Origin of the sequence: Streptomyces adelaidensis, assembly GCF_016598475.1 — a bacterium.
In the GTDB taxonomy this organism is placed as follows: domain Bacteria; phylum Actinomycetota; class Actinomycetes; order Streptomycetales; family Streptomycetaceae; genus Streptomyces; species Streptomyces adelaidensis.
Genome location: NZ_JAEMUX010000003.1, coordinates 1 through 111,361, shown reverse-complemented (window position 1 = coordinate 111,361; position 111,361 = coordinate 1). Strand labels below are relative to the sequence as shown.

The 111,361-nt window shown below is 68.6% G+C and carries 110 protein-coding genes and 6 pseudogenes (1 of these 116 cut by a window edge); 52 read left to right on the top strand and 64 right to left on the bottom strand.

The window, feature by feature from the left end; all coding sequences use genetic code 11:
• A protein-coding gene (locus tag I8N67_RS02545) for a serine hydrolase domain-containing protein (protein WP_200300888.1) crosses the window boundary here: on the bottom strand, positions 1 to 76 show its 5' end (the start). It extends 1,151 nt beyond the left edge of the window; 76 of the gene's 1,227 nt are visible here — the first part of the coding sequence; its start codon is at positions 74 to 76; its stop codon lies off the left edge, out of view.
• A gap of 201 nt (positions 77 to 277) precedes the next feature.
• Positions 278 to 1,237 (bottom strand): expansin EXLX1 family cellulose-binding protein, encoded by a 960-nt coding sequence (locus tag I8N67_RS02540; protein WP_200300887.1) that lies wholly within the window; start codon positions 1,235 to 1,237, stop codon positions 278 to 280.
• A gap of 234 nt (positions 1,238 to 1,471) precedes the next feature.
• On the opposite strand from I8N67_RS02540, the gene I8N67_RS02535 reads away from it, so the two are divergent.
• On the top strand, positions 1,472 to 2,212 hold the full coding sequence (locus I8N67_RS02535) for an SDR family oxidoreductase (protein ID WP_200300886.1): 741 nt from the start codon (positions 1,472 to 1,474) through the stop codon (positions 2,210 to 2,212).
• A 3-nt stretch (positions 2,213 to 2,215) separates the two neighbouring features.
• Here I8N67_RS02535 and I8N67_RS02530 read toward each other — a convergent pair whose 3' ends face one another.
• From I8N67_RS02530 to I8N67_RS02520, 3 genes and pseudogenes are all read right to left on the bottom strand, one after another.
• Positions 2,216 to 2,830: a chloramphenicol phosphotransferase CPT family protein gene (locus I8N67_RS02530; RefSeq protein ID WP_200300885.1), complete on the bottom strand. Its 615-nt coding sequence runs from the start codon at positions 2,828 to 2,830 to the stop codon at positions 2,216 to 2,218.
• Positions 2,827 to 3,006 (bottom strand): hypothetical protein, encoded by a 180-nt coding sequence (locus tag I8N67_RS02525; protein ID WP_200300884.1) that lies wholly within the window; start codon positions 3,004 to 3,006, stop codon positions 2,827 to 2,829. The genes I8N67_RS02530 and I8N67_RS02525 overlap by 4 nt, the downstream gene beginning before the upstream one ends.
• Positions 3,007 to 3,137: 131 nt before the next feature.
• A pseudogene (locus I8N67_RS02520) lies at positions 3,138 to 3,275 on the bottom strand (undecaprenyl-diphosphatase); the annotation flags it as partial.
• A gap of 511 nt (positions 3,276 to 3,786) precedes the next feature.
• Here I8N67_RS02520 and I8N67_RS02515 point away from each other — a divergent pair.
• Positions 3,787 to 4,881 (top strand): annotated as a pseudogene (locus I8N67_RS02515) (IS110 family RNA-guided transposase); the annotation flags it as partial.
• Here I8N67_RS02515 and I8N67_RS02510 read toward each other — a convergent pair.
• From I8N67_RS02510 to I8N67_RS02460, 11 genes are all read right to left on the bottom strand, one after another.
• Positions 4,881 to 5,399: a flavin reductase family protein gene (locus I8N67_RS02510; RefSeq protein WP_200300883.1), complete on the bottom strand. Its 519-nt coding sequence runs from the start codon at positions 5,397 to 5,399 to the stop codon at positions 4,881 to 4,883. The pseudogene I8N67_RS02515 and the gene I8N67_RS02510 sit on opposite strands and share 1 nt — an antisense overlap.
• 280 nt (positions 5,400 to 5,679) lie before the next feature.
• On the bottom strand, positions 5,680 to 7,257 hold the full coding sequence (locus I8N67_RS02505) for an MFS transporter (RefSeq protein ID WP_307835126.1): 1,578 nt from the start codon (positions 7,255 to 7,257) through the stop codon (positions 5,680 to 5,682).
• Entirely contained in the window at positions 7,254 to 7,733 is a 480-nt protein-coding gene (locus I8N67_RS02500; RefSeq protein ID WP_200300881.1) for a type II toxin-antitoxin system RatA family toxin, read from the bottom strand. Before I8N67_RS02500 ends, I8N67_RS02505 begins: the two co-directional genes overlap by 4 nt.
• A 54-nt stretch (positions 7,734 to 7,787) precedes the next feature.
• A complete protein-coding gene (locus tag I8N67_RS02495; RefSeq protein ID WP_200300880.1) occupies positions 7,788 to 8,918 on the bottom strand; it encodes an acyl-CoA dehydrogenase family protein in 1,131 nt (376 codons plus the stop codon).
• A complete protein-coding gene (locus I8N67_RS02490; protein ID WP_200300879.1) occupies positions 8,905 to 9,819 on the bottom strand; it encodes an alpha/beta hydrolase family protein in 915 nt (304 codons plus the stop codon). The genes I8N67_RS02495 and I8N67_RS02490 overlap by 14 nt, the downstream gene beginning before the upstream one ends.
• The gene (locus tag I8N67_RS02485) at positions 9,816 to 10,766 is read right to left on the bottom strand and encodes a ferritin family protein (RefSeq protein ID WP_200300878.1); all 951 of its coding nucleotides are present in this window, start codon (positions 10,764 to 10,766) and stop codon (positions 9,816 to 9,818) included. Before I8N67_RS02485 ends, I8N67_RS02490 begins: the two co-directional genes overlap by 4 nt.
• A gap of 25 nt (positions 10,767 to 10,791) precedes the next feature.
• A complete protein-coding gene (locus I8N67_RS02480) occupies positions 10,792 to 11,769 on the bottom strand; it encodes a bifunctional lysylphosphatidylglycerol flippase/synthetase MprF (RefSeq protein ID WP_200300877.1) in 978 nt (325 codons plus the stop codon).
• Positions 11,766 to 12,224: a hypothetical protein gene (locus I8N67_RS02475; RefSeq protein WP_200300876.1), complete on the bottom strand. Its 459-nt coding sequence runs from the start codon at positions 12,222 to 12,224 to the stop codon at positions 11,766 to 11,768. The genes I8N67_RS02480 and I8N67_RS02475 overlap by 4 nt, the downstream gene beginning before the upstream one ends.
• Before the next feature lie 25 nt (positions 12,225 to 12,249).
• Entirely contained in the window at positions 12,250 to 13,296 is a 1,047-nt protein-coding gene (locus I8N67_RS02470; protein ID WP_200300875.1) for an SDR family oxidoreductase, read from the bottom strand.
• Positions 13,297 to 13,331: 35 nt separating this feature from the next.
• Positions 13,332 to 14,588, bottom strand: coding sequence for an aspartate aminotransferase family protein (locus I8N67_RS02465; protein WP_200300874.1), 1,257 nt, complete (start codon positions 14,586 to 14,588; stop codon positions 13,332 to 13,334).
• Positions 14,589 to 14,643: 55 nt separating this feature from the next.
• Positions 14,644 to 15,123, bottom strand: coding sequence for an SRPBCC family protein (locus I8N67_RS02460; RefSeq protein ID WP_200300873.1), 480 nt, complete (start codon positions 15,121 to 15,123; stop codon positions 14,644 to 14,646).
• A 448-nt stretch (positions 15,124 to 15,571) separates the two neighbouring features.
• On the opposite strand from I8N67_RS02460, the pseudogene I8N67_RS42205 reads away from it, so the two are divergent.
• Positions 15,572 to 16,132: pseudogene (locus I8N67_RS42205) on the top strand (AraC family transcriptional regulator ligand-binding domain-containing protein); the annotation flags it as partial.
• Between the two features lie 205 nt (positions 16,133 to 16,337).
• Positions 16,338 to 16,613 carry a helix-turn-helix domain-containing protein gene (locus tag I8N67_RS42200; protein WP_307835125.1) on the top strand — a complete coding sequence of 92 codons (276 nt, stop codon included), beginning with the start codon at positions 16,338 to 16,340 and terminating at the stop codon, positions 16,611 to 16,613.
• Between the two features lie 418 nt (positions 16,614 to 17,031).
• On the opposite strand, the gene I8N67_RS02450 is transcribed toward I8N67_RS42200, so the two are convergent.
• Positions 17,032 to 17,907 carry an undecaprenyl-diphosphate phosphatase gene (locus I8N67_RS02450; RefSeq protein ID WP_200300872.1) on the bottom strand — a complete coding sequence of 292 codons (876 nt, stop codon included), beginning with the start codon at positions 17,905 to 17,907 and terminating at the stop codon, positions 17,032 to 17,034.
• 347 nt (positions 17,908 to 18,254) lie between these two features.
• Between I8N67_RS02450 and I8N67_RS02445 the strand changes: the two genes are divergently transcribed.
• From I8N67_RS02445 to I8N67_RS02435, 3 genes are read left to right on the top strand one after another with little or no spacing between them, the layout of a single operon-like run.
• Entirely contained in the window at positions 18,255 to 19,472 is a 1,218-nt protein-coding gene (locus tag I8N67_RS02445; RefSeq protein ID WP_200300871.1) for a Gfo/Idh/MocA family protein, read from the top strand.
• Complete coding sequence (locus tag I8N67_RS02440; protein WP_200300870.1) at positions 19,469 to 20,404, top strand: DUF6807 domain-containing protein; 936 nt, start codon at positions 19,469 to 19,471, stop codon at positions 20,402 to 20,404. Before I8N67_RS02445 ends, I8N67_RS02440 begins: the two co-directional genes overlap by 4 nt.
• Entirely contained in the window at positions 20,398 to 21,111 is a 714-nt protein-coding gene (locus I8N67_RS02435; protein ID WP_200300869.1) for a cupin domain-containing protein, read from the top strand. Before I8N67_RS02440 ends, I8N67_RS02435 begins: the two co-directional genes overlap by 7 nt.
• Before the next feature lie 65 nt (positions 21,112 to 21,176).
• On the opposite strand, the gene I8N67_RS02430 is transcribed toward I8N67_RS02435, so the two are convergent.
• Positions 21,177 to 21,647, bottom strand: coding sequence for a winged helix-turn-helix transcriptional regulator (locus I8N67_RS02430; protein WP_200300868.1), 471 nt, complete (start codon positions 21,645 to 21,647; stop codon positions 21,177 to 21,179).
• 91 nt (positions 21,648 to 21,738) lie between these two features.
• On the opposite strand from I8N67_RS02430, the gene I8N67_RS02425 reads away from it, so the two are divergent.
• Positions 21,739 to 22,908 (top strand): thiolase family protein, encoded by a 1,170-nt coding sequence (locus I8N67_RS02425; protein WP_200300867.1) that lies wholly within the window; start codon positions 21,739 to 21,741, stop codon positions 22,906 to 22,908.
• A gap of 119 nt (positions 22,909 to 23,027) precedes the next feature.
• Here I8N67_RS02425 and I8N67_RS02420 read toward each other — a convergent pair whose 3' ends face one another.
• On the bottom strand, positions 23,028 to 23,810 hold the full coding sequence (locus I8N67_RS02420) for a TVP38/TMEM64 family protein (RefSeq protein WP_200300866.1): 783 nt from the start codon (positions 23,808 to 23,810) through the stop codon (positions 23,028 to 23,030).
• Between the two features lie 578 nt (positions 23,811 to 24,388).
• Between I8N67_RS02420 and tuf the strand changes: the two genes are divergently transcribed.
• Positions 24,389 to 25,558, top strand: coding sequence for an elongation factor Tu (gene tuf / locus I8N67_RS02415; RefSeq protein ID WP_200300865.1), 1,170 nt, complete (start codon positions 24,389 to 24,391; stop codon positions 25,556 to 25,558).
• Positions 25,559 to 25,655: 97 nt separating this feature from the next.
• Positions 25,656 to 26,501 (top strand): spermidine synthase, encoded by an 846-nt coding sequence (locus tag I8N67_RS02410; RefSeq protein WP_200300864.1) that lies wholly within the window; start codon positions 25,656 to 25,658, stop codon positions 26,499 to 26,501.
• Here I8N67_RS02410 and I8N67_RS02405 read toward each other — a convergent pair.
• Both I8N67_RS02405 and I8N67_RS02400 read right to left on the bottom strand, forming a co-directional pair.
• Positions 26,463 to 27,854, bottom strand: coding sequence for an MFS transporter (locus I8N67_RS02405; protein ID WP_234044842.1), 1,392 nt, complete (start codon positions 27,852 to 27,854; stop codon positions 26,463 to 26,465). The genes I8N67_RS02410 and I8N67_RS02405 overlap by 39 nt on opposite strands.
• 93 nt (positions 27,855 to 27,947) lie before the next feature.
• Entirely contained in the window at positions 27,948 to 29,018 is a 1,071-nt protein-coding gene (locus tag I8N67_RS02400) for a DUF8017 domain-containing protein (RefSeq protein WP_200300862.1), read from the bottom strand.
• Between the two features lie 224 nt (positions 29,019 to 29,242).
• Here I8N67_RS02400 and I8N67_RS02395 point away from each other — a divergent pair, with 224 nt between their 5' ends.
• The 3 genes from I8N67_RS02395 (at position 29,243) to I8N67_RS02385 (ending at position 32,252) form a co-directional block, all read left to right on the top strand.
• The gene (locus tag I8N67_RS02395; protein ID WP_200300961.1) at positions 29,243 to 29,680 is read left to right on the top strand and encodes a DUF4442 domain-containing protein; all 438 of its coding nucleotides are present in this window, start codon (positions 29,243 to 29,245) and stop codon (positions 29,678 to 29,680) included.
• A 202-nt stretch (positions 29,681 to 29,882) separates the two neighbouring features.
• Complete coding sequence (locus tag I8N67_RS02390; RefSeq protein ID WP_200300861.1) at positions 29,883 to 31,493, top strand: carboxylesterase/lipase family protein; 1,611 nt, start codon at positions 29,883 to 29,885, stop codon at positions 31,491 to 31,493.
• A gap of 102 nt (positions 31,494 to 31,595) precedes the next feature.
• Positions 31,596 to 32,252, top strand: coding sequence for a DedA family protein (locus I8N67_RS02385; RefSeq protein WP_200300860.1), 657 nt, complete (start codon positions 31,596 to 31,598; stop codon positions 32,250 to 32,252).
• A gap of 59 nt (positions 32,253 to 32,311) precedes the next feature.
• Here I8N67_RS02385 and I8N67_RS02380 read toward each other — a convergent pair whose 3' ends face one another.
• Positions 32,312 to 32,854: a gamma carbonic anhydrase family protein gene (locus I8N67_RS02380; RefSeq protein WP_200300859.1), complete on the bottom strand. Its 543-nt coding sequence runs from the start codon at positions 32,852 to 32,854 to the stop codon at positions 32,312 to 32,314.
• 142 nt (positions 32,855 to 32,996) lie between these two features.
• On the opposite strand from I8N67_RS02380, the gene I8N67_RS02375 reads away from it, so the two are divergent.
• Entirely contained in the window at positions 32,997 to 33,749 is a 753-nt protein-coding gene (locus I8N67_RS02375; RefSeq protein ID WP_307835124.1) for an acyltransferase, read from the top strand.
• 100 nt (positions 33,750 to 33,849) lie between these two features.
• Here I8N67_RS02375 and I8N67_RS02370 read toward each other — a convergent pair whose 3' ends face one another.
• Positions 33,850 to 34,689 (bottom strand): EamA family transporter, encoded by an 840-nt coding sequence (locus I8N67_RS02370; protein WP_200300959.1) that lies wholly within the window; start codon positions 34,687 to 34,689, stop codon positions 33,850 to 33,852.
• A 112-nt stretch (positions 34,690 to 34,801) separates the two neighbouring features.
• Here I8N67_RS02370 and I8N67_RS02365 point away from each other — a divergent pair, with 112 nt between their 5' ends.
• Together I8N67_RS02365 and I8N67_RS02360 are read left to right on the top strand one after the other, a co-directional pair.
• Positions 34,802 to 35,374 (top strand): helix-turn-helix domain-containing protein, encoded by a 573-nt coding sequence (locus I8N67_RS02365; protein WP_200300858.1) that lies wholly within the window; start codon positions 34,802 to 34,804, stop codon positions 35,372 to 35,374.
• Positions 35,375 to 35,417: 43 nt separating this feature from the next.
• Positions 35,418 to 35,975 carry a YbaK/EbsC family protein gene (locus I8N67_RS02360; protein ID WP_200300857.1) on the top strand — a complete coding sequence of 186 codons (558 nt, stop codon included), beginning with the start codon at positions 35,418 to 35,420 and terminating at the stop codon, positions 35,973 to 35,975.
• A gap of 91 nt (positions 35,976 to 36,066) precedes the next feature.
• On the opposite strand, the gene I8N67_RS02355 is transcribed toward I8N67_RS02360, so the two are convergent.
• A complete protein-coding gene (locus I8N67_RS02355; RefSeq protein ID WP_200300856.1) occupies positions 36,067 to 36,627 on the bottom strand; it encodes an NAD(P)H-dependent oxidoreductase in 561 nt (186 codons plus the stop codon).
• 119 nt (positions 36,628 to 36,746) lie between these two features.
• On the opposite strand from I8N67_RS02355, the gene I8N67_RS02350 reads away from it, so the two are divergent.
• The 4 genes from I8N67_RS02350 (at position 36,747) to I8N67_RS02335 (ending at position 41,139) form a co-directional block, all read left to right on the top strand.
• Complete coding sequence (locus I8N67_RS02350) at positions 36,747 to 37,400, top strand: TetR/AcrR family transcriptional regulator (RefSeq protein ID WP_200300855.1); 654 nt, start codon at positions 36,747 to 36,749, stop codon at positions 37,398 to 37,400.
• Positions 37,401 to 37,496: 96 nt separating this feature from the next.
• A complete protein-coding gene (locus I8N67_RS02345) occupies positions 37,497 to 38,453 on the top strand; it encodes an AAA family ATPase (protein WP_234044838.1) in 957 nt (318 codons plus the stop codon).
• 110 nt (positions 38,454 to 38,563) lie between these two features.
• Positions 38,564 to 40,021: a VWA domain-containing protein gene (locus I8N67_RS02340; RefSeq protein ID WP_307835123.1), complete on the top strand. Its 1,458-nt coding sequence runs from the start codon at positions 38,564 to 38,566 to the stop codon at positions 40,019 to 40,021.
• A 125-nt stretch (positions 40,022 to 40,146) separates the two neighbouring features.
• On the top strand, positions 40,147 to 41,139 hold the full coding sequence (locus I8N67_RS02335; protein ID WP_200300853.1) for a universal stress protein: 993 nt from the start codon (positions 40,147 to 40,149) through the stop codon (positions 41,137 to 41,139).
• A 69-nt stretch (positions 41,140 to 41,208) separates the two neighbouring features.
• On the opposite strand, the gene I8N67_RS02330 is transcribed toward I8N67_RS02335, so the two are convergent.
• On the bottom strand, positions 41,209 to 41,616 hold the full coding sequence (locus I8N67_RS02330) for a CoA-binding protein (protein WP_200300852.1): 408 nt from the start codon (positions 41,614 to 41,616) through the stop codon (positions 41,209 to 41,211).
• A gap of 195 nt (positions 41,617 to 41,811) precedes the next feature.
• Between I8N67_RS02330 and I8N67_RS02325 the strand changes: the two genes are divergently transcribed.
• The 5 genes from I8N67_RS02325 (at position 41,812) to I8N67_RS02305 (ending at position 48,526) form a co-directional block, all read left to right on the top strand.
• Positions 41,812 to 42,537 (top strand): hypothetical protein, encoded by a 726-nt coding sequence (locus tag I8N67_RS02325; protein WP_200300851.1) that lies wholly within the window; start codon positions 41,812 to 41,814, stop codon positions 42,535 to 42,537.
• Positions 42,534 to 43,079 carry a SixA phosphatase family protein gene (locus I8N67_RS02320; protein WP_200300850.1) on the top strand — a complete coding sequence of 182 codons (546 nt, stop codon included), beginning with the start codon at positions 42,534 to 42,536 and terminating at the stop codon, positions 43,077 to 43,079. Before I8N67_RS02325 ends, I8N67_RS02320 begins: the two co-directional genes overlap by 4 nt.
• 76 nt (positions 43,080 to 43,155) lie before the next feature.
• On the top strand, positions 43,156 to 43,782 hold the full coding sequence (locus I8N67_RS02315; protein WP_200300849.1) for a YigZ family protein: 627 nt from the start codon (positions 43,156 to 43,158) through the stop codon (positions 43,780 to 43,782).
• A gap of 219 nt (positions 43,783 to 44,001) precedes the next feature.
• Positions 44,002 to 45,165 (top strand): exonuclease SbcCD subunit D, encoded by a 1,164-nt coding sequence (locus I8N67_RS02310; RefSeq protein ID WP_200300848.1) that lies wholly within the window; start codon positions 44,002 to 44,004, stop codon positions 45,163 to 45,165.
• A gap of 367 nt (positions 45,166 to 45,532) precedes the next feature.
• Positions 45,533 to 48,526 carry an AAA family ATPase gene (locus I8N67_RS02305; protein WP_200300847.1) on the top strand — a complete coding sequence of 998 codons (2,994 nt, stop codon included), beginning with the start codon at positions 45,533 to 45,535 and terminating at the stop codon, positions 48,524 to 48,526.
• Here the strand turns inward: I8N67_RS02305 and I8N67_RS02300 are convergent.
• Positions 48,520 to 48,975 (bottom strand): Lrp/AsnC family transcriptional regulator, encoded by a 456-nt coding sequence (locus I8N67_RS02300; RefSeq protein ID WP_200300846.1) that lies wholly within the window; start codon positions 48,973 to 48,975, stop codon positions 48,520 to 48,522. The two genes, I8N67_RS02305 and I8N67_RS02300, sit on opposite strands and share 7 nt — an antisense overlap.
• 131 nt (positions 48,976 to 49,106) lie before the next feature.
• Between I8N67_RS02300 and I8N67_RS02295 the strand changes: the two genes are divergently transcribed.
• Both I8N67_RS02295 and I8N67_RS02290 read left to right on the top strand, forming a co-directional pair.
• Positions 49,107 to 49,676 carry a rhodanese-like domain-containing protein gene (locus I8N67_RS02295; protein ID WP_200300845.1) on the top strand — a complete coding sequence of 190 codons (570 nt, stop codon included), beginning with the start codon at positions 49,107 to 49,109 and terminating at the stop codon, positions 49,674 to 49,676.
• 66 nt (positions 49,677 to 49,742) lie between these two features.
• Positions 49,743 to 50,285: an Imm21 family immunity protein gene (locus tag I8N67_RS02290; RefSeq protein WP_200300844.1), complete on the top strand. Its 543-nt coding sequence runs from the start codon at positions 49,743 to 49,745 to the stop codon at positions 50,283 to 50,285.
• Positions 50,286 to 50,406: 121 nt separating this feature from the next.
• Here the strand turns inward: I8N67_RS02290 and I8N67_RS02285 are convergent, their stop codons facing one another.
• A complete protein-coding gene (locus tag I8N67_RS02285) occupies positions 50,407 to 52,098 on the bottom strand; it encodes a DUF885 domain-containing protein (protein ID WP_200300843.1) in 1,692 nt (563 codons plus the stop codon).
• A gap of 97 nt (positions 52,099 to 52,195) precedes the next feature.
• Positions 52,196 to 52,696 (bottom strand): Lrp/AsnC family transcriptional regulator, encoded by a 501-nt coding sequence (locus I8N67_RS02280; protein ID WP_200300842.1) that lies wholly within the window; start codon positions 52,694 to 52,696, stop codon positions 52,196 to 52,198.
• Between the two features lie 60 nt (positions 52,697 to 52,756).
• On the opposite strand from I8N67_RS02280, the gene I8N67_RS02275 reads away from it, so the two are divergent.
• Positions 52,757 to 53,965 (top strand): trans-sulfuration enzyme family protein, encoded by a 1,209-nt coding sequence (locus tag I8N67_RS02275; RefSeq protein WP_200300841.1) that lies wholly within the window; start codon positions 52,757 to 52,759, stop codon positions 53,963 to 53,965.
• A gap of 597 nt (positions 53,966 to 54,562) precedes the next feature.
• Here the strand turns inward: I8N67_RS02275 and I8N67_RS02270 are convergent.
• A complete protein-coding gene (locus I8N67_RS02270; RefSeq protein ID WP_200300840.1) occupies positions 54,563 to 55,876 on the bottom strand; it encodes a GNAT family N-acetyltransferase in 1,314 nt (437 codons plus the stop codon).
• Positions 55,877 to 56,012: 136 nt separating this feature from the next.
• The gene (locus tag I8N67_RS44100) at positions 56,013 to 56,156 is read right to left on the bottom strand and encodes a hypothetical protein (protein WP_200300839.1); all 144 of its coding nucleotides are present in this window, start codon (positions 56,154 to 56,156) and stop codon (positions 56,013 to 56,015) included.
• Positions 56,157 to 56,278: 122 nt separating this feature from the next.
• On the opposite strand from I8N67_RS44100, the gene I8N67_RS44095 reads away from it, so the two are divergent.
• Entirely contained in the window at positions 56,279 to 56,647 is a 369-nt protein-coding gene (locus I8N67_RS44095) for a hypothetical protein (RefSeq protein WP_200300838.1), read from the top strand.
• 175 nt (positions 56,648 to 56,822) lie between these two features.
• On the opposite strand, the gene I8N67_RS44955 is transcribed toward I8N67_RS44095, so the two are convergent.
• From I8N67_RS44955 to pdxR, 4 genes and pseudogenes are all read right to left on the bottom strand, one after another.
• Positions 56,823 to 57,128, bottom strand: a complete 306-nt coding sequence (locus I8N67_RS44955; protein ID WP_504740359.1) for a DUF7824 domain-containing protein — start codon at positions 57,126 to 57,128, stop codon at positions 56,823 to 56,825.
• Positions 57,129 to 57,633: 505 nt separating this feature from the next.
• Positions 57,634 to 58,369, bottom strand: a pseudogene (locus I8N67_RS42190) (SWIM zinc finger family protein); the annotation flags it as partial.
• A 128-nt stretch (positions 58,370 to 58,497) separates the two neighbouring features.
• The gene (locus I8N67_RS02250) at positions 58,498 to 60,093 is read right to left on the bottom strand and encodes an alkaline phosphatase D family protein (protein ID WP_200300836.1); all 1,596 of its coding nucleotides are present in this window, start codon (positions 60,091 to 60,093) and stop codon (positions 58,498 to 58,500) included.
• 298 nt (positions 60,094 to 60,391) lie between these two features.
• On the bottom strand, positions 60,392 to 61,831 hold the full coding sequence (gene pdxR, locus I8N67_RS02245; protein ID WP_200300835.1) for a MocR-like pyridoxine biosynthesis transcription factor PdxR: 1,440 nt from the start codon (positions 61,829 to 61,831) through the stop codon (positions 60,392 to 60,394).
• Here pdxR and I8N67_RS44870 point away from each other — a divergent pair.
• Positions 61,822 to 62,301: pseudogene (locus I8N67_RS44870) on the top strand (EamA family transporter); the annotation flags it as partial. The gene pdxR and the pseudogene I8N67_RS44870 overlap by 10 nt on opposite strands.
• Positions 62,302 to 62,772: 471 nt before the next feature.
• On the opposite strand, the gene I8N67_RS02235 reads toward I8N67_RS44870, so the two are convergent.
• Complete coding sequence (locus I8N67_RS02235; protein WP_200300834.1) at positions 62,773 to 63,606, bottom strand: alpha/beta fold hydrolase; 834 nt, start codon at positions 63,604 to 63,606, stop codon at positions 62,773 to 62,775.
• Between the two features lie 240 nt (positions 63,607 to 63,846).
• On the opposite strand from I8N67_RS02235, the gene I8N67_RS02230 reads away from it, so the two are divergent.
• Positions 63,847 to 64,731 carry an RNA polymerase sigma-70 factor gene (locus tag I8N67_RS02230; protein ID WP_200300833.1) on the top strand — a complete coding sequence of 295 codons (885 nt, stop codon included), beginning with the start codon at positions 63,847 to 63,849 and terminating at the stop codon, positions 64,729 to 64,731.
• A 125-nt stretch (positions 64,732 to 64,856) separates the two neighbouring features.
• Positions 64,857 to 65,618: a GntR family transcriptional regulator gene (locus tag I8N67_RS02225; RefSeq protein WP_200300832.1), complete on the top strand. Its 762-nt coding sequence runs from the start codon at positions 64,857 to 64,859 to the stop codon at positions 65,616 to 65,618.
• 121 nt (positions 65,619 to 65,739) lie between these two features.
• On the opposite strand, the gene I8N67_RS02220 is transcribed toward I8N67_RS02225, so the two are convergent.
• The 3 genes from I8N67_RS02220 to I8N67_RS02210 form a co-directional block, all read right to left on the bottom strand.
• Positions 65,740 to 66,897 (bottom strand): ROK family transcriptional regulator, encoded by a 1,158-nt coding sequence (locus I8N67_RS02220; protein ID WP_200300831.1) that lies wholly within the window; start codon positions 66,895 to 66,897, stop codon positions 65,740 to 65,742.
• A gap of 109 nt (positions 66,898 to 67,006) precedes the next feature.
• Positions 67,007 to 67,672, bottom strand: coding sequence for a response regulator transcription factor (locus I8N67_RS02215; RefSeq protein ID WP_200300830.1), 666 nt, complete (start codon positions 67,670 to 67,672; stop codon positions 67,007 to 67,009).
• A gap of 40 nt (positions 67,673 to 67,712) precedes the next feature.
• Positions 67,713 to 68,870 (bottom strand): sensor histidine kinase, encoded by a 1,158-nt coding sequence (locus I8N67_RS02210; RefSeq protein ID WP_200300829.1) that lies wholly within the window; start codon positions 68,868 to 68,870, stop codon positions 67,713 to 67,715.
• A gap of 109 nt (positions 68,871 to 68,979) precedes the next feature.
• Between I8N67_RS02210 and I8N67_RS02205 the strand changes: the two genes are divergently transcribed.
• The 3 genes from I8N67_RS02205 to I8N67_RS02195 are packed head-to-tail and all read left to right on the top strand — an operon-like array spanning position 68,980 to position 71,131.
• Positions 68,980 to 69,927, top strand: a complete 948-nt coding sequence (locus I8N67_RS02205; RefSeq protein WP_200300828.1) for an ATP-binding cassette domain-containing protein — start codon at positions 68,980 to 68,982, stop codon at positions 69,925 to 69,927.
• Positions 69,928 to 69,929: 2 nt separating this feature from the next.
• Complete coding sequence (locus I8N67_RS02200) at positions 69,930 to 70,652, top strand: ABC transporter permease (protein ID WP_200300827.1); 723 nt, start codon at positions 69,930 to 69,932, stop codon at positions 70,650 to 70,652.
• 41 nt (positions 70,653 to 70,693) lie between these two features.
• Entirely contained in the window at positions 70,694 to 71,131 is a 438-nt protein-coding gene (locus I8N67_RS02195) for a hypothetical protein (RefSeq protein ID WP_200300826.1), read from the top strand.
• A 44-nt stretch (positions 71,132 to 71,175) separates the two neighbouring features.
• On the opposite strand, the pseudogene I8N67_RS42185 reads toward I8N67_RS02195, so the two are convergent.
• Positions 71,176 to 71,250: pseudogene (locus I8N67_RS42185) on the bottom strand (mismatch-specific DNA-glycosylase); the annotation flags it as partial.
• Between the two features lie 44 nt (positions 71,251 to 71,294).
• On the opposite strand from I8N67_RS42185, the gene I8N67_RS02190 reads away from it, so the two are divergent.
• The 9 genes from I8N67_RS02190 (at position 71,295) to I8N67_RS02150 (ending at position 82,345) form a co-directional block, all read left to right on the top strand.
• Positions 71,295 to 72,719, top strand: coding sequence for a recombinase family protein (locus I8N67_RS02190; RefSeq protein WP_200300825.1), 1,425 nt, complete (start codon positions 71,295 to 71,297; stop codon positions 72,717 to 72,719).
• A 390-nt stretch (positions 72,720 to 73,109) separates the two neighbouring features.
• On the top strand, positions 73,110 to 73,436 hold the full coding sequence (locus I8N67_RS02185) for a hypothetical protein (RefSeq protein WP_200300824.1): 327 nt from the start codon (positions 73,110 to 73,112) through the stop codon (positions 73,434 to 73,436).
• A gap of 175 nt (positions 73,437 to 73,611) precedes the next feature.
• Positions 73,612 to 74,100 (top strand): DUF3846 domain-containing protein, encoded by a 489-nt coding sequence (locus I8N67_RS02180; RefSeq protein WP_200300823.1) that lies wholly within the window; start codon positions 73,612 to 73,614, stop codon positions 74,098 to 74,100.
• A gap of 80 nt (positions 74,101 to 74,180) precedes the next feature.
• Entirely contained in the window at positions 74,181 to 76,559 is a 2,379-nt protein-coding gene (locus tag I8N67_RS02175; protein ID WP_200300822.1) for an SGNH/GDSL hydrolase family protein, read from the top strand.
• A gap of 148 nt (positions 76,560 to 76,707) precedes the next feature.
• A complete protein-coding gene (locus I8N67_RS02170; RefSeq protein WP_200300821.1) occupies positions 76,708 to 77,022 on the top strand; it encodes a hypothetical protein in 315 nt (104 codons plus the stop codon).
• A gap of 517 nt (positions 77,023 to 77,539) precedes the next feature.
• Positions 77,540 to 79,675, top strand: a complete 2,136-nt coding sequence (locus tag I8N67_RS02165; RefSeq protein WP_200300820.1) for a type IV secretory system conjugative DNA transfer family protein — start codon at positions 77,540 to 77,542, stop codon at positions 79,673 to 79,675.
• A 154-nt stretch (positions 79,676 to 79,829) separates the two neighbouring features.
• On the top strand, positions 79,830 to 80,612 hold the full coding sequence (locus I8N67_RS02160) for a replication-relaxation family protein (RefSeq protein ID WP_200300819.1): 783 nt from the start codon (positions 79,830 to 79,832) through the stop codon (positions 80,610 to 80,612).
• Between the two features lie 78 nt (positions 80,613 to 80,690).
• Positions 80,691 to 80,918, top strand: a complete 228-nt coding sequence (locus I8N67_RS02155; RefSeq protein ID WP_200300818.1) for a helix-turn-helix domain-containing protein — start codon at positions 80,691 to 80,693, stop codon at positions 80,916 to 80,918.
• Positions 80,918 to 82,345, top strand: a complete 1,428-nt coding sequence (locus tag I8N67_RS02150) for a tyrosine-type recombinase/integrase (RefSeq protein ID WP_200300817.1) — start codon at positions 80,918 to 80,920, stop codon at positions 82,343 to 82,345. The genes I8N67_RS02155 and I8N67_RS02150 overlap by 1 nt, the downstream gene beginning before the upstream one ends.
• A gap of 33 nt (positions 82,346 to 82,378) precedes the next feature.
• Here the strand turns inward: I8N67_RS02150 and I8N67_RS02145 are convergent, their stop codons facing one another.
• Positions 82,379 to 82,954 carry a hypothetical protein gene (locus tag I8N67_RS02145; RefSeq protein WP_200300816.1) on the bottom strand — a complete coding sequence of 192 codons (576 nt, stop codon included), beginning with the start codon at positions 82,952 to 82,954 and terminating at the stop codon, positions 82,379 to 82,381.
• A gap of 212 nt (positions 82,955 to 83,166) precedes the next feature.
• On the opposite strand from I8N67_RS02145, the gene I8N67_RS02140 reads away from it, so the two are divergent.
• Positions 83,167 to 84,033: a hypothetical protein gene (locus I8N67_RS02140; RefSeq protein WP_234044836.1), complete on the top strand. Its 867-nt coding sequence runs from the start codon at positions 83,167 to 83,169 to the stop codon at positions 84,031 to 84,033.
• Between the two features lie 178 nt (positions 84,034 to 84,211).
• Here I8N67_RS02140 and I8N67_RS02135 read toward each other — a convergent pair whose 3' ends face one another.
• The 6 genes from I8N67_RS02135 to I8N67_RS02110 all read right to left on the bottom strand — a co-directional run bounded on the left by I8N67_RS02135 (position 84,212) and on the right by I8N67_RS02110 (position 91,340).
• The gene (locus I8N67_RS02135) at positions 84,212 to 85,300 is read right to left on the bottom strand and encodes a hypothetical protein (RefSeq protein ID WP_200300815.1); all 1,089 of its coding nucleotides are present in this window, start codon (positions 85,298 to 85,300) and stop codon (positions 84,212 to 84,214) included.
• Positions 85,301 to 85,383: 83 nt separating this feature from the next.
• Positions 85,384 to 87,801: a hypothetical protein gene (locus I8N67_RS02130; protein ID WP_200300814.1), complete on the bottom strand. Its 2,418-nt coding sequence runs from the start codon at positions 87,799 to 87,801 to the stop codon at positions 85,384 to 85,386.
• A 131-nt stretch (positions 87,802 to 87,932) separates the two neighbouring features.
• Positions 87,933 to 88,613: a replication-relaxation family protein gene (locus I8N67_RS02125; protein WP_200300813.1), complete on the bottom strand. Its 681-nt coding sequence runs from the start codon at positions 88,611 to 88,613 to the stop codon at positions 87,933 to 87,935.
• 105 nt (positions 88,614 to 88,718) lie between these two features.
• A complete protein-coding gene (locus I8N67_RS02120) occupies positions 88,719 to 88,970 on the bottom strand; it encodes a hypothetical protein (RefSeq protein ID WP_200300812.1) in 252 nt (83 codons plus the stop codon).
• Complete coding sequence (locus I8N67_RS02115) at positions 88,963 to 91,167, bottom strand: type IV secretory system conjugative DNA transfer family protein (RefSeq protein WP_200300811.1); 2,205 nt, start codon at positions 91,165 to 91,167, stop codon at positions 88,963 to 88,965. Before I8N67_RS02115 ends, I8N67_RS02120 begins: the two co-directional genes overlap by 8 nt.
• A 14-nt stretch (positions 91,168 to 91,181) precedes the next feature.
• On the bottom strand, positions 91,182 to 91,340 hold the full coding sequence (locus I8N67_RS02110) for a hypothetical protein (RefSeq protein ID WP_200300810.1): 159 nt from the start codon (positions 91,338 to 91,340) through the stop codon (positions 91,182 to 91,184).
• Between the two features lie 92 nt (positions 91,341 to 91,432).
• On the opposite strand from I8N67_RS02110, the gene I8N67_RS02105 reads away from it, so the two are divergent.
• Positions 91,433 to 91,984 (top strand): hypothetical protein, encoded by a 552-nt coding sequence (locus tag I8N67_RS02105; RefSeq protein ID WP_200300809.1) that lies wholly within the window; start codon positions 91,433 to 91,435, stop codon positions 91,982 to 91,984.
• A 25-nt stretch (positions 91,985 to 92,009) separates the two neighbouring features.
• Here I8N67_RS02105 and I8N67_RS43705 read toward each other — a convergent pair whose 3' ends face one another.
• From I8N67_RS43705 to I8N67_RS02090, 4 genes are all read right to left on the bottom strand, one after another.
• Complete coding sequence (locus I8N67_RS43705; RefSeq protein WP_267912640.1) at positions 92,010 to 92,135, bottom strand: hypothetical protein; 126 nt, start codon at positions 92,133 to 92,135, stop codon at positions 92,010 to 92,012.
• Between the two features lie 143 nt (positions 92,136 to 92,278).
• Positions 92,279 to 92,494 carry a hypothetical protein gene (locus tag I8N67_RS02100; protein WP_200300808.1) on the bottom strand — a complete coding sequence of 72 codons (216 nt, stop codon included), beginning with the start codon at positions 92,492 to 92,494 and terminating at the stop codon, positions 92,279 to 92,281.
• A 5-nt stretch (positions 92,495 to 92,499) separates the two neighbouring features.
• Positions 92,500 to 92,709, bottom strand: a complete 210-nt coding sequence (locus I8N67_RS02095; RefSeq protein WP_200300807.1) for a hypothetical protein — start codon at positions 92,707 to 92,709, stop codon at positions 92,500 to 92,502.
• A gap of 15 nt (positions 92,710 to 92,724) precedes the next feature.
• Positions 92,725 to 93,057 (bottom strand): hypothetical protein, encoded by a 333-nt coding sequence (locus tag I8N67_RS02090; RefSeq protein ID WP_200300806.1) that lies wholly within the window; start codon positions 93,055 to 93,057, stop codon positions 92,725 to 92,727.
• Between the two features lie 182 nt (positions 93,058 to 93,239).
• On the opposite strand from I8N67_RS02090, the gene I8N67_RS02085 reads away from it, so the two are divergent.
• Positions 93,240 to 94,016 (top strand): TetR/AcrR family transcriptional regulator, encoded by a 777-nt coding sequence (locus I8N67_RS02085; protein WP_200300805.1) that lies wholly within the window; start codon positions 93,240 to 93,242, stop codon positions 94,014 to 94,016.
• Positions 94,017 to 94,263: 247 nt separating this feature from the next.
• Positions 94,264 to 94,845 (top strand): TetR/AcrR family transcriptional regulator, encoded by a 582-nt coding sequence (locus I8N67_RS02080; RefSeq protein ID WP_200300804.1) that lies wholly within the window; start codon positions 94,264 to 94,266, stop codon positions 94,843 to 94,845.
• Between the two features lie 132 nt (positions 94,846 to 94,977).
• Here the strand turns inward: I8N67_RS02080 and I8N67_RS02075 are convergent, their stop codons facing one another.
• The 4 genes from I8N67_RS02075 to I8N67_RS02060 all read right to left on the bottom strand — a co-directional run bounded on the left by I8N67_RS02075 (position 94,978) and on the right by I8N67_RS02060 (position 97,176).
• Complete coding sequence (locus I8N67_RS02075; RefSeq protein ID WP_200300956.1) at positions 94,978 to 95,316, bottom strand: histone-like nucleoid-structuring protein Lsr2; 339 nt, start codon at positions 95,314 to 95,316, stop codon at positions 94,978 to 94,980.
• Between the two features lie 209 nt (positions 95,317 to 95,525).
• Positions 95,526 to 95,780 (bottom strand): hypothetical protein, encoded by a 255-nt coding sequence (locus I8N67_RS02070; RefSeq protein WP_200300803.1) that lies wholly within the window; start codon positions 95,778 to 95,780, stop codon positions 95,526 to 95,528.
• 449 nt (positions 95,781 to 96,229) lie between these two features.
• Positions 96,230 to 96,847 (bottom strand): ATP-binding protein, encoded by a 618-nt coding sequence (locus tag I8N67_RS02065; protein WP_200300802.1) that lies wholly within the window; start codon positions 96,845 to 96,847, stop codon positions 96,230 to 96,232.
• Positions 96,844 to 97,176 carry a recombinase family protein gene (locus I8N67_RS02060; RefSeq protein WP_234044835.1) on the bottom strand — a complete coding sequence of 111 codons (333 nt, stop codon included), beginning with the start codon at positions 97,174 to 97,176 and terminating at the stop codon, positions 96,844 to 96,846. Before I8N67_RS02060 ends, I8N67_RS02065 begins: the two co-directional genes overlap by 4 nt.
• Before the next feature lie 231 nt (positions 97,177 to 97,407).
• Here I8N67_RS02060 and I8N67_RS02055 point away from each other — a divergent pair, with 231 nt between their 5' ends.
• On the top strand, positions 97,408 to 98,574 hold the full coding sequence (locus tag I8N67_RS02055) for a helix-turn-helix transcriptional regulator (protein WP_200300800.1): 1,167 nt from the start codon (positions 97,408 to 97,410) through the stop codon (positions 98,572 to 98,574).
• Positions 98,575 to 98,591: 17 nt separating this feature from the next.
• Positions 98,592 to 99,308: a 5-formyltetrahydrofolate cyclo-ligase gene (locus tag I8N67_RS02050; protein ID WP_200300799.1), complete on the top strand. Its 717-nt coding sequence runs from the start codon at positions 98,592 to 98,594 to the stop codon at positions 99,306 to 99,308.
• A 231-nt stretch (positions 99,309 to 99,539) separates the two neighbouring features.
• Here the strand turns inward: I8N67_RS02050 and mug are convergent, their stop codons facing one another.
• The 10 genes from mug to I8N67_RS02000 form a co-directional block, all read right to left on the bottom strand.
• Positions 99,540 to 99,998, bottom strand: a complete 459-nt coding sequence (mug, locus tag I8N67_RS02045; RefSeq protein WP_307835122.1) for a G/U mismatch-specific DNA glycosylase — start codon at positions 99,996 to 99,998, stop codon at positions 99,540 to 99,542.
• 44 nt (positions 99,999 to 100,042) lie between these two features.
• Positions 100,043 to 101,485 carry an adenylosuccinate lyase gene (purB, locus tag I8N67_RS02040; protein ID WP_200300798.1) on the bottom strand — a complete coding sequence of 481 codons (1,443 nt, stop codon included), beginning with the start codon at positions 101,483 to 101,485 and terminating at the stop codon, positions 100,043 to 100,045.
• Between the two features lie 58 nt (positions 101,486 to 101,543).
• On the bottom strand, positions 101,544 to 101,891 hold the full coding sequence (locus I8N67_RS02035; RefSeq protein WP_200300797.1) for a DUF4326 domain-containing protein: 348 nt from the start codon (positions 101,889 to 101,891) through the stop codon (positions 101,544 to 101,546).
• A gap of 25 nt (positions 101,892 to 101,916) precedes the next feature.
• Positions 101,917 to 102,771: an SGNH/GDSL hydrolase family protein gene (locus I8N67_RS02030; protein WP_372443609.1), complete on the bottom strand. Its 855-nt coding sequence runs from the start codon at positions 102,769 to 102,771 to the stop codon at positions 101,917 to 101,919.
• Between the two features lie 94 nt (positions 102,772 to 102,865).
• Complete coding sequence (locus I8N67_RS02025) at positions 102,866 to 103,882, bottom strand: hemolysin family protein (RefSeq protein WP_200300795.1); 1,017 nt, start codon at positions 103,880 to 103,882, stop codon at positions 102,866 to 102,868.
• Positions 103,879 to 105,210, bottom strand: coding sequence for a hemolysin family protein (locus I8N67_RS02020; protein ID WP_200300794.1), 1,332 nt, complete (start codon positions 105,208 to 105,210; stop codon positions 103,879 to 103,881). Before I8N67_RS02020 ends, I8N67_RS02025 begins: the two co-directional genes overlap by 4 nt.
• 204 nt (positions 105,211 to 105,414) lie before the next feature.
• Positions 105,415 to 105,840: a GNAT family N-acetyltransferase gene (locus tag I8N67_RS02015; RefSeq protein WP_200300793.1), complete on the bottom strand. Its 426-nt coding sequence runs from the start codon at positions 105,838 to 105,840 to the stop codon at positions 105,415 to 105,417.
• 83 nt (positions 105,841 to 105,923) lie between these two features.
• The gene (locus I8N67_RS02010) at positions 105,924 to 106,805 is read right to left on the bottom strand and encodes an LLM class F420-dependent oxidoreductase (protein WP_200300792.1); all 882 of its coding nucleotides are present in this window, start codon (positions 106,803 to 106,805) and stop codon (positions 105,924 to 105,926) included.
• 209 nt (positions 106,806 to 107,014) lie between these two features.
• A complete protein-coding gene (locus I8N67_RS02005) occupies positions 107,015 to 109,585 on the bottom strand; it encodes an ABC transporter permease (RefSeq protein WP_200300791.1) in 2,571 nt (856 codons plus the stop codon).
• Positions 109,586 to 109,589: 4 nt separating this feature from the next.
• Positions 109,590 to 110,471, bottom strand: a complete 882-nt coding sequence (locus tag I8N67_RS02000; protein WP_200300790.1) for an ABC transporter ATP-binding protein — start codon at positions 110,469 to 110,471, stop codon at positions 109,590 to 109,592.
• A gap of 248 nt (positions 110,472 to 110,719) precedes the next feature.
• On the opposite strand from I8N67_RS02000, the gene I8N67_RS01995 reads away from it, so the two are divergent.
• Both I8N67_RS01995 and I8N67_RS01990 read left to right on the top strand, forming a co-directional pair.
• The gene (locus I8N67_RS01995) at positions 110,720 to 110,959 is read left to right on the top strand and encodes a toxin-antitoxin system HicB family antitoxin (protein ID WP_200300789.1); all 240 of its coding nucleotides are present in this window, start codon (positions 110,720 to 110,722) and stop codon (positions 110,957 to 110,959) included.
• A 4-nt stretch (positions 110,960 to 110,963) separates the two neighbouring features.
• The gene (locus tag I8N67_RS01990) at positions 110,964 to 111,338 is read left to right on the top strand and encodes a fic family toxin-antitoxin system, toxin component (RefSeq protein WP_200300788.1); all 375 of its coding nucleotides are present in this window, start codon (positions 110,964 to 110,966) and stop codon (positions 111,336 to 111,338) included.
• The last annotated feature ends 23 nt before the right edge of the window (positions 111,339 to 111,361 follow it).

Genomic DNA, 111,361 nt, shown 5'->3' with positions numbered 1-111,361 from the left:
CGAGTGACCGGCGCAGGCGCGCCCGGGGACGGGGACGGGGGTGGAGGCGGGTCTGGGGCGGGGGCGTGAGTGGCATGGGGGTCCCGGGAGGGTCGGTGGGGCAGGGCACACCCAGCATTGGCCGCGACCCCGGCCGTGCGCTCGCGCGCTTGCGCTATCCGGCGCTATCCGGTTCTACCTGGCTCCATCCTCGTTATGTCCGGCCGATCCGATCCGATCCGATCCGATCCGATCCGATCCGTGCCGATCCGTGCCGTGCCGCGGCTCGCGGGCGGGATCAGTGCGCGGCGAACTGGACCCCGGCCGACTGCACGGCCTCCGGCCGCAGCGCGACACCCTCGACGGTCAGTTGTTCGCCGTAGATGTCGGTGACCCTGATCGCGCCGCCGCACCCGCTGCCCTGCTCGGAGAGGAAGTAGTTGTATTCGGTACGGGTCAGCCGCGTCCAGGCACCGCCGTCGCGGACCTCCAGTCGTGCCACCGGGTTGCGGTGACCGATGACCTGGATGCCGCACCAGTGGCGGCTGGAGCCGGTCTTGTACCGGATGGAGAGCTGGTCGGAGGTGCCGGGGCTGAGCAGCGTCCAGGTGATCGGTATCTGGCCCTGCGACGGGGCGGCGAGCTTGGCGAAGGCCTGGGAGCTGAGGTCGAGTTGACCCGGCTTGCAGGGCGACGGGCATTCGTTGGTGATCCGGACCGTGACGGCGGCGCCGCCCGCCGCGCGGACACGCACATACGCCCCGCAGGCCTTGGAGACCTCGTAGTCGGTGGTGTTCATCGCCGCGGTCATGACGTCGTCGTCCGGGCCGAACGAGCAGGCACCGTCGCCGGTACCGGCGTCGTAGAAGGTGGCGACCCCTTCGTAGTCGACCCCGGGGCGGATCCGCCCGGCCAACGGGGCCGAGGCGGACCCGGCCTGCCGGGTGCTCGCGGGTGACGGTCGCGCCGCGGCGGTGGTCTTGGCGGGAGCGGGGGTCTTCTTGGTGACCGAGGGGGTCGGGGAGGGCGGGGACGGCGTGGAGGGCTTCCGCTCCGGTGCCGTGGACGGCGGGCTCTCCCGGGGGGCGGAGGCGACAGGGGTGGGCGCGGCCGCGACCTTCCCGGCATCGGTCTCGCGGTCGGGGCCGAAGGCTATGACCAGGGACGCGGCGACCCCGACCGCGGCCACGGCGGCGACGCAGACGAGGGCGGTGCGCCGCTTGGGCCGGCGGGCGGAGCGGTGGGAACGGGATGCCACGGTTAAGTCCTTTGGGTCCTTGCGTGGTTCGGGTGAGCAGATGGGGTCCGTGTGGTTCCTGTGGAGCTCTGGTGAAAGGAGCTTCCCATTCCTCAGTCGCCGCCGAGCCCGGAACGGTTGCCTTCGCCTTCGACGGGCACATGGCGGCTGGTCTGTGATCGTAGGATGATCGGTCGCCGAGCCTGGCGGTCGCTGAACGCCGCTCACATCACGTCCACCGTCCGGGAGGTTGGAATGACACGTCCGCTGGCCGTCGTCACGGGTGGCAGCCGGGGGATCGGTGCGGCGACATGCCTGCGGCTCGCGGCGGACGGGCACGACCTGGTCGTGGGGTATGTGAACGACGGCGCGGCGGCCGAGTGGATCGCGACGGGGGTGCGGGCGAACGGGGCGCGCTGTGTCACGGTCATGGCCGACACCTCGGTGGAGGCCGACGTGGACCGGCTCTTCGAGACGGCGGCGGACCGGCTCGGACCGGTCACGGGGCTGGTCAACGACGCCGGGATGACGGGCCCGTTCGGGAGGCTGACCGACACCGGCACGGAGGTCCTGCGCCGGGTGGCGGAGGTCAACCTCCTCGGTGTGCTGCTGTGTTCGCGCCGGGCGGCCGAGGTGCTGGCGGCCTGGGGGAGCGGCGTCATCGTGAACGTGTCCTCGGCTGCGGCCACACTGGGCAGCCCCGGCGAGTACGTCCACTACGCCGCGACCAAGGCCGCGGTCGACGCGCCCACCACCGGGCTCGCCAAGGAACTCGGCCCCGACGGCATCCGCGTCAACGCGGTCGCCCCCGGTGTGATCGACACCGAGATCCACGCCAGGATGGGTGACCCGGAGCGCCCGGAGCGGATCGCCGCCTCCGTACCCCTCCGCCGCTCCGGCCGCGCCGACGAGGTCGCCTCGGCCATCGCCTGGCTGATGCCCCCGGAGGCCTCGTACACCACGGGCGCCGTGCTGCGGGTGTCCGGCGGCCGCTGAGCGTCAGCCGCGCCGTTTGCCGAGCAGCCGCTGAAAGGCGGTCGGGGAGGGCCGGTCGGCCAGGAACTCCTTGACGCGCACGGCGCATTGGAGGGGGTCGGCCAGGCCGGTGTCGCACTCGACGTCGTAGAGGCCGTGTGCGTGCACCTGCGCCAACTGACGTGCGGCCAGCCCCGCCGGGCGGTCGCCGCGCTCCCGCTCACGTCGTTCGAGTTCGGCGCGGGGGCAGTGCACGCCGACGAACACGACGTCCTGCGGTACGAAGAGGTCGAGGCAGTCCCGCAGCCGCCACTCCTCGCTCAGGACGTGGTCCATGACGACGTGATTGCCCGCGGCGGCCATGCCGGCGATCGCGCGGTGGTAGCCCCGCCAGGTGTGGTGCAGCACGCTGGGGAGTCGCTCGGGCGGGATCTCCCGGCGGGTGCGCATCGCGTGGAACGCGTCGACCGGTATGTGGAAGTACGGCTCGTCGAGGACCCGCAGCAACTCCACCGCGATACTCGACTTCCCCGAACTGGACGTGCCGTTCAGGAAGATGATCAGTCCGCGGGGGCCGGGGCCGGGGCCGGGGCCGGGGCCGCTGTCCTGTCCGTCGGCAGCTCGCTCCGCAGGGCTCACGCGGCCTCGACGACGGTTCCACGTATCGCCGCGGCCCACTCCACCACCAGCAGCTCGTACTCCGCGCGCTCCTGCGCCGACAACGACCCGCCCGCACGCCGCCACAGCGCTCGGATCTGGTCGTTCAAGTCGGCGGCAGACCGCACGGAACCACGAGTAAGGGAATCGGGGGACATGCGAACAAGAGTAGGCGCCGGGACTGACAGTGCGCTACTGGGCGGCTACGGATGCCGTATGTGGTTGGTCACGGAAGGGAGTTGGGGCGGAGCGGCCCCGACCGAGAACCCCGACTGAGAACCCCGACGGATCAGCCCGCCGACTCGCCCGCGTGCGGGCTCAGTACGCCCGTCGACACCAGGACGACGATGAGGATCCCGAGGGCGATGCGGTACCAGACGAAGGGCATGAAGCTCTTCGTGGTGATGAACTTCATGAACGAACTTATGCCGACTTGTCCCGAGCCGCCGCGACCTGCTGTTTTCCACCACACTTCAAGATCGAATGGTAGAGCAGTGGGAGATGGCACCACTTTCCAGTGCTCTCCCTCGCTGGCCGCGAAGCGCAGCCACCTGGTTTGCACTTGAGTACGGTGTGAGCGCGTGTGGGGCCGTTCGCCAGCTTGCGCGCGAGGCCAGTCGCTTCCAGACTCAGGTCGTCGTTCGGGACGACGCGGTTGACGGCGCCGGAAGTCCGCGCCCCGAGCTGGACTTCCGCGGTCGGTGACCGGATCCGAAATCACCTGTGCCGTGAAGTCGCAGGTCAGCGATCCAGCGCACCTTCGGTGCGCGCCGGGGGCGTGGTTGCCGTGGCGTGCGCCGAGGTGCTTCTTGTGTGCCCTGACGGGGGCTGATGCTTGTCCGGGAGGCTGGTGGGGTTCGTTCCGGCCGAAGTCGATGCCTCTGTGATGCCGGTGAGCTCGCAGATCAGTGTGGCGCTGGGGGCCGTCCACGGGAACCGTGGACTGTTGCTGTGAGCACGTGCGCAAGAAGGACGCCAAGGCGTGCGTGCGCACCCCAAGCGCCAAGCGGCGGGGGTCGTTCACGACCGAGACCACCACCTGGGGATCGACGACGAACGCGGTACTCGCCCTGCGCGAGCACCTGCTCGCCGCCCAGGTGACCCTGGTCGTGATCGAGGCGACCTCGGACTACTGGAAGCTTCTACTACCTGCTGGCCGAGGACCTGAACGTGATCCTGGTCAACGCCCGGCAGGTCAAGAACCTGCCCGGCCGCAAGACGGACGTCTCCGACGCGGCCTGGCTGGCCCAGCTCGGCGCCCACGGCCTGGTCCGCCCCTCCTTCGTGCCACCCCAGCCGGTACGCGAGCTGCGGGATCTGACCCGCACCCGCACCCGCACCCAGATGACCCGCGAACGCGGCCAGATCGTCCAGCGACTGGAGAAGCTGCTGGAGGACACCGGGATCAAGCTGGCCGCGGTCGCCTCCGACATCATGGGCGTCTCCGGCCGGGCCATGCTGGAAGCCCTCATCCGCGGTGAACGCGACCCACAGGCACTCGCGGAGATGGCCAAGCGCCGGCTCCGCAACAAGATCCCCGAACTCACCGAGGCCCTGACCGGCCGCTTCCGCGCCCACCATGCCTTCCTCACCCGGCTGCACCTGGACCACTACGACCAGCTCACCACCGCCATCGGGCAACTGGATGAGCGGATCGAGGAGGCGATGGCCCCCTTTCGGCCCGCCCTCGACCTGCTCGACACCATCCCCGGGATCAACCGAGCGGTCGCCGAAGTGATCATCGCGGAGACCGGCGGCGACATGACCCGGTTCACCACGGCCAGGCACCTCGCGTCCTGGGCCGGGGTCTGCCCCGGCCACCACGAGTCCGCCGGCCGCACCAAGAACACCGAAGTCCCCCCAGCAACCCCTACTCCAAAGGAGCCCTCGGCCTCGCCGCCTTCGGCGCGGTCAGGACCAAGCACACCTACCTGCAGGCCCATTACAAGCGACTGACCGCACGCCGCGGCCCGATGAAGGCACTGGTCGCCGTCGAGCACTCGATCATCACCGCGATCTGGCACATGCTCACTCATGCCCGGTGACCGGTCGGCCAGGTGGCGTACCGCCGCAGGCCGTACAGCAGCGGAGCGGCGGCGGTCAGGTGCGAGGTCACCTCCAGGACCTCGCCGAACACCACGGTGTGGTCGCCTACTGGTTTAGCAGTCCCCGTCACCTTGCAGTCCGCCACCGTCCGGGCGTAGTCGGGGAGATGCGGACCAGCCGCCGCGGGCCCGGCCCTCCAGGGCACCCGGTCGAAGCGGTCCGGCGCGCCCGAGGCGAACAGCTCCGCCACCGGCCTCCCGCCGCTGTGCAGCACGTTGACGGCGAAGGACCCGCGCTGCTCCACTGCCTCCAGGGTGGAACTGCCCTGTCTCACACAGACCAGCAGCGTCGGGGGATCCAGTGCCACGCTGCAGAGCGAGGAGCAGGTCATGCCGTGTGGCCCGCCGTCGGGGCCGAACGTGGTGACGACAACGACACCGGTCGGAAAACCTGACATCAGCGAGCGGAACTCCTTCGCTCGGGCCGACTCGACGGGCCTGGTCATGGCTGTGCACTCCTAGGGGGACGATTCGGTGGCCTGTTGCCGCCGGGCTTCGTGATCACGTGTGCGGGCCGTCGGCGGCAACCGCCTGCCGGGCGGCCGGTCCCAGGCCGTAGCCCGGACGGGCCCTGCCGCCGAACTTCCGTCGGACGCGCGACGGCTGGATGCGGTACCTGTGGTGCGCGAGTTCCGCAGTCCGCCTGGTGGCTTGTCCTTCGACGCCCTCGCACGCCGTGACCGGCGAGCCGGTGCACTGTTTCGGCGGACTGTTCGGGTCACGGCTCTAGGAGGAGGTTCTCGGAGGGAGTTCGGCCGCCGCGGGTACCGGCGTCGAACCGCTGCCCTGTCGCCGCAGCAGTAGGGCCGCCGCGACGGCGCCCAGAGCCGCGCCCGCCGCAGCCACCAGGACGGCCGTGTGCAGCCCGCTCACCATCAGGTCGCCCACCGAGCGCAGCACGCTCTGCCGGATGTCGGCCGGCAGAGCGTCGGTGCCGGCCGTCTGCCCGTGCTCGATCGCGTCGGCCAGCCTCTCCCGGGCGGCGTCCGGCAGCGGAACTGCGGCCAGCACGTCCGGCAGACCCGAGTGCAGCCGCTGCTGGACCACGGTGCCGGAGAGGGCCACGCCGAAGACGGCCCCGACCTGGCGACAGGTCTGAGACATCCCCGAGGCGACACCCGCCTGATCCGGTGGCACCGCCGACAGCAGCGCCACCGTGGCCGGTGCCCCGACCACGGACACGCCGGTGCCGATCAGGACCAGGGGCCACCAGTACGTTCCGAAGCCGCTGTCGGCCTGCATGCCCACCAGGCCCACGAACCCTGCGACCGACACCAGGGAACCGACCACGATGGCGAGCCGGGTGCCCAGCCGGACGGCCACGGTCGGCGCCATCAGCGACGCCACCGTGATGGATGCGGTCAGCGCCAACAGCCTCAGACCGGTCTGCACGGGGGTGAGCCCGTTCACCTGCTGCAGGAACAGAGTGAGCAGGAAGATGACCCCGTACAGGCCGAAGAAACCGAGGAAGTTGACCGAGCAGGTCATCAGCACGACCCGGTGGCGCAGCAGGTTCAGCGGCAGCATGGGGTGCGCGGTCCGGCTTTCCCAGCGCAGACACCCGGCGAGAACCAGCACCGAGCCGGTGAGCAGCCCGACGACCAGCGTTGATCCCCAGCCCCGCTGGCCGGCCTCGATCAGGGCGTAGGCCATCGATCCGATGCCGGTGACGAACAGTAGCTGACCGAGCCAGTCGGCCTTCCGCCCGGCTGTCGCCCGGCCTTTGCCGAGCGGCAGCGCCCAGGCCAGAGCCCCGAGCGCCAGGATGCCGATCGGCAGGTTGATCCAGAAGATGCTCTGCCAGGAGTAGGCCTCCACCAGCAGCCCCCCGACGATCGGACCGGCGGCCAGGGCGACGCCACCCACCCCGGCCCAGGTCGCCACCGCCGAGGCCCGCGCTCGCTCCTCCGTGTAGAGCTGCCGGATCAGGGCAAGCGATACGGTGATCATGACGGCTCCGAAGACACCCTGTACGGCCCGAGCCACCAGCAGCGCCTCGATGCCGGGGGCCAGCGCACAGGCCACCGACGCGGCGGTGAAGCCGGTCAGACCGACCAGGAAGACCCGGCCTCGCCCCAGGGCATCGCCGAGCGTGCCGGCCGTGAGCAGGAAGCAGGCGAAGGTGAGGACGTAGATGTCGAACACCCACTGCAGGGCCGAGACCCCGATGTCCATCTTCTCCTGCATGTCGGGGAGTGCCACTCCCACGACGGTACTGTCCAGGTAGACCATGACGACGCCGGCGCAGATGAAGGCAAGGCGCAGTGAGCGTGGGCCGCGCCCTTCCGGCGCCCTGGCCCTCACGAGCCGACGACCGCGGTGTCCTCGTGGCTGCTGGTGAGCTCGATTTCCTCTCCCAGCAGACCGCGCAGGATGAGCCCGATGCTCTCTACGAGGGCGCGCATGGCGACCGGGTTGATGATCGGCTCCAGGCTGGGGATGCCCATGTCGAACTCGCAGGAGAACAGCACCACGACGTCGTCGTCGGTCTGCTGGACGTCCCAGCTCCCGGCGAACCGGGCGAAGTCCCCGGTGAGCTGTTCGAAGGTGATGGTCCGGGCGGCGGGGTCGATCAAGTCCCGTTCGGTCCAGTGCAGGACGCCGCCGCGGAAGTTCACCGCCCAGGCGGAGTCGACAGTGCCCGCCTCGTCGGCGGTTAGCGTTACCTCGCGCACGGCGTCGGTGTGGTCGGCGTACCGCTCGAAGTCACGAACGCGGTCGAACACCTTGTCCGCGTCCTGACTGGAGAGCAGACCCTCGACACGTATCAAGCAGGGCATTGCGGATTCCTTCCAGAGAAGTGAACGCTTCAAGACCGGCCACGGCGGCTCGGTTCAGCCCAGGACCAGCGGTCCGCCGGCGAAGGCCGTGCACAGCGCCTGAGCGGACCAGGCGCGCGACGGCGGGTGGAACTTCAATGCGGCCGCGCACGCGGCGAGATACGACGTCTCGTCGCTGGAGACGTACGACATGCCACCGAGGGCCTCCAGACAGCGCGGCACCACCCGGTCGATGGTGTCGTGTACCGAGAACCGGACCACAAGCGACTGCAGCAGTTCCGCCTGCCCCGCGGGACCGTCGCCGTCCAGCGGAGAGGCGGCGCCCACGATGGCGCCCATCGCGGCTTCCAGCTCCACCAGGATCCGGGCCCGCTCGGCGGCGTCCGTCCGGTCCCGGGCGAGCACCTGTTCCGCCAGCGCGCTGGCCATGCCCAGATACGAGGCCGCCATCATGAGCTCGAACCAGATGAAGCCCACGGTCTGGATGCGGTCCAGACTGCCGTCCTCGCCCAGTTCGGTGCGGACCACCATGTCCGCGGGCACCCGGACGTCCTCGAGCCGTACCTCGTCGCTCTCGGCACCGGCCAGCGCGGTGGTACCCCAGAACGGGTGCACGGAGACGCCGGGGGCAGAGGCGGAGACCAGCGCCACGGCCAGCTGCGGACCGCTGTCGGTGTCGAGCATCACGGACGCGGTCAGCAGATCCATCGACGCGGACAGGCTGCAGGGCTTCTTGACTCCGTTGAGGATGATGTCGCCACCGTCCTGGCGGGCCGTGATGGAGGAGGCCAGGATCGACTGCCCCGACCTTCCCTCGGCGAACCCGGAGGCCATCAGCAGCTTCTGGTCGGCGACGGCTTCCAGGAGCATCCACTCCGATCCCTTGGTGGCCTCGTACGCCTGGATCAGTCCCGCGACCGAGAAGTGGTGCATGGTGGTGGCCACCGCCAGGGACGGGCTGCGCGAGGCCACAGCCCGCTGCAGCCGTACGGCCTGAACGGCGCTCGCTCCCAGGCCCCGGTGCTCCGAGGGCACCACGAGCCCGGGACCGCCCGCTTCCTTGAACAGGGTCAGTGAGGGGCCCTGCGGCCGTTCCCGCTCCTTCAGAGGAAGAGCGGCCAGCCGCTCGTCCAGGCCGGGCAGGAACGTCTCCAGCGTCTCGCGCTCTGACTCAAGAAACCGCATTGCTGTCTCCTACGGGTCCGTGCCAGGGCTTGCTCGCGAGCGTGCTGTCGATCCATCGGCCGATCTCCCTGGCGATCGGCTCGGGACGGTTGGCCCAGGCGGTGTGGCTGAGCCGGTCGGCGTGGTGCCAGCGGGACACCTCCGCGTCTTGCAGGAGCCCGCACAGCGCGTCCACCGCGCCGGGCGGGGCCAGCAGGTCGTTGCCGACCGATACCGCGAACACCGGCAGGCGAAGGTCCGAGATCAACTGTTCGTAGTCGACGTCGGCGCCGGCCGGGCGGTAGCGGCCGGTGCGGGCCATCCGGGCCCAGTCACCGACCAGGACCCGGGACTGACGCCCGGCGAAGCGCAGGACGTCGCCGGGCCAGTAGCCGCGCAGCCGCGCGACACCCGCGATGGCGTTGGTGCCCAGGAGCGGGATCAGCCCGGTGAGCCCCGGATAGGTGCGGAAGTGCGGTGTGCCCGCCGCGACCAGCAGCACCCCGTCCAGCTCGGCCGGATTCCGGGCCGCGTACATCAGACCGATCTGCCCGCCGATGCTGTGCCCCAATAAGAACACCGCGCTACCCGGCGCCCGCTCGCGCAGAGCGGCGAAGACGGCGGGGTAGTCCACGGTGGCGAGCTCCTGATAGCCGTACCGGGCCGAGGAGTCGGGCTTGGGCCGGCTGTCGCCGTACCCACGCAGATCGGCCACCGCCACACCCAGGCCGTGCGCCGCCAGCGCGCCGGCGAACCGCCGGTAGAACCGCGCCCGTACGCCGAGCGCGGGCCACACGACCACCACAGGGGTGCCCTCCGGGCCCGGCCAGTGGAGCACCGACAGCTCGGCTCCGTCCGGCAGCGGCACCGTGAAACGATCGGCTGCGGAGTCCGCCGACGGACGCTTGGGCCGGTCGCTCACTCGCCCATCCCCATGTAGGCCAGGCGGGCGGCCTGCGTCTGGGCCGACCAGTCCAGGGCTGTGGTGATCCTCTCGTCCGGAGAGGTGTCCAGCAGTCGGCGGCCCGGCCAGATCTCGTGGTCACCGATGACATCGGCGATCTGCTGGATGCCGGCCTGGAATAGCTCCTCACGGCGCTGCAGCACCGCGAACACCGGCAGCTTGGCCCACAGCTCGTTTCCGCGCCGGATCACGTCCGTCAGATGGTCCTTGAGCGACGGGTCCTGCTCCAGGTGCCGCTTGACGATCTCGCTGCCGACGGTCAGATGCCGGATCTCGTCGATGCCCGCTCCGCGCTCCACGCTCGCCGCCGCAGGGTCGACGGCCTTCCACTTGTGCTCGCTGAGTTCCCCGGTGGGCGCCAGCACCCCCTCCACCAGGATGGTCAGGACCGCGACTCCGGAGACGAAGGCGTGCGGCCCCTTCATCACATCCAGACCGAACTCTTCCAGCGGGTCCAGGACGTTGCGCCGGCTCTCGCCCGCGTACTCCTCGATGACCCCGTCGAGTTCTGCATCCGGTACGCCGACTTCGAGCATGTGCGCCCGGAACGCCTGTGCGTGCCGGGCCTCGTCGATGAGCTGAGTGGCGAAGAACTCCATGGACTTCACATCAGGTGCGTTCTGCACCAGGGAGGTGATGGCCCGTGCGGCCTTGTCCTCGGCGATGGAGCGGAAGGAGAACTCGAAGAGCAGCGCGTCGCGCAGGGGGCCGGGCTTGACCATGTAGTCGGGTGTCACGGCGTCCGGGTGGTGGCCGTTGACCAGCCCTTTGAGCGTGCCCTGGGCGACGTTGGCGATCCAGTAGTCCAGGTCGCACTGTTCGGGACTGAGCCTGAGCGTCCGGGCGCCCTCCAGCACGTTGGGAGCCAGGTCCCAGTCCGCCTCGGTTGCGATGTTCGTCGTCATCCTGTCGTCCTCAAGGTTGGTCGGGTCAGATTGCGTTGGTGATGCGGAACAGCTGCCAGAGGGAGGGTGGCCGGGGTCCGCCTCTGAAGGCCACGTACTCGGGCTCGATCGCCTGCGGCGCCCATTTGAGCTTGAACGCCTGCTGAGATCGGGCTGGGTACACGAACGCGCCCCGCTCGGCGATCAGCCGCACCATCCGGGTGAGCAGCGGGCTGGCGTTGGCAGGCTCGGTCCCGAGCCCGGCGAACGGGGTCAGTCCCAGGTGGAGCCATTCGGCTCCTTCCTCGGTGAACGTCTGCAGGGCGGCGAAATTGATCAGCTCGATCGTGCCGACCGAGGCCTCCGGGGTGCGCCGGGTCAGGTCGTACAGCCAGCCGGGACGGCTGCCGTACGCCGGAGAGTAGGAGACGTAGCCGATCACGGCCCCGTCCCTCTCGGCCACGAAAAGCCGCCGGTGCGGGGTACCCCGGCCGGTGCGTTCGCCCACCAGGAAGGTCATCCGCTTGACGTGCCAGCCCTTTTCGCGCAGCCACATGCGGTCGATTTCGTCCAGCGCCGACGGCGGGTCGGTGGCCGGCACCTCGCGGACCGACACTTCCTCCCGTCTGGCCCGGGCCATGTTCTGCCGGATCTTCGCAAGCGCCTTGCCTTTCAGCGAGAAGCCCGTCAGATCGATGCTGTACGAGCTGCCCAACTGGTTGACCGTCCAGTCCCGGCCGGTGAACACGTCCAGGTCAGCGGCCCGGACCTGTGCGGCCACCAGCCGGTCCCGGCCGCCGACCACCCGCTCCTGGAACTCGGCCAGCAGCGCGCCGCGGTGCTCGGCGGGCGCGAACGGCCCACCGAAGGTGAACACGGTGCCGCCACGCCGCCGGTAGGCGATGACACCAGGCACGGACGCGGAGGTGTAGTGCTCCATGCCGTCGCTGTAGGCGAGGAACCCGCTGGGATGATCGGCGTACGCGGCGATGCTGTCCAGCGCGTCCTGTCGCGAGGTCGTCATACGGCATGCACCTCCGCCGCCTGCCGTGCGGTGCGGAAGGCCTTCTGACGGCCGGTCTCGAAGTGCTCGAACGGCTCGCTGATCGGCTTGGCGTAGTTGCCCAGCAGACCGCGGTCGCCGAACAGATGCAGCGGGACGACCAGCAGGGCCCATTCCGGACCCACCAGCCAGGCCCACAGCAGGATCACCGGGCCGGCTGTCAGCCAGGTATGCATGACGTTGTACAGGATGTGGAACACCGGGTGGATCCGCCCGTCCCTGGACAGGGTGTAGGCGATCAGGCCCGGGATGTAGCCGATGATGTCGATGTAGACGAACAGCAGGATCGCCGGTCCCCAGCGCACCTCGTCGATGTGCCACAGAAAGGCGACGGCAGCCACGGCGAAGACGCCGAGGTACTCCGCACGCGTGGTGCGGTAGTTCTGCCGGTGTCCGAAGGCTTCCTCCGCGCTCATGGTTTTCCTCCTGACACTCGGGCGGTCAGGCCGTGGCGTAGATCTTGTACCGGCTCTGGATCATGTGGCGGATCGAGGCCCGCCACGCCTTCTCGCTGGCCCTGACGTCCGCCGCGGACTCACAGCCGGGAATCTCGGTCAGCGAACTGGGGATCGGGTGCTTGTGGAAGAGCACGGCGGTCATGTCCAGCAGCCGATCGAGCCGGGCCTTCGCCCAGTCCGGTACGACATCGAAGAAGGCGGGGCGCATCAGTCGTTCCACGATGTCTGGGGCGAGCACCCGCAGAGGGTTGACCGTGATGCCCTGCGCGGCGGCCTCCTCGATGATCACCTCGGTCAGCCGGTGGGAGGTGAGCGAGTGGGACCCGCTGCTGATCCAGTACTCCCCCTGCCGGACGTCCCTGTCCATCAGCGTCACGATCGCCCGGGCTACCAGGTCCTGCGGGACGAAATCGACGTAGCCCGTGGGGTCGCTGGGCACGAACGGCAGCCGGTTGCGCAGGACGTTGTGGGCGAAGGTGTGCAGTCCCTGCGCCTCGGAGATCTCCCCGGTGACGGAGTCGCCGATGATGATCGACGGCCGTACGATCACGGCCTGTGCGCCGCTCGTCCGGACGATCTCCTCGCCGGCGACCTTGGACGTCACGTACAGCGCCGGACTGCTGCCAGCCCGGCCGGCCTGGTCTCCGCCCGCCGCCTGGATCTCCTCCGCGCGTGCGACGTAGGCTGTGCTGACGTGGATCAGGGGTGCGTCCGCATCGACAGCGAACCGCGACATCCCACGGGCGCCGCTGACGTTGAGGGTTTCCATCTCCTCCGCGGTGCTGCTGAACTTCACCATGCCCGCGGCGTGGATCACGGCGTCCACCTCGGCACAGAGCTTGTGGTAGTCGGCCGCGTCCAGCCCCAGCAGGGGCTGGGACACGTCTCCGTGCACCACCTTGTCGCAGCCGGAGGGGGGTTTTCGATGGGCCAGGGCGATGATGCGATGGTGTCTCAGCTGCGGTATGAGCGCGGTGCCGAGCACTCCGGAGCCGCCGGTGAGCAGGACGGTCTTGCGTAATAAGGTCATGTTCGTGGCCTTTCGAGGCTGTCGGGAGACCGGACTCAGAACTTCTTCGCCATGGCCGACAGCGCCCCGTCCACCGCTTGCAGCAGCTGGGTCTCCTCGTCGGGGGTGATGATGGCAGGCGGGGTGATGCGTATTACCGGGTGCGCGTTGAGCGAGTGGTTGACCACCACATGACGGTCGACCAGCTCCAGCAGCAGTTCCCCTGCCTGGCTGGCGTCGACCAGTTCGACGCCGATGAGCAGGCCGACGCCGCGCACCTCGCGGACCAGGCCCGGGGCCCGGTCGGCGGCTATGGCTCGCAGGGCTTCGAGCAGCCGCGCGCCGGTCTCGGCGGCTCGGTCGACCAGGCCCTCGTCACGGATCACCTCGACGGTGGCGCGTGCTGCGGCCATCGCGATCGGCGCCCCCGAGTAGGTGGAGGTGTGCAGGAAGGGGTCGGAATCAAAGGGCTCGAACGCCTCGGGGGTGGCCAGCACGGCCGACACCGGGACCACGCCGCCGGAGAGCGCCTTCCCGACCAGCAGGACGTCGGGCCGCACCTCCGCGAGGTCGCAGCCCCACCAAGCGCCCAGCCGTCCAAGTCCTGTCATCACCTCGTCGACCACCAGAAAGGCGTTGTGCTCCCGGCACAGGGTCGCCACTTCCTTGAGGTAGCCGGGCGGTGGTACGATCACGCCAGCCTCGCTCTGTACCGGTTCCAGCACGACACAGGCGTCGCCATCTGCCCCGAGGGTCTCGGCCAGCGCTGCAGTGTCGCCGAAGGGAACGTGGTCCACGTCGGGCAGCAGCGGCCGGAAGGGATCCTGGTAGAAGGAGTTCGCCGTCAGCGACAGGGCGCCGACGGTCTTGCCGTGGTATCCGTTCTCCATCGAGATCAGGCGGCGCTTCCCGTGGGCCCTGGCCAGTTTGATGGCCGTCTCCGTGGCCTCGGTACCGGATCCGGAAAAATGGACCCTTTCAAGACCGGCCGGTGCCACCGAGGTCAGCTCCCGCGCGGCGAGTCCGACCGCGGGATCAAGGAAAAGACGGGTGGAAAGGGCCTGCTTTTCCGCCTGCTGTTGCACGGCCGTAACGACATGCGGGTGCCCGGCTCCGGTGAAGAACACGCCGTAGCCACCGCAATTGAGGAATTCCTGCCCATCGGTCGTGGTGACGCGGCTGCCGGAAGCGGATTGCTCGACGAGACTACCGAATATCGCGGCGAGCTGACTTCTCCCCTTGCTCAGGTGCGCTCGGTGCAGGGCGACAGTTTCGTCGGCGGAAACGCCTCTGGGCGCTAAGAATGTATTCATTCTGGTGTTTTTCTCCAGGAAAGCTGCTCATTGTTCGCCGAATACGGACGGGGCCTCATGGTCGCTCCATCACTGCCTTGAGCCTGGCGAGTGTGGCACGCATGCCCTCCCGGTTGGCCGCCGTACGACGCTTCGGCGAGGTGCCGGTGAAGACCAGGCCGAGGAGCTTGGCGATCGGGGCGCTGCGACCGGACCGCAGGTCCTCCCAGTACTCCGTCACCAGGCAGCCCGTTTCCCTGGCCTCGAATCGGTAGCCCCACAGTGCCACCGGCATGCCGAACGTACTCACTTTGAAGGCGAAGTCCCGTGCGGGCTCGGCTCTTACGACGACGCATGAGGTGAACCAGAACCACAGTCGCTTACGATTCCATCCGATGAACCGCGTTCCCACCTCGAACCGTTGACTTCGGGACCACACCCCCACGCATTCCGGACTCCACTCGCCCACGCGTCGGACATTGCTCACCGCACGGTAGACGGACTCTGCGGTAGCCACGACGAGAGCGCTTTCCTCGACTCTCGCTGGGTGATTCATCAGTCCTCCAAACGCATACGAAGGCGTGACCTCCTGCACTCGGCCGACTCTGTTCACCGAGAGGCTGCGTTAACCCTAGCCAAGATACTTTAAAGGTCAAGAGTCCATCGGTGAATTCAGGGGTACCTCCTACGCCTCGCGCTTTCACGAGGCGGGCCGTCCGACTGGTGACTACGTCAGCAGAAAGTGCTATGACCAGCGAGAACAGGGACTGCTGAGGCCCTTGTTCCCGCACCCGTCGGTGGCGCTTCCCAGGTAAGGAAACGGATCGGGTCTTACCCATGTGTCCGCGTCGAGGCCGACGGCCGGGGGACCGTCGCGCAGGCGCCGGGGAGCAGGCCGCGCCGGTTTCGGCGCACGGGCAGGGGGCGGTTTCCTGTGCTGAGGAGGCCGAGGAGTCGTCCGAGCGGTCGGCCTTGGCTTCGACGAGCGGCGTTAGCCTCCCTCCATGGTCCCGATGATCCGCACCGCCAGCCTGCGCGGCTTCGTGCCGCTCGTCGAGCGGCTGGGTGGTGACGCGGACCGGCTGCTCGGCCGGTTCGGCATCGCGCGGACGGCGCTGGACTCCGACGAGGGCCTCATCCCCATCACCTCCAACGACCTCGTGCTCGACGCGGCGGCGGCCGAGCTGGGCTGCCCGGACCTCGGGCTGCGGCTGGCGGAGGCGCAGGACCTGACGATCCTCGGCCCGCTGGCGGTGGTGATCGAGGCGTCATCGACGATCGCCGAGGCGCTCGCCCTCACGTCGAAGTACATGTTCGTGCACAGCCCGGCGCTCAGTGTCCGGGGCGAGGCCGACCCTCGTGGGCGCCGCGGGGTCGTCGCCCTCACCTACCGCAAGGACCTGCACGAGTCGCAGTACTCGCCGCAGGCAATGGAGCTCGGGCTCGGGCTCTTCCACCGGGTCGGGATGGCGCTGGTCGGCGGCTGGACGGGGCTGCGGTCCGCGGAGTTCCCGCACCAGCCCCTCTCTCCCGTCCGCCGCTACACCGTGTTCTTCGGCGCCGACGTGAAGTTCGGCTCTCCGACGGCGGCGCTCCGGGTCGAACGGCGCCTCCTCGACGAGCGGTTCGACACCGCCGACGAGGCGACCCGGCGCATCGCCGTGGAATACCTCGCCGGCAACTACGCGGACCCTGGACGTAAGGTTTCCATACAGGTCCGGCGCGCCCTGGCCGGGACCCTGAGCTCCGCTCCCCCGGTGATCGCGGGCGTTGCGCGCCTCCTCTCCGTACACCCGCGGACGCTCCAGCGCAGGCTTGCAGGGAACCTCGTTCGAAGCGGTACTCGACGAGGTACGGCGCGACGCAGCACATCGCTACATCACCACGACCGACCTGCCATTCGGTCAGGTTGCTGTGCTTGTCGGGTTCACCGAGCAGTCCACGCTCAGCCATGCCGTAAGGCGCTGGTTCGGCGTGAGTCCGCGTGAGCTGCGTCGGCCTGCAGGGCATTCCCGTGCCGCCGACCGACCAGAATTGTCGCGCTGAGACAAGTGCCGGACCCGACTCGGCTGCACCCTTTGGGGGAGGAACGATCCGCCAGGAGGGATTCATGGTGCAGCAGGCATGGCGAACTGATCCCGATCTCGCCGCGATCGGCGCCCGCTCGATACCCGAGTTCGACGGCGTGCACGACGTCTGGCCGCGTGGCGAGCGGCTGGCGGCGGTGCGGCGGGCCGCGGCGGCGTACAAGACGCGCTTCAAGGCACAGGGCCGGCCCGCACGACTTGCCGTGCGGGCCCTTCCGTGTCATCCCTGCTTTGCGGACGCACACGCCCTAGCTAGGGGGAGTGTGTCCCGCCTCCCAGGTGGGAGACAAGTGGGAGATGAGTGGGAGATGATCATGGCGTGGTGCTGCAATCAGGCGCTAGGAAATGCTAGATAGCGCTACCTGTGCGGCCCTGGTTCAGCCGCCGGATTCGGCCGCATGAGGACTCAGCACACCCACGCTGACCAGCACAATGATGACGATGCCGAGAGCGATGCGGTACCAGACGAACGGCATGAAGCTCTTCGTGGTGATGAACTTCATGAACCAGGCGATGACGGCGTAGCCGACGAAGAAGGCGATGATCGTGGCGAAGATCGTCGGGCCCCAGGAGACGTGGCCGCCCTCCATCGCGTCCTTGAGCTCGTAGCCGCCGGAGGCGATCACGGCCGGGATGGCGAGGAGGAAGGAGTAGCGGGCCGCGGACTCGCGCTTGTAGCCCATGAGGAGGCCGCCGCTGATGGTGGCGCCGGAGCGGGAGACGCCGGGGATGAGGGCCATGGCCTGGCAGAGGCCGAAGATGAGGCCGTCCTTGACGCTGAGCTGCTCCAGGCTCTTGCGCTCCTTGATGGCGCGGTGCTTGCCACCCGTCTCGTCGCGCGTGGCCAGACGGTCCGCGATGCCGAGGACGATGCCCATGACGATCAGCGTCGTCGCCGTGATGCGCAGGTCGCGGAACGGGCCCTCGATCTGGTCCTTCAGCGTCACACCGAGGACACCGATAGGGATGGAGCCGACGATCACCAGCCAGCCCATCTGGGCGTCGTGGTCGCCGCGCATCTCCTTGTTGAAGAGGGAGCGGGACCACGCCGAGATGATGTTGGCGATGTCCTTGCGGAAGTAGATCAGCACCGCGGCCTCGGTACCGATCTGGGTGATCGCGGTGAAGGCCGCGCCCGGGTCCTCCCAGCCGGAGAAAGCCGCGGTCAGGCGCAGGTGCGCGCTGGAGGAGACGGGGAGGAATTCGGTCAGCCCCTGGACGAGTCCGAGGATGAGTGATTCAAACCAAGACATGAAGTTACGTGGTCCAAGCGCTGATCGTGGAGGGCCGACGGAAGACGTGCCGCGCCGCGGGGCGGGTGATCACAGGTGTTGGACGCAGCCTAGCGCCCCTTGGGGACAGGGCTGTCACAGGGGTTTCGCAGGGCCGGACGGGGGATGAGCGGGGGGTCGCGCGGGCCGGACGTATCGAGGGGTGGAACGGCCGAATCCGTGGTGTTGACCAGTCTCTATGTCCGCACATACGTTGCTGGCGAGGGAAAGCGCTTGCCGTTGCGAGGGTTCGCCGTTCCGCCGGAGCCCTGGCCACCAGGCGTTGGCCGACGTCCGACGTCCCGTTCGATGGAGTGCTGATCACGTCCATGTCCACACCCAGCAACGACCCGAGCCCGACTTCGGACCGCGTGCCGAACCAGCCCCCGGCACCCCTTGCCGGACGCCGCGTCCGCGCCGCGATCATCGGCATCGGCGCCATCGGCGGCGGCTCCCACCTGCCCGCGCTCGCGCAGCTCGCCGAGGAGGGCGAGACCGAGGTCGTCGCGGCGGTCGACATCGACGCCGACGCGGTGGCGAAGTTCTGCGCGGAGCACGGCATCCCGAACGGGTACACCGACCTGGACCGCATGCTGGCGGAGCAGCGCCCCGACCTGGTGAGCGTCTGCACCCCGCCGACCCTGCACCGTGACCAGACGATCGCCGCGCTGCGGGCCGGCGCCTGGGTGTGGTGCGAGAAGCCGCCGGTGCCGACGCTCGCCGACTTCGACGCCGTCGAGTCGCAGGAGGGCGCGCAGACCGGGGGGCCGTACGCCTCGATCGTCTTCCAGCACCGCTTCGGCTCGGGTTCGCGGCATGTGCGCAAGCTGATCGCCGAGCGGACGCTGGGGCGCCCGCTCGTCGCGCACTGCCAGACGACCTGGTACCGGGACACCGCCTACTACGCCGTGCCCTGGCGCGGCCGCTGGGCGACGGAGGGCGGCGGGCCCGCCATGGGCCACGGCATCCACCAGATGGATCTGCTCCTCGATCTGCTCGGCCCGTGGAGCGAGGTCCGGGCGATGGCCGGGCGGCTGGTCCACGACGTGGAGACCGAGGACGTCTCGACGGCCCTCGTGCGCTTCGAGAGCGGCGCGCTGGCCACCGTCGTCAACAGCGTCCTCAGCCCCGACGAGGTCAGCCGTATCCGCATCGACTGCGAGCGCGCCACCGTCGAACTGACTCATCTGTACGGCCACTCCAACGCCAACTGGTCCATCACTGCGGCCCCGGGCACCCCGGACGCGGACGCGGCGACTTGGCGGGACTTCGGCGACGACGTGCCCAGCTCGCACCTGGCGCAGCTGCGTGAGCTGGTGGCGAGCATGCGCGCCGGTGAACAGCCGCGCAGCAGCGGCGCCGACGGGCGTACGAGCCTGGAGCTGATCGCGGCCCTGTACAAGTCGGCGTTCACGGACGCGACCGTACGGCGTGGGGAGATCGGGCCCGGCGACCCCTATTACACGGCCATGCACGGAGGCGCCCCCGGCTGGGCGCCCGAACCCGCCCAGGTGTCCGCCGACGCGACCGAGGAGATCCCCGCATGACCTTCCACGACGGGCTGCGCGTCGGCCACGCCCACGGCGACCGGATCACGGTCACCGAACCGACCACCGGCGTCGAGCTGTTGAGCTACGTCTACCGGACGGAGGCGGCCTGGGAGGCCCCGAAGCCGTATCTGCACCCGATCCGGACGCTGGCCGGGGATGTCGTCACCGACTTCCGGCCCAACGACCACCGCTGGCACAAGGGCCTCCAGCTGACGGCCTCGCATCTGTCGGGCCAGAACCTGTGGGGCGGCAACTCGTATGTGCACGGCGAGGGTTATCTTCCGATCCCCGAGCGGGTCGGCTCGATGGCGCATGTGGGCTTCGACGTCGTCGAGTCGGACGGCGAGCGGGTCGTGATCGCCGAGCGGCTGACCTGGCACCCGTACACCGGGGAGTTGTGGGCCGACGAGGAGCGCCGGATCGAGATCCACGACGTCGACACGGAGTCGGGGTCCTGGGCGCTGACCTGGACGAGCGCGATCACCAACCGCCGGGACGAGCCGCTGCTGTTCGGCAGCCCCACCACCGCGGGGCGTGAGATGGCCGGCTACACGGGCCTGTTCTGGCGCGGCCCGCGCGCCTTCCGGGACGGGCGGATCATCGGGCCCGACGCCGAGGGCCCGGAGCTGATGGGCGGGCAGGCGCCCTGGCTCGCGTACTCGGCTGAGCACGACGGCACCGACGGGCATGCCACGCTCGTCTTCGCGCACGCGCCGGAGAACGACCACACGGGGGCCGGGGGCGCCCATCCCGCCCACTGGTTCGTCCGCAACGAGCCGTTCGCCGCCGTCGCGCCCTCCTGGGCGTTCTTCGAGGAGCTGGAGCTGGCTCCCGGAGACACGCTCACCCGCCGCTACCGGGTCGTCGTGGCGGACGGCGCCTGGGAGCGCGAGGAGATCGGCAAGTACCTGGAGGCGCACCCGTGGTGAGCGCGTACGAGGGACTGCCGGGCGGGGTCGCCGTCTCGCACCTGTCCGTCTACGACTGGCCCGCGACCGACGGCGTCTGCGGCGGAACCCCTCATATGCATCTGACCTGTTCGGAGGCGTACGTCGTCACCGGCGGGCGCGGCGCGGTCCAGACGCTGACGGCCTCCGGGCACGAGGTCACCCCGCTGTCGCCCGGGACGGTCGCATGGTTCACGCCCGGCACCATCCACCGGCTGGTCAACGAGGACGACCTGCGCATCACCGTGCTCATGCAGAACAGCGGACTGCCGGAGGCGGGCGACGCCGTCCTCACGCTGCCCCCGCACCACCTGACCGACCCGGAGACCTACGCCTCCGCCACCCGCATCCCGCTGGACGCGCCGGAGGAGGAGCAGGAGCGGGTCGCCCGCGCCCGGCGCGACCTCGCCCTGGAGGGCTACCGGGCGCTGCGCGACGCGTCCGGCCCAGAGCCGCTCGCCGCGTTCCACCGGGCCGCCGCCGCGCTGGTACGGCCCCGGCTGGCGCAGTGGCGGGCCCGCTGGGAGCGGGGTGCGCGGAGCGCCGCCGCGGCGACCGGGGAGCAGCTGGACCGGCTGGAGGAGGGGGATCTGTCCCACCTCGCCGGCGCGGTCGTCAGGGCGGAACAGCCTTCGGCGTACGGCAAGTTCGGGATGTGCGGGCGGCTCGACGTCTACAAGGGGGACTGAGCTGGGGCGAACGCGGGCGCCTTGGGCGCCGGCGGGAACTGTGGTGGGGCGGCTGCGGGCTTGCCTCACGGAGCCGTGGGGCCCGTCACCGACCAGCCGGGTGCCTGTGGGTGCGCCATCAGGTTCTCGTGGCGGACCTCGCCGCCGCAGGCCGTGCAGGTGACCGTCGGGACCAGTTCGTTGCCGCAGATGTGCTCGATCACCATGGGGCGATCGTCGTCTTTCCGGAGATGGAGGTCGCCCCACGCCATGAGCGTCATCAGGACCGGCTCCAGTTCGAGGCCCGCCTGCGTGGGCCGGTACTCGAAGCGCCGCGGCCGCTCGCTGTAGACGTGTTTCTGCAGGACGTCCGCGTCCACCAGGCGCCGCAGGCGGGTGGCCAGCACGTCACGTGGGGCCCCGATGTTGCGGACCAGCTGGTCGAAGCGCCCGTTGCCGAGGCAGACCTCGCGCAGGACCAGCAGGGAGTACTTCTCGCCGACGACCGCCAGGGTGTCGGCGATGGAACAGGGGCGCGGATCTCCGGAGGCGGGCATGGGCCCAGTCTAGGGGAGGGTTTGTTTTTCCAACTCGCGGAGCTATGGTGAGTTTGGATTTCCTACTCGCTGGTAGTCGTGGAGGCCCGCCATGCGTGACGCAGTCGTCGTCGAAGCCGTACGCACCCCGATCGGCAAGGGCAAACCGAACGGCGCCCTCGCCCACGTCCACCCCGTGGAACTTCTCGCCCACACCCTGCGCACCCTCGTCGACCGCACGGGCATCGACCCGGCGCTCGTCGACGACGTCATCGGCGGCGCCGTCGACCAGGTCGGCGAGCAGGCCATGAACACCACCCGCAACGCCGTCCTCTCGGCGGGCTTCCCGGACACGGTGCCCGCGACCACGGTCGACCGGCAGTGCGGCTCCTCACAGCAGGCCGTGCACTTCGCCGCCCAGGGCGTCATGGCGGGGGCGTACGACCTGGTCGTCGCCTGTGGTGTGGAGTCGATGAGCCGGGTGCCGATGTGGTCCAACGTGCCGGCGGGCAAGGACCCCTTCGGCCCCGGAGTCGCCGCGCGCTTCCCCGAGGGGCTCGTCCCGCAGGGCATCAGCGCCGAGCTGATCGCCGCCAAGTGGTCGCTCTCGCGCGAGCGGATGGACGCCTTCGCCGTGTCCTCCCACCGGAAGGCCGCCGCGGCCTGGGAGAGCGGCCTCTTCGACGCCGAGGTCGCACCCCTGGAGGGCGTGACCCGCGACGAGTGCGTACGCCCCGGCAGCAGTCCCGAGATCCTCGCCGGGCTCAGGCCCGCCTACCACGACCCCGGCTTCGCCGAGCGCTTCCCGCAGATCGAGTGGAACGTCACCGCGGGCAACGCGAGCCCGGTCAACGACGGCGCCTCGGCCGTGCTCATCGCCTCCGGCGAGACGGCGGCACGGCTCGGGCTGCGCCCGCTCGCCCGGCTGCACAGCTTCGCCGTCACCGGGTCCGATCCGATGCTGATGCTCACGGGTGTCGTCCCGGCCACGGAGAAGGTGCTTCGCCGGGCGGGGCTGGCCCTCGACGACATCGACCTGTTCGAGGTCAACGAGGCGTTCTCCAGCGTGGTGCTCGCCTGGCAGCAGGAGACGGGGGCGGACCTGGCCAAGGTCAACGTCCACGGCGGTGCGATCGCTCTTGGGCACCCGCTCGGCGCGAGTGGGACCCGGCTGACGACGACGCTGGTGCATGCGATGCGTGCGCGGGGCGCGCGGTACGGGTTGCAGACGATGTGCGAGGCGGGTGGGCTGGCGAACGCGATGGTGCTCGAAGCGGTGTGATGTTGGCCGAGGGGTTGTTGGTCGGGTGCGGGCCGGTGGGGGCTGGTCGCGCAGTTCCCCGCGCCCCTGGCGGGGGGATGGCCCTTCGGGCCGATCCCCCGCCGATCCCCCCAGGGGCGTCAGCGGGCGCGCAAGTGGTGGCGCTTGCGCCAAGCCACGGTCGCGCCGATCAGGGCCGGTACGGCGATGGCCGCCATGGCGATCAGGAAGGCCGGTGAGGTCGGGGCCGAGGCTCGGGCGCCGGCTACGGCGTATGCGGCGGTGTTCGGGATGGAGCCGAGGGCGGTGGCGAGGAGGAAGGGCAGGTAGCCCATGCGGGAGACGGACGCGCAGTAGTTCGCCGCCCAGAACGGGACCCCGGGGAAGAGCCGGGCCGCCAGCATCGAGCGGAAGCCGTGGCGGCTGAGCTGGCCGTCCGCGGACTTCAGCCAGCGGTGGCGAAGCAGGGGGCGCAGCGCGTCCTGTCCGAGGATCCGGCCCAGGCCGAAGGCGATACCGGCCCCGAGAACCGTGCCCGCGAGCGCGGAGGCCAGGCCCAGCTGGGAGCCGAAGAGGGCGCCCGCCGCGAGGTTGAGGATCGGCCGGGGCACGAAGGCCACCGTGCACAGCCCGTACGCCACCGCGAACGCCACGGCCGCCGCGCCGCCGTTCAGCTGGGGCGGCCAGCCGTCGGCCAGCAGCCGCTGTGGTTCGAACAGCAGCACGGTCGACACGGCGCCCACGAGCATGGCCACGAGCAGCGAGAACCGCGCCCACGGCGAGAGCAGCGCTCTGCTCCAGCGGGCGGTGCGACCCAGCGGTACGGCCGGGACGGCGAGGGGTGTCGCGACGGCGAGCTCCGTGGCGGTGGCCCGCGGAAGGACCGTGGCGGTGCCCCCAGAGCGGGTGGTGGCATCGAGCATTCGACGACGGTAACCGACCTGTGTATGTGTATGCCGTACGGAACGTCTCACGGGCGTCACAGCAAGCGGAACGGCAGGCTCGCCCGGCCCGGCCCGGCAGAGCCGGGGCAGCGGCCCGACGGGTGCCGCAAACCTCGCCGCCTGCGTCTTCCGGAACACGCACGCCACCGTGCCCCCGTTCACCCCGTACGCCGTCCTGTGAAGCATCTCTCCTTCGGCCCATGAGCTCTCACGGAACCTCGCAGAGCGTCCGACGGCCAACCGGCCTCCCTTCGCCCCCTCAACTCACCCGCCACGAAAACCATTCGACGTGGGCGGACGTGTCGACGATGATCGACGCATGTTCCGGCAGACCTTCCTCCTCGCAGCATCCGCGGCAACCGCGGATGCGCCGAAGGCTGCCGTTCTGATCGTCGCGGCAGCCGCAGACGGCGCCCGAAGCTGACCCTTCCCGGAGATTCCGGCGGACCCCGCAGGGGGAGGGTCGGCAGAACCTGGGGGTCCCCGTCCCGGCCGCGCGCTCGAGTCGCGCCCCGGGTCATCACTCAGTACCGCTGAAGAGGCTTCGAGGTACCGCCATGTCCAAGACGGCTTACATCCGCACGAAACCGCATCTCAACATCGGCACGATGGGCCATGTCGACCACGGCAAGACCACCCTGACCGCCGCCATCACCAAGGTTCTCGCCGAGCGCGGGGCCGGCACGTTCGTGCCGTTCGACCGCATCGACCGCGCCCCGGAGGAGGCGGCGCGCGGCATCACCATCAACATCGCGCACGTCGAGTACGAGACCGACACCCGGCACTACGCGCACGTCGACATGCCCGGCCACGCCGACTACGTCAAGAACATGGTCACCGGGGCCGCGCAGCTCGACGGGGCGATCCTCGTCGTCTCCGCGCTCGACGGGATCATGCCGCAGACCGCCGAGCATGTGCTGCTCGCCCGGCAGGTCGGCGTGAACCACATCGTGGTCGCCCTCAACAAGGCCGACGCGGGCGACGAGGAGTTGACGGACCTCGTCGAGCTGGAGGTCCGCGAGCTGCTCACCGCGCACGGCTACGGAGGCGACTCCGTACCCGTCGTACGGGTCTCCGGTCTCAAGGCGCTCGAAGGGGACCCGCGGTGGACGGCGTCGGTCGACGCGCTGCTGGACGCGGTGGACACATACGTTCCGATGCCGGAGCGGTATGTGGACGCGCCGTTCCTGCTGTCCGTGGAGAACGTCCTCACGATCACCGGTCGGGGGACCGTCGTCACGGGGGCCGTCGAGCGGGGCACCGTCCACGTGGGCGACCGGGTCGAAGTGCTCGGTGCCGACGTCGAGACGGTCGTCACCGGGCTGGAGACCTTCGGCAAGCCGATGTCCGAGGCGCAGGCCGGGGACAACGTGGCCCTGCTGCTGCGCGGGGTGGCGCGGGACACCGTCCGGCGTGGGCACGTGGTGGCCGCGCCCGGCAGTGTCGTGCCCCGTCGGCACTTCACCGCGCAGGTGTATGTGCTGTCCGCGCGCGAGGGGGGTCGTACGACTCCGGTGGCCACCGGATACCGGCCGCAGTTCTACATCCGTACGGCGGATGTGGTCGGGGACGTCGACCTCGGTGAGCTCGCCGTCGCGCGGCCCGGTGACCGGATCACGATGAATGTGGAGCTGGGCCGTGAGGTTCCTCTGGAGCCCGGGCTCGGGTTCGCGATCCGTGAGGGCGGCCGGACCGTCGGGGCGGGGACCGTGACCGCCGTTCAGTAGGCGGGGCGCGGGGGATGGGGGATCGCGGGCCGGTCGTGGCCGGCCGCGCGGTCCCCCGCGTCCCCGCCGGGGCGCTCCTGCCCCCAGAATGGGAGCCGTGAACGAGCCCATACCCGTCACCCGGGTCACCGACCAGGGGACCGCCAAGCTCATGCCCGACATCGACCGGGAGCGGGCCTGGCTGCTGACGGTCGACGGGGCGCCGCAGTCGTATGTGGACCTGGACGAGCCGACACATCTGGAGTTCGAGTACGCGCGGCGGCTCGGCCATGTGCTGGACACGGTGGGGGAGCCGGGGCGGGCGCTCGACGCGCTGCATCTCGGCGGGGGAGCGCTCACGCTGCCCAGGTATGTGGCGGCCACCCGGCCCGGGTCGCGGCAGGACGTCGTCGAGGCCGACCGGGAGCTGCTGAAACTGGTCGTGGAGCACCTGCCGGTGCCCGAGGACGCGGGGATCGCGCTGCACGGCGCGGACGCCAGGGAATGGCTCGAAGCGGCCCACTCGGACTCCGCCGACGTGCTCGTCGGGGACGTCTTCGGCGGCTCACGGGTCCCGGCGCACCTGACGACGGTCGCGTACGCGCGGGCCGCCGAGCGGGTGCTGCGCGTGGACGGGGTGTACCTCGCGAACCTCGCCGATGCCGCGCCGTTCGCGTTCCTGCGGTCCCAACTTGCCACGCTCGCCATGGTGTTCGAGGAGCTGGCGCTGATCGCCGAACCGGGGGTGCTGCGCGGCCGACGGTTCGGGAACGCGGTGCTCGTCGCCGCCCATCAGCCGCTCGACGTCGCCACCCTGGCCCGGCGCACCGCCGCCGACGCCTTCCCGGCGCGGGTCGAACACGGCCCGGCGCTGCGCGACTTCATCGGCGGCGCCGCCCCCGTGCGCGAGGAGGACGCCGTACCGTCACCCGAGCCGCCCGACGGGGCTTTCGGCATCGGCTGAACCGGGCCCGGCGTCGGGGTCTGTGGCGGGCATGGTGCCCGGCTCGGCGTCGGGCGGGGTTTCCGGTCGAGCGTCTGGCTTGGCCAGGGCCACCGGCGGGCTGCGCCGGGTCAGGTTCCGTACGTCCCGTACGCACAGCACCGCAGCCGTGGCCGCCACACACAGCGCGGCGCAGCCCCACAGGGCCGCCGTACGCCCGAAGGCACCCTCGGCCGGGCCCGCCAGGGCGGCGGCGAGCGGCACCATCGCCACCGAGCCGAACCAGTCGTAGGCCGAGACGCGGGACAGCTTGTCCTCGGGGATCTCCTGGTGCAGCGCGGTCATCCAGGAGACGCCGAACACCTCGATCGACAGACCGCTGACGAACATGGTGAGGCACAGTACGGCGATCGGCACCGGCACGGCGAGCGCGGCGGACGGCAGGGCGAAGGGGAAGACGCAGAGGACGCCCACGAGGAGCAGGCGGCGCGGTTTCCAGCGGGTCATGAGGAGGGCTCCGACGGCGTTGCCGGCCCCGTACAGGGCCAGGGCCAGGCCCCATGGACCGGCGCCGCCTAGGCTGTCACGGGCGACCTGGGGGCCGTACACCGCGTCGGCGGCGACGATGACCGCGTTGACCAGGGAGAACTGCACGACGATCGCCCACAGCCAGGTGCGGCCGGTGAACTCCCGCCAGCCGTCCCGGAGATCGGACAGCAGGCCGTGCCCCGGTTCGCGCTCCGGTACGTGGCTCACGTCGAGGAAGGCGCGCAGGCCGCCGGCGACCGCGAAGGCGGCCGCGTCCACCGCGAGCACCCAGCCGGGGCCGATCACCGCGACCATCACACCGCCGAGGGCCGCGCCGCTCATGGTGGCGCCCTGCGAGGCGAAGCGGAACAACGCGAAGGCCCGCCCCGCCTGTTCGGCGGTGACCGAGGACATCAGCATGCCTTCGGCGGCCGGGTTGAAGAACGCCTGCCCGGTGCCGCCGAGCGCGGACAGCAGCATCATCTGCCACAGCAGCGGCTCCCCGGTGAGGACGAGCACCGCGAAGGCCGCCTGCGAGAGGCAGTTGAGGGCGTTCGCCGCGACCATCACCCGGTGCCGGGGCAGCCGGTCCGCGATCGCGCCGCCGATCAGCAGGAACAGCACCAGCGGCAGCGTCCGCGCCGCCGCGACCAGACCGACGTCCCCGCCGTCGCCGCCCGTCTCCAGGACCGCGAACGCGGCCGCGATCAGGGCGCCGTGGCTGCCCAGGTTGGTGACGACCGCGGCCGTCGTCAGCAGGGTGTAGTTGCGACCGGCCCAGGCGGGGCGGCGACGGAAGGCGGCGGGAGTCGTCACCTGCCGACTATCGTCGCCCCGGCCACTCATGCCAAACCGTTTCCTCAGGGCGTACGGCCGGATCGGGCCACGTGGAGACGGCTACGAGAGGACGACGGCGCCGCTCCAGTGGCCCGCGCCGACTCAGCCGCCCGTCGGTTCGCCGTACAGCCGTACGGTGCTGAGGATCTTCTTCACCGTGGCGTCCGGGACCTCCTCCTTCACGTCCTTGGCGCTGTGCAAGGTCCAGGAGACGAAGTCACCGGCCGAGTTCTTGAACGCGAACGTCGTCGCCTTGCCGTCGGTGTCGCATTTGCCCTTCTTGGCGACGCCCTTCGAGTATGTGGTCGCCACGCTGCCCTCGACGCCCGAGGTCGTGGTGTACGCCTCGGGCTTGCCGATGGTCATCAGCTTCTTGGAGGCGTCCTTCTGGTCGGTGTAACCGCCGAAGACCCACCACGCCGAGTCGTTGCGGGCGATGTCCTCGGTGCCCTTGGCGCCCTGCTGGCCCTTGGTGCCCACGGCGGCGAGGGCGCTGTCCGACTCGTTGCCGTCCTTGTCGTCGTCGGAGGTGCACCACTTCTCTTTGAGGTAGGCGGGCGCCGACATACCGATGAGGACCGATCCGTCGTCCTTCGCGCCGTCCTCGAAGCCGATGAAGGTGTCGGGCGACTTGACGTCCCACTCGGCGGGGACGTCGAAGGCCGTGCCCCACTTGGGGTTGACGACGACCTTCCAGCCGTCGATGGTCGGCTTGGCCCCGGCTTCGTCGCCGCGCGGGTTGTCCGTGGCGGTCTCCGACACGGAGGGCGACGGGGAGGGCGAAGACTGGGTCTGCGTCTGCGTCTTCTCCTTGTCTCCGCCGAGGACAAGGAATCCGGTCACACCGGCGGCCACGACGACGGCCGAGGCCGCCACGATCGCGACGAGTTTCGTCCGGTTGCCGCCGCCTCCGCCCGGCGCAACCGGTGGCGCGGGCGGTCCCACGGGAGCCGGCGTGCCCCACTGGGGCTGCTGCCCGTACGGGGGCTGCTGTCCTGTCGACTGGTATCCCGGCTGTTGGTAAGGGTTGGGCTGCTGGTGCCCCTGCTGCGGGTATCCCGCTTGTCCCGGCTGTCCCTGCTGCCCCGACTGTTCGTACCCCGGCTGCTGGTACGGGTTCGGCTGCTGCGGTTGGTGCTCGCCCCCGGGCGGCTGCTGCTGTCCTGGCCACATGGCTCGTAACCATAGAGGCGCCGGGGGGCGGGGTGCCACGGGAGTCCACGATGGGGCTTTGCACTCGGGACGAACGGCTCCAAAACCCCCGGGGCGATGACTTTTGACCACGACCCGGCCGACGCGTCGTCCCCTTGAGCGCCCCCCTCGGCCGAGATCACACTCCCGCCCCTGGCCAGCGTTGCCTACTCATGGGTAACATCCCGGTCATGAGCGCAGACCAGATGTCGATCGGCGAGATGCTCGCCGCCACGGTGCCGATGGCCAGGACCCTGAAGCTGGAGTTCCTGCAGACCACGCCGGAGAAGGCCGTGGTGGCGCTGCCGGACCAGGGGGAGTACCACAACCACGTCGGCGGGCCGCATGCCGGAGCGATGTTCACGCTGGGGGAGACGGCGAGTGGAGCGGTCGTGCTCGCCGCGTTCGGGGACCAGCTCTCCCGGGCCGTGCCGCTCGCGGTCGGCGCGGAGATCGCGTACAAGAAGCTCGCGATGGGTGTCGTGACCGCGACCGCCACGCTCGGTCGCCCCGCCGCCGACGTCGTCGCCGAACTCGACGCGGGGCAGCGCCCCGAGTTCCCCGTCACCATCGCCATCCGCCGTGCCGACGGCGCCGTGACCGGCGAGATGACCGTCGTCTGGACCCTGCGCCCCAACGGCTGAACGAAACCCGAAATCAGAGCCCCGAAATCCAGCCCCGAAATCCAGCTCCGAATCCGAGCCCCGAAACCCGGACGGTTTCTTCCGGTTCATCGGGCTTCGGGCTGTTCACTTCATTGACACGAGTCACTGACGGCCCTAGCTTCCCCGCCGACACCCGCACACGTGCTGCACCACGACGGCCTGCACGAAGGAGTGACGGCTCATGTCAGAAACCGTGTCACGCAGTTCCGGCGCCGCCCGTTCACGGCGCTCGGGCGTAGCGGCGATCGCCCTCGCCGCCGCCCTCCTGACCCCCGCACCCGCCCAGGCGGCCACCTCGCGGGCGGACAGCTCCCAGCCGGACGCCTCGGGGTCGGCCCTCGTCCGGACCGACGCCGGCTGGGTCCGTGGGGAATCCACCGCCGAGGGGCGGCAGTTCCTCGGCGTCCCCTACGCCCAGCCGCCCGTCGGCGACCTCCGCTGGACCGAGCCCCGGCCCGTGCGGCCCTGGCAAGGGGTGCGGGAGGCACGGGAGTTCGGCGACAGATGTGTACAGACGGCGAGTTGGGACCCCGGCTACGAGCAGCCGAGCCACACCGAGGACTGCCTGGACCTCAATGTGTACGCCCCGGCAGGCACCGCACACCGCCCGGTCATGGTCTGGCTGCACGGCGGCGGGCTCACCGCGGGCGCGGGCGAGGACGTCGTGCCCGATGCCTTCGCCCGCCGCACCGGCACCGTCGTCGTGACCGTCAACTACCGCCTCGGCGCTATGGGTTTCCTGGCCGCGGCCGGCCTCGACGACGAGACGCGCGACGGCGTCTCCGGCAACTTCGGCATGCTCGACCAGCAGGCCGCCCTCCGCTGGGTACGGGCCAACATCGGCCGCTTCGGCGGCGATCCCGGCCGGGTCACCGTCGCGGGCGAGTCCGCGGGCGGCCGCTCGGTCTGCACCCAGCTGGCCTCGCCGACCTCGAAGGGCCTCTTCCGCGCCGGAATCGTGCAGAGCGGGGCGTACGGCGACTGCGCGGCCCGTACCCATGAGGCGGCGGTCGCGCAGGGTGAGACCTTCATGGCCAGGCTGGACTGCGCGGACGTGGCCTGCCTGCGCGGTAAGTCCGCCGAGGAGATTCTCGCCGCCCAGGCGGGACTGGCCTGGGGGCCCGTCGTCGGCGGCGCCTTCCTGCCCGTACAGCCCTCACAGGCGTACGTCCGCGGCGCGGCGGCCGGGGTGCCCGTCCTCAACGGCGCCAACCAGGACGAGGGCCGGCTGTTCGCCTTCGGCCGCTTCGACGGAGCCGGCGACCCCCTGACGGCCGAGCGGTACCCGGAGGTCATGCGGACCGACTTCGGCGACCGCGCCCTCGACGGCTACCCCCTGTCCGCGTACCCCTCGCCGACCCTCGCGTACGCCACCGCCCAGGGCGACCAGCGCTTCGCCTGCTCCGCCCTGCGGCTGAACCGGACCCTCGCCGGGCGCGGACCGGTGTACGCGTACGAGTTCGCCGACCGCACCTCCCCACCGTTCGCCTCGCTGCGTGCCCTGGACACGGACTTCGACTTCGGCGCGACCCACGTCAACGAGGTGCAGTACCTCTTCCGCCACTTCGGCCTGGAGACACCGCTGAACGCCGGGCAGCGGGCGCTGTCCCGCCAGATGACCGACTACTGGGGCTCCTTCATCCGCGACGGGGTGCCACGGGCCGCGGGCCAGCCCGCGATCCCGGCCGGCGGGGGCAAGATCCTCACCCTCCGCACCGCCGCGCAGGGCGGCAACGGGCTGAGTACGAGCGTGCACAGTGAGCATCGATGCGGCCTCTGGGACAACCTGTAGGGCTCCGCCGCCGTCCGACCGAGCAGGTAGGCTGCCCCGGCGTGCGCTCCGTCGTGAGCGCACGCCGGGGGCCCGAGATCGGCTACATGGGAGGAACCGGCTTTGCACGTGCAGGAGTGGCTCGAAACAGTGCCCCCGCTCAGCATCTATCTGCTGGTGGGTCTGGTCATCGGCCTGGAGAGCCTGGGCATCCCACTGCCGGGCGAGATCATCCTGGTCTCCTCCGCGCTGCTCGCCTCCCAGCACGGTGAGATCGACCCGTTCGTCCTCGGCGCCTGTGCCACCGCCGGCGCGATCATCGGCGACTCCATCGGCTACGCCATCGGCCGCAAGGGCGGGCGCCCCCTGCTGGCCAAGCTGACCAGAAGGTTCCCCAAACACTTCAGCGAGAGCAATATCGCCGTCGCCGAGCGTTCCTTCGACCGGTGGGGCATGTGGGCCGTCTTCTTCGGCCGCTTCATCGCCCTCCTGCGCATCTTCGCCGGCCCCCTCGCCGGCGTCCTCCAGATGCCCTACTGGCGCTTCCTCGTCGCCAACGTCCTCGGTGGCATCCTCTGGGCCGGCGGCACCACCGCCGTCATCTACTACGTCGGTGTCGTCGCCGAGGCCTGGCTCAAGCGCTTCTCCTGGCTCGGCCTGGTGCTGGCGGTCCTGATCGGCGTCGGGTCGATGCTGGTGATCAAGCGCAAGGCGAAGAAGGCGGCGGAGAAGGCGGAGGCGGAGGCGGCCGAGGGGGATCTGGTGACCGCCGGGGAGTAGTCCGCGTCCGCGCCCGCTCCGGTCGAGAGCGGCGCAGCCGCCGACAGCCCGTAGGGGGCCTACGCGCCGTACTCGTCCTGTGCTGTCCGATGCGCCTTCGCCAGCTCCGTGTAGTGCGTGCCGTTCGAGGTGACCAGCTCCCGCTCCTCGTCGGTGAGCGGCCGCTTGACCTTCGCCGGCACCCCCGCGACCAGCGAACCTGGCGGTACTCGCATCCCCTGCGGTACCAGCGCCTGCGCGGCCACGAGTGAGCCCGCGCCGATGACCGCGCCGTTCAGCACGGTCGCCCCCATCCCGATCAGACAGTCGTCCTCGACGGTCGCCCCGTGCACCACCGCGTTGTGCCCGATCGAGACCCGCTCCCCGATGGAGATGGGGAACCCGAGGTCGACGTGCAGCGTGCAGTTGTCCTGGATGTTGGAGTCCGCGCCGATGACGATCGGCTCGAACTCGGCCCGCAGCACCGCCCCGTACCAGACGCTCGCGCCGGGCCGCAGTGTCACGTCGCCGATCACCACCGAGGTGGGGGACACGAAGGCGGCTTCCTCCACATCCGGCTTCTTGCCGCCGAATGTCGTGATCAGGGCCCGCTGCCGGTTCATCGCCGCCTCCTGGTGGTGGCCGTGGTGGCCGTGGTGGATCAGTCCTCACCCGCACCGTAGGCCATGGGCAGGGCATCGCGTGGGGTGAAGATCACAGACATAGGGCGTCATCCGTGTGGCGCCCGATGAGTACGGTGAGCGGGTGCCGAAGAGCAAGAACACGTTCTCGTCCTGGCGGGGCCGCATCGTGCAGCGCGCCGTCCATGCGGGCTGGGCGTGGCTGCAGCGCACGGCGTCGGTGACGCCCGAGCGGCCCGGCCGCTTCCGCTTCGGTGCGATGGGAACGGGTACCAGACTGGCCTTCCCGCTCGGCACGGTCTTCGGTGAGCCGTGGATCCAGCTCGGCGCCCACTGCATCATCGGCGAACAGGTCACCCTGACCGCCGGACTGATGCCCGACCTCGACCTCGGTGCCGAACCGATCCTGCGCATAGGTGACGGTGTCGTCCTCGGCCGGGGCAGCCATGTCATCGCCGACACCACGGTCACCATCGGCAGCGACTGCTACTTCGGGCCGTATGTCTATGTGACGTCCACGAACCACTCGTACGACGACCCGCACGAGCCCATCGGCAAGCAGTGGCCGCGGATGGATCCCGTGTCGATCGGGCCGGGGTGCTGGGTCGGTACGGGCGCGGTGATCCTGCCGGGCGCGCGGATCGGGCGGAATGTGGTCGTGGCGGCGGGGGCGGTCGTGCGTGGTGTGGTGCCGGATCACTCCGTGGTGGCGGGGGCGCCCGCGCGGGTTGTGCGGAAGTGGGACCCGGTCGAGGGGTGGCAGCCGCCGATTCGGACGCCTGCGCCTGTACCGATTCCCGACGGGGTTACGCCGGAGCAGTTGCTGGCGTTGGCCGAGTGGGATGCGGGAGGGGTGGGGGAGCCCGAGTCCGCCTGAGGGGGTGGGCGGTCGCTGTGCTTTGGCGGGTGCGGGTTGTGGGTGGCTGGTCGCACAGTTCCCCGCGCCCTTGGAAGGGCGAAGTGCGGTTCGAGTTCGGCTATCCCGTTGCCAGGAGGATCGTTCCCGCCAGGGCCAGACCCGCGCCGGCTGCCTGGATGGTGCGTAGGCGTTCGCCGAGCATGGTGCGGGCGGCTCCTGCGGTGACGATCGGGTAGAGGGAGGCGAGGACGGCGGCTGTGGTCACGGGGCCGTGGTGGGCGGCGAGGGAATAGGTGCCGTTGGCCGCCACGTCGGCGAGGCCCACGAAGGCGAGGGCCGGGAGTGCGCGGTACGGGAAGCCACTGGGCGGGAGGGCGGGGGTGCCGCGTCGCACGGTGACGTAGAGGGCGGCGCCGCCCGCGACGACGTTGGTGACGCGCTGGACGAACAGGGCGAGGAACAGGCCGGTGAGCGTGGCCGACGCCTCGGCGATCAGGGCCATCACCGCGCCGAAGCCGAAGGCCGCGAGCAGGGTGAGGAGAAGGGCCTGCCGCTGGACGGGAGCCCCCTTGAACTGCGGGCCGCCCGCGAGGACGACTCCGGCGACGGCGACCAGGATGCCGACGAACTGCAGCAGCCCGGGCCGCTCGCCGAGCACGAGCCCCACCCCGACCGGGACCGCCACGCCCAGGGAGCCGAGCGGAGAGACGACGCCCATCGGGCCCAGGGCGAGCGCCTTGTAGAAGGCGAGCATCGCGACCGGGCCCACCAGACCGGCGGCCACGGCGAACCACAGTTGCGGGCCCGTCTCGCTCCAGGCGCCGGTCGCGAGGACCAGCGCCCCCAGCGCCACGGCCGCGACCGACTGCGAGACGACGAGCACCGTGAGCGCCGGGAGCCGCCGGGTCAGCAGCCCGCCGCCGAAGTCGGCCAGACCCCACAACAAGCTGGTGGCCAGGGCGAAACAGTGCGGTCATCGGTGAGCCTCGCAGTACAGTTCGGTGAACGAAGGGTGCACCACACCGTAGTTCATCAGAGTGAACTCTGTCGTTGAGAATATTGGACGGAATGTGTCGGACCTCGACCTGCTCACCCAGTCCCTGGGGCGAAACGTCAAGCGCTGGCGCACCGAGCGCGGCTTCACCCTGGACGCTCTCGCCGCCCGCGCCGGAGTCAGCCGCGGCATGCTCATCCAGATCGAGCAGGCCCGCACCAACCCCAGCATCGGTACGGTCGTCAAGATCGGTGACGCCCTGGGGATCAGCATCACCACGCTGCTCGACTACGAACAGGGCCCCAAGGTCCGGGTCGTACCGGCCGAGCAGGTGGTACGGCTGTGGCACACCGACGCGGGGAGCTACAGCAGACTCCTCGCCGGTGCGGAGGCGCCCGGCCCGCTGGAGATGTGGGACTGGCGGCTGATGCCGGGGGAGGGCAGCCGCTCGGACCCGCACCCCGTCGGCACGGTCGAGATCGCCCATGTCACGGCGGGCGAGCTGACGCTCACCGTCGACGGCGCCGAGTACCGCGTCCCGGCCGGCGCGAGCGTCACCTTCGAGGCCAACGCGGCGCACGAGTACGCCAATCAGGGGGACGTTGCGACGGAGATGGTGCTCACGGTGTCCGTGCCGCCCGTGCACTGAGACGCGGAACTCGGCTGCGCGCGGGCCCTGTTAGCGTGCGCCCATGCGCGCACCCATCGGCGACTTCGACCACGCCACCCCTGTCCCCGACTGCCTCGACGACCTCGTCGGCCCGGTCGCCGACGCCGTACGCGACTGGCGGGGCAGTGTCCCCGCGGACGAGATCCTGTACGTCGAGACGGACCCGGAGTGGGCCGACACCGCGGTGTTCGTCCAGCACTACGGGCGGGAACTGCTCGAACAGTCCGCGAACTGCGTGGTCGTCGCGGGCAAGCGGGGCGGTGAGTCGAGCCTCGCCGCGTGCGTCGTGCTGTCCACCACCCGCATCGATGTGAACGGCGTGGTGCGCCGCCGACTCGGCGCCCGCAAAGCCTCGTTCGCGTCGATGGACGTCGCCACCGGGGAGACCGGGATGGAGTACGGCGGCATCACGCCCGTCGGGCTGCCCGCGGCGTGGCCCGTCCTGGTGGACTCGGCCGTCGTCGACCTGCAGTACGTCCTGGTCGGCAGCGGACGGCGGCGGGGCAAGCTGCTGGTGCCGGGGAAGGCGTTCGCGGAGCTGCCGAACGCGGTGGTGCTGGAGGGGCTGGGGGGCGCCTGACCCGCGGCCGTGGGGCCTCCCGGCCGAAACGGGGTCGCCGGCCCCCGGGCTTGTGGCCCGGAACCCGGCGACGTACGGCGAAGAGGCCTGCTCAGGCGGCGGCGGTGCCGGCCTGGGCGGTGAGCTGTCCCAGGACCTCGGTGAGGCCGGTGACGACCTCGGCGTCGTCGGCCGGGTGGGTCTCGGCGAAGCGGACGACGGAGCCCGGGACGGAGAGCTTGGCGTCCTCCAGGACCGTGCCACCGGCGATGCCGACGGCCTTGCGGGTCTCGTCCTGCGCCCACACGCCGCCGAACTGACCGAACGCGGTGCCGACCACGGCGACCGGCTTGCCGGTGAACGCGCCGGCGCCGTACGGGCGGGACAGCCAGTCGATGGCGTTCTTCAGGACGGCCGGGATGGTGCCGTTGTACTCGGGGGAGAAGAGCAGGAAGCCGTCGGCCTGACCGGCGGCCTCCCGCAGCCGCGCGGCGGTGGCCGGGAGGGCGGCCTCGGTGTCGAGATCCTCGTTGTAGAACGGGACCTCGGCCAGGCCCTCGTACAGCTCGATCTCGACGCCCTCGGGGGCGTGCTTCACGGCGGCCTCGGCGAGCTGGCGGTTGTGCGAACCGGCCCGAAGGCTGCCGACGAGCGCGAGGATGCGTACGGACATGAGCTGACTCCTGGCAAGGGTGATCACTGAGAAAGCTAAGCGGACCGAGGTCCGTTGAAATTTGTAGCACCTATCCGGACCAGGGTCCACTTGTCTGTGGTGAGCGTTACGCTCCCTTCATGAAAGAGTCGCCGCCGCCCTTCCCCGCGCCTCAGGAACCCGACCCCCTCAACAAACTGCTGGACCTCGCCCTGACCGGCGGTGAGCAGCCCCGGCTGCGGGCGGACGCGGCCCGCAACCGCACCCGGCTGCTGGAGGTCGCCGCCCGGCTCGCGGCGGAGTGCGGGCCCGGCAACCTGACCATGGAGGCCGTGGCGAGCGCCGCCGAGGTGGGCAAGGGCACCGTCTTCCGGCGGTTCGGCGACCGGTTCGGGCTCATGGCCGCCCTCCTCGACCACCATGAGCGGGAGCTTCAGGCCGCGTTCCTGACCGGCCCGCCGCCCCTCGGCCCGGACGCGCCGCCCGTCGAGCGGCTCCGGGCCTTCGGCGCCGCCGTCATCCGGCACGAGTACGCACACCGTGACCTCTATCTCGCCGCCCGCGCAGACGTCTCCCGCCGCCACACCAGCCCGGCCCACCAGCTCCGCCTCGGCCATCTGTGCATGCTGCTGCGCCGCGCCGGGACGAAGGGCGACATCGAACTGCTGGCCCAGACCCTGCTGGGCTACCTGGACATCAACCTCGTCGATCATCTGGTCGACCGGCGCGGGATGTCCCTCGACCGGCTGGCGTCGGGGTGGGGGGACCTGGTGGAGCGGCTGGTGGTGTCATGAACCCGAGAGCAGCCAAAGCGACCGCTTGGTAACTTGTAGGCGGGCGGGCGGGTGTCGGGGATCGGCCTCGCACGCCGCGCGAGGGGGAGTGGGCACATGACCGACGGCACCGCCGAGACCGACGGCACCGCCGAGACGGCCGAGACCGACGACACCGCCGAGATTTACGGGAGCGGCCGGCCGGAAGCCGTCGGCACCGGTTTCTTCGCCTCCGTGGACGACGTCCTCGACCAGCTCGCCGAAGCGGGCTACCTGGCGTCGACGGCCGTCGCCACCACCGTGTTCCTGGCCGACCGGCTCGGCAAGCCCCTGCTGGTGGAGGGCCCGGCGGGCGTCGGCAAGACCGAGCTGGCCAAGGCCGTGGCACGCGTCGGCGGCGCACGTCTGGTCCGGCTCCAGTGCTACGAGGGCATCGACGAGTCCCGCGCCCTGTACGAGTGGAACCACGCCAAGCAGTTGCTGCGGATCACCGCCGGTCGCGACGAGGCCTGGGACGACGCCCGCAGCGACATCTTCAGCGAAGAGTTCCTGCTCACCCGGCCGTTGCTGACCGCCATCCGGGGCGACGAGCCGACCGTGCTCCTCATAGACGAGACCGACAAGGCGGACGTCGAGGTCGAGGGGCTGCTGCTGGAGGTGCTGAGCGACTTCCAGGTGACCGTCCCCGAACTGGGCACGATCACCGCCACCCGGCGCCCCTTCACCGTCCTCACCTCGAACGCCACCCGCGAACTCTCCGAGGCGCTCCGCCGCCGCTGCCTCTTCCTCCATCTCGACTTCCCCGACGCCGAGTTGGAGCAGCGGATCGTACGGCTCAGGGTGCCGGGCCTGGACGCCACCCTCGCCGACTCCCTGGTCCGCGTCGTCGGCGCGCTGCGTGAGATGGACCTCCGCAAGGCCCCCTCGGTGGCCGAGACCATCGACTGGGCACGCACCCTGCTGGCCCTCGGTGCCGACACCCTCGACGAGAGTGTCGTACGGGACAGCCTGGGCGTGATCCTCAAACACCAGGACGACATCGAGAAGGCCGCGCGGAAACTGACGCTGGTATGACGCCCGCCGCTGGGGGTGGTGGCAGGGCCGACGCCGGTGTCCTGCCGGGTTCGCGGGACTCGCCGAGTCGGCGGGATTCGCCGGGTCGGCGGGATTCGCCGGGTTCGCAAGTGCCGCCGGCCTCTCCGCTGGCCGCGCGCCTGACCGCGTTCGTACGGACCTTGCGCGGCCACGGGATACGGATCGGACCCGCCGAGACCGTGGACGCGGCGGCCGTGCTGGCGGTGCTGGGGCTCGCCGACCGGGAGCGGATACGGGAAGGGCTGGCGGCGGCACTGCTGCGCGCCGACCGTCAGCGTGCCGTCTTCGACACGGCCTTCGAGCTGTACTTCCCGTTGGGCGTGGGGGAGTTGGCGGGCACGCGGGGTGCGCCGGCCGCGGACCGGGACGACCTGCGGGACCGGCTCGCCCGGGCGCTGGCCGCGAATGACGCGGCCGCCCTCACCCGACTCGCAGGCGAAGCCGTGGACTTGCTCGGCCGCTACGGCTCCCCGGGCGCCGACGGCTGGTCCGCCCATCAGACGCTGGACCGTCTGCGCCCGCAGACGCTGCTGGCGCGCATCCTGGCGGCCCAGCGGGCGGGCGGGGAGGGCGGGGCGGGCGGTGGTTCCGGCCTCGGCTCCGGCTCCGGCGCGGGAGCGGACAGCGCAGGGCGAGGTGGTGCGGGGTCCGGGGCGGGCTCGGGTGGGTTCACCGACCGGCTGGACGCCGATGAGATCCGGCGGCGTATCGAGGACTTCCGGAAGCGGGTGGGCAGCGAGGCGCGGCGGCGGGTCGCCGAGCGCCGGGGAGCGGAGCTGATCGCCGAGCGGGGCATCGCACCCAGCGCCGACCAGGTCGACTTCCTCGTCGCGAGCCGTGAGCAGCTCGTCGAACTCCGCCGAACCGTCCAGCCGTTGGCCCGCAAACTCGCGACCCGGCTCGCCGCGCGGCGGCGCAGGGCCGCGCGCGGCTCGATCGACATCCGGCGCACCCTGCGCCGGTCGCTGTCCACCGGGGGTGTGCCGCTGCGCCCGGCCTATCGGCGGCACCGGCCGGCGCGTCCGGAGATCGTGCTCCTGTGCGATGTGTCCGGGTCCGTCGCGGGGTTCGCGAACTTCACGATGCTCCTGGTGCAGGCGATGCGGGACCAGTTCAGCAAGGTGCGGGTCTACGCCTTCGTCAACCGCGTCGACGAGGTCACCGACCTGGTCACCACCGGCGAGGCCGACCCCGTCGAACTCGGCCGCCGGATCGCCACCGAGGCCACCGTCTCCGGATGGCACGGCAGCAGTGACTACGGGACCGCGCTCGGTGAGTTCGCCGAGCGCCACCTCGACGCGGTGGGCCCCCGTACCTCGGTGATCGTCCTCGGCGACGCCCGCACCAACGGCTTCGACCCCAACGCGGCGGCCCTGCGCCGCGTCGCGGCCCGGGCCCGCCGCGTCCACTGGCTCAATCCCGAGTCGCCGAGCCAGTGGTCGACGGGCGACTCAGCCGCCCATGTCTATGCCGAGATCGTCGACATGCACGCCTGCCGGAACGCCCGGCGCCTCGGGGAACTGGTGACGCGGTTGCTGCCGGTGTGAGGGGTGGGGCGGGAGGTGTCGTCCGGGCCGCCGGCCCCTCCGGGCATGGTCCGATTCTCGACCCTGCGTATCCGCCGCCCTGCGGCGATCCTGGAAACAGACCTCGGCCTCAGGAGGTGCTCCCCATGTCCCGCACCGTCATCGTGGGCATCGACGGTTCACACGAAAGCCTGGCCGCCGCCGAGTGGGCGGCCCGGGAGGCGCGCCTCCGCACCCTCCCGCTGCGGCTGGTCAACGTCTGGGAGCCGGTCCCCGAACCGATGGGACGGCCGCCGATGCTGGGCGCCGAGACGGGACAGGACACGCGGGACCCGAGTGGGCACGGCGGGACGGGACCGGGGAAGGTCCTGCGCGACGCGACCGACGGCATCCGGCTGCGCCACCCCGGCCTCGATGCGACCGCCGAGCAACTGACGGGCCGGGCGAACGAGGAACTGGTGAATGCGGCTCAGGACGCGGAACTCCTGGTCCTGGGCTCCCGAGGCCTGAGCGGCATCGCCGGCTTTCTCCTCGGGTCCGTCGGCCTGCACGTCGTCGCACACACGGAGCGCCCGGTCGTCCTCGTACGGGCCGGAGAGCAGGCCGCCGACGAGCAGGCCGCCGGAGAGCGGGCCGCCGGAGAGCGGGCCGCCGACGAACAGGCGCCCGACCCGACCGGGATCCCGTCCGCCGCGACCCCGTTCCGGCCCGTCGTGCTCGGCCTGGACACCGCGCACGCGGAGCACACACTGATCAGGTTCGCGTTCGAGGCCGCCGCACTGCGGGGGACCACGCTGCGGATCCTCCACGACTGGAGCCCGCCACCGCATTCCGCGTACGGCCTCCGGGAGCGGCCCGAACCGGCCGCCGATCTGGACACCGACCTGGGGCGCGCCGACGCCACCGCGCTGGCCGAGATCCTGCTGCCCTGGCGGCGGGAGTTCCCGGCCGTCGAGGTCGCGGCTCAATCGCGTTCCGGCAAGGCGGCGGACGATCTGCTCGCGGCGTCCCGGGAGGCATCCCTGGTCGTCGTGGGGCGCCGGGTCCGCCACTCGCCCGTGGGGGCGCATATCGGGCCGGTGACGCATGCGGTGCTCCACCACGCGGTCGCGCCGGTGGCGGTCGTCGCACACGGCTGAGGCTTCGCAGCACCCGTTCCCGGGGGCTGCCCCGGACCGTCGGGGCTGCCTGCCGCCGAGTGCCGGCCCTCAGCCCAGCCGGGGTATCTCGATCGCCGGGCAGCGGTCCATGACCATGTCCAGGCCGGACTCGCGGGTGCGGTGGTAGGCCTCCTCGTCGATCACGCCCAGCTGGAACCAGACGGCCTTGGCGCCGATGCGGGCGGCTTCGTCGGCGACCGGGCCGGCGAGGTCGCTGTTGACGAAGACGTCGACGACGTCCACGGGGAAGGGGATGTCGGCGAGGGAGGGGTAGCCCTGTTCGCCGTGGACCGTCTCGGCCTTGGGGTGCACCGGGACGACGCGCTTGCCGTGGCGCTGGAGGACCTCGGCGACGGCGTACGCGGCGCGGTCGCGGTTGGAGGAGAGGCCCACGACGGCCCAGGTGTCGCCGAGTTCCGAGAGGATCTTGCGGATCGTGGCGGGGTCGCCGTACATGTGCTGTCTCCTCGTGTCTGTGTGAGGGAGCCCCGTGACGGGGGCTGCCTGCGGCAACAGCGGGGGCCGGCCGGGGATTCCCGGGGCTCGGGAACCGGTTCTCGTGGCCCGGTTCGGGCAGGGTCGGGGCGGCTCGAGGTGCGGAATGCCGTCCTCCGCACTGCGTTCGGGCGTTCCCGCGCCTACGCTCACCCCGTGCTGCGTATCACCGACGCCCGGACCGGCGAGCCCGCCGAGGTCCGTAGGGCGCTCACCCGGGTCCATGCCCATGTGCCGAGGGACGACGCTTCGGCGCTGCGGGTCCTGCTGGTCGCCGATGTCCTCGCCCGTGCCCTGGAACTGGGCGGGGCTCCCGTCCTTCTTGTCGCCGACCCGCCAACCGCGCTGCGTGAGCGTGCCGACGACCTCGGCATCCGGCCGGCCGAGGCCGTGGCCGCGGCCACGGGGGGAGGGCGGCGGGTGCTGCATGTGACCGGTGCGGGGGAGGGGCAGGGGCAGGAAGAAGGGACGGACGGCGACGGCGGCAACGACCTCGTTCGGGTCGAGGTCGCCTCGGTGAGCGGGGCGGAGGCGTCGGCCGCGTCGGGCACGGCCCTGCGGCTCGCCCTCCTCGCCCGCCCCCGCCGGACACCCGTCGACCTCGACGCCACCACCCTGGCCGAGGCGGGCGACGCGCTCGGCCGGTGGCGCAAGGCCGTCGCCGGCTGGGCCACGCGGCCGTCGAAGCCGATGCCGGAAGACGTGAAGCAGGCTCTGCGCGCCGCCTGGGAGGACGACCTCGACGTGCCCGCGGTGCTCGGCGTACTGCGGGACGTGGCCGAGGCGGAGGATGTACCGGACGGCGCGCGATTCGAGACGTACGCCTACGCGGACCGGCTCCTCGGGCTGGAACTGACCCGTGAGATCGGAGCACCGGCATGATCACACGCGCCGGAGCGGGGCCCCTGCGCAGACTCGTCGTCCTGCGGCACGCCAAGTCCGCCTGGCCGGCGGGCGTTCTTGACCACGAACGGCCCCTGGCGCCGCGCGGCCGCCGCGACGCCCCCGCCGCCGGCCGGGCCCTCGCCGAGGCGGACTGCCTGCCCGACCTCGCCCTGTGCTCCACGGCCGTACGCGCCCGCCAGACCTGGGAGCTGGCCTCCGCCCAGTGGGGGACGCCGCCGCCCGCACGGCACGACCGGCGGATCTACGCCGCCGAGCCGGCGGAACTGCTCGCCGTGGTGCGCGAGGTCCCCGACGGGGTGCGGACCCTGCTGCTCGTCGGCCACAACCCAGGCCTGGAGGAACTGGTCCTGGACCTCGCCGGTGACGCCCTCGACGACGCCTTGGACGACGTACGGACCAAGTTCCCCACCTCGGCCATCGCCTTCCTTTCCTGGCGCGGCGAGACCTGGGCCGCGCTCGCCCCCGGTACCGCCCTGCTGACGGACATGATCGTGCCCAGGGGGAAGAAGGAGTCCTGACCCTCCGAAGAGCCGGGCCCCGGCCTCGGGCGACGCCCGGCGCGGCCGCCCACTCGCCTGCGCATAGGCTGGCCGGATGCAGGACGAGTACCGCACCGTCGCCCGTGCCGGCGTGCACGAGACCGAGGTCAATCGCTCCCGGTTTCTGTGTGCCCTCGGACCGGCCGCCACCGAGCGGGAGGCGCAGGAGTTCGTCGCGGCCGTGCGCAAGGAGCATGCCGACGCGACGCACAACTGCTTCGCGTACGTCATCGGCGCCGACGCGGCCGTCCAGCGGGCCAGCGACGACGGGGAGCCCGGCGGCACCGCCGGGCTCCCCATGCTCCAGATGCTGATGCGGCGGGACATGCGGTACGTCGTCGCCGTCGTCACCCGCTACTACGGCGGGGTCAAGCTGGGCGCGGGCGGCCTCATCAGGGCGTACGGCGGTGCCGTGGGCGAGGCGCTGGACACCCTCGGCAGCGTCACGCGCCGGCGCTTCCGGCTGGCCACGGTGACCGTCGACCACCAGCGCGCCGGCAAGGTGCACAACGACCTGCGGGCCACCGGGCGCGAGGTCCGTGACGTGCGGTACGCGGAGGCGGTCACCATCGAGATCGGACTGCCCGACGCCGACGTGGACGCCTTCCGCGCCTGGCTCGCCGACACCACCGCGGGCACGGCCGGCCTCGAACTGGGCGGCGAGGCGTACGGGGACGCGTGAGCGAGCGCGCGGTATCCGGCATTTGCGACGATTCGCCCTCCGTCGTCAGTGGCAGTCCGGGGTTTGTGGTGGATCAGGTACGCGCAGGCGTTAGCGTGGTCGGTGCTGACGGCAAGCCCGTGCGGGCTTGTGCGGGTCGGCGTGGTACCAGGGATTTTCAGAGGTCGTAGAGGGATTTTCAGAGGTCGTAGGGGGAGACGTGCGGGTCGGAGCGGTTTCTTGAGAGTGCTGCACACTTCCGACTGGCATCTAGGCCGGGCGTTCCACCGGGTGAACATGCTCGGTGCGCAGTCCGAGTTCATCGGTCATCTCGTCACGACCGTGCGGGAGCGCGACGTGGACGCGGTGGTCGTCTCGGGCGACGTGTACGACCGGGCGGTGCCGCCGCTGGCCGCGGTCGAGCTCTTCGACGACGCCCTGCACCGGCTGGCCGACCTGGGCGTGCCCACGGTGATGATCTCCGGGAACCACGACTCGGCGCGCCGGCTCGGCGTCGGCGCGGGCCTCATCGGGCGGGCGGGCATCCACCTGCGGACCGCGGCCTCGGCGGCCGGGACCCCGGTGGTCCTGCCGGACGCCCACGGCGACGTCGCCTTCTACGGGCTGCCGTATCTCGAACCCGCCCTGGTGAAGGACGAGTTCGGGGTGGAGAAGGCGAGCCACGAGACGGTCCTCGGCGCCGCCATGGACCGGGTCCGCGCCGATCTGGCCGACCGCCCGGCAGGCACCCGTTCCGTCGTCCTCGCCCATGCCTTCGTCACCGGGGGCGCGGCCAGCGACAGCGAGCGGGACATCTCCGTCGGCGGCGTCTTTGCCGTGCCCGCCGGGGTCTTCGACGGGGTCGACTATGTGGCGCTGGGCCATCTGCACGGCAGCCAGACCATCACCGAACGCGTGCGCTACTCGGGCTCCCCGCTGCCGTACTCCTTCTCGGAGACCGACCACCGCAAGAGCATGTGGCTGGTGGACCTCGGTGCCGACGGCTCGGTAGGCGCCGAGCGGCTCGACTGCCCCGTACCGCGCCCGCTCGCCCGCATCCGGGGGCGGCTGGCGGACCTGCTCGCCGACCCGGAGACGGCGCGGCACGAGGAGGCATGGGTCGAGGCGACCCTCACCGACCCGGTGCGCCCCGCCGAGCCCATGGCCCGGCTCATCGAACGCTTCCCCCACACGCTCAGCCTCGTCTTCGACCCCGAGCGCGCCCCCGGCGACCCCGACGTCTCCTACGCCCGGCGCCTCGCCGGGCGCGAAGACCAGCAGATCGCCGAGGACTTCGTGGCCCATGTCCGCGGCTCCGGCCCCGACGAACACGAACGGGCAGTGCTCAGGGACGCGTTCGACGCGGTGCGGGCGGACGAGACGGTCCGGGAGGGGACCCGATGAGCGGCCGACGCCGACTTCACAAGGCAGGCTTCCGATGCGCGGCTGCCCAGTCCGGTTCCAGGCTCGGCCCGTTCGGCAGAGGAGATCTCCCGGTGCGTGACCCGCAGGGGTTCGCTAGCGGAGGTTGCTCCGTCGGTGTGCGCCCGCACGATGCCCCGGGACCGCTCTGTCCGGTCGGCCCGCCCCGCCGCCGCAGAGGTGCCGCGTTGAGCGGTTCGCCCCCGCTCGGCCCACTCCGCACAGGAGATCTCCCCATCCGCGACCCCCACGAGATCGACCGGGCAGGTCGCCCGGTCGGCGTGTGCCCACCCGATACCCGCGACCGCCTCCTGGGGCCGTCCCGCTCAACCGCCACGGCAGGCGCCCGATGAGACTGCACCGGCTCGACATCACGGCCTTCGGCCCCTTCGGCGGTGCCCAGACCGTCGACTTCGACGACCTCTCGGCGGCGGGCCTCTTCCTGCTGCACGGCCCGACCGGGGCGGGCAAGACGTCGGTGCTGGACGCGGTCTGCTACGCGCTGTACGGCTCGGTGCCGGGTGCCCGGCAGAGCGGTCAGGGCATGAGCCTGCGCAGCGACCACGCGGCAGCCGCGGAGCGCACCGAGGTTCGTGTGGAACTCACCGTCGCGGGACGCCGGTTGGAGATCACCCGGCAGCCGCCCTGGGAGCGCCCCAAGAAGCGCGGCGAGGGCACCACGCTCGACAAGGCGCAGAGCTGGCTGCGGGAGTACGACGCGGTGGCAGGGGCGTGGAAGGACCTCAGCCGCTCCCACCAGGAGATCGGCGAGGAGATCACGCAGGTCCTGGGGATGAGCCGGGAGCAGTTCTGCCAGGTCGTGCTGTTGCCGCAGGGCGACTTCGCGCGTTTCCTGCGTGCCGACGCGGAGGCGCGGGGGCGGCTGCTCGGCCGGCTCTTCGACACCCACCGTTTCGCCGCGGTCGAGAAGCGCCTCGCCGACCGGCGCCGGGCGACCGAGGCCAGGGTGCGCGAGGGCGACACGGAGCTGCTGGCCGACGCCCACCGTATGCAGCAGGCGGCGGGGGACGCCCCCGAGCTGCCCGAACTGGCGCCGGGCGACCCGGGTCTCGCCGAAGCCGTACTGGGCTGGGCCGCCGTCGCCCGCAGCACGGCCCGGGAACGGCTCACCATCACCCACTGCGCCCGCGCGGCGGCCGAGTCGGCGCGGGCCACCGCCGAGCGCGTCCTGGACGACGTACGCGAAGTGGCGCGGTTGCAGCGGCGGTTCGCGGAGGCGCGGGAGCGGGCCGGGCGGCTGGCGGAGCGCGCCGAGGGCCATCGGGAGGACCGGGCGCGGATGGAGCGGGCCCGCAAGGCGGAGGCCGTGGCGCCCGCGCTGGAGCTGCGGGACGAGGCCGAGACCGAGCACCGGCGCGCGAGCGCGGACGAGACACGCGCGCGCGGCGAGCTGCCGCGGACCTACGCCGACGCCGGTGCCGCCGGGCTCGCGACCGCCGCCCGCAAGGCCGCCGAGGAGCTGGGCGGTCTTGAGTCGGCCCGGCGCGCGGCGCAGCGGCTGACCGAACTGGTCACCGAGCGCACGGAGTTGGACGGCGAGGAGCGGGCCGACGAGGACGTCCTCCAGGACGCCGAGGGCTGGCTGGCCGCATGGGAGACGACCCGGGCGGAGCTGCGGACCCGTATCGAGTCCGCCCAGGAGGCGGCCACCCGCGCCGAACAACTCGCCGTGCAGCGCGAACCCGCCGAGCAGCGGCTCCGGGCGGCCCGGCAACGCGACCAGCTCGGCCGCGACACCGACGAGGCCCAGGCGCGCGTACTCCGGCTGGCCGAGCGGGCGGTGGAGGCGCGCTCCCACTGGCTGGACCTCAAGGAACAGCGCCTGTCCGGCATCGCGGCGGAGCTCGCCGCCGGGCTCGCCGACGGCGCGCCGTGCGCGGTCTGCGGCAGCACCGAACACCCCGAGCCGGCCCGGAAGGTCGCCGGACACGTGGACCGGGAGACGGAGGAGCGGGCACTCGCCGCGTTCCAGCGCGCCGACGAGGAGCGCGCCGAGGCCGAGCGCCGACTCGGGCTCGTACAGCGGGCGTTGGCCGCCGCGAGCGCCGAGGCGGGCGACACGCCGACCGAGCGGCTCGCCTCGCTGGCGGAGGAGCTGGAGGAGCGCTACGCGCGGGCGCGCCGGGGCGCCTCTGGGCTGCATCCCGCGCAGGAGGCCCTTCTGCACGCCGAACGGGAGCGCGACCGGCGGACCGCCGCGCAGCGGGAGGCGGCCGTCAGGGCCGCGTCCCGCAACACCCGACGGGACGCGCTGGAGCGCGAACGGGCAGCGCTGGAAGGGGAGTTGGCGCAGGCCCGGGGCGACGCCGACAGCGTGGCGGCGCGGGCCGCGCAGCTGGAGCGGCGGACCGGGCTCCTCACCGAGGCCGCCGAGGCCGTGCGGACCGCCGACGGCACCGCGCAGCGGCTCAAGGACGCCGACGCGCGCCTCGCCGACGCCGCCTTCCGCGCCGGGTTCGACACCCCGCAGGCCGCGGCCGCCGCCCTCCTCGACGCCGCCGCCCACCGAGACCTCCAACACCACCTCGATGCCTGGCAGTCGGAGGAGGCGGCCGTGCGGACCGTACTCGCCGAGACCGACACCGCTGCCGCCGCCCAGCTGCCGCCCGCCGACCTGGCAACGGCCGAGCGGGCCGCCTCGGCAGCCGCCGCGCGGCTCCAGGACACCGTCTCCGCGTGGGACGCCGCCGAGCGCCGCCGCGCCGAACTCGACCGGCTGTCCGCGCGGGCCACCGCCTCCGTACGACGCCTGGCGCCGCTGCGCGAGGAGTACGACCGGGTCGCCCGCATGGCCGGACTCGCGGCCGGTACCGCCGCCGACAACGAGCGCCGGATGCGCCTGGAGGCCTACGTCCTGGCCGCCCGCCTGGAACAGGTCGCCGCCGCCGCGACCGTACGGCTCCAGCGCATGTCCTCCGGCCGCTACACCCTCGTCCACTCCGACGACCGGGTCGGTCGCGGCGCCCGCAGCGGTCTCGGACTGCATGTCGTCGACGCCTGGACCGGCCGGGAGCGGGACACGGCCACGCTCTCCGGCGGCGAGACGTTCTTCGCCTCCCTCGCGCTGGCCCTCGGCCTCGCCGACGTCGTCACCGACGAGGCGGGCGGCGTACGCCTCGACACCCTCTTCATCGACGAGGGGTTCGGCAGCCTCGACGACCAGACCCTCGACGAGGTCCTCGACGTCCTCGACTCGCTCCGCGAACGCGACCGCAGCGTCGGCATCGTCAGTCACGTCGCCGACCTGCGGCGACGTATCCACGCGCAGTTGGAGATCGTGAAGGAGCGGACGGGATCGGTCGTGCGGCAGCGAGGTCAGTGACCCAGCGGCCGCCGGGGCAGCGGTGAGGAGTAGACGACGCTCGTCGTCACCGACCCCAGCGCGCCGATCTTGCCGGACACCTCCTCCAGGTGACGCATCGAACGGGCGATGACCTTGATCACGAAGCAGTCGTCACCCGTGACGTGATGCGCCTCAAGGATCTCGGGCGTGACAGCCACCAGGTCGTGGAACGGCTTGTAGTTCCCGTTGGGGTAGCGCAGGCGGACGAACGCGAGGATCGGCAGCCCCAGCCGCTCCGGGTCCACGACGGCCGTGTATCCCTGGATCACGCCGGCCTCCTCCAGCCGCCGCACCCGCTCGGTCACGGCACTCGCCGACATCGACACGGCACGGGCCAGTTCGGCGAAGCCGGTTCGTCCCTCGCGCTGGAGGACCTCCAGAACGCGCCAGTCGGTGGCGTCGGGCACGTACGGGGGATTCGTGGTCATGTCCGATGCATAGCAGGGGATTCCCCGGCTGATCAAGGTCTGGACCGTGGAATGTCCCTTCAGGGAGTGGATCACCAGTCGTAGATTTCTGACCAGGGAAAAGAGGAGTTCCGCGAGGGAAAGGCCAGCTCATGAGCGTCACCACCACCGCCACGACCACTGCCACTGCCACGACCACTGCCACTGCCACGACCACTGCCACTGCCACGACCACTGCCACTGCCACGACCGCAGCCGCCGCCAGCCCCGTCCTGCGGGTGGCCCCGGCGGCCCCCGCCGATGCCGCCGCGTACTTCCGGGCCAGTCTCGTCTTCCACGCCGACGTGTCCGATGTGGCCGCCGCCCTCGCCGCCGACGGCGACCCCGGCTTCGTCGTCCTCGACTCCCGCTCCACCGAGTCCTGGGACCAGGGCCACATCCCCGGCGCGATCCACCTGCCCACCGCGCTCATCCCCGAGCAGGCCGGCCAACTCCTCGACAGGTCCGTGCCGGTCGTCACCTACTGCTGGGGCCCCGGCTGCAACGGCGCGACCCGCGCCGCCCTCGCCCTCGCCGAACTCGGCTTCCGGGTCAAGGAGATGCTCGGCGGCTTCGAGTACTGGGCGCGCGAGGGCCTGCCGTACGAGACCTGGGAGGGCGAGGCGCGGCGCGAGACCGACCCGCTGACCGCGCCGGTGGACGCCGCGGACTGCGGCTGCTGATTGTCTGTCAAGAAAGGTGCCGGGGTGGCGAGTTCGCCCGACCGGCCGCCGTGTAGCTTTCTGCGCATGGCTCGATACGCGGATCCGGTGATGGCAGATGTGGTGCGGTGGGTGGCGTCGAGCGGCGGACCGCTCATAGCGATACCGGAAGCGGTACTGCCGTTCTGGGCGGGCGCCGACGGCGATGAGACGTCGTCCGACCACGACCGGGCCTGCGATGTCGACGGACACGTCGGCCTGCTGCCGGTCGGCGACACCCGCGCCCTGGTCCTCGGCCACCAAGGCCGGGAAGGTCACGAGCCCGCCTCCACCGCGTACCTCCCGGAGCACGGCACCTTCGTACGCCGGCCCGAGGCCGCCTCCGAGGCCGAACTGCTCGCGGCCGTACCGGCGGCGCTCGACGCGGCCGCGTGGCAGCCGGAGGCGGAATGGCGGGTGCCGGGCCCGGTCGTCCTCTTCGACGCGGCCCGGCCCGGTGGCGCTCTGCGGCAGACGGACCATGTGCGGGTGGAGCTGGACCCCGGACGGTACGGCGTCCGCGCCGCGTATGTCTCGACAGGCCCGGAGACATGGCTGGGCCTCGTGCAGGTGCGGCCCTTCTCCGACTGAGCCGCGAGGTAATGGCGCTGACCTGCGAGGTGGCGGCAATGAGCTGCGAGGTGGCAGCGCTGAGCTGCGAGGCGGAGGCGGCCGGGCCCGGCCTGCGGGGGCTGGGCCCGGGCCGCCACCCTTACAGCTGGGACAACTCGTCCACCAGGTCGTCCAGGCCCAGTGACCCCTGCGACAGCGCGGCCATGTGCCAGGCCTTGGCGTCGAAGGCGTCGCCATGGCGGCGCTGGGCGTTCGCGCGGCCGAGGAGCCAGGCGCGCTCGCCGAGCTTGTAGCCGATGGCCTGGCCCGGCATCGTCAGATAGCGCGTCAGCTCGCTCTCGACGTAGTCCGCCGGACGGCTGCTGTGGGCACCGAAGAACTCCTGGGCCAGATCGACGGTCCAGCGCTCGCCCGGGTGGAAGGGCGAATCCGCCGGGATCTCCAGCTCCAGATGCATGCCGATGTCGACGATGACCCGGGCCGCGCGCATCATCTGCGCGTCCAGATAGCCGAGCCGCTCCTCCGCGTCCTTGAGGAAGCCCAGCTCGTCCATGAGCCGCTCCGCGTACAGGGCCCAGCCCTCGGCGTTGGCGCTGACACCGCCGACCGTGGCCTGGTAGCGGGACAGGTCGTCCTTGACGTACACCCATTGGGCCAGCTGGAGATGGTGACCGGGGACGCCCTCGTGGTACCAGGTGGAGACCAGGTCGTACACCGGGAAGCGGGTCGACCCCATCGTGGGCAGCCAGGTGCGGCCCGGACGGGAGAAGTCCTCGGTCGGGGCCGAGTAGTACGGGGCCGCGGCGGAGCCCGGCGGAGCGATGTGCGACTCGACCTTCCGTACCGGCTCGGCGAGGTCGAAGTGCGTGCCGTCGAGCGCCTCGATCGCCTCGTCCATCAGGGACTGCAGCCAGTCACGGACCTCGTCGACGCCCTCGATGTGCCGGCCGTGCTCGTCCAGATGCGCCAGCGCCACCCATGGCGTCCCGGCGCCGGGCAGGACCTTCGCCGCCTCCTGCTTCATCTCGCCGAGCAGCCGGTGGAACTCGGCCCAGCCGTACGCGTACGCCTCGTCGAGGTCCAGGTCCGCCCCCGTGAAGTAGCGGACCAGCTTGGCGTAGCGCTCCCGGCCGGTCGTGTCCGGCGCGCCCTCGACCGCCGGGGCGTACACGTCCCGCATCCAGTCGCGCAGCTCCACCACGGCCCCGGTCGCCCCGCGAGCGGCCTCGTCCAACTCGGCGCGCAGCGACTCGGGTCCCGCGGCGGCGAAGTCCTCGAACCAGCCGCGCCCCGAACCGTCGGTGTCCGCCCACTCGGTGAGCTGGCCGATGAAGGTCGCGGTCGGGCGCGGGCCCGCGTACAGCTTGCGCTCCAGACCGAGCGCGAGGGACTCGCGGTAACCGGCGTACGCCGTCGGCACCGCCCGCAGCCGCTCGGCGATCGCCGCCCAGTCCTCGTCGGTCTCGGCCGGGGTGATGGTGAAGACCTCGCGCACCTTGTGCGGCGGCGTGACCATGTTGCCGACCGCCCGCAGGCCCTCGTCGGCCTCGTGCACGGCCAGCCCCGCCGTCAGCCGCTCGCGCAGCAGGCGCGCGCACCGGCGCTCGATGTCACTGTCCGCGCCCGGCTGCCGCTCCGCCTCGTCGAGCCGCGCGAGCGTAGTCCGGATCAGCTCCGCACGGGCCTCCTGACCCGCAGGCGAAGTGTCCGGCAACCTGCTGGAACTCTCCTTCACACCCAGGTACGTACCGCTCACGGGGTCGAGGGCGATGAGGTCGTCGACATACGCGTCGGCGACCTCGCGGGGCAGGGGGCTCTTGGTGTCAGACATGCGGGCAATCTTGGTACGACGGCGGGGGCGGCGTCAGCTGCTCAATGGGCGCTTGAGCCTTACCTCGGCCGGATTCCGCTCAGGGCGTGGTCCTCGCTCAGGGTGCCTGGGGCGTGGTCCGGCCGACCTCCGGTGGCAGCAGCGGCCCGCAGTCCCACTGCTGGAAGATCAACCGCGTCTCCACCCGTGCCACCTCCCGCTGTGACGTGAACTCGTCGAGGACCAGTCGCTGCAGATCCGCCATGTCCGCGACCGCGACATGCACCAGGTAGTCGTCCGGGCCCGTGAGGTGGTAGACGGTCCGTGACTCCGCCAGCGCCCTGATCCGGTCCACGAACGGCCCCACCAGCTCCCGCCGATGCGGCCTGACCTGCACCGACAGCAGCGCCTCCAGGCCCCGCCCCAGCTTGGCCGGATCGAGTCGCAGCTGATGACCGAGGATCACGCCCGCACGGCGCAGCCGCGTCACCCGGTCCAGACAGGTCGACGGCGCGACCCCGACCTGCGCCGCGAGATCGCGGTACGTCGTCCGGGCGTCGTTCTGCAACAGCCGCAGCAGATGGAGATCCACCGGATCGAGTACGACGGATTCAGCCATAGCCCGAACGTAACACGGTGTGCGGCGCCGCCGGCCCGGTCGATGTTCACTCTGGTCGACATGAACTCAGCGAGCACGCACGCGTACGACCACGCACGCAGCACCCCGCCGAGAGCGCTGGCCACCGAGGCCGTGCACGCCGGCCGCGACGACCTCGCGCGCCAGGGCCTGCACGCTCCGCCGATCGACCTGTCGACCACGTACCCCTCGTACGACAGCCGGGGCGAGGCCGCCCGGATCGACGCCTTCGCCACGGACGGTGCGGAGCCGGAGGGCCCGCCGATCTACGGGCGGCTCGGCAACCCGACCGTCGCCCGCTTCGAGACCGCGCTGGCCCGCCTCGAAGGCACCGAGAGCGCGGTCGCGTTCGCCAGCGGCATGGCCGCACTGAGCGCCGTACTCCTCGTCCGCGCCTCGCTGGGCCTGCGCCACGTCGTCGCCGTACGACCCCTGTACGGCTGCAGCGACCAGCTCCTCACCGCCGGACTGCTCGGCTCCGAGGTCACCTGGGTCGACCCGGCCGGTGTCGCGGACGCGCTCCGCCCCGACACCGGCCTGGTGCTGGTCGAGTCCCCCGCCAACCCGACCCTCGCCGAACTCGACCTGCGGGCCCTCGCCCACGCCTGCGGCTCGGTCCCGCTCCTCGCGGACAACACTTTCGCCACGCCCGTCCTGCAACGCCCGGTCGAACAGGGCGCGCGGCTCGTCCTGCACAGCGCCACGAAGTACCTCGGCGGTCACGGGGACGTCATGGCCGGGGTCGTGGCCTGCGACGAGGAGTTCGCCGGACGGCTGCGCCAGGTCCGCTTCGCCACCGGCGGCATCCTCCACCCGCTCGCCGGCTACCTGCTGCTGCGCGGCCTGTCGACCCTCCCCATACGCATCCGGGCAGCCTCCGAGACCGCCGCGGAACTCGTCCGCCGCCTCACCGCCGACCCCCGCGTCGCCCGCGTCCACTACCCCCGCATCGGCGGCGCCATGATCGCCTTCGAGATCCACGGCGACCCCCACGCCGTCATCGCCGACGTCCGCCTCATCACCCCCGCGGTCAGCCTCGGCAGCGTCGACACCCTCATCCAGCACCCCGCCTCCATCAGCCACCGCATAGTCCCGGAACCAGCCCGCCACGGCGCCGGCGTAAGCGACCGCCTACTGCGCATGTCGGTGGGCCTGGAAGACATAGAAGACCTGTGGACCGACCTGAACGAAGCGCTGGGGAGGACGCCCAGGGGCACCAAGATGCCCGCCCTGTCGACGAGGGGAGTCTGACCCCCAGGCCGCGTGCGGGCACTGGAGCCCGCGGGGCCCAGCGACCAGGGCGTGACAGCCACGCCCTTTCAGGGGCGCGGGGAACTGCGCGACCGGCCCCCATGCGCCCGTACCCGACATGGGAGGCGGGCGCGGTCACTGGGGCGTGCGGGGCCTCGCGACCAGGGCGTGACAGCCGCACCCCTTCCAGGGGCGCGGGGAACTGCGCGACCGGCCCCCACGCGCCCGTACCCGACATGGGAGGCGGGCGCGGTCACTGGGGCGTGCGGGGCCTCGCGACCAGGGCGTGACAGCCGCACCCCTTCCAGGGGCGCGGGGAACTGCGCGACCGGCCCCCACGCGCCCGTACCCGACATGGGAGGCGGGCGCGGTCACTGGGGCGTGCGGGGCCTCGCGACCAGGGCGTGACAGCCGCACCCCTTCCAGGGGCGCGGGGAACTGCGCGGCCAGCCCCCACGCACGCGCACCCGACATCGGAGACCGGTGCGGTCACTGGGGCGTGCGGGCCCCTGTGACCGGGGTCCGCGGCCACGCCCTCTCAGGGGCGCGGGGAACTGCGCGATCAGCCCCCACGCGCCCGCATCCGACAACGCCCGCTCAACAGCCCTGTTCGGCCACCCCGACAGACCGCTCACGCCCCAGCGACGCCCGCGCGACCACGTCCAGCCGCGCAGTGATCACCAGCGTCCCCTCCTCGATCTGATAGTCGAGCGGCAACTCAAGCCCCCGCATCGCCGCCACCATCCCCGTGTTGGACGACTGCGTCACCACATACACGTTCTCGCAGCCGGCGTCCCCCGCCATGTCCACCAACCTGCGGAGCAGCTCACCGCCGATACCCCGCCGCTGCCACTCGTCCTCGATGATCAGCGCGATCTCCGTCTCGTCACCGTCCCACAGGAGATGACCGAGGCCGACGAGCCGCCCGGAGGCCGTCTGCGCGGCGAGCGTCCGGCCGAAACGGGGGCTGAGCAGATGCTTGAGATACCGGCCGGCGTCGCCCACCGGCCCGTGGTACCGCATGCTCAACGTGTGCGCGGAGCACCGCTCGTGCATCGCCTTGGCCGCCGGAAGATCGCCTCCGTCGGCGCGACGCACCGTGATGTCGTTGCCCTCCGGCAGTGTCAGTACGTCCTCGCTGCGCGGGACCCGCGGACCCAGCCGCGTGTCCAGCTCCACCAGGGCCCGCGCCCGCGCGAACTCCGTCGGCGTGAACGGCAGATACGGCCGCTCCACGGTGATCACCCCACCTTCCGGCGCCCGCAACCGCATCACCGTGTCCTCCAAGGCCCCCTCCACCGGGGCGATGTCCTGAGCCCGGCCGGAGCCGGGGGCGGCGGCAGGGACCGAGCGGATGGTGCAGCGCCCCAGCAACTTCCGGAGCGCGAGCGGGAGTTCGGCCGCGTCCAGCGCCGTACGCGTGGCCAGTTGGAGGATCCGGGTCGGCGCGTCCACCAGGTCGTGGGCGTCGCCGCGCTCGATCCAGGTCGCGGTGCCGCCCGCGTGCGACACCGCCCGGCCGATCTCGGCGGCCGGCAGCTCCTCGGGCGCCCGCAGCAGGAACTCGTCCACGGTGCCCTCGGTGAGCGGGTGCGTCTGCAGGCTGAGGATGTCGACCCGGTGGCCGGCCAGCGCCATGCACAGCGCGGCCAGCGAGCCGGGCTCGTCCTTCACCGTCGTCCGCATCCGCCACAGCGTCGTCGCCCCGCCGATCGCGTCGGCGTCCGTTCCCGACGGCCCGGCCTGCCGCTCTTCCGTGAGCGGCGGCCGGGCGCCGGTATCACCCGTCGGCGGCGCGTGGCCGTGGCGCCGTGTCCACCAACTACGGAAACCGGCCGTGGCAGGCCGCAGCCAGTGGTGTATCGGGTGTGCTTTCGTCGCCCTGGTGGCGTCGGACATGTCTGGAGTCATGTGGTCACTGTGCAGGAAGGGTGTTGCGTGATCACGAACGCTTTGTGACTGACCGGTAAAAGCATCGTTCCGCGCCTTTTGTTGCTTTTTATATGATCGATGTCGGCGGAACCGATGCCATCACTGACCGCGCAGGTCAGCCGGCCCCCTCTTCCGCCAGTGCCGTGCGCAGCCGCCGGGCCTGGGTCACCAGCCGGGACGTGCCCCGGCGCTCCGCCGCCTCCGCGAGATACGGCAGCTTCCCGTGTGCCCCGCACCGCTCCACGCATTCCGCGGCCACGGCCACCAGGTCCCCGAGCCCACGCGCCGGCGTCTTCGCCCCGCCTTCGCCGTCGCCTCCGCCCTCGCCCGCCAGTTCGGCCAGCAGCGGCGGCCAGCGCGGCTCGCAGCACCGACCAGGCGGTGCCGTACGCCCCGGTGGCCGCAGCCGTCCGTATCGCCTCGGCGAGCCGCAGCGGCTTCACCGTCCTGAGCACCGCCAACCGGCCCGGATCGGCACCCAGCCGCTCCGCGTCCAACTGGCCCCGTGCCGCCAGCACCAGCGGGGCGTCCATGGCGGCGAGCCGGTCCTGCGGACGCCGCGCGCCCAGGCCGTACGCCACACAGAGCCACACCGCGTCGCCGGCCTCGCCCTCCGCCTCGGCGAGCGCCGGCAGGAACGAGAACCCGGCCCTGGTGTCCTCGATGGCCCCATACGACAGCTCGCGCAGCACCCGCCCCGCCACGAGCTCCGGTCGCCCCGGCACCACCGCCAGCCAGTGCCGCCACTGAGAGTCGTCCCAGTGAGAGCAGGACCAGCGGTCCGTGTAGACCGACATCGGACGGCCCAGCCGACGGAACTCCGGCGGGAAGAATTCACTCCGGAACTCGGGAAGTTCACCGAACTCCACCAGCATCCTCGGCCCGGCCGTACGGCTGCGCCGGACGGGCTGGGACGGCACGTCTGTCAGCAGCCACTCGGCCAGCCGGTCACCTTCCTTCGTCCCCAGCTCCCCAGCTCCCGAGCAGCCACCGCGGCGGCCGCGAGCGAGGCTGTGCCGTCGGGGCCGTCGCGCCGCACGCGCAGCAGCGCCTGCGCGAAGTCCGCCGCACCCGGCCGCACGCCCGACTGCCGGTACGCGTCGAGCCGCGCCACCAGTTCGCCCGGCTCCAGTACCCCCGTGCTCCAGGTGGGTGTCGCCAGCAGGAACGGCGGCGGGTCGGTCCGGATCCGGTACGCGATCTCCCGCAGCCGGGCGTCGAACGCCCACACCAGACCGCTACACCCAGGAAGACCTTGTTGTCCGCGGTGGAGGCACCGCCGCGCAGCAGCCGGGCCGCACACGCGTCCACCATCACCTTGTGGTCGAGGAGACCCTCCCGGGTGAGCTGGGTGAGGGCGTAGGTCCAGTTGTTCGGTCCGTCGCCGTACCGCCAGTTGCTGCGGGCGCCGATCTCCTCGATCTCGAACAGCGCGGCGGCGAGCTCCGCGAGATGCGGGTCCTTCCGCAGGTTCCCGATCACCGTGCCCGCGTTCCGGCGCGCCCAGCCGATGTGGTCCATCCAGCCCCGTACATAGGCCTCGGACGTGGGCACCCGGCAGCCCGCGAGCCGGACGAGACCGGCCATCAGCTCGTACGGGACGTCCGCGGAGAGCGGGCGCTCCGCCAGGCGGCGGACGAGGTCGGCGAGCCGGCCCGGATCGCGGTCGCCGAGGATCTCGGTCAGGACCGACGCCGGTGCCTGCCGCCAGCGCAGCTCGGAGCCGGTGAGCCAGGTCGCCACGGCGGCGGCGCCCGTCCGGCAGGCGGCGCCGGTCGCGTGCAGCGCCGGATACGCCCGGCGCGTCCGGCGGGCACGACCCACTGGGCTCCCCGCGAGGCCCCGCGCGAGCCACCGCGCGGCAGGGACCGCAGGAACCGCACGCCTCGGCCGCGGACAGCTCGGCCCGCAGGTCGAACCCGGCCGCGATCACCTGGGCCTCGGCGAAGCCCCGCAGCCAGCGGTCCGGCAGCGGCACCTTCTTCTCCACGACCGGGCCGTCCAGCGTGGTCACCGCCAACTCCTCGGGGCCGACCCGCAGATGGAGCGGATCGTCCCCGCCGATGCGGGACAGCGCCTCGCGCAACGGGTTGTTCACATCCACGTTGGTCGTGCCGTGCCCCACCTCGCCGCCGTCCAGCCCCGGCTCCAGCACGTCCAGACGGGCATAGACCCCGCCGCAGCCCGAGAACGACTCGAAGCGCAGCCGGTCCCCGTTGCCCGTCACCACCGGGTCCAGCGAGGCCCGAAGCTGCTGCTGGTGATACCGCGCCGCCGCCACGTCGGCCACCGCCAGCAGCCCCGCGGCAGCCACCTGAGGAGAGGTCAGGAAGCCCGTGAAGAACCGCGGATGGTCCTCGACCCCCGTCGGGTCGCACCCCGAGAGGTCTCCAGCCCGAGCCGGCGTCCGCCCGCCACGGACTCCAGCACGGAGGGTCGGGTGTAGGCCACGGCCTGCAGAGATCGCGTCATGGGAAAACCGTAGAAGCGACCACTGACAATCGGCCCTGACCTGCGAAAACGCGATGGCGAGGCGACGAGTGACGAGGTGTCCGGCCGACCGACGACCGGGCGGCGGGACCGGGTTTACGTCGGGCCGGTCACTGTCCGACGAGACCCGGCTGGAGCACCTTCGTGTACAGCACGGTCCCGTCCTGCTCCCGAAGTCGCACCGTCAACTCCCCGCTGTCGCCGTCGATGTCGACCTCGCCGAAGAACTGGTAGCCGCCCGCAGGCGACACGTTCGCGGTGGTCGGCGCCTTCATGAACACCCGCTCGGGGCCGAAGGTGTCGTCCAGCGCGTTCGCCGGGAAGGCACCCGCGTTGAGCGGGCCGGAGACGAACTCCCAGAACGGCTCGAAGTCGGTGAAGGCGGCCCGCGACGGCTGGTAGTGCTGCGCCGAGGTGTAGTGCACATCGGCCGTCAGCCACACCGTGCCGGTGATCTTCCGGTGCTTGACGAACCGCAGCAGCTCGGCGATCTGCAGCTCCCGCCCGAGCGGCGCGCCGGGGTCGCCCTGCGCCACGGCCTCGATGTTCGGCTTGCCGTCACCCGTGTCCGGTACGACCAGGCCGAGCGGCATGTCGGAGGCGATCACCTTCCACACCGCGCGCGACCGCGACAGCTCCCGCTTCAGCCACTCCAGCTGCTCGGTGCCGAGAATGCCCTGCGGGTCGGTGGTCTGCCTGTCGGGCGAGTTGGCGTTGCGGTACGTCCGCATGTCCAGCACGAACACGTCCAGCAGAGGACCCTGGCGCACCACGCGGTGCACCCGCCCCTCCCGGGCGCCCGGCCGCAGCGTGGAGATCGGGAAATACTCGCTGAAGGCCCGCCGGGCCCGGCCCGCCAGCACGTCGACGTTCTTCTCGGTGTACCGGGTGTCGGTGAGGATCTCACCGGGGTACCAGTTGTTGGTGACCTCGTGGTCGTCCCACTGCACGATCGACGGCACCCGCGCGTTGAACCGCTTGAGGTTCTCGTCCAGCAGGTTGTAGCGGAAGTTGCCCCGGAACTCGGCGAGCGTCTCCGCGACCTTGGATTTCTCCTCGGTGGTGACGTTCCGCCACGTGCTGCCGTCGGGGAGCGCCGCCGTGGCCGCGATCGGCCCGTCGGCGTAGATCGTGTCGCCGCTGAACAGGAAGAAGTCCGGGTCCAGCGCGCCCATCGCGTCGAAGACGTGGTAGCCGCCGCGGTCGGGGTTGATGCCCCAGCCCTGCCCGGCCAGGTCGCCCGACCAGACGAATCGCGTGCCGGAGCGCCGTTTCAGCGAGGTCGTACGGAACGTGCCGGCGACCGGCTCGCCCGTGCGGCGCGGGTCGTCCGGGTCGGCGAGAAGCACCCGGTAGTGGATCTGCTCGCCCGCCGGCAGGCCGCGCAGCCGCGTCGTTCCGGTGAAGTCCGTGCCCGCGCCGAGCAGCGGACCGTGCCATCTGCGCGCGTGGCGGAACGACTCGGTGGCGGACGTCTCGACGATCATCCGCGCCGGACGGTCGGAACGCACCCACACCAGCCCGGAGTGCGCGTCCACGTCCCCGGCCTGCACACCCCAGCCGGCCTTCGGCCGCCCCGACAGGGCGAGCACCGGGGCCGAACCGAGCGCGACGGAGCCGGGGAGGGCCAGCGCCGCCGACGCGGCGAGCGAGCCGCGCAGCATGCTGCGGCGGCCGGGCGGGGGACTCGGCGGGCGGTGTGACATGGATGTGCCTCCAGCGACGGATTCGGCCGATGTGCTCTGCCACAACTACTGGTGCGCCGCAGCGCACACGGAAACGACAAGTGAACAACTGACCGGGGTCGTTCGGGAACGGGTGCGCGCCGCCGGGGTCGGAGTGATTTCGCCCCCGCCGCCCCTACCCGTCCCATGCGGTTCCTGGGGGCCGCGCCCCCAGACCCCCGCTGAAAATCCAGCCCCTCCGGCGTTTGAGGAGCGGGGTCCGGGGCGGAGCCCCGGGGATGGGACGGGCAGGGGCGGCGGGGGCGCGAAACCCCGCAGGTCAGCCGGCGGCCACCGCCATCGCCCGCACCCCCTCCCGAATCCGCGCGGGCGACAGATGGGCGTACCCGAGGACCAGCCGTACGCCGTCGTCCCGCAACCGCCCGTACGCCGTCAGCCCCCGCACCGCCACCCCGGCCGCGTTCACCCGCTCCAGGAAACGGTCGAGCGGCCCGTACCTGTCGGGCAGCACGGCGATCACATGAAGACCGGCCGCGATCCCGGACACCCTCGCACCGGGGAAGTGCTCGGCCAGCGCGGAGACCAGCACGTCACGCCGCTCCCGATAGGCCCGCTGGCAGCGCCGCAGCTGACGGTCGTAGTCACCCCGCTCCACGAATCGCGCGAAGAGAGCCTGATCGAGGGTGGGATGGCCGAGATCCATCGTCCGCTTGCGCTCGACGACCTCCTCGGCCAACGAGGTGGGGACGAGGAGCCAGCCGAGCCGCAGCCCTGGCGCCAGGGACTTGCTGACGGAACCGGCGTACGCGACCCGCTCGGGGTCGAGTCCCTGGAGGGCGCCCACCGGAGCGCGGTCGTAGCGGAAGTCGCCGTCGTAGTCGTCCTCGACGATCAGACCGTCCACCGACCGTGCCCAGTCGAGCAGTTCGGTGCGCCGCCGCGCGGAGTACGCGATCCCCCAGGGGAACTGGTGGGCCGGCGTCGTCACCACCGCCCGCACGCCCGACTCACCCAGCGGCCCGACGGCCAGCCCCTCCTCGTCCAGCGGCAACGACACGGTGGCGAGCCCGGCGGCGGCGTACAGCGTGCCGTGCTCGGGGCTGCCCGGGTCCTCGACGCCGATCGACCGGATCCCGCGCGCGTGGAGCACGTATCCGAGGAGGGTGGTCGCCTGGGCCACCCCGGAGACGACCACGATCCGCTCCGGATCGGCGACCACACCCCGGCGCCGGGCGAGCAACTCGGCGAGGGCGGTACGCAGCCGGGGCAGCCCGCGCGGGTCGGGGTAACCCAGATCCTGGTGGGGCAGTTCCGCGAGCACCCCGCGCTGGGCCGCCGCCCACGCGGCGCGCGGGAACAGCGACAGATCGGGCGTCCCGGGCACGAAGTCGGCACGGGCGCCGGGGGAGCGCGGAGCGAGATCACGCGCGCGTGGCAGGGCGGCCCTGACGGCGGCGCCCACCCAGGTCCCGGCGCCCCGGCCACTGCGCAGATACCCCTCGGCGACCAGCTGCTCGTACGCCTCCGTCACCAGCCCGCGCGACACCCCGAGATCGGCGGCCAGCTCCCGGCTCGACGGCAGCCGCGTCCCCCGCGCGAGCCGGCCCGTCCGGATCGCCTCCCGCAGCGCCGCCCGCAACGTACGTCCACGCGCGCGTGCGGGCACCTCGGCGACCGGCAGCAGCAACTCCCAGGCGGCGGCCCAGGGAACGGCCGTCGATCGATCACCGTCCCCCGGATTGGCCCTCGATGACGTCATGGAAGTGGACCTTAATCCGGGCCGCCCGCCTCCCTAGCGTCACCACCATGAACGCCGCCACCGCCACCGCGACCACTGCCACCCGCGGAGCCCTCCTCTCCGCCCTCGCCTGTGTCCTCGTGGGCGGCTCCTTCACCGCCAACAGCGTCCTCGGCGACTACCCGTACGCGGGCGGCCAGTTCCTCCGCTACGGCCTCGCCTGCCTGCTGCTGATCCCGCTCCTCGGCCGGGGCGGTACGGCACCCCTGCGCCGTCTGACCGCACGGCAGTGGGCGCGGGCGGCGCTGCTCGCGGCCGTCGGCATGGTCGGTTTCAACATCGCGGTGATCGCCGCCGAGCGCACCGCGGAACCGGCGGTACCGGGCGTCCTGGTGGGCTGTGCCCCGGTGGTCGTGGCCGTTCTCGTGCCGTTGGCGGCGGGCCGGCCTCCACGACGGCTGGTGGTCTACGGGGCGTCGCTCGTCGCGGCCGGCGCGTTCACGGTCCAGGGATGGGGCCGTACGGACGGTGCCGGGATCGCGTTCTCGGTATGCGCGCTCGCGGGGGAGGTCGGCTTCGCGGTGCTGGCCGTACCCCTGCTGCGGCCGCTCGGACCGCGGCTGCTGTCGGCGACCGTGTGCGGTCTCGCGGCGGTCGAGTCGGCGGCGGTCGGCGTGGCCGTCGACGGCGGCGCCTGGCTGCGCCGCCCGGACGGCACCGAGACCGTCGCGCTGCTGTGGCAGGCGGCGGTCGTCACCGTGATCGGGTTCGTGTGCTGGTACATGGGCGTGCGGCGCATCGGCGTCGAGCGGGCCACCCTCTTCTCCGGCCTCATCCCGGTGGCCGCCGCCGTCACGGCTCCCCTCGTCGGCACCGGCTCCTACGGCGCCGCGCAGGGCGTCGGCAGTGCGCTGGTGGGTGCCGGAGTCGCCCTGGGATCGGGGGTGTTGTCCCGTGGCAGGTCAGCGGCTGCCGTCGAGAATGACCCGGGCGACCAGCGCGGGGTCGTCGTTCATGGGGCAGTGACCGCAGCCGGGCAGCCGCACCAGCCGCGCGCCGGGGATGACCCGCTTGGCCCGGACGCCCTGGCGGCGCACGAGCAGCCAGTCCCGGGTGCCCCAGGCCACCGTGACGGGGAGCCCGGGGACGTCGTCGGTGAACAGGACGCCGCCGCCGGCCCGGAGGGTCTCGTCGAACCCGGTGGCCCCGGCCAGCGCGAGCGTCTCGGCGACCACCGCCTCGGGTGAACGCCGGGCAGGGCGGGCGTAGATGGTGCTGGTCAGAGCGGTGCGGCCGGCTGCGGAACGGGACAGCCGTTCGACCAGCGGCAGTGGCAACCGCCGCGAGATCTGCCGCATGGTGAGCAGGACGCCGAAGGCGTAGCGGCGCTCCGCCTCGTTCCAGAATCCGGCGGGCGACAGGGCCGTGACGGACCGTACGAGCTTCTCGCGGGCCAGCTCCAGGGCGAGCAGGCCGCCGAGGGAGTTGCCCGCCGCGTGGGGGCGGTCGAGCTCCAGGGCCTCGCAGAAGGCGGCGAACACGGCGGACGTCGTGGGCAGGTCGTAGGTGAGGCCGTCCGGCAGCGCGGGGGACTCGCCGAACCCGGGGAGGTCCACGGTGATGACCTCCCGCTCGGCCGCCAGGAGATGGACCACCGGGTCCCAGGCCTGCCGGTGGTGGCCGATGCCGTGCAGCAGGAGCAGGGGCTCACCGGTGCCCTCGCGCGCGTAGGAGACCGTCACGGACCGCGGACCGAGTGGAGAGGGGACCTGGAAGGAGACCGTGGCGGCGGACATGGTGCAGCTCCTCGTCTGTGCGGAAGTGCGGAAGTGCGGAAGTGCGGAAGTGCGGAAGTGCGGACATACGGACGTGCGGGCGGACGCGCTGACGTACGGCGTTCGTAGACAGCTTGTCAGCAACTGCTACCGGCGGGTAGTCCCAGGGAGTAACAACCCCGCGCGCGCCCACCGTTCGCCGGTCACGCCCCCTCCTCAGCCGACTGGACAGAGCCGCACCCCTCGGGATGGGATGGAACGGTGACCATCGACACCGTGACCGACGTCTTCGAAGAACACCGTCCCGTCCTCATGGGAGTCGCCTACCGCATGCTCGGGCGGGTCGCCGACGCCGAGGACGTGGTCCAGGAGGCCTGGCTGCGCTGGTCCGGCGCCGACCGGGCCGAGGTGCGCGTACCGCGCGCCTACCTGGTCCGCGTCACCACCCGGCTCGCCATCGACCGGCTGCGCCAGGTCCAGTCGCGCAACGAGGCGTACCCCGGTCCGTGGCTGCCCGAGCCGTACGTCACCGACTATGCGGCCACCGTCCCCGACACCGCCGAGCGGGCCGTCCTCGCCGACACCGTCTCGCTCGCCGTCCTCGTCGTCATGGAGTCGCTCTCCCCGCTGGAACGCGCGGTGTTCGTGCTTCGGGAGGCCTTCGGATACCCGTTCGCGGAGATCGCGTCCATGCTCGACCGCGCCGAGCCGGCGGTGCGCCAGCTCGCCGGGCGGGCCCGCAGGCACGTCGACGAGCGGCGGCCGCGCTACCAGGTCGACCCGGTGCAACGCCGCGAGCTGACCGAGCGGTTCCTCACCGCCGCATCCGGCGGCGACCTCGAAGGGCTCATGACACTGCTCGCCCCCGACGTCCGCCTGGTGGGCGACGGCGGCGGCATCGGCAAGGCCCCGGTGCGCGTCCTCGAAACCGCCGACAAGGTGGGCCGGTTCCTGCACGGCGCGGCCGGCAAGGGCCTCGCGGAGGTGTCGTTCCGCTTCATGGAGATCAACGGCGCTCCGTCGGTGGTCATCCTGTCCGGGACCAAGGTCGACAGCGTCTTCCAGCTCGATGTCGCCGACGGCCGGATCCAGTGCCTCTACATCGTGCGCAACCCGGAGAAACTGCTCGCCCTGTCGGATATCTGAGCGTTCGATGATTGGTCTTGACCAAGGGTGGGGGCGGGCCTATGGTCGCAAGAAAGTGCAACAACCTTTAATAAACAAGGGCGCTAAAAACGCCGCCGGGCCACGGCGAAGCAGCGGAGGACAGGGTGGGGACCCAGCAGCTGGAATCGGTGCCGGAACCGAAGTACTGGCATCTGAAGACCGTGCTCACCGAGGCATTGGACTCCGAATTCTCGGTGGGCGAGATCCTGCCCAACGAACGCGACCTCGCGGCCCGCTTCGGCGTCGCGCGGGCCACCCTCCGTCAAGCGCTGGAACAGCTCGAACTGGAGGGTCGGCTCCAGCGCCGCCGCGGCGTCGGCACCACCGTGGCACCGCCGCGCGTGGGGGTCGCCGTCGGCACCGAACAGCACGCGTGGCCGGGCACCGTCGGCGACACCTGGCAGGCCGTGGACTGCGTGGACCTGGTGCCGCCGACCGTGGTCGCCGAGATCCTGGAGAGCGTGCACGGCGAGCGGGTGCACGTCGTGCGCCGGTCCCGCATGTCGCACAGTCAGCCCGTCGCCGCCGAGCTGCTCTACATTCCGGTGGGCTCGGTGCCCGCCCTTTCCGGCATAGACGCGCCCGCCGGTGCGGCACGCGCGCGTGCCGTGCTGCGCGAGCTGCAGCGCCTGGAGCTGGGGGGACAGGACCGCTCGGTGGAGCTGGGCTCGGCCCGCGCGGACGACGCGAAGGAACTCGACCGGCTGCCCGGCGCGCCCGTCCTCGTCGTCACGACCCGCTTCTTCGCCGAGGGCCGCACGGCGGCCGTCTCGCTGGCCACCTACCGTGCTGACACGTGCCGCCTGACCTTCGGCGACTCGGGCGGCGTCGAGATCCATCACGGCCCGGAGCGCCGCGCGTCCTGACGACGACGCCGGCCGCCCACCGAAGCCGCACCCGCCGCGCCCCGGACCTCCGGGGCGCGGCGTTCTCGTGCCGGGCACCGGTGCCCGTCGGCGGCGCAGGGCAGTGACGCCGGACACCGGCTCAGCGCCGTGCCGTCACCGTGCCCTCCACCGCGAACAGCTGTTCGTCGACGTGGTCCAGGGCCAGCCGGAGCGCGCCCATGGCGACGGCCGTCTCGCCCAGCAGGGACAGGGCCACCCGGGGCGGACGCAGACAGTAGCGGTCCAGCTCGTGCCGGAGCGGATCGAGTACGTCGTCGATGCCGGCCGCCCAGCCGCCCACCACGACGAGTTCGGGATCGAGGGCGAGGACGAGGGCCGCCACGTCGTGGACGAGCCGCTGCAGGAAGCGGTCGACGGCCTCGCGGGCCCGCCCGTCGCCCTCGCGCGCGTGCCGGAAGACATCGGCGACCGCCTGCTCGTCGAGCGGGTGCAGCGGCTTGCCGGTGGTAGAAAGCAGCGCCTCCGGAGTGGCCTCCCGGCCCAGCAGATGCAGCGCGCCGATCTCCCCGGCCGCGCCGCCGTAGCCCCGGTGCAGCCGCCCGCCGATCAGCGAACCGGCGCCCGGGCTCAGCCCCGCCAGGACGAACACCACGTCGTCGGATTCGGTCGCCGCACCCTTCCAGTGCTCGGCGACGGCGGCCGCGTTGGCGTCGTTCTCGACCAGGACCGGGCACTTGAAGGAACGGTTCAGCCGCTCGCCCAGGTTCAGTCCCGTCCACTCCGGCAGAGCCGCGCACAGACGTACGGCGCCGTCGGCCTCGATGATGCCAGGGCTGCCCACGCCGACCGCGCGCAGTGAATTCCGGGAGACACCGGATCTGCGCAGCAGCTCCGCCACGGTCGAGCGCAGCTGCTCCAGCCGGTCGTCCGCCGACGCCGTCTCGGACACGTCCTTGGTGAGCGAGCCCAGCACCCGCCCGTCGAGGTCCGCGAGCAGCGCGGTCACCTCGTGCGAGCCCACGTCCAGGCCCAGCAGATGCCCGGCCTCGGCCCGGAACCGATACCGCCGCGCCGGCCGCCCCTGCCGCCGGGCGGCGCCCTCCTCGGCGGCCTGCTCGACCACCAGCCCGGCCTCGACCAGCCCTTCGACGACGCCCTCGACCGTCGGCCGGGACAGCCCGGTGACCCCGGTGATCTCGGTGAGCGTCGCGTGTTCCGTGGCGCGCAGTGCGTGCAGCACCACCGCCGAGTTGATTCTTCGGAGCAGAGAAGGATCCCCGCCGGTCAGCCGCCCCAACGCCTGTCCTCCCAGCTCGCGCCCGTGTTTGCCGGATCGTACTCGTCAACCCGGACCCCGGCGAGTGCCCGCCACCCCCGACCTGCTGCCGAACAAGGCCCCGCCCGGCTCAGCCGGGCGCCACGAACCCCGACTCGTACGCCGCGATCACCGCCTGCGTACGGTCTCTCGCCCCGAGCTTCGCCAGTACGGAGCTGACGTGCGACTTCACGGTCTCGGTGCCCACGACCAGCCGGGCAGCGATCTCCGCGTTCGACAGCCCGCGGGCCATCAGCCGCAGTACCTCCGCCTCGCGCTCGGTGAGCGCGGCCCGCTCCATGACCGCCCGCGCCACCAGATTGCCGACGCCGTCGCCGTACTCGGCGGCCAACTGCCGTACCGAGGCGGGGAACAGCAGCGACTCGCCCTCGGCGACCAGCCGCACCGCGTGCACGATCTCGGCCGGCCGGGCCCGCTTCAACAGGAAGCCGTCCGCGCCCGCGCGCAGCGCCTCGTACACGTACTCGTCGTTCTCGAAGGTCGTCACCACGAGGATCTTCGGCGGCTCCGGCACGGTCCGCAGCACCGCGCGTGTGGCCTCGATGCCGTCCATGAGTGGCATGCGCACATCCATGGCGACGACGCTCGGCCGCAGCTGCCGCACCAGCGGGATCACCGCGGCACCGTCTGCCGCCTCCCCGACGACCTCGATGTCCGGCTGTGCCTCCAGAACGGCCCGCAGACCGGCGCGTACGAGGGGTTCGTCGTCGACCAACAGCACGGTGATCAGGGGCATCCGGTCAGCGTAGATCAGCGAGCGGTGGTCGAACGGCCGATCAGTTCAGCGGCAGCTCGACGCGCACCTGCCAGTCGCCCCGGTCGGGGCCGGTCCGCGCCCGGCCGCCGAGCAGCGCCGCCCGTTCGCGTATCCCGCGCAGGCCGCTGCCCCGGCCGGGCCCGGGTATCTCCGCCGTCAGCGAATTGCGGACCTCCAGGTCGAGACCGCCGTCCGCGACCGCGATCCGCACCCGGACCGGGACGTCACCGGCGTGCCGGAGCACATTGGTCAGTGACTCCTGAAGGATGCGGTACCCCTCGCGGGACACCGGACCGGGCACCGTCTCCAGCGGCCCCGACACCTCGGAGTCCACCTTCGCGCCGGAGGTGCGCGCGGACTCCAGCAGCCGGTCGGCCTCGGCCAGTGTGGGCCTTTCGTGCACGGGCCGGCCGGCCTCCCGCAGCACACCGAGCACCCGCTCCAGATCCTCCAGCGCGGCCCGGCCGGTGTCCACGATGGCGCTCAGCGCCCGGTCGGTGAACGTCGGATCGCCCGCCGCCCGCGCGGCCCCCGCCTGCACCACCGCCACCGTCAGCGCGTGCCCTATGGAGTCGTGCAGCTCCCGGGCGATCCGGTTGCGCTCCAGCAACTGCTCGGTGCGCTCCTCCAAGGTGGCCAACCGCTCGGCCGCCGAGGGGCCGAGGAGCCGGCGGGCTACGGCGGTGATCAGCTCGCCGAGGGCGACCATGGCGGCGAACGCCAGAACGAGGGTGAGCGGAGCCAGGAGGCCGTACGCCCAGTGCGGCTCGACACCCCTCAGCACAAGGTTGTCCGTCGGCACGTGCCCGAACGCGACCGAGACGAGATCGTAGGTGAGGATGGGCAGCCAGGCGGTGCTCGCCAAGGTCAGCGCCCCGAGCCCCATCCGCACTTCCAGCCACAACACCGTGCGCAACCGGTCCCGCCAAGTGGCCGACGGTGCCACGGAGATCCCCGATTCCTCCTCCTCGCCCGGCGTCAGCAGCAACCGCGCCTGCACGCCCTCGCCCAGCCGCACGGCGGGGACCAACCCGAGCGGGATCAGGAACAGGGCAGGCACCCACGGGCGCGTGGGCATGATGAACAGCCACAGGCTGACGATCAGCATCGGCACCCACAGATGCACCAAGCGCGTGTACGTCGTCCCCCGGGTCACCGGGCGCAGGAAGCGGGCCATTCGGTCATCGTGCCAGCCGCCACTGACAACGCACCTCCCCCGGGCGGGGGAGACGTCCTCCACCGACGGGGGAGGCCCCGGCACCACCCCGACGGCCAGGATGGGCCCCATGACCAGCATCGACGTACACGAACTCACCAAGGAGTACGGCACCACCCGCGCCGTGGACCACCTCACCTTCCGAGTGGAGCCCGGCCGGGTCACCGGCTTCCTCGGCCCCAACGGCGCCGGAAAGTCCACCACCATGCGGCTCGTCCTCGGCCTGGACCGGCCCACCTCAGGCACCGCCACCATCGGTGGCCGCGCCTACGCCGGCCTCGGCGAGCCCCTGCGCCACGTCGGGGCGCTGCTCGACGCACAGGCCGCGCACGGATCACGCACCGCCCACGACCATCTGCGCGCGCTCGCGGCGAGCAACCGCGTCGAGCCCGCCCGCGTGGACGAGGTACTGGAGGAGACGGGCCTGACGAAGGTCGCGCGGCGCCGGGTGAAGACCTTCTCCCTGGGCATGCGGCAGCGCCTCGGCATCGCGGCGGCCCTCCTCGGCGACCCGCCCGTCGTCCTGCTCGACGAGCCGTCCAACGGCCTCGATCCCGAAGGGATCATCTGGATCCGCGAGTTGTTGCGCCGCCTGGCCCGCGAGGGCCGGACCGTACTGGTCTCCAGCCACCTCATGAACGAGACCGCCTCCTTCGCCGACCACCTCATCGTCCTCGGCCGAGGACGCCTCCTCGCCGACACCCCCATGCGGGAGTTCATCCACGCGCGCGTGCAGCCCCGGGTCCGGGTGCGCACCACGGACACAGAGGCCCTCGCCGACCTCCTGACGAGACACGGCTACCGGACGGCGGAGGGCGAGCACGGAGGCCGGGCGGTCTTCGACGCGCGCGTGGACGACATCGGCCGCCTCGCCTCCGGCGCGGGCCTGACGATCCTCGAACTTGCCCCCGAGGAGGGCACTCTGGAGCAGGCCTACCTCGATCTGACGGCCACGGAGACCGAGTTCACCGCCGCCGCGTCCACCTCTGCCGCCCCCGCCCAGCCCCAGGAGGCCTGACCATGGCGTTCGCACCCGTCCTCCACTCCGAGTGGATCAAGATCCGCACCCTGCGGTCCATGATCTGGGCCCTCGCCGCGGTCGTACTCGCCACCGCGGCCTTCTCCGCGCTCGCCGGACTCGACTCCGACGGCACCGACTTCGACCCGCTGTTCGCCGCGTTCTTCGGCGTCAACTTCGGCCAGGTCGCGGCGGTCGCCTTCGGTACGACGGCCGTCTCGTCCGAGTTCCAGGGCGGCGCACTCAGACTCTCGCTGGCCGCCGTACCCCACCGGGGCCGGTGGTTCACGGCCAAGGCGGTCGCGATCGGCGTACCGGCCCTGGCCGTCGGCCTGCTCACCGGGTTCGTGAGCCTCGCCGTCGGCAGCGCCGTCCTCGGCGACAAGGCGAGCGGGCTCTCCGCCGCCGAGTGCCTGCGCGGCGCCGTCGGCTGCGGCGTCTACCTCGCCCTGATGGCCCTCCTCGCGGCCGGCCTGACCGCCCTCCTGCGCAGCGGCCTGGCCACCTTGAGCATCCTCGTCCCGTTCCTGCTCATCGTCTCCTTCGTCGTCGGGGGAGTCTCCGGCGGCATCGCCGACTTCCTGCCCGACAAGGCGGGTCAGGTGATCCTCCACCAGACGTCCGACGGCGCGCTCGGCCCCTGGAGCGGCTTGGCGGTGACGGCGGTGTGGACAGCCGCCGCGTTGGCGGCGGGCGCGTGGAGCGTACGCCGCCGGGACGCGTGACGCCCCGCCAGTTGTCAGTGGTGCGCGCTTTACTGGACGACATGACCATCGCGCGACATCTCGTCACGATCGATCGGCTGTGCTCCGAGGAGTTCCCCGCGGCGCACGGCCGGTCGGGCACCGGCGTGGCCGGCCCCGGTTACCGCCTCGCCGAGTTAGCGACGAGCACGGACTTCTGGGAGGACGACGGCACGGAACGCGAGGAGACCGAGACTCAGTTCGAGGCCGACAGAGACGCCCTGTCGCAGCGACTGGCCGAGCGCTGGGGACCCCCGGACGTCTTCAGCCTGTGGAGCGTGTCCAGCCGTTATCTGGAGGGCGAGGACATAGCCGAGCCTTGGGGACCGCTCAGCTCCCACGTCCCGGACGTCCACCTCTGGCGGGCCGACGGCCGCTGGGTCGCCCTCGGCGTCTCGCAGTGGGACAAGGAACTGCCGTTCCAACTCGTCGCCCTGATAACGGAGATCGACCCACCCTGACGAGCCGCCCCCACCGGCGGGACCCAACGCTCGAAATCCGCCGGTCAGCCCTCCGCCGCCACCCGCAGCCGCCCGAACTCCTCCGCCATCGTCGCCGCCGTCCAGTGCGCGTTCAGCCCTCTGAACATTTCAATAACTACCCATTTGTAATAAAATTGATCTTGTGAGCAGGATCAATAAAGAATCAAATTCGCCGTTGAGGGTCAGCCCTTATGCTCGCATCTCCGATACGGATGAAGAGCGGGCACCTGGCATCGATCGACAGTTGCGGACAGTGCACCCGCTTGTTGCCTCACGGGATGCCGTCCTGACGCGCGACTACACCGACAACGACAAGTCGGCCTATAAGCCGGAAGTCTTTCGTGACGACTTCGAAGCGTGGCTCCGGGACTTTATCGCCGACAAGAACGACGGCATAGCCGCGTGGGATCTCGACCGCATCTTTCGTCAGAACACAGACCTGGAACGCGTCATCAAGGCGTACTGCGATGCCCACGTCAAGCAGAAGCGTCCCAAGCCGGTGCTGTGGCTGCCTTCAATGACCCTGGATCTTACAGACCCTGACGGTCAGACTATCGCGCGTATGTTGGTCGCTGTTGCCAATCAGTCGAGCGCGAAGACGGTGAAGCGCGTGACTGACTTCTACCGCGACGAGGCGTTGAAGGGAAACGTCTACAGCAACTACCCCGCCTTCTACCGGAACAAAGATGGTTCTATCAACGATAAGAAGGGAGCCATCACGCTCAAGGCGATAGAGGACGTGTTCGCAGGCGTACGACCCACGGCGCTAGCCGATGAATGGCGCACGAAAGGCATCACGACAGCGCGCGGCGGTCGCGTGACTGGTGAGACCGTACGCCGTATCCTGATTCACCCGGGAATTGCTGGCCTTGCCGTCTATCGTAAGGAACTGCTAATCGGCGAAGATGGCAAGCCGATCAAACGTCGAGACGGCGGCCTGATAGACGAGACGACTTGGCGGGCACTCTGCAAGGAGCTAGAGACCAAGCCAGGACGTCGACGGAAGCCGACCAAAGGGCTGCTTAGTAAGTTTCTTCGTTGCGGGCTATGTGGCTCCCGAATGGTACGCACCCGTAAGACTGACACCTACTTCACCTACAGTTGTCAGTCTGTTGATGCTGGCGGATGTGCAAGGGTGGCCATTTCCGGCCCCAAGCTAGACAAGCAGATCACTGCTTTGGTGCTGGCTTACCTTAACCAACCCATCGAGGAGATAGAAGAGAAGCCTTTTGAGGGCCAAGCACGGCTCGATGAAGTCACGGCCAAGATTGCCGAGCTGATGACCGCTTACCGTACCGGTGCGATGTCAGGTTCGATCGTCTTTGCCACAATCAAGGAACTGGAGAATGAGCAGAAAGTTCTTCAGTTCCAAGCTGTCAAGCATGTCCGCATGAAACGGAAAGTTACGACCGCTGCTGATGAATGGGATCACATAGGGCTTGAGCGCCAACAAGCTATCATCGGTGAGATATTTGAAGTCTTCGCCATCATGCCTGCCAGCAATCCTAAGGGTGGCGTGTATGAAGCAGAACGGGCGAAACCGGTTTGGCGGCGTTCACCCGAGTAATAACCGTGCAACTTTCTTTTGGCGCTTCTGCGTAAGAGGAGGTGCCTTTGCTAGTTCTCGTTGAATCCAGTCTTGCGTCGTTACGGTCGCGGGGCTGGATTCTTTTGTGCCCGTCTCACTCTTGACGACCTGGACCTTTGAGTCCGGTTGCTGGATCGATGCTGGCTTGCTCTCTTGCTTGGCTGTCATGGATATTTCTCTACGCCTAATTATATATCAAGCACGCAAAATCACCTTGTTTCCATTGTTCTCCTTCACTTTCATGTCTGTTCGTTTCGGTGTTGTGGTTACGTCAAACTCTCTATTAATACCCCTGTTGAAAGTGCATAAATGGATGTAGGGCCAGGAACAAGCCGGCCCAGAACCTACCCAACCGAGTGGAGCAGAAAGATGGCAATCGTCAGCAAGAAGGTCTCCGACCTCACTGGCAAGGAAGCCGACGACAAGCAGTTCGCTGCGGTAGTCGTCCGGCAGCACCCGGACATCGACCAGCCGAAGGCGCTGGACGTCCTCGTTCCCGAACTCAAGTCGTTCTCGGACATCAGCGAGGATCTGGTGATCCTCGAAATCACGATGCCCGACGGCACCAAGCGTGACGCGTACGTCCCGTTGGAGGAGTTCAACAAGGCCGCCCCGGACATGCCGAAGGTTCTGAAGGAAGCACGTGGCACTCGTGGCCGCGTCCCTGGAACCCGTGTCGGAAACGGCAACGGCTAACCCCCTACTCCGCCTCCCGCCACCGCTCCCGGCGGTTGAGGCGGAACACCCCGTCCTGGCGACTCACAAGAGTTGCCGGGGCGGGGCTTCATCACTTCACCGTGAGATCTAAATCTGGAGTGAAAACGACCGTCACTCCAGACACAGTCCCACGGTCGAGAAGGCACGTGATTACGTGATAACCGGCATCCTGATTCCCAGCGATGAAACGCAGCCCCTCAAGCGGGTTGAGTTCGACGCGGAGAACGTGGAAACCATGCAAGAGATGGTCGGTGGCAAGTACGAAGCGTTCAACTTCGACAGTCCGCCAGCTTCGATCTTCGCCAATGACGAGGCGATGCTTTGGTCATTGCCGCACAACCTACGCGGCACTGTCCTGCTGTGGCAGCACGCCAAGGGGCTCCGCGGGCGGGCGTATATCAGTGGGGATGCAATCCTCACCGGAGCGCCCAATCAAAGCGGACGCACCAAGTCGGTTCCCCCGCAGTTGATAGAACTGCTCCTGGAGACCGAGACGTACGGCGTCGAGTTCCTGCACCATCCTGACGGCCCGTGGTCGCGTAAGGCGGTGACATTCGACGGATGGCTGGAGGCGTACAACTACGCCATCATCCAGGAGGAAACGTTCGCTACCGTCAGGAGTGCTCGGGTCATCGGCGTGTGACTTCACAGCCTTCCCGTGGGATTCCCCCTCTTCGGAGGGGGTTTCTTCATTACCTGTTGTCAATTCTACTCTTTGCAAAAATGCTGAATGATGTCATAAATATAGCGGCTCTTTCAGTCAAAAGAGGCGATCAGTTGGGTGGCTGCGCCATAGGCGCGGCGACCCTCTTTTTTTTTGCCTCCGTACGTTCACAATCCGACACGACCAAGAAAGATGGTGAGACGCAAGTGCGTCAACCGAGAACACGTCATCCGGCAATAGCAGCTTTGCTGCTGGCGCTGGTGGCTTCGCTCCTGACGTTTACGTCGGCGGGTGTAGCGAGCGCAGCGGAGTCGATGCCCGAGCGGCATTACCCCGCAGTCAGCCTGAAGGCGAAGTGGATCGAGCAGATGACCACGAGCCCACAGGGTGCGGTGACGGTTGGGTGCGACTACAACAGCTCCTACGTCCCCAACCAGGACCTGGTCACCTACGGCCCCACTGGCAGTATTACTCGTCAGCTGGACCGTACGGCTCAGATCACCGGCAAGGCGAACTGCATCATCCGCCCGGTAGTCGACAAGAACGGTGACCTCTACGGGAAGCCGGACGGCGGCTCAACCCTTCTTGCCTACAGCGGTAACACGCTGAAGTGGCAGTACCAGACGGGCTGTGCCACGTCCTCGCCCCCTGTCGTCGGCGGCAACGGCAACATCTACTTCGTCGACAACAACCAGCACCTCATCGGCCTGAAGCCCGAGCTCGCGCCCGGGCAGACAGCACCGACCAAGGTGCTGGACATCCCCGTCAAGGGGACATGCAGCTCAGGCAACCGGCTCTTCGCCTACGTGGACGGCATCGTCTCCACGTGGAACTACGGCGAACGGATCCAGTACGTCAGCTACGGCGGCAAACTCCTCGGAGAGCCGCCTACCAGCGTGCCCTTCGCTTCCGGAGATACGCCATTCGACGCTCAAGGGCGCCTGTTCTTCCCGACCTACACGGGTACGGGTGTCAACGCAAGCATCAAGGTCTCGGTCTACGATCCGCGCCTCGGCAAAGTGGCGTGGACGACTACCGTGTCCGAACCAGGCGCCGAAAAGCGCTATCCGTTCTTCCTCCACCCGACCCCGGGCGGAGGCGTCATCGTGACGAGCGAGGAACAGAAGGTCGTCAACGGCACTGTTCCCAACTCCAACGAGTACATCACGGCAGTAACGGAACTCAACGTCAACGGCCAGAAGGTCGGCAGCATGGAGTTCCCGAACAAGGACTCCGCCGGCAACCTGGTGAAGGCGAGCACCTACGCCGTCGACATGACGGGCAAGCTGGTCGTCACCCGGTACTGGATGGTGCAACGCACCTCTTCTCCGTACCAAGTCCCCGTCACCAGCATCGGCGTCATCGACGTGGACGCTGAGGTCGTGGAGTACGCAGAGGAGATGCGCGGGAACTTCGACAGCAGTCAAGGACCTGTCTACGGCTACCGCCTGGAATCCCAGGGCACCAAGGCCGTGATCGGCCCCAACACCGTGTACGTCAACACCAACACGTGTTCCGACAACTGCACGACCGCAACCGACTTCAAGTTGCACGCGGTCAAGGTGCAAGGGCTCGGCATGGACTACCCGCGAGGGGAGGTTCTCAACGCCAACACTCCGGCGCAGCCCGCGCCGAAGAAGTACGTGGCCTTGGGCGACTCCTACTCATCCGGACAAGGAGCTGGGAACTACGACCCGTCAACGGTCGTACCGAACAACAACACCTGCTACCGGAGTGCGAATGCATATCCGCAGGCGTTGAACCGCGACCCGCACAGTCCCTTCCAGTTGGAGCCGAACGGCTTCGTGGCGTGTGGCGGCGCGGAAACGCCCGTCATCGAAAACTCATGGAGTGGGACGAACCTGGACGAGGACCCGCAGGGCCAAGTCCTGTCGAATGCAACCGAACTCGTGACAATCACGATCGGCGGCAACGACATCGGGTTCGGGGATGTCATCAAGGGGTGCTTCGCCATCGTCAACTGCCAAAGCAGTGTGGACGACGCACTCGCCGACATCGGCACTCTCGCTCCGAAGCTGGATGCCGTGTATCGACACATCCTCACCGAGGCGCCCAACGCCGAGGTGTACGTGCTCGGGTATCCGCCGATCGTGGTGGAGGACGAGAACAACCTCTGCCTGTCAACGTCGCAGATCGGCTATCCAGCGATCCTCGCCAACAAGACGAAGATGCGCACGGTCCTCGACGAGCTAAACACAACGATCAGCACTACGGTCGGTAACGTTCACGACGATGACCCAAGCATCCACTACGTCGACGCTGACGAGGTGGACTCGCCCTTCAGTGGGCATGACGTGTGTGCGGGCGAGCCGTTCTTCAACGGACTCATCACGCAGGACACGACAGAGAGCTTCCACCCCAGCGAGAAAGGGCAACGAGCCTTCGCGGATGTCATGACCCAGTACATGGGCAACTGACGTACCGTCTCGTGAAGTAGAACGAAGCACTGGAGAGCCACGGCCCTCAGTTCATGAATAGCCACGACGGCAGTTCTGAACTGGGGGCCTTCTCAATGCCGCAATGAATATTGAAGTTATCCGGCGAAATGATATATAATCACTGCATATGACTAAGCGTAAACAAAACACTCCAACTCAAAATGAAAAAATCGGCAAGGTTGCATTAATTGCGACCATATCAATTATGGGTGCATGGGTCGCTATGATTGCCGTTCAGGCCGTGTTAGCATTTGAGCTGTCGTTTCTCGTCTACACGCTCCCATACTTACCTCTCATCTATCTTTCGTGGCTCATGTTGCGAAATAAAGCTAAGTTTGAAAAATTTAGGCGGCTCATAACGCTGCTGAACTTTGCTGGCGTCGGATCCATCATCTTATTTATCGTTGTCTACTACGACTTCGTGCAAAACTTTGGAAACTAGATCCATCTAATAACAAGGTGAAAAGCCGAAGACTCCCCAAGTTGGGAGTCTTTTTTGTTTGTCCGCACTTACTTGCAAACCTCAACAATTGAACTCCTCAAATTCTCAGCAAGCCATGTCACTCTTGGTGTCGGGGTACTAGGTTATACAAGGCTTGCGCACCCACGCGTTTCATTGCCTCCATCACCACTGTTGGAGACGTTCGCACCGGTGTTGTGGTCTGCGCCAAAGCCATTGAATGAACAAACCCCCTTCCCCATAGTGGAAGTAGAAGTACGCACACGGTGACGCGAAGTCGCTCGGGAATGCTGCTTCCTTCCGCAACAAGTTGAGTGCAGCCGCACAACGAACCCCGCGATCGTATCGTGAGGCTTATTTTGTGCTGCCCTGAGCTTTCGGAAGTCAACGTGTAACACCGGAAGGAGGGCCTATGCCAATACAAGATATCAACCCTAAAGCGAGAGGCGCACCGCCTCAATCGGGGCTCAGTTGGTTCGAGGTTCATTTCCCTCACGAGTTGTCGCCCGCCGACGTGGTCAAGGTACTGCAACCGCTCGCGCATCGGCCGTTGGTCGGCTGGTGGAGAAGAACGCCCGACGTGACCTTTGAACTGCGCGCCAAGGCGGGCACTGTGCGCTGGCTGGTCGGGATCGATCCCCAGATCAGCGACGACATACCGGCTCAGCTTCGCGCCCAGCTGTCCGGCCTCGTGCTCGTCCCCACCCCTGATCCGTCGCGGCCACTGACACAGGCGGCGTCCAACGTGAAGGTGTCCAGTGACACGGAGCCGCTGCGAACAGAGGCGGGGCCAAGCGTCGCGGCGGGGCTCCTGGAGGTCATGAACGCTCTGACCAAAGGAGAGTCTGCCGTTGTCCAGTGGGTCATCGGCCCGGCGCAGCAGCGCCGCTACCGCCCGGATGAGTTCAGCGTTGCCCGCGCCCTCGGCTTACGGGCGGTGGTTCAAGCGACGGCCGACGATAAGCGGCTGTGGAGGCAGAAGGCTGCGGAACCGCTCTTCGCCGTACGCGGCCGGATCGGTGCCCGCTCTGCGCATAGTGGACACGTTCAAGCCATCGTGCGGCGACTGGGCGAAGCGCTCCAACTGACCAACGCCGCTCGTGCCCAGCTCCGTGTCATCCGACCAACCGCCCGCACCGCTGACCAGCTCGACCACGTTACAGGGCTCAGATGGTCGGGCATCCTCAACGCCGCCGAACTGGCCGCCGTCCTCGGCTGGCCCGTAGATGGAGCTGGATCACTCGCCACGGCTCACGGTCGTCAGCACCCGGCACCCTTCGCACTCCTGCTGCCACAAGAACGGCGGCACCAACGAACCGAGCGCGTCCTCGGTGCCGGCCTACACCCAAGTCAGACCGATCAACTCGTCACGCTGCCGACAGAAAGTGCGCTGCACCATATCCAGGTCGTCGGGCCGACTGGAAGCGGCAAGTCCACGGTGTTGGAGCAGTGGACACGAGCGGACATCCGGGCGGGGCGAAGTGTCTTCGTTCTTGAACCGCGAGGCGACCTGGTAGAAGCGATCCTGGCCGGCGTGCCCGCGGGGCGTCGTAAGGACGTCGTCATCATCGAGCCCACGGCCGCCGGTGAGGTCGTCGGCTTCAACCCGCTGGCGGGCTCTGTGGCCGGTGCCGAGCAACGAGCCGACCATCTCTTGCACCTGTTCCACGAGCTCTACGGCAGCAGTATCGGCCCGAGAAGCAGTGACGTGCTCCTGCATGCCTTCACTGCGCTGGCCCGCAGTCGTCACGGCACCCTGGCTGATTTGCCCGTCCTCCTAACCAACCATGGCTTCCGCCGTCGGGTGCTCACGGAGGTAAACGACCCGCTCGTCCTCGCCCCCTTCTTCTCCTGGTACGACGGCCTCTCGGAAGCAGAACGTCAACAAGTCATCAGTCCGGTTCTCAACAAGACCCGGGCTTTTTTAAGCCGCACGGCCATCCGAAGAATGCTCGGCCAAGCGCAACCACGGTTCGATCTGGACCAGCTGTTCCAACGGCCGCGCATCGTGCTGGTGAACTTGAACACTGGCGTCATCGGGGCGGAGACGGCACAGCAACTCGGCGCGCTCCTAGTGACGCAGCTCTGGCAAGCCATGCAGCGACGCGCCTTGATGCCGACAACCAACCGTCAGCCGGCCATGGTGGTCATCGACGAGGTTCATAACTACCTGAAGCTGCCGGTAGATCTCGGCGACATGTTCGCCCAGGCGCGCGGGCTTGGCGTCGGCCTTACCGTGGCGCATCAGCACCTGGCCCAGCTCTCCTCGAAGATGCGGGCAGGCTTCAACGCCAACGCTCGTAACCGTGTCGTCTTCCGTCCAAGCGTCGAGGACGCAGCACCTCTTGCTGCTGTTCTTGGCGGCGGCCTGGTGGCTGGTGATCTGGCACGGCTTGGCGCGCACGAGGCGTACGCCGAAGTCCTAGTCGATCGACGTCCCAGCGAGCCGTTCCTGATCCGCACCCTCCAACCTGACGGCCGGATACTCAGTGACCCCGCCGACCTTCGACGCGCAAGCGCCCAGCGGTACGGCGTCGACGGCCCCGGCCTGGACGAGGAACTTCGTCAGCGGTGGCAAGGACGCTCCTCTACGCCCGACGCACCCATAGGGCAGGTGCCACGGAGCCACCCATGACGGTTCGCTTCCCCGGTTCGCCTCGGCCTTCTTGTCGTGTTGGTTGCGGTAGTCAGTACTCCCCTGTTGCTGCGCTCCAAGCGCCAGAGGATGTCTCACCGAGAGAAGGTCTCCGATGAGACCACCAACGTTCTCCACGGGGCGGGTAGACCGTGTGCGCCGCCGACTCAGCGACCGTGACCTTGCCGTCCTGGGCGCGCTGCAACGCGTTCGGCTGTTGAGCGTCCGCCAACTACAGCGCCTGTTCTTCGTGGATGGATCACCAAGCGCACGGACGCGCCGGGCGCAGCTTCTGATGACGCGACTTACCAAGGTCGGCGTCGTCGTCCGGTTCTCCCGAGTCATCGGCGGCATCCGGGCGGGCTCGTCCGGCTACATCTACGGCCTGTCCGGCCTGGGACAAGCGGTCATCAACGCGGACGGCCCGGCTGGCGGGAAACGTCGGCGGACCTGGGAGACGAAACCGTACTTCCAAGACCACATGCTTGAGGTGTCGGAACTCTACGTTCAACTCGTTGAGCAGCACTGGGCAGGGCACGGCGAACTACTGGCCTTCGACTCGGAGCCAAACGCCTGGCGTCACTTCACCGGCCCCGGTGGCGAACTGGTCGTCGTCAAGCCGGACGCGTACATCCGTCTCGGCTCGGCCGCTCTCGAAAGCAGCACGTTCATCGAGGTCGATCTGTCCACGGAGACGCTGCCGACCATCCAGCGCAAGTCACAGCGCTACATCGATTACTGGCGCTCCGGCATGGAGCAACAACGACGCGGCGTCTTCCCAAAGGTGCTGTGGCTCGTGAAGGACGAGCGCCGCAAGGAACGCATCGACAGCGTGATTCGCAAGCTTGCTCAAGACGCGCACGCGCTCTTTGAAACCGGTCTTCTAGGGACCGGCGGGAAGCTACTGGGTGGCACCACATCTGGAAGCGCCGCATGATGCAGAAACCACAATGCCGAAGTCCACCAAAGTCATTAACAAGCACAACAAATTGAGTTACAACTAAGGAGGGTTTATATGAATGAAGAAAACACGCACACCACCGAGCTCCGCGGAGACGCCGGCTCACCACTTCTTCTTACGGTACGCGAGGCGTACTTGAGACTGCGGATCAGCAAGTGGAAGTTATACGACTTGATTCGCTCGCGTCTACTTGAGTCGGTGCAGATCGGAAGACGCCGTTTCATACCGGCCGACGCTCTGCGCACCTACGTCCAGCGACTTTCCCGGGAGTCCCTTGCCTAATGGCCCGCCGTAGAGCTAATGGCCAAGGGTCAATCTCTCGGCGTAAGGACGGACGGTGGGACGTTGCTGCGTGGGTTCTGTCCGCAAACGGAGAAATAAAGCACGTCCGGACAACCGTCAAGAAAGAAGAGGAAGCAGACAGAAGGCTCACTGAGCTAAAGGCCAACCACAACAACGGCATCCCAGTCGCTGACAAAAACTACCGACTCGGAGATTACCTAGACTACTGGCTTGAGGGTTTCGTGAAGCCGAATCGTCGCCCTAACACATACGCCCAGGACGAGACAATCGTCCGGCTCTACCTGAAACCAGGACTTGGAGGCCAGTACCTTCATAAGCTTTCCGTCCCCGTGGCTCAGGTGTACTTCACCAATCTACGAGCCGCCGGTATGACCGTGACCTACATAGCCACGATCAGGAAGGTACTAAGTTCGGCGTTGACGCGTGCCATGCGGGAAGAACTGATTACCCGCAATGTGGCCCGCCTTGTTGAACTCCCCTCAGATCCCGGCGAGAAGAAGGAAGCAATACCCTGGCGTCTTGACGAAATACAACAGTTCCTAACGGTCATCCGCTCGGAGCGCCTACACGCTGCCTATCTGCTGCTCCCAACCACCGGACTCCGGAAAGGAGAACTCCTTGGGCTGCGCTGGCAAGACGTGGATGCACAGAGGCGAATCCTTCACGTGCGTCAGCAGCTGACCGGCTCGGGAAGACGCATGCACATTGGGCCACTCAAAACGAAAAAGAGCCGTCGCGACCTTCCGCTTGTTAGCCACGTGCTTGAAGCGCTCCGTGAACACTATGAAGAACAGCGAGCCCGGGGGATTACGTCGGAGCTAGTGTTCACGACCGATAGCGGTGGACCTATAGACCCAAAGAACTTCCTCAAGATGTTTCAGAGGTTCTGCAATAAGAACGGCCTACGAGTCATTACCGTTCATGATGTGCGTCGCACCCAAGCAACTCTGCTGCGCTATCTCGGGGTGCCGATGAGGACTATCCAACACATTCTCGGCCACTCGCGTATGAGCACTACCGAACTCTATGTGCTCGGCGATGAAGACGAAGGCCAGCAGGATGCCATACAGCTGATAGAAGAGCGGTTGCTTCCAGTCGAAGCGTCGAGGAAAGAACAAAGAGTTAGTTCGCTGGCGCGCTTCATTGACGGCAGCGGTAGCCGTCAACTTAACCGTCAAGAGAGGAAAAACCCGACCTGGTGGTCGGGTTCTACCTCTGGTGCGAGTACCGGGACTCTAACCCGGGACCTCTTCCTTGGCAAGAACATTCGGGCCAGCGTGCCAGAGCGGATAACAGAAGTCGATGCGGCTTTGAAAGTACACAGAAGGCGGTTGATGTTGGGGGTCGTTGCCGTCAACTTAGCCGTCAAAAACACGACGGGTGAGGAGGTAGAACTTGCCACGTAAGTAGAGCCACCCAATTCGCAGGCCAGCCCGCTCTCAGCTAATCATCCCGATGTTTCCCCAAGTGGCCGTGAAACCCTTCACGCTTACCCGGATAGTCAGCTGGACCTCTTTCTCATTAGCTCCTTGGATCAGCAGTCGATCAGTCTCAACACTTACCTTCGTAATTAGCTTGTCATCCTCTAGCAGGCAGTACAGCGGAACTTCGTCGGCAGTTGGCGACCACGAGGAAGGCACTTCGGTTTGGTCTGTTGGTCGTCGTAGCGCATCAAACAAGGTCTTGAGCTGGTTGTCGATATCACCAGCCTTAGAGATAACTGCGCCAGGAGCCTCCGGTCGCAACAGGAAAATGTCCAGTTCGGCGTAGAGCTTGTAGTAGGGGTGTACCAGCGGAGCGAAGTTGTTCCCTTGAATGGCAGTCAGAAAGGCAGCATCACTGCTGTCTTCTTCCTCTTCACTATCTCGCGTTACCAGGTTCTTGCAACCAGCCAACGCAGGGTGGGTTCTCCAGAGCTCTTTAAGCTGCGGGTGTAGTTTTCGGCGAATTTCATGCTTGACCTTCGCGTTGCTGCTGCTCGGCAGTTGGCCGCTATACGTGAGCGTGAAGTGCATACACCGTCTCCTCTTACACATCCATCATTTGTTGAACAGTATGATATGTCTGGGCGTCCTGATCCTGAACTTCGCCCACCAGGGGTTTGAGCCCGGTGGCCTACACGCCCAAGCTCAATCTCTCCGCATAGACCAAGACGACCAACCCCGCGCCGGCCACGGCCGGTTGATCTACGCAACCTAGCTGCGCCGGGCGTAGGTGTCATGAGGTAATGACTGCCGTGGATCAGAACTCGCTACGGAAGCTCGTGGAGGGGCAGCTCCTCCGGCTTGAGGGCAACGCCTTCCAGGACTGCATGGATCGGCTCGGCCTGGAGCTGTACCCCGGCGACTACCAACCCGTGCGAGCGGCTGGGCCGAAGGGCGACACAAAGAACGACGGTTACTGCCCGAAGGCCCGGGTCTTCTTCGCAGCGCACGCCACGCGCGGCGAGCGGATCGACAAGACCAAGGCGAAGATCCGCGGCGACTTGGAGGGTTGCCTCAAGGAGCATCGGGACGTGCAGGTATGGCGCTTCCTCACCAACGACACGTTGCCGGGCGAGGTCGACCAGTTCATCGACAACGAGCTTCGTCCCTTGTACCCGGGCATCACCATCGAGGTGTGGGGACTCAAGACGCTCGCCGATGTGATCAGCAAGCTCAAGAAGGAGCAGGTCGACAGGATCATCGACGTCATCACGGTGGACGAGCCAGAGTTTGAAGTCGTGGTGCTCGACCACATGAAGACAGGACGAGACCTCTGGCCAGTCCTCTCAGGTTGTCTCGGATGGTTGCCACATGAAGAACCAGACGACTGCACCGACGAAGAGCAGGACCTCATCGACAGTGCGATCCAAACCTTCCAGGACTGGAGCGACATCTCAGGAGACATCGAGTTCTCTCGCTCCTCGGTACGGGACGCGCAGAGAAGCATCACTGCCATCCTGGAGGATCTTGCCGAGATGAAGCTCGCCCTCTACGCCGCAACGGCAGGCGACTACCCCCTTACTGGTGGCTCATCGCCCTTCTTGGGGACTGTCGCCATCTTCAGGATCACTCGGGTGACTGGGGGGCAGGACGCAGCTACAAGCAACTGACGCATCGTCGGTCTTCGCACGGAAGAACCGAGGCACCAACTCGGCGCCGGCCACGACTACTAGGTCTGCCTGATCAAACCCCGCAAGCGAGGCGCCCCACGACCGAGTGGCCGCGGGACTGTTCTATGTGCGGATGGTCAAGCCCTTGTGCCCGCCGTACAAACTCCACGCTCACTGCTCAGGCAGTAGCCCATTCTTCCATGACTGATGTGGTTTCTTCGATACAGAAGTCAACGGCTTCGACGAACGATGCAGCATCGTGCGACGGAAAATAAATCGGCACGAGTCCGAAGAGCGGCTGAGTTACATCTACCCTCGCCAGGTCGACGCGAGAGTCTAGGTTGTAGTGCATCAGGGTGTTGCGGAACGGCTTTGCTGAGCGATCCATAATCAGGCTTGCCGACGATGTACCTGCGATCTTCTCGATAAGCGTCGTGGACCGCGCGGTCAGATCACCAGGTCGCTCATCGTGAAGCATCTGCAAGCTGCCAAGAACCTGATAGAGGGTCAGGAAGCGTATCTTGAATACGGTGTATTCGACCTCATTCGCATCTGTGCCCAGCGCGACCACCGAGTCGACGAAGTTCATCATCCCCCGGAATACCATCAGGAGTCGGTTGATGTCTGGTGTGCCCTTGCCATTAAATACCTGTCCATAGTATTTGGTCGATCGAACGTCGTTGCGTCGCTGATCAAAGCGCATCGGATCGAGTTGACTCACAAAGGTCTTCGCGCCTGAATCGGTTCTTGCACCTAGGCGACCGAAATAGCGTCCGTACTCTTCGTAGATAGCCTGAAGCTCAGGGCCCGATCCCTCTTTCAGCATTTCGACAGGATCAAAGCCCATATGGAACGTGGCGGCATGCGTTGTCGAGATAATCCTTCCGTCGTAGCTATAGAGACCCAAGTCCGTCTCTAGGAAACGGGCGGCCTTAAGCCACGTATTATTCAGGAACCTATCCGTGTGCGCAGGGGAAATTTCGTCACGGAAATAAGTGAGCTGACCTTCGATGCCTCGCCGGTTGTCCTCGAATAGCTTCAAGCTGTGGCGCGAACGTGCGACGATCGCTTCGGCATCAGCTGACAACAAGGCGGGCAATGTCGGGTCAATGCGCTTGAGCTTGCTATACGACTCATACACAAACAGTGACAGGTACGGCGCCAAACAGAACATGATAGTGCCATTGTGCTCCGCAGCTCTCGACTCGCCCAAGTCGCGGCCAAAGCGCCCCACATAAGCCGCATCACTTTTTATGCCGAGTGCCACTACATCATCTTGAACTCCCATTATTTTCTCCGTTCTCGATCCAGAATCATTCGGACCGTTTTAATTCCCATTACTACCAGGTCTTAATCGTCGTACAAGTCGCTGCGGACCATCAGCTCAGCGTTCGGCAAACGACTCATCCGCTTCTTAAAATCATCTGACACACTCTGCGTTGTTGCGAACACGATTCTCGCCGGATTCTTGAGATGTTTACGCACGAGTGCTTCGAACTTCTCTACATCCTTAAGCTTCAAGGTCTCCGTCTTGCACTCACCGAAGACGATCTGACCATCGAGGATGCAAGCAACGTCCATCTCTCGGCTCTTGCCTGGCCCTGCAAAGTTGAGCAGGTCGATCTCGGGGGCGTAGTGGAACGCCGTAGTGGACTGCGACTTGAGCTTGTAAAGCACCTGAGCGGTGAGATGCGAGTTCTTCTCGTAGAACTGGTAGACCGTCTCCGCGAGCTTGTAGCACCACCGCGGCTCTACCATCCCGTTCTTCCAGTGTTTTTGCGTGAACTGTTGGCGGAATGAGCAACGATTGCACGTGAACGTCGATGAGAGCGCATTTAGGCCGTACCAGGAAGATAGACTGCACCGCTCGCATTTCAAGATGTAGCCGCGCTGAAGAACATCTTTCGTAAGGAGCTCGTCCACCAGATCAGCGGCAGCCTCCTTACTCCCGATACTCGCTGCAAACGCGTCAAGGTCCAGGTATGCCCTCTGATCCGTGCGGACGTAGAAGACGCCATCATCTACATTCTTGTTTGTCTGCATGAACTTATCCAACACGGATCTGGTCGCCTTGGCTTTGATAAACTTTCCGAGCTCATCAAGACCACCAAACCGACTCACTGTGTCGTTGAAAAACTTTCCTTTGTCGGAGTACTGAGTCGTGACATCGGTAGCCGCGAAGTACGAATCAAACAGACTCATCACGTCCGGCATCTCGATCTTTGGTCGGACTAGGACTGAATCCAGCTCGTTACCGAAGATCATGGCGTTAGGGCAAAGGTAGACGACACCATCGTTTGCGACGCGAGATTCAGTCGTCGAGCTACCCCTGAACAACTTGAGAATGTCAGGACCAAGAGTCGGAAGCGATGGCGGCTGATAACCCTCAACCTGAAGTGATGTCAGCCAGTAGTGATCACCCAACCTGATCTCACTGAAATTCTTAGGTTTGGGCGTATCGAGGGGGCTCACGCTCTTGCCGTCGATGAATCCCATACTTCTATAGTTGGCGTAATTGGCCTGCTCGAACACTCGTAGCGCGCAAGAGGTCGAGATGGAGGCGATATCGACGCAGTCCGTAGCAGCGATGAAACGGGAGCTTTCAACAGAGCTTCTAGCCATCTGGCTCTTATAAGCAACAAGCTGCCTCTTGCTCAAGCTCATACTGCAAAGCTGAAGACGCTTGGGGTCATGACCGTACTTGATGAGTCCAAATGCTATGCCGACAAGCCGGCGAGCCGCTTCGTCTGTGGCAGTAAACGGAGGAATATTGGTGCTGCCCTGTTCCCGCAGCTTTCGTCGTCGATTGAGGGCAACGGTAAAATTCTTTAGCCACGCAAGCGGCAGCCAGATGACTCCTTCGTGCATCCGCGAGAGAGAGTAGTACAGGCAAAAGTCGTCCACTGTGTCGCCGAGAACGAGCACGACTGGTTCTTTATGCGTTCGATGGAGGTCGACTCTGTAGTACTGGCCGAGATGGAGCATATTGATGGTGAACGGCACATTCTGAGCGTAACCCCCCGATTGGCCGTGCAGCTGATTCTCGCCGATCAGTTCCCCGAAAAGATCTAGCGAATCATAGTCATCCGGAATGGACTTGGTAATGAAACCTTGCTCATCCATGTCCTTTTGATATCCCTCGCTGCTGGTGCCGGTCTGCGAGTGGATCAACAGAGACAGGGTGGGGTCGATCTCAGATTTAGGGAGATTCACCTGACCGATAGGTTGGGTAGCGCACGAAGCGATCTTAGCAATCTTGGTAAACGGGTAACCGAAGCCTGAGCTTCGACTCACATGCTGGTCAATTGCATAAGTGTCATGATGAAACGGGCTGAGACGGTAGAGAAGTTCTTTTTGGAGGTCGTCAGTGATTTCAAGTTGGTCATGGTGAGACATAGACGCGCTCTCCGAGAAGAGCCTCTCGAAGCTCTCCATGGGGAACTCCTTAGCGATCCACTCTTTCCGCTGACGCTCCTTGGCTCTCTGGTAGATCTTTGGGTCAGCATACTCAAGATCCAAGAAGCTGAGGCTGTAGGTAGCAAGGTAGTCAGGGCTGTACGCCTCAAGAAGTTCCCAGTACTTATCTGCGATAGAGGCGCCATCGGTAGGAATGATGAGGAAGTAGCGACCTCCCCAGACCTCGGAGGCCGCGGCAATAGCGCCGTCGGCTGCGGTCTTCCAATGACCGCTGTTCCTGTTAATGAAGATCGCGCAGCGTGGCGGACGTACGGTTGCAGTAATGTTCTGGTAGGTTAGCTCTCCACCCATACGTACGTCTCCTCAAGGCGCTACTCGAATTTTTCTGCTTGAATTCTCGATTATTCTTGTTTCTATTATCCTCTTTCCGCCTCTGTTGTTCAATGCTCTTCACTCTGTTGGTGTCGTGCTATCGACAACATCTAAAGACGCGTCAGCTCAGGTATCAGTTCCCGGATACGGAAGACCCGCATCATCTCCTGTTGCTCCTCAGGGAGCTGCCGGAAGATGCGGGCAAGCTCGTTCTTGCGCACCTGATGCTTGACCACAAACACCACGTACGGGAAGTAGTCAGCCGTGCTCATCTCGACGGCCCGCCAGTACCCGGCCACCTTCTCCCGGATGCGTGCCGGTTGTTCAGTGCTCAGGTCGATCTCAAGGAAGTACGCACTGCTGCGGTGGTCGTGGGCGAAGTCCAGGGCCACGTACAGATCAGCACGGATGCTTGGCGGAACGAGCCTCTCTACCTCCCAGGCCGTGACCGCGAGGACGCCCTTCTTCTCTGCTCGTCGCAACTCCAAGTAGGTGTCGGCAATCATGAGAGCGTGGTTGTTGACGTTGGGCGACAGCCGCCCTTCGACGCCCAGGAGCAAGCGGCCAGCGCGGCCGAGCTGGTAGACGAACGCCCCGGCCCCGCCCCTCTCTCCGGTTGCCCGACGACCAACCCGCGACAGGTAGCCGAGCCGTACCAACCGGCCGAGCACCTTGTCAGGAACCGAGTGCGACCTATCCGCAAACAGCATCTCCGTAAGGTGAGTTGAAGCGAGCTGGGAAAAGGTATGGGTGAGCTTGAGCGCTTCATAGTCGCGCTGGGTCAGCTCCACGGTCCGACCTCCGTCCGGATAGGCCACGGTGTTTTCGCTGATCAGGGTGGCTGCGGGTACAGGGGTAGACCTACGGTCAGGCCACCTCTGCCCTACGGGGTTCGCCTACCCTTCGAGGTTTTCCATCTGAGTACGCCAGGCTTCGGCGACACGCGCCGACGCGTCGAGCTGGTGCTTCATCGAGGCCGACCACTGGCGGGTTTCGCCCTCGATCATCCCTTCGAGGAGTGGGTCGTCATGATGACGCCGACCAAGACGCTCTGCGACGGCTTCGACATCCTGGAGGATGTTTTCGAGGTACTCGATGCTTCGCCCGAGGTACGCCAGTTCTGAGAGAAGGTTCTGCACGCTACGCATCGCTTGAACTCCTCGGGCCACCGAAGCGCGGTCGTCGGGTGGGCGGCGCCGGGGCCGGCTGACCGCCACGGCGCCGTTTGATTTCCTCGTCCACCTCGGCCGCGGGACGGGCATAGGTTGCGCGGGACAAACGCCGCACCTCGTCGGCAAAGCCGGTCTCAACTACCGGTGGCAGTGTGACCCCGGTAACCGGCGTACTGACGCCCTCAGTAGTTGCGAGCCGTGCGACCACTTCAAAGCGCCGTAGGTTCATGAAGTCATCTGGGGTCAGACTGCTGCCGAACCCGCGAGCAAAGGTTCTAGCCTCGTCGGCAGACGTTTGGAAGACCACCGTCGAGCGGGCGTTGTTCTGGGTGGCGTCTTGGAGTTCACGGCTGAGTTGCCCGAGGAACTGATGCGCCACCGTCATCGCGAGACCGCGACTCCGGCTCTGCGCGAACATGTCGGCAGGCTCGAACGGCAGGTTGATGAAGTCCTGGAACTCGTCGAGGTAGAGCATGGTTGGTCGGGCCGGATCAGTAGCCCCGGCCTGTACGGCACTCCAGACCGAATTAAGCAGCAGGCTGCCGAGGAGTCCGGCCGTGTCCTTGCCTTCCGTGGCACGCGAGAGGTTGACGAGCAGGATCTTGGCGCTCCGCAGAATGTCCGCCAGATCTACCGTGCTGCGTGACTGCCCGATGATGTTCCGGATCGACGGCCGGTTGTTGAGCTGCCAAATCCTGTCCATGACCGGCTGAAAGTGGGACGCCCTCGTACGAGCGTCACCAAATCCTTGCCACCACGCTGCCAGCTCCTCGATATGCGCCACACCACGCACGAGGTTCTGCGAGAACTCTTCTTGGTCCGGCCTCGGCACCGCGAGCGCCCCGATATCCGCGAACGTCATCGGGGCCGTGGTTCCGGCCGACATCATGAGCGTCAGGATCAGGTGGTAGAAGCCCTGCCGTACGCGCACTCCTCGGGCATCCTGCGGATACAGGTGGTCGAAGAGTCGTTGGATGTCGGCAGCCACCACGAAGGGCGAACCCTGCAAGATGTTGAAGCCCACCGGATAGTTCGTGTCACTTACGTCGAGCACGACGACATCGTGAAGCCGGCGTTCAGGCACGCGCTCCAGCGCCGCCTTGAACAGGTCGCCCTTGCTCTCGATGAGCACCACCCCGCGACCGGCGTTCATGTCCTGCGCGATGAGGTTGGTAAGTAGCGCCGTCTTACCGGAGCCGGTTGGCCCAACGACCTGAAGGTGCCACAGCGACTCCGCCGGTGAGAGCGCGAGAGGCCGCTGCACCCCTGGAAAGTTCGACCGCGCGATTACTCGTCCCGCCCGTGACACGGCTCCGACCGGCGCCAGTTGCCGCGTCCGGCCCCGTGGAAGCCCGGCAACATGCGGCGCGCCGATTGGCCATGCCAAGAGCCCCGTCAACTCAGAGACGGACACCCGCGCCGGAAACAACGTCGGCACCGCCGCACGTTGGACGCGCTCGATCACGCGCCTACTCGACGTGACCCGCCGCTTGAATCGGCTGTGTCCACCGCTCGCCCCACTGAGACTGGATCGCATCTGTGCCAGAAGCTGGTCACTGCGCGCTGGACTGCCCGCCTTCACCGCCAGGCGCAGGACAGCCAGAAAGTTGGGTTCACCGAGCTTCGCCCGCTCGTCCGTAATCCGGTCGCGGTCGCCGACTCCGCCCAGGAGCCGCCCAGCAAATCCCGGCGGCCCACTGTCGGACGCCTGCTGCGGTGGTCGCTCCCGCAGTGCAGGCGACAGCACCCACTGAAGAACGACGGCTTCCCCACGGCCGAGCGGCTGCATGGTCGTGAGCAGACTGGAGGCCAGAGCCTCGGCATTCCACACACCGAGGCCGCGCCGAGGAGCACTCGTTCCAAGCTCCACCGCGGCCGTCCATTGAAGCGGCGCTTCCTCCTCGCCCGCCGGCGTGACCGTAGAACCGGGCATCAACGAGCGCAGCTGCCCGGCCACATAGCCAGCCTGTCCTTCTGGCACCCGCAGCCGGTGCTGGATACCCGCTTCGCGCGCCTCGACCTCGCACACGAATGACGAGACACCAAGCAGCCGCCGCGGCCCGCTCGTGAGCGTGCCGCTTACCGCGTGCAGCCACGCCGTGACGTGGTCGGCGTTCAGGTCGGCCGGGAACGTCAGAGAGAACACGGTGCGTCCGTACGCATCGGTCGGCATCTGGATCGGCCCCCTTACCAGCGCGTCATGCGGTAGTAAACGAAGCCGAGCACCAACGTGATCGCGAGGCCGCTCACGACGTACGGCACGAGTGGCGCAATCGCCAGCCACAGCACGTGAATGGTGAGCGCAGCAAGGAGGAGCAACGACAGGAAGTTGCGGGCCTTCTTCACAACAGAACCCTTCTAGAAGAAGCGGGCGACCTACGGTCGTGGCCGGCGGGGATCGGAAAAGTGAGCATCTAGGCGTAAAATGGAATTTAGGAATGACGAGGGATCAACAAGACATCTGGGAACGTGAGAAGCGAGCAGTTCGTCAGCTTCGGGACGCCCTCGGCAAGCCGGTCGACCAAGCCATCGTCGAGACGGTGGCGATCCTGCGACTTCTCGGCTTTCACACCGACAGCTCGTGCGGTGGCCACTTCGACCGGGCGGCCAGTCCGTACGTTGCGTTTCGCGCACCGAGCAACCAAGCCGACCGGCGGCGCATCGAGGAGGCCGACACCCAAGTCGAGAAGCGACGACGCAAGAACCAGGCGTTCAAGCACAACGCCGGCGAGCTGGCTCGGCTGCTGCCCTTGGTGGAGCGCTTCTACGAGACACGCGACGTGCCACAGTCGAGGCGGCTCATCTGTCAGGGCTTCGGCCTCATTGGCTACCACCTCACCGCTCAGTCCGCGGATTTGGTGCATGTCGCATCCAAGGACGAGCGACGCGCGTTGGTAGACGCTCAGCGCCAAGAGTTCGACGCCTTCGCGGAGTTCATGAAGGCCGAGTTCTTCGGGACGAAGAACGACGCCCCAACCCGAGCGGCCTGAGCCGCCGCTCGGGTTGGCTCGACGACTATTCGTCATCGTCGACGCGTATGAAGCCATCGCCTTCACAGGTCGGGCAGTCGATCGGTTCTTCGACGCCAGGCGGCGCAATCATGGTGGTGCCATCGCACTCGGGACATACCTTGTTGCCCATCTTCTTCACCTCCTTCCGTTGATGCTGCCGACCTACGACCCGTGGCCGGCGGGAGTTGAAAGGGGACGCATCTACGACGCGTCCACTTCGGGCTTGGTGGGGTGGCTCTGGCCGGAGCTGCCTTCCCCGTAATGCGCTACAACTCAGCGGCGCCGGTGGTGACGGGGGTTGTACCCCCACTCATCCGCGACGTCTTCCGTGAGTCGACGGTCGTACTCGCGGCGGTGCATCTCCGCCTCGATCTGCTGCCGTCGCTGGTTGTAGCGGATCCTGTGGCCGAACTTCTTGTCCAAGAAGTGCAGGAGCCAAAGCCCGCCGCCGAAGAACACACACAGGTAGATAAATCCGAGCCACGCCATGGTGCTTACCTCCTTGTGTTGCGGTACTGGGTTGATCGGTTGCGGTGTTCTCGGGTGATGGCGCGCATCTTGACCACCGCCTCGTACTTACGGACACGGAGCGCGTAGAACGGGTTTTCCATGCGCTTCTCTTCGCGCAGGAACTTCAGAAAGTCGATGGCCGCCCAGACCACGCCACCCACGATGAGGAGCATGCTGGCAACGGCTACGACCATGAGAGGGACGTTCACCTAGAAGCTCCCACGCCCGAAGTCGCGAATATCGCGCCCGGTCTGGCGGGTGAACTCCTGCACGATCTTGTGCAGCTCTGCACCGAGATACGGATCACTTTGCGCCAGTGTGCGAGCCAGACCCACCACGTCCGTGATGTCGTGCATGGCGTTCTCGGTCAGGCATGTACGAAGCGCAGCCGTGAGCTCCTGCTTCCGGGCTTCGTACAGCAGGCCCGTCCTGTCACGGTCGGCGCGTGCCTGCAACGCTCGCTGTTCCTTGGACGGCCGCGCCAACCATCCACCCCGCCCGTTCTGTTGTCCGTCGCCACCAAGCATCAGTTCGCTGCCCATTGGGTCGAGCCCTTCTTCCGTGTCGAGGCGGCCTCGTAGAACGCGACGTTCAACAGAGCCGGCCGCGGCGGGTAGGTCGATGAGTCCAAGAGTGGAGGATCCTCCCCTTCAGCGTCAAGGCCACAGCTCTACTAGACGCACGCTTCTTGCTTGGCCGCCGTTCGAACAGATACCGTGAACCCATGACAGACGACGAAGCAACCCCGCAGCAGCGGGCGGCCGAGACCAAGCGGAGGCGAACGCGAGAGTGGATCATCACGTCGACGCTCGACCTCTACGGCGAACTGGATAAGGGGGACTTCACTCGCGAGCAGATCGCGGAAGCAGCGGGGGTCGGCCTAACCACGTTGTCCAATCACTTCCGATTGAAGTGGGACGTCCTGAGGGTGGCGCATGAACGGTTGCTCGCCCCGATCGTCGAGCCGCTCCGCGAAGGCCGCCTGAGCGGGACCTACAAGCCAGACGACGGAGTTGTGGAGCTGCTGCGCTACCTCTACGCCGTCGCCAAGATGTGCCACCAGCACCGGGCGCTCACGGTGGCAATGATCCGGGCGTACTACGAGACCGCCCCGGATCAGCGGCCGGAGCTGTACAACAAGTTCGGGACCATGGGTTCGTTCCCAGAGAAAAATCTCGGTTGGTACATCGGCAACGGCTTTTCGCCGATCTTTACTTCTCCGCCATTCGGGGGAAGTTACATGCTTCTCGCCAGTGACAGGCCACGCTCGCACGCCGATGTCGAGACGGCTTATTACCACGCACAGGCACTATTGACGCAGCTGTATCACGAGCCGTCCGAAGATGCGCCAATCCTCGTCACACGCGTGGTCAGCCGAGAGATGCTCTCCGTTCTGATGCCTGACATCGACATGAAGACGACAGAGCAAAAACTCACGGGAGTGCAGAGCACCGTGAATGCCTGGTTCGAGGATCGAAAGAGGCGGGAGGAAATGTACTAACGAAACTCGCATGATTCAGGAAATCACCGATAATGGCGAGACAGCGGAATGCCACCCAGATCAACATGGATCAGGGTGGCATTTCCGTGAACAATAGGAACTCATTGCATAATTCCTAAAAGTATGTTATAAATATACATAGATTACCGAACGGGTAATAGCACTCCCCTGTCTTTGGGTGAGGCGCCACGGCAACTGCTTCTTTTAGCTGCTGGGGCGCTTTATCCAAATTGACCAGGAGAGATGTATGTCAACAGAAGCACTCAGCCCTCAGCAGCGAGCTGCTCTTACCAAGACGGTGCGGACTCGCAAGTGGCTAGCTGACACCGCCCGCGCCCTGCTGGACGAGAACGGCTGGTACGGCGTGACGCGTGAGGATGTTGCCAAGGCGTCGGGCTTCGGCCTTACTACCTTGAGTAAACACTTTCCAACCAAGCGCGGCTTGGTCATCGCAGCCTACGCCCCGCTTGTCCTGCCGCTCATAGAGAAGACCAGGAACACACCGAGCCTCCCCGGCCCAGTGCTGACCACCTTCATCCGTGAGCTTGCGGAGATCTGCGCCGCGCATCCGGCTTTGGCCGTAGCCTTGTTGCCCGTAGCACGTGATGCGCGCGTACAGAACAACACCGACGAGTCCGCGTACGACCTGACCCTGCGGGAACTCGCAGAGCTCATTGTCCTGCCGCTCAGCGGCCTACGAGATGAAAAGCTGCCGGTGGAAGTCGCCGAGTATCACCTTCTCGGACTACTGTCCTGGATCGAGAATCACCCCGAAATCCCCGGTACAACCGCCGCCGAACTAGCTCTGAGCCAGCTCAACCTTCTGTGACCCACCCCGCAGCCCCAGCGAAGAACGCCACCGCGTCCGCTGTCGGTCGCGGGGTGTTCTTCGTTTCTGGGCACGCCCCTAGAAATGCGAAGACCCCTGCCGAAGCAAGGGCCTTGAGCAAGCTGGAGAATATTAGGCGACCTTGGTCTTCGCGTACGCCTCCTTGATCTCCGCCGGGACGCGACCACGGTCGTTCACGTCGTAGCCGTTCTCCTTGGCCCACGCGCGGATCAGGGCGGTGTCACCACTGGAAGCCGCCGTCTGAGTTGTACCGCCACGCCTACCGCCGCGCGTTTGGCTCATCTTCCGACCCTTGTCGACGTACGACTCAAGGGCCTTGCGCAGCTTGGCCGCGTTCTTCTCGTTCAGGTCGATCTCGTACGTCCTACCGTCGAGGCCGAACACGATCGTCTCGGAAGCCTCGGACCCGTCGAGGTCGTCAAGCAGTTGGATAATTGTTTGCTGCGCCATCGTCGGTTCGTCCTTCGTCGCGTTCCAGGTGAACAACATGCTGATGTTGCTGACTTTTTATCAGTATGGCGACTACGCGCGCAACGCGGCCCCGTGGTGGGGCCTCATTCACGGTGCCCGCCTCAGCCCACTGCGACGCCCAACGAAGAACACCCCGCGACCGACCAACGGACACGGGGTGTTCTTGCTTTTCAGGGGTTCTTGCGCTGCTACGTCGTTCCCTTGAGATCGTCAGGGCCAAGCTCGTCCAGCACCTCCTTGAAGAGAGGGGCATCTTCGGGGTGTGCCTTCAACTTGGCTTCCATCTCAGCTTTTATCTCGGCTTTGCGCTTCGCGAGTGCTTTCTCCTTCTTCAGGCGGTCGTGCCGGTTGGCAGCCCAGATCACGCATGCGATGACAAGAATCGCGAAGGTGCCACTTACCGTCTGGCCGCCTTCGCTGGCTGCTCGGAACATGTGAATCACGCCCTTCTGGGGAGCACTTCGGTATCAAGGAGGCCCGCCCAACTATCGGTGAGTCCGACCGTGCACTGGAGACGCAATGTTCATCAGCTGCCGTCGTGATGGCGCGCCCTTCTACTCCTGCCGTACAGCAGCCAGCGGCCCAGTTGAGGACGTGAAGCGCGCGGCTCGGTCGATCCTGGAAGCTGCAACCGGTGCAGCGGCCACGCTCGCCTAGTCGTTCGGAACCAATGCGACTGCTGCATACGGAAGATGCAGTGGTGACAGGCGAACAGAGGCAGCGCCGTACCTCGAACCACCATGTCGCCGACGTGCGCCACGGGAACACCGAGCGCCTCGCAGCGGAAGCACGTCCCCCGGTACCAATCGAACAGGTCCCATATCTGCTGCGACCTCATCGGGCATCAGCTCGCTCGTGATCAGCCCGATCAACCCGCAGCCGGCCACAGCCCCTAGATCGCATCGTTCCCTCGCGATGCGGCGGCCACCGAAGCTGTCGTCTCCATCAGGTGCTCGAACAGCGCAGTGCGCGCCTGGTCTTCAACCGGTCCCCGTGGTGCCCGGATGCTTGGGTGCAGTATGAGCGGCGCGTGGTCCTGGTCGAAAGGGGGCGACTCCACAGGTACACCGAGGGGAAGTTCAGCCCAGACAACCTTGCCACCGACCGGCGAACGGTAGATGTTCCACCGTTTCGCCAGCGCATCAATGAGCAACAGACCGCGCCCGCTTGTGTCCTCAAGGGCGGGGTTCTTCCTGACGGGTGCTGCTTCGCTTCTGTCCCAGACCTCGACGTAGAGGCTGGCTTCAAGCGCCCGGAGCTGTATCCCGATGACATGCTCCGCGTTGATCTGCCACGGCTTCGGCTCCGGGGCGGTGATGCCACTGGCCTTGATGGCGTTGGTGACAAGTTCGCTCATGATGAGCGTCGCAGTCTCTGTGTGGTCGTCGAACTTCCAGCGCGTCAGCGTGTGCCGGACGAACATCCGGGAGACGGCGACCGCCGAAGGTACAGCGGTCAACCGGAGTGATGCGGCGAGCAGAGGAATCGGGTGCACGGTGTCGGGGTTCATGATGCAGTGCTCCTGTTCTGCGGAGCACTCTGGACGATCCACAGCCGCGCGCCGATCTCGCGTTCGATGTGGTCACACATGGCAGCCTGTAGTCCTGGCAGCCGAGCGAAGTGCCAAAGTGACGGCACGATTACGTGCTTGACCTCTGTGTTCTTGAGCGCGTCAATCAGGGTGAAGAAGGCCGATTCATCGTTAGCACGCAGCCGTTCGATGAACAGCCGCTCCAAGGTGAAGCCTTCACGGCTGGCGTATGCCGCCAACTCCCGCTTGATTGTCTCGGTTTCGTCGTTGTCGTCGTCACTTGCCGTTAGTCGCATGTAGCCGTACATGGCTGGTCGCATCCGTTCCTCCGGGGGGGTTGGAACGGCTGGCGAGCGACGGCACCGTCCTCAGCCGCTCGCCAACCTGCCAGTCAGAGAAGCGTTTTGACCTGCGCAAACACCACAGCAAACGTGCCGCACCGATGACGCATCCGTGTCGCACTCGGCGGGCTGGCCTGCACTGATGCGGTCAACGGGGCTAAGGTGAAACCTCGCCCCGTACACCCGGAGGGATGGGCGATGGCAGCGAAGCGCATACGCCTCGCTCAACGTCGTAAAGCGGCAGGCTTCACACAAGAGGCACTTGCCGAGTATCTAGGCGTCGAGCGTTCAACGGTAGGTCGCTGGGAGAGCGCCGACACCGAACCGCAAGCCTGGCTCCGGCCAAAGCTTGCCCACGTGCTCAACATGTCGAGCGAAGAACTGCAGGCCGCCCTCGCCGATGTGGTCGTGACCCAAACGCCGCAGAGCGAACGAATGACCTACGCTCTCCAGAATCCAGCGTCCGCCGACCTGATGGTCGTTGCCTATCTGCACGAGCGACTGCGGCAACTCGATGAGTCCTACGACAAGGCGTCCTCCACGGGGTTGCTCGGTCCAGCCGGACAGGTACACGGGCAGGTGAAGTTCCTTCGGGAGAACGCTAGCAACGCGCGTGTCCGTCGGGCGCTCTATGAGGTAGAGGCTGACTCGGCAACTCTCATGGGGCAACTGGTATGGGATGTCAGCCAGAGACGCGACCACCAAGCACCCTTGTCGTACTTCCAAGAAGCCGTCAACGCAGCCCGGCACGTCCGTGACCCGTCCATCGAGGCGTACGCGACGTTGCGCATGTCCTATGTGGCGCTCTACGGCGAGAAGAACCCCACGCGGGGCGTCATGCTGGCGCAGCAGGCCGCCGAAGTTGCTCAGTTGGCCAGTCCATCGCTGACTGGGTTGAGTCTGCTTCACGTCGCCGAGGGGCACGCCATGACGGGCGTGATCTCGGAGTGCGAAGCGGCGCTGCAGAAGGCCGAGGATCAGTTCGACCGTGTCCACCCCGATGATGTGGCTGCCCCGTACTACACCGTCAACGAGTACAACCGGCTGGCCGGAAGCTGCTACCTATTCTTGGGCTTGCCCGAACGAGCCGAACCGATCCTCCGTATGACCACACGGGCGCTGGCGGGCAAGAAAAAGTCTCAGGCCATCGCGCTGGGCAACCTGACCTTGGCACTCATCCAGCAACGAAAGCTCGATGAAGCGGCCAGCGCCATGCATCGCACCATTGATGCGGTGGAGCTGACGCGCGGTGGCGGTGGTCTTAACCTGGCGTTCTCTGCTGGGCGCGAGCTTCGGCAGTGGCGACAGGAGCCGTGGGCGCAGGAGATCAACGACCGACTGCTAGCTCTAATGGCAGCGATCTAAGTACGGGCGGGGTGCGCATGAACGACATCGACCAGGCTAAGCAGCAGCTACGCGAGAAGGTGTGGCGTCGACTCATCGACGGCGGCGGCGCTCCGGCTGACTCGTACGGCAAAATCCCTGGCTTCTATGGTGCCGAGGACACGGCGGAGCAACTGGCCGGGCAAGATTTTTGGCAGCGGGCCACCACCGTGAAGGCCAACCCCGACTGGGCACAGCTCGCAGTCAGGGTCCGGGCGCTCAAGGACGGCAAACGCGTCTACATGGCCGTGCCGCGTATGGCGTCGCTGCAACCGTTCTTCTTGCTCGATCCTGAGTCGCTGACGCTTCCGCCCGAGGAGGCAGCTGAGAAGAAGGGCGCGGCCCAAGTTGCCCGCCGGCTTGGCGTTGAGTCGATGGAACCTATCGACGTGGTGGTGTGCGGCAGTGTCGCCGTCAACCGATCCGGAGCGCGCATCGGCAAGGGTGCCGGATACTCCGACCTTGAGGTTGCTCTCTTGATCGAGGCGGGGTTGGTGACAGATCAGACGGTGATCGTCGCCCCCGTACACCAGCTCCAGGTGGTCGAGGATGACATCCCCGAGACCGAGCACGATTTCTCCGTGGACTACATCGTCACGCCCGACGAAGTGATCCCGTGCACCAACCGGCGTCGGCCGCCGGGGTTGGTGTGGAACGACCTCACCACCGAGAAAATTGCTCAGATTCCGGTACTAGCTGCGCGACACCAGACGTAACTACACTTCGCTATCCAGAGCGCCCGACCTCCCCCCGTGGTCGGGCGCTCTTTGTGTGCAAGATCGCCTGTTTGGATCGCTCACATTTGCGAGCAGTCATCTGCACTCGCTCGCGTCTGGAACGGCTCCAGGGGGCGGGCTGCATCGCTCCGTGTGCTCTGAGCTGCGCAAACACCCCTCTGGCAAGATCCTTTAGGAGGTGCCAGGACCGAGGGTCGAACGCCAAATGGATCATGAACAAGGGGTAGTTGTAACCGCATTGAGACCACTGGGATTGGGCAGCACCCACACGCGTGACGCCCCGATCATCCGCTCCTGCGGCCCGATCGCGGCCTTGCGGTCACCGAACGCCGCCCGGTACGCGGTCACGCCCACCACCGCGAGCCAGCGTGGACCCAGCCGTTCCACCCTGGCGGTCAGCAGACGTCCGCCCTCGACGTACTCCTCGGCCGTCAGCTCGTCGGCGCGTGCCGTCGCCCGGGCGACGACGTTCGTGATGCCGAGCCCGTACGACGGCAGCTCGTCCTGCTCGGCGGGCTTGAGCAGCCGGGGTGTGAAGCCGGACAGATGGAGGACGGGCCAGAAGCGGTTGCCGGGGCGGGCGAAGTGGTGGCCGGTCGCCGCCGTCATCAGGCCCGGGTTGATGCCGCAGAAAAGGACCCGGAGGCCGTCCGCGGTGACATCCGGCACCAGCCGGTCGCGGGCGGCCTCCAGTTCGGCCTGGGTGAAGCGGGTCAGAGGATCGCTCCCGGCGTGTAGCCCGCGGCCTCCGGGCGCTGCTTCACGATCTCCTCGATCCGGCCGACGACGACGGCGACCTGGTCGGCCGCGGCGCCCGTGAAGGACAGCTTGTCGGCCATGAGCGCGTCGAGCTGGACGCGGTCCAGCGGGATGCGGTCGTCGGCGGCGAGCTTGTCGAGGAGTTCGTTGCGCTCGGCGCCCCGCTCGCGCATGGCGAGGGCGGAGGAGACGGCGTTCTCCTTGATGGCCTCGTGCGCGACCTCGCGGCCGACGCCCGCGCGCACCGCGCCCATCAGCACCTTGGTCGTGGCGAGGAACGGCAGGTAGCGGTCCAGCTCGCGCGCGACCACGGCCGGGAAGGCGCCGAACTCGTCGAGGACGGTCAGGAAGGTCTCCAGCAGACCGTCCAGCGCGAAGAAGGCATCCGGCAGCGCGACCCGGCGCACGACCGAGCACGACACGTCGCCCTCGTTCCACTGGTCGCCGGCCAGCTCGCCGGTCATCGACGCGTAGCCGCGCAGGATGACCATGAGGCCGTTGACGCGCTCGCAGGAGCGGGTGTTCATCTTGTGCGGCATGGCCGACGAACCGACCTGCCCCGGCTTGAAGCCCTCGGTCACCAGCTCGTGCCCGGCCATCAGCCGGACCGTCTTCGCCAGCGAGGACGGGGCCGCCGCCAGCTGGACGAGCGCCGTGACGACCTCGTAGTCCAGCGAGCGGGGGTAGACCTGGCCGACGGAGGTGAAGGCCTGCGCGAAGCCGAGGTGCCCGGCGATCCGGTCCTCCAGCTCCGCCAGCTTGGCGGCGTCCCCGCCCAGCAGGTCCAGCATGTCCTGCGCCGTGCCCACCGGGCCCTTGATACCGCGCAGCGGGTAGCGGCCGAGCAGCTCCTCGACCCGGCCGTACGCCACGAGCAGCTCGTCGGCGGCGGTCGCGAACCGCTTGCCGAGGGTGGTCGCCTGCGCGGCCACGTTGTGCGAGCGACCGGCCATGACCAGCTCGGCGTACTCACCGGCCAGCTTGCCCAGGCGCGCCAGCACGGACACCGTACGGTCGCGCATCAGCTCCAGGGAGAGCCGGATCTGCAGCTGCTCGACATTCTCGGTGAGGTCCCGGGACGTCATGCCCTTGTGGACGTGCTCATGCCCGGCGAGGTCGTTGAACTCCTCGATCCGTGCCTTCACGTCGTGCCGCGTGACCTTCTCACGCTCGGCGATGGAGGCCAGGTCGACGGTGTCGAGGACCCGCTCGTAGTCGGCGAGCGCCTCGTCCGGCACCTCGATGCCGAGGTCCTTCTGCGCCCGCAGCACGGCCAGCCAGAGCTGCCGCTCCAACCTCACCTTCTGCTCGGGCGACCAGAGCGTGGCGAGCTCGGTGGAGGCGTAGCGTCCGGCGAGGACGTTCGGGATACGGGGCTTGGCTGGCGCAGAAGTCACGTAGACGGATTCTACTGGCGATTCGTGCAGGTGAGCGCAGCGGGGCTTTTGGTGGAACCTACGAAGCCCCCGCGCCGTCGGCGAGCTCGGCCAGGATGTCCCCGTGGCACGGCTCCGGCGCGCACCAGCAGGCCAGGGTCTTGCCGCGCAGGTCCGGGACGAGGGCGAGCAGGTCGGGGTCGGCCAGGAGGTAATCGCGGTACTTGGCCATGATCTCGGCGCGTGTTCCGTCGCGCTTCTTCGTGGGGGTGTCGTACTGGAAGGGGTTGTAGAGGGAGTGCTGGGGGAGGTCCCAGTGGCCCATGGTCCAGCGGCGGCCGACGTAGACGAGGTCGGCGGGGGCGTGTTCCAGGCGGGGGCCGAAGTCGTGGATGCGGCCCTTGAGGTTGATGACGGTGGTGGACACACGCGCCTCCAGGTACGACGGCTCCTTACGCTACTGGGCCCTCGTAGGGCAGCAACTCGGGCCGCTTGGCCGGGAGGCCGTCGCCGGAGGAGCGGCCGGTGAGGCGGCGGCCGATCCAGGGCAGTAGGTACTGCCTGGCGAAGCGGGCGTCGGCGACCCGGCGGGCCGACCAGCCGGGCGGCGCGGTCGGGGGCATCGGGGTGCGCCACTGCGCGTCCTCGGCCTCGTAGCCCAGTGTCTGCCAGATCGCTTCGGCGACCCGGCGGTGGGCGTCGGCGGTGAGGTGCAGCCGGTCCACGTCCCACATGCGGGGATCGCTCAGCGAGGGGGCGCCGTACAGGTCGACGACGAGGGCGCCGTGCCGGGCGGCCAGGTCGTCGACGCAGGTGAACAGCTCCTCCATGCGGGGCCGGAACCGCTCCAGGACGGGGCCCTGCCGGCCCGGGCTGCGCATCAGGACAAGCTGCTCGCAGGCGGGGGCCAGGCGTTCCACGGCCTCCTCCAAAAGCCCGCGTACCCGGCCCATGTCGCATTTGGGCCGGAGCGTGTCGTTCAGGCCGCCGACCAGTGTGATCACGTCCGCGTCCATCGCGGCCGCCACATCCACCTGCTCGGCGACGATCTGCCCGACCAGCTTCCCGCGCACAGCGAGATTGGCGTACCGGAAGCCGGGCGTCCGCGCGGCCATGCGGCCCGCGAGGACATCGGCCCAGCCCCGGTACGAACCGTCGGGCAGCCGGTCGAACATGCCCTCGGTGAAGGAATCGCCGACCGCGACAAGGCTGGAGTACGTGGGAGATGGGGGAGACGTGGCAGATGTCGGTGACGTGGATGACGTCGGTGACGGGGGATGCGTGGGATTCGTGGCATTCGTCTGCATGGCAAAAGCGATGCTATCCCGTTCACATACCCGGCGGTCGGTCGGCCTCCGCCACCCCCGATCCCGCTGGCCGCCCCCCCGTCACCTCCGCGCCTCACACGGTCGGCTGCCCGAAGAGCTCCCGCAGCACGTCCTCCATGGTCACGATGCCGGCGAGTCGGCCGTCCGCGCCCTGCACGGCCGCCAGATGCGTACGGCTGCGGCGCATCGCGGTGAGTACATCGTCGAGGGGTGTGGTCTCCCGGACGCGGGCGATGGACCGCATGTCCCGGACGGAGAACGGCACGTCACGCGGGGCCGCGTCGAGCGCGTCCTTCACATGGAGATAGCCCACGATCCGGCGCCCCTCGTCGACCACGGGGAAGCGGGAGAACCCGGACTCGGCCGAAAGCCGCTCCAGCTCCTCCGGGGTGACGCCCATGCCCGCGTACACGACGCGCTCCAGCGGGAGCACGACATCGCGCACGGGGCGTCGGCCCAGCTCAAGGGCGTCGTGCAGCCGCTCCTGCGCGCGGTCGTCGATGAGCCCGGCCTCACTGGAGTCCCGGACCAGCCGGGCGAGCTCGGTGTCCGAGAAGGTCGCCGTGACCTCGTCCTTCGTCTCGACCCGCAGCAGCTTCAGCAGCGCGTTCGCGAAGGCGTTGATCGTGAAGATCACCGGGCGCAGCGCCCGCGACAGCGCCACCAGCGGCGGGCCCAGCAGCAGTGCGCTGCGCACCGGCTCGGCGAGCGCGATGTTCTTCGGCACCATCTCGCCGAGCAGCATGTGCAGATAGGTGGCCACCGCCAGGGCGATCACGAAGGACACCGCGTGCCCCGCGCTCTCCGGCACACCGACCGCGTGGAACACCGGCTCCAGCAGGTGTTCGATCGCGGGCTCCGCGACCACACCGAGGACCAGGGTGCACAGCGTGATGCCGAGCTGCGCCGCCGCCATCAGGGCCGACACATGCTCCAAGCCCCACAGCACACTGCGCGCTCGCCGGTCGCCCATCTCGGCGTACGGCTCGATCTGGCTGCGGCGTACGGAGATCAACGCGAACTCGGCGCCCACGAAGAAGGCGTTGACGACCAGCGTCGCGAAACCGATCAGCAACTGGACGGCGGTCATCGCTGTCCCTCCTCGTCAGCGGAAACGGCCGGCGCGTGCAGCAGCACCCGCGCGGCCCGGTGCCCGGCGGCGTCCACCACTTCGAGCCGCCAGCCGACGACCTCGACGATGTCGCCGACGGCCGGAATACGGCCCAGCTCGGCGGCGACGAGGCCCGCGAGCGTCTCGTACGGCCCCTCGGGCGTGCGCAGTCCGACGCGGGCCAGCCGGTCGGTGCGGGCCGAGCCGTCGGCCGAGTAGAGCGGGCGGCCGTCGTCGTCGGTGCCGACGGGGGCCAGGTCGGGCGTCTCGTGCGGGTCGTGTTCGTCCCGCACCTCGCCGACGACCTCCTCCACGATGTCCTCCAGCGTCACCACACCGGCGGTCCCGCCGTACTCGTCGATGACGACGGCCATCGTGCGCTTGCCCGAGAGCCGGTCCAGGACCCGGTCCACGGTCAGAGACTCGGGGACGAGGAGCGGCTCGCGCAGCAGCTCGGCCACGGAGGTGCGCGGCCGGCGCGCGGCGGGCACGGCGAGGCAGTCCTTGATGTGGACGGTGCCGATTACCGCGTCGAGGCTGCCCCGGTAGACGGGGAACCGGGACAGACCGGTGGCGCGGGTCGCGTTCGCCACGTCCTCGCAGGTCGCCTGGGCTTCGAGGGCGATGACCTGGACACGCGGGGTCATCACGTTCTCGGCGGTCAGATCGGCGAGGTTCAGCGTCCGCACGAACAGCTCGGCGGTGTCCGCCTCCAGGGCGCCCTCCTTGGCCGAGTGCCGGGCGAGGGCCGCCAGCTCCTGGGGGCCGCGCGCGGAGGCCAGCTCCTCGGCGGGCTCGACGCCGAAGCGGCGTACGAGGCGGTTGGCGGTGTTGTTGAGGTGGGTGATGAAGGGCCGGAACGCGGCGCTGAACCAGCGCTGCGGGTTCGCCACCTTCTTCGCCACGGGCAACGGCGCGGAGATCGCCCAGTTCTTGGGCACCAGCTCGCCGACGACCATCAGCACGATGGTCGACAGGGCCGTACCGATCACCAGGGCGACGGAGCTCGACGCGGAGCTCGGCACGCCGGCCGTCTCCAGCGGGCCCGCGATCAGCTTGGCGATGGACGGCTCGGCGAGCATGCCGACCACCAGGTTGGTGACGGTGATGCCGAGCTGCGCGCCGGAGAGCTGGAAGGTCAGATTCCGTACGGCCTTGAGGGCGCCGGCGGCGCCCCGCTCGCCGCGCTCCACGGCCCGCTCCAGCCGGCCTCGGTCGACCGTGGTCAGCGAGAACTCGGCGGCGACGAAGGCACCACAGGCCACGGAGAGCAGCACCGCCACCAGAAGGAGGAGCACTTCGGTCATCGGGTCACCTCCGTCCCATGATCGGGCAGGGGCGGGAGGAACGCGCGATGTCGGACACCGGCCCGGGTACGACGTGTACCGGGTCGGGTACTGGGAGGCTCGCCCATGGGCGGACGCTCACAACCTTTCCGTAGAGGTTGACTGGTCCAACCATGGTAAAGGATCAGCAAAGCGGGTCTCTGCCGCTCCGGTGGCCTCCGGTTCCTACTCCCCGAGGGGCTTCACCCACCGCCGCCACTTCTCCTCGGGTGCGTACCCGGCGGCCCGCCACGCATGCTGGGCCGTCTCGTTCCCTACGAGCACCATCGCGTCGCCGCGCCGCCCGCCGAGCCGTACGAACCGCTCCTCGGCGGCGGCGAGCAGCGCCGAGCCGATGCCCTGACGCCGCCGCTCCGGGTGTACGGCGAGCCGGTAGAGATGGCACCGCCAGCCGTCGAAGCCGGCGATCACCGTGCCCACCGGTTCGCCGTCCTGCTCGGCCAGGATCAGCGTCTCGGGATCACGGGCCACCAGCCGCTCGACGCCCTCGCGGTCGTCACTGATGCTCGTGCCCTCTGCGGCCACCTTCCAGAAGGCGAGTACGGCGTCCAGGTCGTCGGGCGTCGCGGCCCGTATGCGCAGGTCGGTCATGGTGCGATCCCATCACGGGGCCCGGACGGCGACCCGGAATTCCAGCATCCGGACAGGCTCCGGACCATGGCCGCCGACGAACGTCACCTGCCGCGCAGCGCCTCGACGACCCGGGCGAAGATCTCCATGTTCGGTTCCAGGACGGTCAGATACGAGAATCCGTACCGCTCGCGCTGCGCCAGTACCTGATCGACGATCTCCTCCAGCGTTCCCATGAGGACCAGGGGGAGCAGGAGGACCTGTTCCTCGCTCAGGTGCGGGATGCGGTCGAGCCACGGCTGTATGGCGGCGCTCCGGTCCCCGGTGATCTCGACGATCTGGATCAGCAGGTTGAGTTCGGCGGGTTCCTTGCGTCCGACGGCGAACTCCTGGTAGCGGGCGACCCGTTCGTCGAGTTCCTCGGCGGTGAGCGGTTCCAGCCTGCCGCCCGGCAGGGTCCGGGCGGCGGTGAACGCCGCGATGTCCGCGTGCTCGGCGGTGAGCCGCAGCATCCGGTCGCCGTTGGCGCCGATCAGCAACGGCACCCGGGGCCGCTGCACTGGGCGCGGCTCGTGCTCGTCGGAGCCGAGGCGCCGGTCCAACTCCTCGACGGTGCACAGGAGATGGTCGACCCGCTCGCCCGGCGACCCCCACGGCAGACCGGCCTTCTCGTGCTCGGCCTCCACATACCCGGTGCCGAGCCCGAGTTCCAGGCGCCCGCCGGTCAGCGCGTCCGTGGTGGCGACGTCGCGCGCCAGCAGGGTCGGGTTCCAGAACCCCGCGTTGAGCACGAACGTGCCGAGCCTCGGCCGCTCCGTCGCCTCGGCCGCGGCGACGAGCGACGGGAAGGGGGCCGGCATGCCCAGATGGTCCGGGACCAAAATCACGTCGTAGCCGAGCTGTTCGGCGCGGCGGCACTTCGCGCGCCACTCCTCGGCGGACGTGGGACTCAGCAGATTGACTCCGAAGCGGAACGGGCGCGGCATGAACTCTCCTCACCTGAAAGGGACTTGAGCCGGGACATCGGCGAGTACATCACTCGGGTGCGGGTGCCGCCAGCGCATTCGGGTGCGTTCTTCGGTGCGGGTGAGTGGGGGCTGGTCGCGCAGCCCCCCGCCCCCAAAGGCATGGGGCTCACCCGGAGTTCTTCAGGGGCGCGGGGAACCGCGCGAGCAACCACGACATACCCGCACCCTTACTCGTGCGCGATAGCCGCCAGCACGTTCATACGGGAGGCGCGGAGCGCCGGCAGCAGCGCCGCCACCACACCCACCACCGCCGAACCCACCACCACCGCGATGACCGTGCCCCACGGGATCGCCAGCTCCTTCATGCCCTGCAGGGCCAGCACCTGCTGCACGCACACGCCCCAGACCAGCCCGAGTGCGAGGCCGAGGACCGCGCCGAACACGGCGATCACCACCGACTCCAGCCGGATCATCCGGCGCAGTTGCCGCCGGCCGAGCCCGATCGCGCGCAGCAGCCCGATCTCACGGGTGCGTTCGACCACCGACAGGGCGAGGGTGTTGACCACGCCGAGCACGGCGATGACGATCGCGAGGCCGAGCAACGCGTAGACCAGGTAGAGGAGTACGGCGATCTGGTTGCGGATCAGCTCCTTGTAGTCGGCCTGGTCGCGGACCTGCACCTGCGGATACGCGTCCAGCGTCCGCTCCAGGTTCGCGCGCAGGTCGTCGGGGCCGACCCCGGAGCCGGTGTTCACGTACAGCGCCGAGTCCTGGCCGTCGGGCACGTACTTCTCGATGGTGGCCATCCCGAAGTACAGCCCACCCCGCACCCCGAAGCCGTCGGCGGTGTCCTGGTCGGTGAGGGCGGCCACCTTCAGTTCGGTGTCCTTCCCGGCCGGGAACCGCACCGGGATCGTGCTGCCGATCGTCACGCCGTGGTCCCGCGCGAACCCCACGTCCATGGCGATGGCGCCGTCCGCCAGGGCCGCGGCGCTGTCGCCCTCGGCGTAGGTGACGTTCGCGATGTCGTCGAGCCGGGGGTCGTAGGCCGCGGCGGTCGTCTCGATCCGCTCGCCGTCCGGGAGTCGTACCGCGACCGGGGTGAACCGCTGCCGTACGACGAGGCCGGCGCCGTCCGTGGCGCGGACCTTGTCGGTGATCTCCCGGGGGAACGGCATGAAGTTCTGGTTCTGGATGACGAAGTCGGCGCCCAGCGTGTTGTCGATCTCGGCGTCGAACGACTTGGTCATCGACGCGCTCGCCACGGACATGCCGCCGACCAGCGCGATCCCCACCATCAGCGCGGCCGCCGTGGCCCCGGTCCGGCGCGGGTTGCGCAGGGCGTTGCGCTGGCTCATCCGGCCGATGGAGCCGAACAGCGCGGGGAACGCGCCGCCGAGGACGCGGATCACCGGCCGTACGAGGAGTGGGCCCGCGATGACGGTCGCGATGAGTGTGAGGACCACGCCGAGGCCGAGCAGCGAGGCCGCCGAGCCCGTGTCCGACGCCAGCGCGCACCCCACGAGCGCGGCGGCACCGGCCGCCCCGATGATGCCGCCGACCACCGCGCGCACCTTCAACGGCCGTCCCACCCCGGCGATCTCGGCGTCCGAGAGCGCTGCCATCGGCGACACCGTAGCCGCACGCCGCGCCGGCAGGTACGCCGCCACGAAGGTGACGCCGAGCCCGACGACGTACGCCGCGATCGGGGTACCCACGCCGATCACCATCTCGGTGGCCTTCAGGTTCATCCCGAAGGCGCCCATGAGTTCGATCAGCCCGTAGGCCAGGCCGATGCCCACGGCGAGGCCGAAAGTCGAGCCGACCAGGCCGAGCAGGGCCGCCTCGGTGAGGACCGACCGGCGTACCTGCCGCCGGTCGGCGCCGAGGGCGCGCAGCAGCCCGAGTTCGCGGGTGCGCTGCGCGATGAGCATCGAGAAGGTGTTGACGATGAGGAAGACGCCGACGAGCGTCGCGATGCCGGCAAATCCCAGCATCACGTACTTGATGACGTCGAGGAACCCGCCGAGCGAGGACGCGGCCGACTCGGCCTGTTCGTCGGCGGTCTGGTAGTCGTACGCGCGCGGCCCGAGTTCGTCGGCGATCCGCTGCTTGAGCTGGTCGTCGCTGACGCCCGGCGCGGCGGTCACCGAGATGGTCGTGGCGGCGTCGGGGTCGCCGAGCAGCTCGGTCTGCGCGGTCGGGGTGTCGAGGAAGAGCAGCGCCGCACCGGGGTTGGTGGTGGTGAAGGTGGCGATGCCGACGACCTTCACCTTGAAGGAGCCGGGCTGGGCGAGCACCGAGAGGGTGTCGCCGATCCGCACGTCCTTGTTCTTCGCGGTGTCCGCGTCGAGCAGCGCCTGGCCGGGGCCCTCCGGCGCGTGACCGCTGGTCAGCTTCACCGGGCTGCGGTCGGTGAGGTACCAGTTGGTGGCGATGGTGGGGGCGCCCGTCGTCGGCCCCACCGACTCGTTCTCGCTGTCGACGACCGTGATGTTCTCCACGGCCGCGTCGACATGGGTGTCCTCGACGCCGTCGATCCCCGCGACCCGCTGTGCGAGCGACGCGGGCACGGTCTCGACCGCCCCGGTCGGCAGCTGACCCTCCAGGTCGTCGTCCTTCGGGCCCACGGTCACATCGGCCGAGGTGGAGGCGAAGAGCCGGTCGAAGGTACGGGTGACGGTGTCCGAGAAGATCAGGCTGCCCGAGACGAACGCCACGGACAGGACGACCGCCAGTGCCGAGAGCAGCAGCCGCCCCTTGTGCGCGAGGAAACTCCGCAAAGTCGCCTTCAGCACGGTCTCAGTCCTTGTCGAGGTCGATGGGGCCGGCAGCGGATACGTCGGGGGACACGGCGGGGGACCCGTCGGTGGATACGTCGGTGGTGGAGCCCTCCGGGGCGACGGTCGACCGGAGCGTGTCGAAGCGCTTCATGCGCTCCAGCACCGCCTCGGCCGTCGGGCGCTGCATGCGGTCCACGATCCGCCCGTCGGCGAGGAAGAGCACCAGGTCGGAGTGGGCGGCGGCGCCCGGGTCGTGGGTGACCATGACGACCGTCTGGCCCAGCTGGTCGACCGCCTCGCGCAGGAATCCCAGCACTTCGAGGCCGGCCCGGGAGTCGAGGTTGCCGGTCGGCTCGTCCGCGAAGATCAGCTCGGGCCGTGAGGCGAGCGCGCGGGCGCAGGCGACGCGCTGCTGCTGGCCGCCGGAGAGCTGGGACGGGCGGTGCCCCAGCCGGTCGCGCAGCCCCAGCGTGTCGATGACCTGGGCCAGCCACTTCTCGTCGGGCTTCTTGCCCGCGATGTCCATGGGCAGGGTGATGTTCTCGGCCGCGTTCAGTGTGGGGATCAGGTTGAAGGACTGGAACATGAAGCCGACGCGGTCCCGGCGCAACCGGGTCAGATCGCGGTCCTTGAGCCCGGTGATCTCGGTGTCCCCGAGCCACACCTGCCCGGCCGACACGGTGTCGAGCCCCGCGAGGCAGTGCATCAGCGTGGACTTCCCCGACCCCGAGGGCCCCATCACCGCGGTGAAGCGGCCGCGCGCGATGTCCACGTCGACCGAGTCGAGGGCGAGCACCGCCGTCTCGCCCGAGCCGTACGCCTTCGTCAGGCCCCGGGCGCGGGCGGCGATGCCGTCGGCTTCCGCGCGGCCGAGGGTGTGCTCAGCGGCAGCAGTGGACAAAACGGCCTCCAGGCTCGAACCAGTTCGAATTCCGGGCGTTCCCGGACGAGCCTAATGTGATCCAGTGCACACCCGGAATCCCCCCGAAGTTCGAGGGTGCCTCCGTCGCAGGTCGGGTATCCGATGCCGATGTAAGGGGCACCCATTTTCTTGTCCTGGGGGCGGGCCGCGCGGTGCCACGCGGCGTGGGGGTCACGCCGGGCGGAGGCGCCCTTGCCCCGCTAGCACTCCGGCGCTAGCGTCAAGCCATGGCCAAGACCCAGCTGAACGTCCGGGTGGACGAGGACACGGCCCGAGCCGCCCGGGAGCGAGCCCTGGAGCGTGGGATGAGTGTGAACCGGTACATCGAGGAGTTGGTCAGGCAGGACACCGGCGAGGTGGGCCACACCTTCGTCGAGTCCGCCGCCGACTTCATGAAGCAGTACGAGGCGGTCTTCGTCGAGGAGTTCGGCGCGGAATTCGAAGGCCGGCGCGAGGGACGTCACTGATCCCTTGAGTCAGCTCCGCATCGACCTCGCCTGGCTCCTCATGGTCGCCGAACGGAAGACGCCCGGAGATCCCCAGGTCACCGACTGGGGTGCCCTCCTCGCGGCCGTCGCCCGGCACGAGGCCGCGATATTCGACGTCCCCGTCTACGACACCCCCCATGCCCGGGCCGCCGCCCTCCTCCAACTCCTGATGCACGTGCCGGCCCTTGAACGCTCCAACGCGCTGTTCGCCTCCGCGGTCGCCTACGGCTACCTCGTGGCCAGCGGCGTCAAGGTCGTCACCTCCGCCGAACAGGTGCGCGAACTTGCCAGACTGGTCAAGAACGGCGAGGCCACCGTGCACGACATCACGCGGGAACTACGCCAGTGGAGCCTGTGAGCCGACCGACGACGCCGACCCCG

Excerpts from the sequence above, each read along its gene's own strand:
- I8N67_RS02535 (WP_200300886.1), top strand. The coding sequence starts at position 1,472 with ATGACACGTCCGCTGGCCGTCGTCACGGGTGGCAGCCGGGGGATCGGT.
- I8N67_RS02525 (WP_200300884.1), bottom strand. The coding sequence starts at position 3,006 with ATGTCCCCCGATTCCCTTACTCGTGGTTCCGTGCGGTCTGCCGCCGAC.
- I8N67_RS02510 (WP_200300883.1), bottom strand. The coding sequence starts at position 5,399 with ATGACCAGGCCCGTCGAGTCGGCCCGAGCGAAGGAGTTCCGCTCGCTG.
- I8N67_RS02500 (WP_200300881.1), bottom strand. The coding sequence starts at position 7,733 with ATGCCCTGCTTGATACGTGTCGAGGGTCTGCTCTCCAGTCAGGACGCG.
- I8N67_RS02495 (WP_200300880.1), bottom strand. The coding sequence starts at position 8,918 with ATGCGGTTTCTTGAGTCAGAGCGCGAGACGCTGGAGACGTTCCTGCCC.
- I8N67_RS02485 (WP_200300878.1), bottom strand. The coding sequence starts at position 10,766 with ATGACGACGAACATCGCAACCGAGGCGGACTGGGACCTGGCTCCCAAC.
- I8N67_RS02480 (WP_200300877.1), bottom strand. The coding sequence starts at position 11,769 with ATGACGACCTCGCGACAGGACGCGCTGGACAGCATCGCCGCGTACGCC.
- I8N67_RS02475 (WP_200300876.1), bottom strand. The coding sequence starts at position 12,224 with ATGAGCGCGGAGGAAGCCTTCGGACACCGGCAGAACTACCGCACCACG.
- I8N67_RS02470 (WP_200300875.1), bottom strand. The coding sequence starts at position 13,296 with ATGACCTTATTACGCAAGACCGTCCTGCTCACCGGCGGCTCCGGAGTG.
- I8N67_RS02465 (WP_200300874.1), bottom strand. The coding sequence starts at position 14,588 with ATGAATACATTCTTAGCGCCCAGAGGCGTTTCCGCCGACGAAACTGTC.
- I8N67_RS02460 (WP_200300873.1), bottom strand. The coding sequence starts at position 15,123 with ATGAATCACCCAGCGAGAGTCGAGGAAAGCGCTCTCGTCGTGGCTACC.
- I8N67_RS02450 (WP_200300872.1), bottom strand. The coding sequence starts at position 17,907 with ATGTCTTGGTTTGAATCACTCATCCTCGGACTCGTCCAGGGGCTGACC.
- I8N67_RS02445 (WP_200300871.1), top strand. The coding sequence starts at position 18,255 with ATGTCCACACCCAGCAACGACCCGAGCCCGACTTCGGACCGCGTGCCG.
- I8N67_RS02440 (WP_200300870.1), top strand. The coding sequence starts at position 19,469 with ATGACCTTCCACGACGGGCTGCGCGTCGGCCACGCCCACGGCGACCGG.
- I8N67_RS02430 (WP_200300868.1), bottom strand. The coding sequence starts at position 21,647 with ATGCCCGCCTCCGGAGATCCGCGCCCCTGTTCCATCGCCGACACCCTG.
- I8N67_RS02425 (WP_200300867.1), top strand. The coding sequence starts at position 21,739 with ATGCGTGACGCAGTCGTCGTCGAAGCCGTACGCACCCCGATCGGCAAG.
- I8N67_RS02420 (WP_200300866.1), bottom strand. The coding sequence starts at position 23,810 with ATGCTCGATGCCACCACCCGCTCTGGGGGCACCGCCACGGTCCTTCCG.
- tuf (WP_200300865.1), top strand. The coding sequence starts at position 24,389 with ATGTCCAAGACGGCTTACATCCGCACGAAACCGCATCTCAACATCGGC.
- I8N67_RS02405 (WP_234044842.1), bottom strand. The coding sequence starts at position 27,854 with ATGAGTGGCCGGGGCGACGATAGTCGGCAGGTGACGACTCCCGCCGCC.
- I8N67_RS02400 (WP_200300862.1), bottom strand. The coding sequence starts at position 29,018 with ATGTGGCCAGGACAGCAGCAGCCGCCCGGGGGCGAGCACCAACCGCAG.
- I8N67_RS02395 (WP_200300961.1), top strand. The coding sequence starts at position 29,243 with ATGTCGATCGGCGAGATGCTCGCCGCCACGGTGCCGATGGCCAGGACC.
- I8N67_RS02390 (WP_200300861.1), top strand. The coding sequence starts at position 29,883 with ATGTCAGAAACCGTGTCACGCAGTTCCGGCGCCGCCCGTTCACGGCGC.
- I8N67_RS02380 (WP_200300859.1), bottom strand. The coding sequence starts at position 32,854 with ATGAACCGGCAGCGGGCCCTGATCACGACATTCGGCGGCAAGAAGCCG.
- I8N67_RS02360 (WP_200300857.1), top strand. The coding sequence starts at position 35,418 with ATGCGCGCACCCATCGGCGACTTCGACCACGCCACCCCTGTCCCCGAC.
- I8N67_RS02355 (WP_200300856.1), bottom strand. The coding sequence starts at position 36,627 with ATGTCCGTACGCATCCTCGCGCTCGTCGGCAGCCTTCGGGCCGGTTCG.
- I8N67_RS02350 (WP_200300855.1), top strand. The coding sequence starts at position 36,747 with ATGAAAGAGTCGCCGCCGCCCTTCCCCGCGCCTCAGGAACCCGACCCC.
- I8N67_RS02345 (WP_234044838.1), top strand. The coding sequence starts at position 37,497 with ATGACCGACGGCACCGCCGAGACCGACGGCACCGCCGAGACGGCCGAG.
- I8N67_RS02335 (WP_200300853.1), top strand. The coding sequence starts at position 40,147 with ATGTCCCGCACCGTCATCGTGGGCATCGACGGTTCACACGAAAGCCTG.
- I8N67_RS02330 (WP_200300852.1), bottom strand. The coding sequence starts at position 41,616 with ATGTACGGCGACCCCGCCACGATCCGCAAGATCCTCTCGGAACTCGGC.
- I8N67_RS02320 (WP_200300850.1), top strand. The coding sequence starts at position 42,534 with ATGATCACACGCGCCGGAGCGGGGCCCCTGCGCAGACTCGTCGTCCTG.
- I8N67_RS02315 (WP_200300849.1), top strand. The coding sequence starts at position 43,156 with ATGCAGGACGAGTACCGCACCGTCGCCCGTGCCGGCGTGCACGAGACC.
- I8N67_RS02305 (WP_200300847.1), top strand. The coding sequence starts at position 45,533 with ATGAGACTGCACCGGCTCGACATCACGGCCTTCGGCCCCTTCGGCGGT.
- I8N67_RS02300 (WP_200300846.1), bottom strand. The coding sequence starts at position 48,975 with ATGACCACGAATCCCCCGTACGTGCCCGACGCCACCGACTGGCGCGTT.
- I8N67_RS02295 (WP_200300845.1), top strand. The coding sequence starts at position 49,107 with ATGAGCGTCACCACCACCGCCACGACCACTGCCACTGCCACGACCACT.
- I8N67_RS02290 (WP_200300844.1), top strand. The coding sequence starts at position 49,743 with ATGGCTCGATACGCGGATCCGGTGATGGCAGATGTGGTGCGGTGGGTG.
- I8N67_RS02285 (WP_200300843.1), bottom strand. The coding sequence starts at position 52,098 with ATGTCTGACACCAAGAGCCCCCTGCCCCGCGAGGTCGCCGACGCGTAT.
- I8N67_RS02280 (WP_200300842.1), bottom strand. The coding sequence starts at position 52,696 with ATGGCTGAATCCGTCGTACTCGATCCGGTGGATCTCCATCTGCTGCGG.
- I8N67_RS02275 (WP_200300841.1), top strand. The coding sequence starts at position 52,757 with ATGAACTCAGCGAGCACGCACGCGTACGACCACGCACGCAGCACCCCG.
- I8N67_RS02270 (WP_200300840.1), bottom strand. The coding sequence starts at position 55,876 with ATGACTCCAGACATGTCCGACGCCACCAGGGCGACGAAAGCACACCCG.
- I8N67_RS02250 (WP_200300836.1), bottom strand. The coding sequence starts at position 60,093 with ATGTCACACCGCCCGCCGAGTCCCCCGCCCGGCCGCCGCAGCATGCTG.
- pdxR (WP_200300835.1), bottom strand. The coding sequence starts at position 61,831 with ATGACGTCATCGAGGGCCAATCCGGGGGACGGTGATCGATCGACGGCC.
- I8N67_RS02235 (WP_200300834.1), bottom strand. The coding sequence starts at position 63,606 with ATGTCCGCCGCCACGGTCTCCTTCCAGGTCCCCTCTCCACTCGGTCCG.
- I8N67_RS02215 (WP_200300830.1), bottom strand. The coding sequence starts at position 67,672 with ATGCCCCTGATCACCGTGCTGTTGGTCGACGACGAACCCCTCGTACGC.
- I8N67_RS02210 (WP_200300829.1), bottom strand. The coding sequence starts at position 68,870 with ATGGCCCGCTTCCTGCGCCCGGTGACCCGGGGGACGACGTACACGCGC.
- I8N67_RS02205 (WP_200300828.1), top strand. The coding sequence starts at position 68,980 with ATGACCAGCATCGACGTACACGAACTCACCAAGGAGTACGGCACCACC.
- I8N67_RS02200 (WP_200300827.1), top strand. The coding sequence starts at position 69,930 with ATGGCGTTCGCACCCGTCCTCCACTCCGAGTGGATCAAGATCCGCACC.
- I8N67_RS02195 (WP_200300826.1), top strand. The coding sequence starts at position 70,694 with ATGACCATCGCGCGACATCTCGTCACGATCGATCGGCTGTGCTCCGAG.
- I8N67_RS02185 (WP_200300824.1), top strand. The coding sequence starts at position 73,110 with ATGGCAATCGTCAGCAAGAAGGTCTCCGACCTCACTGGCAAGGAAGCC.
- I8N67_RS02175 (WP_200300822.1), top strand. The coding sequence starts at position 74,181 with ATGCTGAATGATGTCATAAATATAGCGGCTCTTTCAGTCAAAAGAGGC.
- I8N67_RS02170 (WP_200300821.1), top strand. The coding sequence starts at position 76,708 with ATGACTAAGCGTAAACAAAACACTCCAACTCAAAATGAAAAAATCGGC.
- I8N67_RS02155 (WP_200300818.1), top strand. The coding sequence starts at position 80,691 with ATGAATGAAGAAAACACGCACACCACCGAGCTCCGCGGAGACGCCGGC.
- I8N67_RS02150 (WP_200300817.1), top strand. The coding sequence starts at position 80,918 with ATGGCCCGCCGTAGAGCTAATGGCCAAGGGTCAATCTCTCGGCGTAAG.
- I8N67_RS02145 (WP_200300816.1), bottom strand. The coding sequence starts at position 82,954 with ATGCACTTCACGCTCACGTATAGCGGCCAACTGCCGAGCAGCAGCAAC.
- I8N67_RS02140 (WP_234044836.1), top strand. The coding sequence starts at position 83,167 with ATGACTGCCGTGGATCAGAACTCGCTACGGAAGCTCGTGGAGGGGCAG.
- I8N67_RS02130 (WP_200300814.1), bottom strand. The coding sequence starts at position 87,801 with ATGGGTGGAGAGCTAACCTACCAGAACATTACTGCAACCGTACGTCCG.
- I8N67_RS02120 (WP_200300812.1), bottom strand. The coding sequence starts at position 88,970 with ATGCGTAGCGTGCAGAACCTTCTCTCAGAACTGGCGTACCTCGGGCGA.
- I8N67_RS02115 (WP_200300811.1), bottom strand. The coding sequence starts at position 91,167 with ATGCCGACCGATGCGTACGGACGCACCGTGTTCTCTCTGACGTTCCCG.
- I8N67_RS02105 (WP_200300809.1), top strand. The coding sequence starts at position 91,433 with ATGACGAGGGATCAACAAGACATCTGGGAACGTGAGAAGCGAGCAGTT.
- I8N67_RS43705 (WP_267912640.1), bottom strand. The coding sequence starts at position 92,135 with ATGGGCAACAAGGTATGTCCCGAGTGCGATGGCACCACCATGATTGCG.
- I8N67_RS02100 (WP_200300808.1), bottom strand. The coding sequence starts at position 92,494 with ATGGCGTGGCTCGGATTTATCTACCTGTGTGTGTTCTTCGGCGGCGGG.
- I8N67_RS02095 (WP_200300807.1), bottom strand. The coding sequence starts at position 92,709 with ATGGTCGTAGCCGTTGCCAGCATGCTCCTCATCGTGGGTGGCGTGGTC.
- I8N67_RS02090 (WP_200300806.1), bottom strand. The coding sequence starts at position 93,057 with ATGGGCAGCGAACTGATGCTTGGTGGCGACGGACAACAGAACGGGCGG.
- I8N67_RS02085 (WP_200300805.1), top strand. The coding sequence starts at position 93,240 with ATGACAGACGACGAAGCAACCCCGCAGCAGCGGGCGGCCGAGACCAAG.
- I8N67_RS02080 (WP_200300804.1), top strand. The coding sequence starts at position 94,264 with ATGTCAACAGAAGCACTCAGCCCTCAGCAGCGAGCTGCTCTTACCAAG.
- I8N67_RS02075 (WP_200300956.1), bottom strand. The coding sequence starts at position 95,316 with ATGGCGCAGCAAACAATTATCCAACTGCTTGACGACCTCGACGGGTCC.
- I8N67_RS02065 (WP_200300802.1), bottom strand. The coding sequence starts at position 96,847 with ATGAACCCCGACACCGTGCACCCGATTCCTCTGCTCGCCGCATCACTC.
- I8N67_RS02060 (WP_234044835.1), bottom strand. The coding sequence starts at position 97,176 with ATGTACGGCTACATGCGACTAACGGCAAGTGACGACGACAACGACGAA.
- I8N67_RS02055 (WP_200300800.1), top strand. The coding sequence starts at position 97,408 with ATGGCAGCGAAGCGCATACGCCTCGCTCAACGTCGTAAAGCGGCAGGC.
- I8N67_RS02050 (WP_200300799.1), top strand. The coding sequence starts at position 98,592 with ATGAACGACATCGACCAGGCTAAGCAGCAGCTACGCGAGAAGGTGTGG.
- I8N67_RS02030 (WP_372443609.1), bottom strand. The coding sequence starts at position 102,771 with ATGCAGACGAATGCCACGAATCCCACGCATCCCCCGTCACCGACGTCA.
- I8N67_RS02025 (WP_200300795.1), bottom strand. The coding sequence starts at position 103,882 with ATGACCGCCGTCCAGTTGCTGATCGGTTTCGCGACGCTGGTCGTCAAC.
- I8N67_RS02020 (WP_200300794.1), bottom strand. The coding sequence starts at position 105,210 with ATGACCGAAGTGCTCCTCCTTCTGGTGGCGGTGCTGCTCTCCGTGGCC.
- I8N67_RS02015 (WP_200300793.1), bottom strand. The coding sequence starts at position 105,840 with ATGACCGACCTGCGCATACGGGCCGCGACGCCCGACGACCTGGACGCC.
- I8N67_RS02010 (WP_200300792.1), bottom strand. The coding sequence starts at position 106,805 with ATGCCGCGCCCGTTCCGCTTCGGAGTCAATCTGCTGAGTCCCACGTCC.
- I8N67_RS01995 (WP_200300789.1), top strand. The coding sequence starts at position 110,720 with ATGGCCAAGACCCAGCTGAACGTCCGGGTGGACGAGGACACGGCCCGA.